106 protein-coding genes, 1 tRNA gene, 1 other RNA gene and 1 pseudogene (1 of these 109 running past the window's edge) are annotated in these 115,343 nt (G+C 53.7%); 57 read left to right on the forward strand and 52 right to left on the reverse strand.

Annotated features, from left to right (window positions below):
• Positions 1–301 precede the first annotated feature (301 nt).
• The 3 genes from otsB (at position 302) to treF (ending at position 4,462) form a co-directional block, all read left to right on the forward strand.
• Entirely contained in the window at positions 302–1,102 is an 801-nt protein-coding gene (otsB, locus tag BS640_RS02350; protein WP_017492803.1) for a trehalose-phosphatase, read from the forward strand.
• Positions 1,099–2,523: an alpha,alpha-trehalose-phosphate synthase gene (gene otsA, locus BS640_RS02355; protein ID WP_017492802.1), complete on the forward strand. Its 1,425-nt coding sequence runs from the start codon at positions 1,099–1,101 to the stop codon at positions 2,521–2,523. The genes otsB and otsA overlap by 4 nt, the downstream gene beginning before the upstream one ends.
• 280 nt (positions 2,524–2,803) lie before the next feature.
• The gene (treF, locus tag BS640_RS02360) at positions 2,804–4,462 is read left to right on the forward strand and encodes an alpha,alpha-trehalase TreF (RefSeq protein WP_084911784.1); all 1,659 of its coding nucleotides are present in this window, start codon (positions 2,804–2,806) and stop codon (positions 4,460–4,462) included.
• 118 nt (positions 4,463–4,580) lie between these two features.
• On the opposite strand, the gene BS640_RS02365 is transcribed toward treF, so the two are convergent.
• Complete coding sequence (locus BS640_RS02365) at positions 4,581–6,974, reverse strand: beta-N-acetylhexosaminidase (protein WP_084911787.1); 2,394 nt, start codon at positions 6,972–6,974, stop codon at positions 4,581–4,583.
• A gap of 174 nt (positions 6,975–7,148) precedes the next feature.
• On the opposite strand from BS640_RS02365, the pseudogene BS640_RS02370 reads away from it, so the two are divergent.
• A pseudogene (locus BS640_RS02370) lies at positions 7,149–7,607 on the forward strand (integrase core domain-containing protein); the annotation flags it as partial.
• A gap of 56 nt (positions 7,608–7,663) precedes the next feature.
• Here BS640_RS02370 and BS640_RS02375 read toward each other — a convergent pair.
• A tRNA-Leu gene (locus BS640_RS02375) sits at positions 7,664–7,748 on the reverse strand.
• A 231-nt stretch (positions 7,749–7,979) separates the two neighbouring features.
• Positions 7,980–9,134, reverse strand: a complete 1,155-nt coding sequence (locus BS640_RS02380; protein ID WP_084911789.1) for a porin — start codon at positions 9,132–9,134, stop codon at positions 7,980–7,982.
• A gap of 574 nt (positions 9,135–9,708) precedes the next feature.
• Between BS640_RS02380 and ampH the strand changes: the two genes are divergently transcribed.
• Positions 9,709–10,857, forward strand: coding sequence for a D-alanyl-D-alanine-carboxypeptidase/endopeptidase AmpH (ampH, locus tag BS640_RS02385; protein WP_026110503.1), 1,149 nt, complete (start codon positions 9,709–9,711; stop codon positions 10,855–10,857).
• A gap of 75 nt (positions 10,858–10,932) precedes the next feature.
• On the opposite strand, the gene lptG is transcribed toward ampH, so the two are convergent.
• On the reverse strand, positions 10,933–12,003 hold the full coding sequence (gene lptG / locus BS640_RS02390) for an LPS export ABC transporter permease LptG (RefSeq protein ID WP_017491708.1): 1,071 nt from the start codon (positions 12,001–12,003) through the stop codon (positions 10,933–10,935).
• Entirely contained in the window at positions 12,003–13,097 is a 1,095-nt protein-coding gene (gene lptF / locus BS640_RS02395; RefSeq protein ID WP_017491707.1) for an LPS export ABC transporter permease LptF, read from the reverse strand. The genes lptG and lptF overlap by 1 nt, the downstream gene beginning before the upstream one ends.
• Before the next feature lie 278 nt (positions 13,098–13,375).
• On the opposite strand from lptF, the gene pepA reads away from it, so the two are divergent.
• From pepA to BS640_RS02415, 4 genes are all read left to right on the forward strand, one after another.
• Positions 13,376–14,887, forward strand: a complete 1,512-nt coding sequence (gene pepA / locus BS640_RS02400; protein WP_017491706.1) for a leucyl aminopeptidase — start codon at positions 13,376–13,378, stop codon at positions 14,885–14,887.
• A 68-nt stretch (positions 14,888–14,955) separates the two neighbouring features.
• A complete protein-coding gene (locus BS640_RS02405) occupies positions 14,956–15,423 on the forward strand; it encodes a DNA polymerase III subunit chi (RefSeq protein ID WP_017491705.1) in 468 nt (155 codons plus the stop codon).
• Positions 15,424–15,432: 9 nt separating this feature from the next.
• The gene (locus BS640_RS02410) at positions 15,433–18,288 is read left to right on the forward strand and encodes a valine--tRNA ligase (RefSeq protein ID WP_017491704.1); all 2,856 of its coding nucleotides are present in this window, start codon (positions 15,433–15,435) and stop codon (positions 18,286–18,288) included.
• Between the two features lie 147 nt (positions 18,289–18,435).
• The gene (locus BS640_RS02415; protein WP_017491703.1) at positions 18,436–18,951 is read left to right on the forward strand and encodes a GNAT family N-acetyltransferase; all 516 of its coding nucleotides are present in this window, start codon (positions 18,436–18,438) and stop codon (positions 18,949–18,951) included.
• A 141-nt stretch (positions 18,952–19,092) separates the two neighbouring features.
• Here the strand turns inward: BS640_RS02415 and rraB are convergent, their stop codons facing one another.
• Positions 19,093–19,560: a ribonuclease E inhibitor RraB gene (gene rraB, locus BS640_RS02420; RefSeq protein WP_017491702.1), complete on the reverse strand. Its 468-nt coding sequence runs from the start codon at positions 19,558–19,560 to the stop codon at positions 19,093–19,095.
• A gap of 160 nt (positions 19,561–19,720) precedes the next feature.
• On the opposite strand from rraB, the gene argF reads away from it, so the two are divergent.
• The 9 genes from argF (at position 19,721) to BS640_RS02465 (ending at position 29,127) form a co-directional block, all read left to right on the forward strand.
• Positions 19,721–20,728 (forward strand): ornithine carbamoyltransferase, encoded by a 1,008-nt coding sequence (argF, locus tag BS640_RS02425; RefSeq protein ID WP_017491701.1) that lies wholly within the window; start codon positions 19,721–19,723, stop codon positions 20,726–20,728.
• Between the two features lie 174 nt (positions 20,729–20,902).
• Positions 20,903–22,723 carry an alpha-amylase family glycosyl hydrolase gene (locus BS640_RS02430; protein WP_084911792.1) on the forward strand — a complete coding sequence of 607 codons (1,821 nt, stop codon included), beginning with the start codon at positions 20,903–20,905 and terminating at the stop codon, positions 22,721–22,723.
• A 226-nt stretch (positions 22,724–22,949) separates the two neighbouring features.
• Positions 22,950–23,885, forward strand: coding sequence for an aspartate carbamoyltransferase (gene pyrB / locus BS640_RS02435; RefSeq protein ID WP_017491699.1), 936 nt, complete (start codon positions 22,950–22,952; stop codon positions 23,883–23,885).
• A 10-nt stretch (positions 23,886–23,895) separates the two neighbouring features.
• Positions 23,896–24,360, forward strand: coding sequence for an aspartate carbamoyltransferase regulatory subunit (gene pyrI, locus BS640_RS02440; protein WP_017491698.1), 465 nt, complete (start codon positions 23,896–23,898; stop codon positions 24,358–24,360).
• Positions 24,361–24,459: 99 nt separating this feature from the next.
• On the forward strand, positions 24,460–24,846 hold the full coding sequence (ridA, locus tag BS640_RS02445; RefSeq protein WP_017491697.1) for a 2-iminobutanoate/2-iminopropanoate deaminase: 387 nt from the start codon (positions 24,460–24,462) through the stop codon (positions 24,844–24,846).
• A gap of 333 nt (positions 24,847–25,179) precedes the next feature.
• Positions 25,180–26,616: a circularly permuted type 2 ATP-grasp protein gene (locus BS640_RS02450; protein WP_017491696.1), complete on the forward strand. Its 1,437-nt coding sequence runs from the start codon at positions 25,180–25,182 to the stop codon at positions 26,614–26,616.
• Positions 26,610–27,536: an alpha-E domain-containing protein gene (locus tag BS640_RS02455; protein ID WP_017491695.1), complete on the forward strand. Its 927-nt coding sequence runs from the start codon at positions 26,610–26,612 to the stop codon at positions 27,534–27,536. The genes BS640_RS02450 and BS640_RS02455 overlap by 7 nt, the downstream gene beginning before the upstream one ends.
• The gene (locus tag BS640_RS02460; protein ID WP_017491694.1) at positions 27,533–28,327 is read left to right on the forward strand and encodes a transglutaminase family protein; all 795 of its coding nucleotides are present in this window, start codon (positions 27,533–27,535) and stop codon (positions 28,325–28,327) included. Before BS640_RS02455 ends, BS640_RS02460 begins: the two co-directional genes overlap by 4 nt.
• A gap of 68 nt (positions 28,328–28,395) precedes the next feature.
• Entirely contained in the window at positions 28,396–29,127 is a 732-nt protein-coding gene (locus BS640_RS02465) for a proteasome-type protease (protein ID WP_017491693.1), read from the forward strand.
• 35 nt (positions 29,128–29,162) lie between these two features.
• On the opposite strand, the gene BS640_RS02470 is transcribed toward BS640_RS02465, so the two are convergent.
• The 3 genes from BS640_RS02470 to uxaC form a co-directional block, all read right to left on the reverse strand.
• The gene (locus BS640_RS02470) at positions 29,163–29,726 is read right to left on the reverse strand and encodes a YgjV family protein (RefSeq protein WP_017491692.1); all 564 of its coding nucleotides are present in this window, start codon (positions 29,724–29,726) and stop codon (positions 29,163–29,165) included.
• A gap of 127 nt (positions 29,727–29,853) precedes the next feature.
• Entirely contained in the window at positions 29,854–31,344 is a 1,491-nt protein-coding gene (locus tag BS640_RS02475; protein WP_084911794.1) for a UxaA family hydrolase, read from the reverse strand.
• Positions 31,345–31,424: 80 nt separating this feature from the next.
• Complete coding sequence (uxaC, locus tag BS640_RS02480; protein WP_084911796.1) at positions 31,425–32,837, reverse strand: glucuronate isomerase; 1,413 nt, start codon at positions 32,835–32,837, stop codon at positions 31,425–31,427.
• Positions 32,838–33,262: 425 nt separating this feature from the next.
• Here uxaC and BS640_RS02485 point away from each other — a divergent pair, with 425 nt between their 5' ends.
• The 10 genes from BS640_RS02485 (at position 33,263) to BS640_RS02530 (ending at position 40,456) form a co-directional block, all read left to right on the forward strand.
• Positions 33,263–34,555 (forward strand): MFS transporter, encoded by a 1,293-nt coding sequence (locus tag BS640_RS02485; RefSeq protein WP_017491689.1) that lies wholly within the window; start codon positions 33,263–33,265, stop codon positions 34,553–34,555.
• Positions 34,556–34,714: 159 nt separating this feature from the next.
• Positions 34,715–35,497, forward strand: coding sequence for a transcriptional regulator ExuR (exuR, locus tag BS640_RS02490; protein WP_017491688.1), 783 nt, complete (start codon positions 34,715–34,717; stop codon positions 35,495–35,497).
• Positions 35,498–35,800: 303 nt separating this feature from the next.
• Entirely contained in the window at positions 35,801–36,481 is a 681-nt protein-coding gene (locus BS640_RS02495; RefSeq protein WP_017491687.1) for a DedA family protein, read from the forward strand.
• Positions 36,482–36,509: 28 nt separating this feature from the next.
• Positions 36,510–36,899, forward strand: coding sequence for an EnvZ/OmpR regulon moderator MzrA (gene mzrA / locus BS640_RS02500; protein ID WP_017491686.1), 390 nt, complete (start codon positions 36,510–36,512; stop codon positions 36,897–36,899).
• Between the two features lie 179 nt (positions 36,900–37,078).
• Positions 37,079–37,456 carry a DUF1090 domain-containing protein gene (locus BS640_RS02505; protein ID WP_026110502.1) on the forward strand — a complete coding sequence of 126 codons (378 nt, stop codon included), beginning with the start codon at positions 37,079–37,081 and terminating at the stop codon, positions 37,454–37,456.
• Between the two features lie 101 nt (positions 37,457–37,557).
• The gene (locus BS640_RS02510) at positions 37,558–37,863 is read left to right on the forward strand and encodes an ElaB/YgaM/YqjD family protein (RefSeq protein ID WP_017491684.1); all 306 of its coding nucleotides are present in this window, start codon (positions 37,558–37,560) and stop codon (positions 37,861–37,863) included.
• Between the two features lie 2 nt (positions 37,864–37,865).
• Complete coding sequence (locus tag BS640_RS02515) at positions 37,866–38,273, forward strand: phage holin family protein (protein ID WP_026110501.1); 408 nt, start codon at positions 37,866–37,868, stop codon at positions 38,271–38,273.
• Positions 38,270–38,554 (forward strand): YqjK-like family protein, encoded by a 285-nt coding sequence (locus BS640_RS02520; protein WP_017491682.1) that lies wholly within the window; start codon positions 38,270–38,272, stop codon positions 38,552–38,554. Before BS640_RS02515 ends, BS640_RS02520 begins: the two co-directional genes overlap by 4 nt.
• A 348-nt stretch (positions 38,555–38,902) precedes the next feature.
• The gene (locus tag BS640_RS02525; protein ID WP_084911798.1) at positions 38,903–39,295 is read left to right on the forward strand and encodes a DoxX family protein; all 393 of its coding nucleotides are present in this window, start codon (positions 38,903–38,905) and stop codon (positions 39,293–39,295) included.
• Positions 39,296–39,469: 174 nt separating this feature from the next.
• Positions 39,470–40,456, forward strand: a complete 987-nt coding sequence (locus BS640_RS02530) for a glutathione S-transferase family protein (RefSeq protein ID WP_084911800.1) — start codon at positions 39,470–39,472, stop codon at positions 40,454–40,456.
• A 34-nt stretch (positions 40,457–40,490) separates the two neighbouring features.
• Here BS640_RS02530 and BS640_RS02535 read toward each other — a convergent pair whose 3' ends face one another.
• Complete coding sequence (locus BS640_RS02535) at positions 40,491–41,387, reverse strand: LysR family transcriptional regulator (RefSeq protein ID WP_026110500.1); 897 nt, start codon at positions 41,385–41,387, stop codon at positions 40,491–40,493.
• A 111-nt stretch (positions 41,388–41,498) separates the two neighbouring features.
• On the opposite strand from BS640_RS02535, the gene BS640_RS02540 reads away from it, so the two are divergent.
• On the forward strand, positions 41,499–42,203 hold the full coding sequence (locus BS640_RS02540) for a pirin family protein (RefSeq protein WP_017491679.1): 705 nt from the start codon (positions 41,499–41,501) through the stop codon (positions 42,201–42,203).
• Positions 42,204–42,276: 73 nt separating this feature from the next.
• Here the strand turns inward: BS640_RS02540 and rnpB are convergent.
• Together rnpB and rsmI are read right to left on the reverse strand one after the other, a co-directional pair.
• Positions 42,277–42,655, reverse strand: an RNA gene (gene rnpB, locus BS640_RS02545) — RNase P RNA component class A.
• A gap of 74 nt (positions 42,656–42,729) precedes the next feature.
• On the reverse strand, positions 42,730–43,611 hold the full coding sequence (rsmI, locus tag BS640_RS02550) for a 16S rRNA (cytidine(1402)-2'-O)-methyltransferase (RefSeq protein ID WP_017491678.1): 882 nt from the start codon (positions 43,609–43,611) through the stop codon (positions 42,730–42,732).
• A gap of 62 nt (positions 43,612–43,673) precedes the next feature.
• On the opposite strand from rsmI, the gene BS640_RS02555 reads away from it, so the two are divergent.
• The 4 genes from BS640_RS02555 to dolP all read left to right on the forward strand — a co-directional run bounded on the left by BS640_RS02555 (position 43,674) and on the right by dolP (position 47,401).
• Positions 43,674–45,740, forward strand: coding sequence for a penicillin-binding protein activator (locus tag BS640_RS02555; protein ID WP_084911802.1), 2,067 nt, complete (start codon positions 43,674–43,676; stop codon positions 45,738–45,740).
• A 42-nt stretch (positions 45,741–45,782) separates the two neighbouring features.
• Positions 45,783–46,154 carry a YraN family protein gene (locus BS640_RS02560; RefSeq protein WP_017491676.1) on the forward strand — a complete coding sequence of 124 codons (372 nt, stop codon included), beginning with the start codon at positions 45,783–45,785 and terminating at the stop codon, positions 46,152–46,154.
• Positions 46,155–46,225: 71 nt separating this feature from the next.
• Complete coding sequence (gene diaA, locus BS640_RS02565; protein WP_026110499.1) at positions 46,226–46,816, forward strand: DnaA initiator-associating protein DiaA; 591 nt, start codon at positions 46,226–46,228, stop codon at positions 46,814–46,816.
• Between the two features lie 9 nt (positions 46,817–46,825).
• On the forward strand, positions 46,826–47,401 hold the full coding sequence (gene dolP, locus BS640_RS02570; RefSeq protein ID WP_017491674.1) for a division/outer membrane stress-associated lipid-binding lipoprotein: 576 nt from the start codon (positions 46,826–46,828) through the stop codon (positions 47,399–47,401).
• Between the two features lie 65 nt (positions 47,402–47,466).
• Here the strand turns inward: dolP and mtgA are convergent, their stop codons facing one another.
• The gene (mtgA, locus tag BS640_RS02575; protein WP_017491673.1) at positions 47,467–48,198 is read right to left on the reverse strand and encodes a monofunctional biosynthetic peptidoglycan transglycosylase; all 732 of its coding nucleotides are present in this window, start codon (positions 48,196–48,198) and stop codon (positions 47,467–47,469) included.
• A 901-nt stretch (positions 48,199–49,099) separates the two neighbouring features.
• Complete coding sequence (gene arcB, locus BS640_RS02580; RefSeq protein ID WP_017491672.1) at positions 49,100–51,439, reverse strand: aerobic respiration two-component sensor histidine kinase ArcB; 2,340 nt, start codon at positions 51,437–51,439, stop codon at positions 49,100–49,102.
• 909 nt (positions 51,440–52,348) lie between these two features.
• Here arcB and gltB point away from each other — a divergent pair.
• A complete protein-coding gene (gltB, locus tag BS640_RS02585) occupies positions 52,349–56,821 on the forward strand; it encodes a glutamate synthase large subunit (protein ID WP_084911804.1) in 4,473 nt (1,490 codons plus the stop codon).
• A gap of 9 nt (positions 56,822–56,830) precedes the next feature.
• Positions 56,831–58,249, forward strand: coding sequence for a glutamate synthase small subunit (locus tag BS640_RS02590; RefSeq protein ID WP_017494264.1), 1,419 nt, complete (start codon positions 56,831–56,833; stop codon positions 58,247–58,249).
• Positions 58,250–58,338: 89 nt separating this feature from the next.
• On the opposite strand, the gene sspB is transcribed toward BS640_RS02590, so the two are convergent.
• The 5 genes from sspB to zapE form a co-directional block, all read right to left on the reverse strand.
• Entirely contained in the window at positions 58,339–58,824 is a 486-nt protein-coding gene (gene sspB / locus BS640_RS02595; RefSeq protein WP_084911806.1) for a ClpXP protease specificity-enhancing factor, read from the reverse strand.
• A gap of 3 nt (positions 58,825–58,827) precedes the next feature.
• Positions 58,828–59,472, reverse strand: coding sequence for a stringent starvation protein SspA (gene sspA / locus BS640_RS02600; RefSeq protein WP_017494266.1), 645 nt, complete (start codon positions 59,470–59,472; stop codon positions 58,828–58,830).
• Between the two features lie 429 nt (positions 59,473–59,901).
• Entirely contained in the window at positions 59,902–60,294 is a 393-nt protein-coding gene (gene rpsI, locus BS640_RS02605; protein ID WP_017494267.1) for a 30S ribosomal protein S9, read from the reverse strand.
• 15 nt (positions 60,295–60,309) lie between these two features.
• A complete protein-coding gene (gene rplM / locus BS640_RS02610) occupies positions 60,310–60,738 on the reverse strand; it encodes a 50S ribosomal protein L13 (RefSeq protein WP_009634857.1) in 429 nt (142 codons plus the stop codon).
• Positions 60,739–61,054: 316 nt separating this feature from the next.
• Entirely contained in the window at positions 61,055–62,188 is a 1,134-nt protein-coding gene (gene zapE, locus BS640_RS02620) for a cell division protein ZapE (RefSeq protein ID WP_084911809.1), read from the reverse strand.
• Positions 62,189–62,478: 290 nt separating this feature from the next.
• On the opposite strand from zapE, the gene zapG reads away from it, so the two are divergent.
• The 3 genes from zapG (at position 62,479) to degS (ending at position 65,491) form a co-directional block, all read left to right on the forward strand.
• Positions 62,479–62,883, forward strand: coding sequence for a Z-ring associated protein ZapG (gene zapG, locus BS640_RS02625; protein ID WP_017493870.1), 405 nt, complete (start codon positions 62,479–62,481; stop codon positions 62,881–62,883).
• A 91-nt stretch (positions 62,884–62,974) separates the two neighbouring features.
• Entirely contained in the window at positions 62,975–64,342 is a 1,368-nt protein-coding gene (locus tag BS640_RS02630) for a Do family serine endopeptidase (RefSeq protein WP_017493871.1), read from the forward strand.
• Positions 64,343–64,423: 81 nt separating this feature from the next.
• A complete protein-coding gene (degS, locus tag BS640_RS02635) occupies positions 64,424–65,491 on the forward strand; it encodes an outer membrane-stress sensor serine endopeptidase DegS (protein ID WP_084911811.1) in 1,068 nt (355 codons plus the stop codon).
• 75 nt (positions 65,492–65,566) lie between these two features.
• On the opposite strand, the gene murA is transcribed toward degS, so the two are convergent.
• The 7 genes from murA to mlaF all read right to left on the reverse strand — a co-directional run bounded on the left by murA (position 65,567) and on the right by mlaF (position 70,502).
• Positions 65,567–66,829 carry a UDP-N-acetylglucosamine 1-carboxyvinyltransferase gene (gene murA, locus BS640_RS02640; protein WP_017493873.1) on the reverse strand — a complete coding sequence of 421 codons (1,263 nt, stop codon included), beginning with the start codon at positions 66,827–66,829 and terminating at the stop codon, positions 65,567–65,569.
• Positions 66,830–66,911: 82 nt separating this feature from the next.
• Positions 66,912–67,166 carry a BolA family iron metabolism protein IbaG gene (gene ibaG, locus BS640_RS02645; protein WP_017493874.1) on the reverse strand — a complete coding sequence of 85 codons (255 nt, stop codon included), beginning with the start codon at positions 67,164–67,166 and terminating at the stop codon, positions 66,912–66,914.
• Positions 67,167–67,327: 161 nt separating this feature from the next.
• Positions 67,328–67,630 carry a lipid asymmetry maintenance protein MlaB gene (gene mlaB, locus BS640_RS02650; RefSeq protein ID WP_017493875.1) on the reverse strand — a complete coding sequence of 101 codons (303 nt, stop codon included), beginning with the start codon at positions 67,628–67,630 and terminating at the stop codon, positions 67,328–67,330.
• The gene (gene mlaC / locus BS640_RS02655; RefSeq protein WP_017493876.1) at positions 67,630–68,274 is read right to left on the reverse strand and encodes a phospholipid-binding protein MlaC; all 645 of its coding nucleotides are present in this window, start codon (positions 68,272–68,274) and stop codon (positions 67,630–67,632) included. Before mlaC ends, mlaB begins: the two co-directional genes overlap by 1 nt.
• An 11-nt stretch (positions 68,275–68,285) precedes the next feature.
• The gene (mlaD, locus tag BS640_RS02660; protein ID WP_017493877.1) at positions 68,286–68,897 is read right to left on the reverse strand and encodes an outer membrane lipid asymmetry maintenance protein MlaD; all 612 of its coding nucleotides are present in this window, start codon (positions 68,895–68,897) and stop codon (positions 68,286–68,288) included.
• A gap of 3 nt (positions 68,898–68,900) precedes the next feature.
• Positions 68,901–69,683 carry a lipid asymmetry maintenance ABC transporter permease subunit MlaE gene (gene mlaE / locus BS640_RS02665; RefSeq protein WP_017493878.1) on the reverse strand — a complete coding sequence of 261 codons (783 nt, stop codon included), beginning with the start codon at positions 69,681–69,683 and terminating at the stop codon, positions 68,901–68,903.
• Positions 69,684–69,698: 15 nt separating this feature from the next.
• Entirely contained in the window at positions 69,699–70,502 is an 804-nt protein-coding gene (gene mlaF / locus BS640_RS02670; protein WP_017493879.1) for a phospholipid ABC transporter ATP-binding protein MlaF, read from the reverse strand.
• 365 nt (positions 70,503–70,867) lie between these two features.
• On the opposite strand from mlaF, the gene BS640_RS02675 reads away from it, so the two are divergent.
• From BS640_RS02675 to npr, 11 genes are all read left to right on the forward strand, one after another.
• Positions 70,868–71,845, forward strand: coding sequence for a calcium/sodium antiporter (locus BS640_RS02675; protein WP_026110792.1), 978 nt, complete (start codon positions 70,868–70,870; stop codon positions 71,843–71,845).
• Positions 71,846–71,902: 57 nt separating this feature from the next.
• Positions 71,903–72,886, forward strand: coding sequence for an arabinose-5-phosphate isomerase KdsD (kdsD, locus tag BS640_RS02680; protein ID WP_017493881.1), 984 nt, complete (start codon positions 71,903–71,905; stop codon positions 72,884–72,886).
• 79 nt (positions 72,887–72,965) lie between these two features.
• Entirely contained in the window at positions 72,966–73,532 is a 567-nt protein-coding gene (gene kdsC, locus BS640_RS02685) for a 3-deoxy-manno-octulosonate-8-phosphatase KdsC (protein WP_017493882.1), read from the forward strand.
• On the forward strand, positions 73,529–74,110 hold the full coding sequence (lptC, locus tag BS640_RS02690) for an LPS export ABC transporter periplasmic protein LptC (protein ID WP_084911813.1): 582 nt from the start codon (positions 73,529–73,531) through the stop codon (positions 74,108–74,110). The genes kdsC and lptC overlap by 4 nt, the downstream gene beginning before the upstream one ends.
• Positions 74,079–74,630 (forward strand): lipopolysaccharide ABC transporter substrate-binding protein LptA, encoded by a 552-nt coding sequence (gene lptA / locus BS640_RS02695; protein ID WP_084911815.1) that lies wholly within the window; start codon positions 74,079–74,081, stop codon positions 74,628–74,630. Before lptC ends, lptA begins: the two co-directional genes overlap by 32 nt.
• Before the next feature lie 6 nt (positions 74,631–74,636).
• Positions 74,637–75,362, forward strand: coding sequence for an LPS export ABC transporter ATP-binding protein (lptB, locus tag BS640_RS02700; RefSeq protein WP_017493425.1), 726 nt, complete (start codon positions 74,637–74,639; stop codon positions 75,360–75,362).
• A 50-nt stretch (positions 75,363–75,412) separates the two neighbouring features.
• Positions 75,413–76,846 carry an RNA polymerase factor sigma-54 gene (rpoN, locus tag BS640_RS02705; RefSeq protein WP_084911820.1) on the forward strand — a complete coding sequence of 478 codons (1,434 nt, stop codon included), beginning with the start codon at positions 75,413–75,415 and terminating at the stop codon, positions 76,844–76,846.
• A gap of 23 nt (positions 76,847–76,869) precedes the next feature.
• A complete protein-coding gene (hpf, locus tag BS640_RS02710) occupies positions 76,870–77,157 on the forward strand; it encodes a ribosome hibernation promoting factor (protein WP_017493427.1) in 288 nt (95 codons plus the stop codon).
• A gap of 108 nt (positions 77,158–77,265) precedes the next feature.
• Positions 77,266–77,736, forward strand: a complete 471-nt coding sequence (gene ptsN, locus BS640_RS02715; RefSeq protein ID WP_017493428.1) for a PTS IIA-like nitrogen regulatory protein PtsN — start codon at positions 77,266–77,268, stop codon at positions 77,734–77,736.
• A gap of 42 nt (positions 77,737–77,778) precedes the next feature.
• A complete protein-coding gene (gene rapZ, locus BS640_RS02720; RefSeq protein ID WP_017493429.1) occupies positions 77,779–78,633 on the forward strand; it encodes an RNase adapter RapZ in 855 nt (284 codons plus the stop codon).
• A 12-nt stretch (positions 78,634–78,645) separates the two neighbouring features.
• Positions 78,646–78,918, forward strand: coding sequence for a PTS phosphocarrier protein NPr (gene npr, locus BS640_RS02725; protein ID WP_017493430.1), 273 nt, complete (start codon positions 78,646–78,648; stop codon positions 78,916–78,918).
• Positions 78,919–78,972: 54 nt separating this feature from the next.
• Here the strand turns inward: npr and BS640_RS02730 are convergent, their stop codons facing one another.
• The 12 genes from BS640_RS02730 to pmbA form a co-directional block, all read right to left on the reverse strand.
• Positions 78,973–80,889: a BglG family transcription antiterminator gene (locus BS640_RS02730; protein WP_084911822.1), complete on the reverse strand. Its 1,917-nt coding sequence runs from the start codon at positions 80,887–80,889 to the stop codon at positions 78,973–78,975.
• A gap of 13 nt (positions 80,890–80,902) precedes the next feature.
• Positions 80,903–82,102 carry a lactonase family protein gene (locus BS640_RS02735; protein WP_084911824.1) on the reverse strand — a complete coding sequence of 400 codons (1,200 nt, stop codon included), beginning with the start codon at positions 82,100–82,102 and terminating at the stop codon, positions 80,903–80,905.
• A gap of 57 nt (positions 82,103–82,159) precedes the next feature.
• Positions 82,160–82,900: a 2-dehydro-3-deoxy-phosphogluconate aldolase gene (gene dagF, locus BS640_RS02740; RefSeq protein WP_017493433.1), complete on the reverse strand. Its 741-nt coding sequence runs from the start codon at positions 82,898–82,900 to the stop codon at positions 82,160–82,162.
• The gene (locus BS640_RS02745) at positions 82,897–84,015 is read right to left on the reverse strand and encodes a DgaE family pyridoxal phosphate-dependent ammonia lyase (RefSeq protein WP_017493434.1); all 1,119 of its coding nucleotides are present in this window, start codon (positions 84,013–84,015) and stop codon (positions 82,897–82,899) included. The genes dagF and BS640_RS02745 overlap by 4 nt, the downstream gene beginning before the upstream one ends.
• A complete protein-coding gene (locus BS640_RS02750) occupies positions 83,999–85,138 on the reverse strand; it encodes an amidohydrolase/deacetylase family metallohydrolase (protein WP_084911826.1) in 1,140 nt (379 codons plus the stop codon). The genes BS640_RS02745 and BS640_RS02750 overlap by 17 nt, the downstream gene beginning before the upstream one ends.
• Positions 85,139–85,165: 27 nt before the next feature.
• Positions 85,166–85,813, reverse strand: coding sequence for a DUF4310 family protein (locus BS640_RS02755; protein WP_017493436.1), 648 nt, complete (start codon positions 85,811–85,813; stop codon positions 85,166–85,168).
• Positions 85,814–85,826: 13 nt separating this feature from the next.
• The gene (locus BS640_RS02760; RefSeq protein WP_084911828.1) at positions 85,827–86,603 is read right to left on the reverse strand and encodes a DUF4311 domain-containing protein; all 777 of its coding nucleotides are present in this window, start codon (positions 86,601–86,603) and stop codon (positions 85,827–85,829) included.
• Between the two features lie 80 nt (positions 86,604–86,683).
• Positions 86,684–86,980 carry a DUF4312 family protein gene (locus BS640_RS02765; RefSeq protein ID WP_017493437.1) on the reverse strand — a complete coding sequence of 99 codons (297 nt, stop codon included), beginning with the start codon at positions 86,978–86,980 and terminating at the stop codon, positions 86,684–86,686.
• On the reverse strand, positions 86,980–87,345 hold the full coding sequence (locus BS640_RS02770; protein WP_017493438.1) for an SFCGS family glycine-rich protein: 366 nt from the start codon (positions 87,343–87,345) through the stop codon (positions 86,980–86,982). The genes BS640_RS02765 and BS640_RS02770 overlap by 1 nt, the downstream gene beginning before the upstream one ends.
• Positions 87,346–87,399: 54 nt before the next feature.
• Entirely contained in the window at positions 87,400–87,723 is a 324-nt protein-coding gene (locus BS640_RS02775; RefSeq protein ID WP_017493439.1) for a PRD domain-containing protein, read from the reverse strand.
• A gap of 280 nt (positions 87,724–88,003) precedes the next feature.
• Complete coding sequence (gene cybC, locus BS640_RS02780) at positions 88,004–88,390, reverse strand: cytochrome b562 (protein WP_017493440.1); 387 nt, start codon at positions 88,388–88,390, stop codon at positions 88,004–88,006.
• Positions 88,391–88,646: 256 nt separating this feature from the next.
• Entirely contained in the window at positions 88,647–89,987 is a 1,341-nt protein-coding gene (pmbA, locus tag BS640_RS02785) for a metalloprotease PmbA (RefSeq protein WP_017493441.1), read from the reverse strand.
• Between the two features lie 161 nt (positions 89,988–90,148).
• On the opposite strand from pmbA, the gene yjgA reads away from it, so the two are divergent.
• On the forward strand, positions 90,149–90,697 hold the full coding sequence (gene yjgA, locus BS640_RS02790; protein WP_017493442.1) for a ribosome biogenesis factor YjgA: 549 nt from the start codon (positions 90,149–90,151) through the stop codon (positions 90,695–90,697).
• Between the two features lie 122 nt (positions 90,698–90,819).
• On the opposite strand, the gene BS640_RS02795 is transcribed toward yjgA, so the two are convergent.
• The 3 genes from BS640_RS02795 to BS640_RS02805 all read right to left on the reverse strand — a co-directional run bounded on the left by BS640_RS02795 (position 90,820) and on the right by BS640_RS02805 (position 93,053).
• Positions 90,820–91,107, reverse strand: coding sequence for a barstar family protein (locus tag BS640_RS02795; protein WP_017493443.1), 288 nt, complete (start codon positions 91,105–91,107; stop codon positions 90,820–90,822).
• A 5-nt stretch (positions 91,108–91,112) separates the two neighbouring features.
• Positions 91,113–91,484, reverse strand: coding sequence for a ribonuclease domain-containing protein (locus BS640_RS02800; RefSeq protein ID WP_240905250.1), 372 nt, complete (start codon positions 91,482–91,484; stop codon positions 91,113–91,115).
• Between the two features lie 108 nt (positions 91,485–91,592).
• The gene (locus tag BS640_RS02805) at positions 91,593–93,053 is read right to left on the reverse strand and encodes an NAD-dependent succinate-semialdehyde dehydrogenase (RefSeq protein WP_084911832.1); all 1,461 of its coding nucleotides are present in this window, start codon (positions 93,051–93,053) and stop codon (positions 91,593–91,595) included.
• 415 nt (positions 93,054–93,468) lie between these two features.
• On the opposite strand from BS640_RS02805, the gene BS640_RS02810 reads away from it, so the two are divergent.
• Complete coding sequence (locus tag BS640_RS02810; protein WP_084911834.1) at positions 93,469–95,070, forward strand: APC family permease; 1,602 nt, start codon at positions 93,469–93,471, stop codon at positions 95,068–95,070.
• A gap of 73 nt (positions 95,071–95,143) precedes the next feature.
• Here BS640_RS02810 and aaeB read toward each other — a convergent pair whose 3' ends face one another.
• Genes aaeB through aaeX form a run of 3 tightly spaced genes read right to left on the reverse strand, consistent with a single transcriptional unit; the run spans position 95,144 to position 98,257 of the window.
• Positions 95,144–97,102 (reverse strand): p-hydroxybenzoic acid efflux pump subunit AaeB, encoded by a 1,959-nt coding sequence (gene aaeB / locus BS640_RS02815; protein WP_017494275.1) that lies wholly within the window; start codon positions 97,100–97,102, stop codon positions 95,144–95,146.
• 11 nt (positions 97,103–97,113) lie between these two features.
• Entirely contained in the window at positions 97,114–98,046 is a 933-nt protein-coding gene (aaeA, locus tag BS640_RS02820) for a p-hydroxybenzoic acid efflux pump subunit AaeA (protein ID WP_084911836.1), read from the reverse strand.
• Between the two features lie 7 nt (positions 98,047–98,053).
• On the reverse strand, positions 98,054–98,257 hold the full coding sequence (gene aaeX / locus BS640_RS02825) for a p-hydroxybenzoic acid efflux pump operon protein AaeX (RefSeq protein WP_017490723.1): 204 nt from the start codon (positions 98,255–98,257) through the stop codon (positions 98,054–98,056).
• Positions 98,258–98,565: 308 nt separating this feature from the next.
• Between aaeX and aaeR the strand changes: the two genes are divergently transcribed.
• Positions 98,566–99,498, forward strand: coding sequence for an HTH-type transcriptional activator AaeR (aaeR, locus tag BS640_RS02830; protein ID WP_017490724.1), 933 nt, complete (start codon positions 98,566–98,568; stop codon positions 99,496–99,498).
• A gap of 41 nt (positions 99,499–99,539) precedes the next feature.
• Here aaeR and tldD read toward each other — a convergent pair whose 3' ends face one another.
• The 8 genes from tldD to csrD all read right to left on the reverse strand — a co-directional run bounded on the left by tldD (position 99,540) and on the right by csrD (position 112,109).
• Entirely contained in the window at positions 99,540–100,985 is a 1,446-nt protein-coding gene (gene tldD / locus BS640_RS02835) for a metalloprotease TldD (protein ID WP_084911884.1), read from the reverse strand.
• Between the two features lie 82 nt (positions 100,986–101,067).
• Positions 101,068–104,919 (reverse strand): AsmA2 domain-containing protein YhdP, encoded by a 3,852-nt coding sequence (yhdP, locus tag BS640_RS02840; protein WP_084911838.1) that lies wholly within the window; start codon positions 104,917–104,919, stop codon positions 101,068–101,070.
• A gap of 95 nt (positions 104,920–105,014) precedes the next feature.
• The gene (rng, locus tag BS640_RS02845; protein WP_017490727.1) at positions 105,015–106,484 is read right to left on the reverse strand and encodes a ribonuclease G; all 1,470 of its coding nucleotides are present in this window, start codon (positions 106,482–106,484) and stop codon (positions 105,015–105,017) included.
• A complete protein-coding gene (locus BS640_RS02850) occupies positions 106,474–107,067 on the reverse strand; it encodes a Maf family protein (RefSeq protein ID WP_084911840.1) in 594 nt (197 codons plus the stop codon). Before BS640_RS02850 ends, rng begins: the two co-directional genes overlap by 11 nt.
• A 7-nt stretch (positions 107,068–107,074) precedes the next feature.
• The gene (mreD, locus tag BS640_RS02855; protein ID WP_017490729.1) at positions 107,075–107,563 is read right to left on the reverse strand and encodes a rod shape-determining protein MreD; all 489 of its coding nucleotides are present in this window, start codon (positions 107,561–107,563) and stop codon (positions 107,075–107,077) included.
• Positions 107,560–108,558, reverse strand: coding sequence for a rod shape-determining protein MreC (gene mreC, locus BS640_RS02860; RefSeq protein WP_017490730.1), 999 nt, complete (start codon positions 108,556–108,558; stop codon positions 107,560–107,562). Before mreC ends, mreD begins: the two co-directional genes overlap by 4 nt.
• Before the next feature lie 222 nt (positions 108,559–108,780).
• On the reverse strand, positions 108,781–109,824 hold the full coding sequence (gene mreB / locus BS640_RS02865) for a rod shape-determining protein MreB (protein ID WP_007891976.1): 1,044 nt from the start codon (positions 109,822–109,824) through the stop codon (positions 108,781–108,783).
• A 347-nt stretch (positions 109,825–110,171) separates the two neighbouring features.
• Positions 110,172–112,109 carry an RNase E specificity factor CsrD gene (gene csrD, locus BS640_RS02875; RefSeq protein ID WP_017490731.1) on the reverse strand — a complete coding sequence of 646 codons (1,938 nt, stop codon included), beginning with the start codon at positions 112,107–112,109 and terminating at the stop codon, positions 110,172–110,174.
• 223 nt (positions 112,110–112,332) lie between these two features.
• On the opposite strand from csrD, the gene msrP reads away from it, so the two are divergent.
• The 5 genes from msrP to accC all read left to right on the forward strand — a co-directional run.
• The gene (gene msrP / locus BS640_RS02880) at positions 112,333–113,334 is read left to right on the forward strand and encodes a protein-methionine-sulfoxide reductase catalytic subunit MsrP (protein WP_017490732.1); all 1,002 of its coding nucleotides are present in this window, start codon (positions 112,333–112,335) and stop codon (positions 113,332–113,334) included.
• 1 nt (position 113,335) lies between these two features.
• A complete protein-coding gene (msrQ, locus tag BS640_RS02885; RefSeq protein WP_139802757.1) occupies positions 113,336–113,944 on the forward strand; it encodes a protein-methionine-sulfoxide reductase heme-binding subunit MsrQ in 609 nt (202 codons plus the stop codon).
• Between the two features lie 241 nt (positions 113,945–114,185).
• The gene (gene aroQ, locus BS640_RS02890) at positions 114,186–114,638 is read left to right on the forward strand and encodes a type II 3-dehydroquinate dehydratase (RefSeq protein WP_017490734.1); all 453 of its coding nucleotides are present in this window, start codon (positions 114,186–114,188) and stop codon (positions 114,636–114,638) included.
• A 30-nt stretch (positions 114,639–114,668) separates the two neighbouring features.
• Entirely contained in the window at positions 114,669–115,133 is a 465-nt protein-coding gene (accB, locus tag BS640_RS02895; RefSeq protein WP_017490735.1) for an acetyl-CoA carboxylase biotin carboxyl carrier protein, read from the forward strand.
• An 11-nt stretch (positions 115,134–115,144) separates the two neighbouring features.
• Positions 115,145–115,343, forward strand: partial view of an acetyl-CoA carboxylase biotin carboxylase subunit gene (accC, locus tag BS640_RS02900; RefSeq protein WP_017490736.1) — the beginning only. Its footprint extends 1,145 nt past the window's final position; only the first 199 of its 1,344 coding nucleotides appear in the window; the start codon lies at positions 115,145–115,147; the stop codon falls past the right edge of the window.

The following is a 115,343-nucleotide window of genomic DNA, read 5'->3' on the forward strand; positions in this document are numbered from 1 at the left end:
ATAAGAATACACCTTTAATTTAATAGAAATAAAAATTTAATTTATAGACTCACTATTTATGCAGCACGTTCTGATTAAGTAGATACCTGGAAAAATATCCAGCAGGGTCTACACTGAATACTACAAAATTAAATGCAGAGTTGAGGTTTCTGGATTTCATTCACCCTTCTGATGCCATTTTTTCTTATTTTATAGCGGCATCAAACACTTCTTGTGATCTGGTGAGTCCTGAAATTTAACTTAAGGCTTTAATGCTATCGCGAATAAATTCGCCTAACCCTTTGCAAACAGGAGAAAAAGATTGACTACTGTTGCACCGGAAAATATCACCGATACACCGCCTCCCCCCCTTCAGGAAGGACGCCTGTACGCTTTTTTCTTTGACGTTGACGGAACTCTGGCTGCACTTCAGGCAGAGCCCGACGCCGTGAGCATTCCCTTAATTGTACGCGATCGTCTGCTGGCGCTGTCGCAGGCCACAGACGGCGCGCTGGCGCTGGTATCCGGCCGTCCGATTGCTCAACTCGACGCGCTAAGCGCACCACATCGCTTCCCGCTCGCCGGCGTTCACGGTGCAGAACGACGTGATGCCGAGTCTCAACTGCATCGCGTCACGCTTTCCGAAAAGGTGGTAACGCCGTTGCAAAACATGCTGCAACAGGGCATGTCGGCAATGCAGGGCACCCTGCTGGAAGCCAAAGGTATGGCCTTTGCGTTGCACTATCGCCAGGCCCCCGCTTTTGAACATCAGGTATTGGCACTGGCAGAATCAGCGGTAGAAAAATTCCCTGGCCTCCAGCTGCAACCGGGCAAATGCGTCGTAGAGATTAAGCCGCAGGGCACCGATAAAGGCGCAGCAATACGAGCTTTTATGCAAGAACTTCCCTTTAAGGGCCGCATTCCCGTATTCGTCGGCGACGACCTTACGGATGAAAAAGGATTTCTGGCGGTGAACGCCATGCAGGGTATTTCAGTCAAAGTCGGTGAAGGGGCGGGCCACGCTCACTATCGTCTTAATGACGTCGCCGACGTGTATGACTGGCTTGAACAACTGCTTTCACAAATCAAACATAATAACGTAGGTAAGGGGTCAAGATTATGAGTCGCCTGGTTGTTGTATCTAACCGTATCGCTATTCCTAATAAATCCAAATCGAGCGCGGGTGGACTTGCCGTCGGCATCATGGATGCCCTCAAGAATACGTCAGGCCTGTGGTTTGGCTGGAGTGGTGAAATAAGCGAGATATCGGGAGAAGAAGAGGAAGAGCTTGATATCGTCGAGAAGGACGGCATTACTTACGCCACCGTGCCGCTTAATCAGAACGATTACGATCTTTATTACTGCCAATTTTCCAACGCTGTTATCTGGCCCGCTTTCCACTACCGCATTGACCTGGTCGATTTTCAGCGCGAGGCGTGGGAAGGCTATTGCCGCGTCAATGACCTGCTGGCCAGACAGCTTCAGCCGCTGATCAAACCCGATGATATTCTGTGGATCCATGATTACCATCTGCTGCCGTTTGCCGCCGCGTTACGCAAAATCGGCGTCACGAACCGCATAGGTTTCTTCCTGCATATTCCTTTCCCGACGCCAGAGGTGTTCAACGCCCTGCCGACCCATAAAGAACTGCTGGAAATGATGTGCGAGTATGATCTGCTGGGCTTCCAGACGGAAACCGACCGCAATGCGTTCGTTGAAAACCTTGACCAGCTGACCCCCCTCGAAGACGTTGCACCCAATACCCACCGCGCCTTTGGCCATACCTTCAAGACCGAGGTCTATCCGATAAGCATCGCGCCGGACAGCATCAAACAGATGGCAGAGGGTCCACTGCCGCCGAAAATCGACATGATGAAACGCGAGCTGAGTAACGCGAAAAACATTATTTCCTGCGAACGTCTGGATTACACCAAGGGTTTACCTGAGCGATTCCTGGCTTTTGAAGCCCTGCTGGAACATTATCCGCAGCATCGCGGCAAAGTGCGTTATTCGCAGATTGCTCCGACGTCGCGCGGTGACGTGCAGGCGTATCAGGACTTGCGTCATCAGCTGGAAATGGAAGTCGGGCGCATCAACGGTAAATACGGCAGCTTAAACAGCACGCCGTTGTATTACCTTAATCAGCATTTTGATCGTCGCCTGCTGATGAAGATATTCCGACTTACCGACGTCGGGCTGGTAACACCGCTGCGCGACGGGATGAATCTGGTGGCTAAGGAGTATATCGCCGCACAGGACCCTGAAGACCCTGGCGTGTTGGTTTTATCACGTTTCACCGGTGCCGCTAATGAGATGACGGGTGCGCTCATCGTCAACCCTTATGACCGCGATGAAGTTGCCGCTGCGCTCGATCAGGCGCTGACCATGGGGCGTGAAGAGCGTATCTCCCGTTATAACGAGATGATGAAGATACTGCGCGAGAACGATATTGCGCACTGGGGAGAAACCTACCTTAAGGATCTTCGTGCGCTGCCGGAACGTGGCTCTGAAAAATCCTCCACGGCAAAAGCCGCCACGCCATAACGTTGACGTCTCCCGTCCTTTAGCCCCGAAAATCGGGGCTATTCACAAAGTGTTGCAAACGAATTAAGTAAATATTTTCCGCATCCTGAGACTAATTGCTTTTATTTTCCAACGGTTAAATAACGGCTTATAAGGTTTTTTCACTTTATGTGCCGATTAAGTAATGTGAGCAATTACACAGATTTACTGAAATAGGCGAAGCAAAAGTCTACACTTATTAGAAATTCGCACGCGGGAAGCCCCCGTATTTTAACGACGCAATGAAGAGGCTTGACATTATATGTACAACTCTAAATTACACGACGTTACTGAATCAGTGGAGTTCGACATCGACAAAATCAGCAAATATGAACCGGAACCCTCTGAATTAACACTAGATAAAATGCTAGAGGCCGAGCCAGAACCGGAAATGATTGAGGGGATGCCCCATTCCGATGCGCTAACGCCTGCAGATCGTTATCTTGAATTATTCGCAGCAGTGCAGTCTGCGCATATTTTCGAGGACAGCAAAACATTTCCGGACTGCGCACCTAAAATGGATCCGCTGGATATCCTGATTGGCTATCGTCGCCAGAAAAATAATCCCGGATTCGATCTTAAGCAGTTTGTTGACGAACATTTTTGGATGCCAAAACATTACGGCAGCGATTACGTTTCTAATCCCGGTGATTCGCTTAAAGAACATATCGATAAGCTGTGGCCGGTATTAACGCGCCAGCCAGAACAACATATTCCGTGGTCTTCACTGCTGTCATTGCCGCAGGCGTATATTGTTCCGGGAGGTCGCTTTAGCGAGACCTATTATTGGGACTCCTATTTCACCATGCTGGGGCTGGCCGAAAGTGGCCGCCACGATTTGCTGCGCAGCATGGCGGACAACTTTGCCTGGATGATTGAGACCTACGGCCACATCCCTAACGGCAACCGGACCTATTATCTCAGCCGCTCCCAGCCGCCGGTATTTGCGCTGATGGTAGAGCTGTTTGAGGAAGATGGCGTGCGCGGTGCCCGTCGTTATCTCGATCATTTGATTAAAGAGCACGAGTTCTGGATGGACGGTGCGGAATCGCTGGGGGCCAATCAGGCCTATCGCCATGCGGTTAAAATGCCGAATGGTGCCTTGTTAAATCGTTATTGGGACGACAGGGACACGCCGCGCGATGAGTCATGGCGCGAGGATGTGGAAACCGCCAAACACTCTAATCGCCCTGCAAACGAAGTTTACCGTGACCTGCGTGCCGGTGCGGCATCAGGCTGGGATTATTCTTCGCGCTGGCTGCGTGATGCCAATCGCCTCGCCAGTATCCGCACCACCAAATATATTCCGGTGGATCTCAACGCGTTCCTTTATAAGCTCGAAAGCACGATTGCCAATATTTCGGCGCTAAAAGGTGACCGTGAGACCGAGGCGCTGTATCGCCAGAAAGCAGAAGAACGCCGCCTGGCCATTAACCATTATCTGTGGGACGAAGACCAGGGATGTTTCCGCGACTATGACTGGCACCGCAAGCAGTTCGCGCTCTTCTCCGCCGCCAGCGTGGTGACACTGTACGTGGGTCTCGCCACGCACGAACAGGCCGAAAGATTGGGTGAAGCCGTGCGCGCACGCCTGCTTTCCGACGGTGGCCTGCTGACTACCGAATATGAAACCGGCGAGCAGTGGGACAAGCCCAACGGTTGGGCACCGCTACAGTGGATGGCCATTCAGGGCTTTAAAATGTATGGCAATGACGCGCTGGGTGACGAAATCGCCCGCAACTGGCTGAAAACGGTTAACCAGTTTTATAAGCGTAACCATAAGCTAATCGAAAAATACCACATCGCGGGCGATGCCTCCGGTGAAGGTGGCGGCGGTGAGTATCCCCTACAGGACGGCTTCGGCTGGACTAACGGCGTGGTACGCCGGTTGATTGGGCTGTATGGCGAAGATCACGAGTAGCCGATATTTAACGGGTCAATGGCAGGACTTCGGCACCCTTGAGGTGCCGAAGTTATTGGCCGTCGCTTCGGGCACAGTCGCCGCCTGAAGCGACAGACCTTGAAGCGATAAAAGGTGTTTATTTCACACCTTGTAATAGCCTTTGAAGCGGATACACCGCCGCAATCACCAACTCATCCTGAATCTGTGCCGCACTGTCCAGCTGGGTCTGCGCCTTCTGGCGCTCCTCCGCTGTGATGTGTTCCCCTCTTTGGATGTTATCCAGCCATTTCAGCCCCAGCACCGACAGTTGGCTGAGTTGTTCCGCCACAGGCTGTACGGGTTTCAAGACGTAGTTTTGCGCCAGTATTGGCTCAACCTGCGCCCTATTGTCCCGCCACAGCGTCAGTTGGTTGCGAATTGCCCTCGCCGCCTGTACGTCTTTACCGTCAGCCAGCAAGGCTTTTACCTGATTATCGAGCTGACGCACGGCATTACTTTCCGCTGGCAGCGCATCAACCAGGCGATTCAGTGGCTCAAACTGTTGGTAGTTCCCGGCCTTAAACTTCAGGTGCTGGCGGGTGTAATACTGTGCCGGCTCAAGCGCCGAAGAGAGCGTCAGCAGCGGTGTGATGTCACTACTGTTTGCCAGTCGAGTCATCAGGCGAGTGGTTTCTGCATGCTGCTGCAACCCTACCGATACTGCCGACCAGGCGTCCACTTTCGCCAGACGCTGATACATATTGTCGATATCTTTCACATCCTCCGCAGACCACAGACGTTCGGCGACCACAAACCCACGCGGCCATAGCTTCAGGTCAAGAATTTCTGAGGTGATATTTTCCTGCCACAGCGCGGCTTCACCGCCGAGAATGTTTTGCATTCCCCTGGCGTCCGGCACCACTGGCGGCGTGCCTTGGGGGATTTCGCTGAGTGGGTTGCCCGTTGCTGGATAACGCGCGTTACCAATCACAAAGTAACCGTCAAATTTACCGTCTTTGAGGGTGAGGACAGGACGTGTGTCGCCCATCCAGGTATCCACCGCGAAGCTGACCTGACCGTTGTTCTGCCAGACAATATCACGCAGCGCACGACGGGTTTTCCCCTTGAAATCGATAAACCCGCGCCAGCCCTGCTTCCCTTCAATCAGGGAAAAACTTCCCTCAACGGGACTGCCTTTCAGACGCGGCATAGAAAATGCCCAGCTCTGGGCTTTTTCACCTTCGGCAAGGTTTTGATCGACGCCCAACGGCTGCGGCAGGATTTCATTGCGATAGTGATAAGCCGAGCTTTGCGGCTGATCGAGATAGAAACCCGTGGACAGAATTCCCAAATAGCCCTGCTGCGCGCTGGCACCCAGCGAATCCGGCCCCTGCCAGGATTGAATCACAATATTCTTTGGCAAGTCGGGATGGAAAATCTCATCCCAGCCAACCATATGGCGATGATGTTTTTGCAAAATCTGCTGCAAACGCTTGTTGAAGGCGGCCTGCAACGCGTGGCTATCGGCAATATGATTCTTCTTCATATAGGCCTTAATTGCCGTGGAATTCTGCCACTGGGTATCTTTCACTTCATCACCGCCGATGTGCAGGTAAGGATCGGGGAAAATGGCGGCCAGCTCACCGACCAGGGTATCGGCAAATTTGTAAACCTGTTCGTTAGAGGGATCCAACGTCGGTTCATGCACGCCCCACTCGCGCTGCATGCTGAAGGGGCCGGGTGCGCTAATCAGTTCGGGGTAAGCAACGGCAATCGCCGAGGCATGACCCGGCATGTCAATTTCTGGCACAACGCGGATCCCTAAAGATGTCGCGTAAGCCACAACATCTTTCATCTCGGCCACGGTATAGAACTCGCCGTCGCTGGCTAATTGTTGCAGCTTCGGATAATGCTCTGACGCGAATCGCCAGCCCTGATCGTCAGTTAAATGCCAGTGTAAAACGTTCAACTTGGCGGCAGCCATACCGTCGAGCTGACGCTTGATAGTGCTGACCGGCAGGAAATGCCGTGCAGAGTCCAGCAGCACGCCACGCCATGCGAAACGCGGGTTATCATGAATTCTCACCAACGGTAGGAACGTGTTCTCACCATCGTTTTGCAGCAGTTGCAATAAGGTTTCCATGCCGTGTATCGCACCAAAACGGGTATTCGCGTTAATGATCGCACCCTGCGGGGTGACTTCAAGATCATAGCTTTCGTCACTGTCTGGCTTGGGTAAGGCATCCACTTTATGTTTGATAACCACCTGAATTTTACTCTGCGTAGCGTCGGTCGGCTGCGGCTGTAGTGTCCATCCGGTTTGCAGCTCAATCCGTTCGCGCCAGCGCTGCGGCAGAGGGCCAAGATTGTCTCCGCTGACGGCCACCGACAGCCTGTTGTCCACCCTCCATTTCCCAGCCTGCGGAGCCACCTCTACCTGCTGCGGCCAAGGCATGAGCGGCAGATTACCGGCGGGAGTCGCAAAGGCGGACGAGGTGATAGCAAGGAGAAACGATGAGGCAAATAAAGAACGACGGAACGGCAATAGCATTGACAAGTCTCCTCAGAGGTAAAGCGGGCTGACATAGCCTGCTGAAACATAAAGGATTAACTATAGACAGAATGAACAGGAATAAAGGTGATGCAGACTTATAAAGGCTGAATTTCAGTGACTGGTGGGGTCGTTCATCGTTATAAATGGCGATAGATTCCGCCCCACTCTTTTTTCGGGATTTCATGCGTGCAGGTCACGCATATTCTGGACAGCATTGTGCTGTTTCGCGGCTATCCGGCGACGATAAGAACCGATCAGGGGCCTGAGTTTACCTGCAGAGCACTTGACCAGTGGGCTTATGAGCATAGTCTAGAGCTGCGGCTTATCTAGCCCGGCAAGCCGACGCAGAGCGGATTTATTGAGAGTTTTAACGGCCGCTTTCGCGATGAATGCCTGAATGAACACGGGTTCAGCGACGTCAGCCATGCCAGGAAAACCATCAGTGTATGGCATCAGGATTATAACGAGTGCCCCCCTCATTCACCGCTGAATTACCACACGCCGTCTGAATTTTCAGCTAGCTGGCGAAACGGGAAATATGAAGAAAAAACCAACCGACATGACTCACTGAGGGTTGTATCTATTACTGGGGACAGGTCAAAAAAGCGACAGAAGCCTTACAAAGGCTGAATTTCAGGCAAAAAAAAAGCCACCCGGAGGGTGACTTAATTTTTCATACTACTATTTGGTGCCGAAGGCCGGAATCGAACCGGCACGCCTTGCGGCGGTTGATTTTGAATCAACTGCGTCTACCGATTTCGCCACTTCGGCACTGAAAGTAGTATGCGGAAAACGGGTGCATTATACCTCTACCGTATGCCCGCGCAATACTTATCCCCTTAATCTTGCACCAAGTGCTGAAAAAAGCGGCTAAAACGCACATTGTGATTGATATTGCGGCAAAAATACTGGCGGCATCGTACTTTTCGGCCATAAAAAAGCCGGTGCATTGCGGCACCGGCCCTGTTCTTTATCACGACTTTTTGCAAGAAAAGTCGGTGATTAGAAGTTGTAGTAGAAGCTGACAGCAGTAGAGTCAGACTGGCCAGGAGCACGTGCCAGGGTACGTTCTACGTACAGTGACAGGTGGTGACCGAAGTCGAACGCCGTACCCAGATACACGTGGTGTGCATCGTAGTCTTCGTTGCCTTTCAGTTTCAGCTGGTCAGCTGCAACGTAAGGCTGTACCGATTTCAGCAGCTCTTTATTAAACGTGAAGGTATAACCCGCGAAGGCTTCCAGACCGTAGCCGTCGCCCGCGAAGTAGTTATTCTGGTTCACGTTGTCCTGATGACTTGGCACGTAGTCTTTATAGTAGTTGGCGGTTGCCACCAAGTACCATGCGCCCGGCTGCCAGGTCAAAGCAGTCGCAGTGGTCTGCTGGTGATACTGCTTGGAATCATTGTTGTCGTTTTTCATACGCGCGTTGGTGAGGGTGTAAACACCGCTCCACGTCAGCGTTTTGGTTACCGCATAATCGATACCCAGACCGCCGCCGCCGTCACGACGATAGTGCAAATCATCACCCGCAGAGTCTGAACCCGCATCGTATTCAGTTTCTGGCAACAGGTAGTTGGCATCAATAGTAAATGCACCGATGGTGTTTACGTATTTGATGCTGTTGTATGGACGGTTACCGCCGTCGAAGTCGCCGGACAGACCCACGCCTTCGCCCGCTGCCTGACCATCGTTATCCCATACGTCACTCTTGCTACCGACGATGTCATAGTAAGGACCATACTGCTTACCGTAAGTCAGGGTACCGTAACGGTCATCCTTGAATCCGTAATACAGTTGACGTTTTTTCAGCAGGTTGCTGCTTTCGTCATAACCTGACTTGATGTTCAACAGGTGATACATGTTCACGCCAAGCTCATACTTACCAATAATAGAAGTATGATCTGTCAGGGCATAGTCGCCGCTAAAACGGAAACGGGTGCCGCCGTCGTGACCACTTGAATCACCGTGCGTTTTATTCTTGGTGTTCTGGAAAATCCATTCAGGACGAATACTGCCGCCAACCTGCAAGCTCAACGGGGCCAGTAAGGAATCACTTTGCTTATTTTTATCTAAAACGGTGATTTCAGCCTGAGCGCTGGCTGAAAGTACCGATAAAATAACTCCGCCAACGATGATTGGCGCTTTTAAATTACGCATTTACCCTGTCTCCAACAATTTTATTTTTGTTATTTAAGAAATATGGCGTTGCACCACGCATAAATATTTAACATAGCTGTGGTAGGCGGAAAAGCATTAAATGCGACGACGGTCACACATTAACCGCTTTTTTGTGGTTAAAAATCGGACAATTTAGTTTAAGGATGTAACCAAAGGAAAATAAGAATTATTGAAAACTCTAAAAAAGCCCGTTAAGGATAATAAATAATCAAAACGGTCAAATTAATAAGTTCAAAAATGACATAATTAATTACAAAGTTAGCTTTAGAAGCTTCGTAAATTAAATAATCCACACTGTGTATTGTCCGTAAGGTTATTATTTAATTTTCGTGTCGTTATAAATCGAATAATAAAGCAGCGTAATTGCCCTGTGTGAGTAAATAATCAGCACAAATTTTATTAGGAATTTCTTTACACCATTTTCAGGCCATCGGCCCTGATGCCTCTGCCTCCCCCTGCTCTGTAAATTTTTTGCGGAAGCATCGATTTCCTCATGCGGTTCTTCGCGTATCCCATTAAGATAAATCCAATCTTCCCTCTCACCGCTTTTAGAATGGATACGCGTTTGTTGAAAAAATTCTCCCTGTCGCTGCTGGCCATTGCTTTTGCCAGTATGCCTGTACTGAGCCAGGCTCAGACCCAAAAACTGGCCTCTCAGGTCGTTGATGAACACGCAGAACATATTTTCTATAGCAGCGGCGCCATGGGCATGGCGCTCGTGGTTGTCGATAAGAATCAGCAGGTTTTCAGAAGCTTTGGGGAAACCCGGGCAGGATCGGGTCAGCGTCCTCGTGAAGACTCACTGATCCGCATCGCGTCGCTGACCAAGCTAATGACCAGCGAAGTGCTGGTGAAGCTTGCTGAACAGGGTACGGTCAAGGTGACCGATCCGCTGCGTAAGTACGCGCCGGGCAACGCCTTCGTTCCGTATTACAGCCCGACGTCGCCGATGACTTTGCTCAACCTCGCCACCCACACTGCCGGTCTGCCACGCGAACAGCCGGGCGGCGCGCCGCATCGTCCGGTGTTTACCTGGCCGAATCGCGCGGAACGCTGGAGCTGGTTGCAAACCGCCAAGCTTACCGTCCCGCCTGGCTCGCACGCCTCCTATTCCAATCTGGGCTTTGACCTGCTGTCGGACGCGCTGGCCGACGCCGCGCATCAGCCTTATCCGCAGCTGTTCCGTCAGTTAATAACCCAGCCAAACGGCATGGTCGATACCACCTTCACGCCGACTGCGGCACAGTGCTCTCGTCTGATGGAAGGCCTGCGCCCAAGCCCTTGTCTGAACACGATTGCTGCACAGGGCAGCGGCGGAGTCTATTCCACACCGGCGGACATGGGTCGCTGGATGAAGCAGTTCCTGCCTAACGCCGCTGGCCAGCAATCGCCGACCGCAGCGCTGGCGCAGAAGATGTATTTCCGTCGTACCGACCTGGTGTCGTTGAAAGGCATGGACGTTCCGGGGCAGGCCTATGAGTTAGGCATGGGCTGGATTACCATGGCGCCAACGCCATTGCTGCCGCGCATCATTCAAAAAACCGGCGGCGGTGGGGGCTTCATTACCTATATGGCGATGGTGCCTCAGCGCGGCGTAGGGGTATTTATCGTTGTCACCCGGTCAGAGCTGACCAAGTTCAAGAACATGAGCGACGGCGTGAACGATCTGGTGGCCGATCTGGTGCGTAACAACGAGATCTAAGCTCCTCACTCTCAGGCTTCAGAAAGCAAAAAAGCAGCTCGATTGAGCTGCTTTTTTTATCCCTCGGGGTCTTGGCTAACTCCGTTTCAACAACAGATAGACGCTGATGACAAGGAACAGTGCGCTTGGCAATACCGCGCCGAGTAGTGGCGGTATGTTGTAGACCAGGCTGAGCGGGCCAAAAATCTGGTCCAGCACGTAGAACAGGAACCCGAAGCAGATACCGGTCACGACTCTCACGCCCATCGGCACGCTGCGCAGCGGTCCGAAGATAAATGACAGTGCCATCAGCATCATTACCGCAACGGACAGCGGCGCGAAGATTTTACGCCACATGTTCAACTGGTAACGTTTCGCTTCCTGGCCGCTCTGCTTGAGGTACTTAACGTAGTTGTAGAGACCGCTTATCGACAGCGAGTCCGGATCCAAGGCGACCACGCCCAGCTTGTCAGGCGTCAGGTTAGTCTTCCATTCACCGCTCAGGGTCTGAGAACCGCTGATCTTGGTTGGGCTGTCGAGTACCGATTCGTCAACCTGAGACAGCTGCCAGCCACCGTTCTCGTACTCGGCAGAGGTAGCATAGCGTACGGACAGCAGCTTGTTATTACCGTCGAAGTGGTAGATGTTCACGCCGTTGATCTGGTTGTCGCCCACCACGTGTTCGATGAAGATGAAGTCGTGCCCGTCTTTCGCCCAAATGCCGTTTTGCGTAGAGACCAGCGAGCCGCCGAACATCTGCTGCGCACGGTAGTTGCGCGCCATCTGCTCACCGGCAGGCGATACCCACTCCCCGATTGCCATGGTCAGCAAGACCAGCGGGATAGCGGTTTTCATGACCGAGGTCGCGACCTGCATACGGGTAAAACCGGAGGCCTGCATCACCACCAGCTCGCTGCGTGTCGCCAGCGCGCCAAGGCCCAACAGCGCACCCAACAGAGCGGCCATCGGGAAGAAGACTTCGATATCCTTCGGCACGCTCAGCAAGGTATAGAGCCCGGCATCGAGCGCCGAATAACTGCCCTGTCCGACCTTACGCAGCTGGTCAACGAATTTGATAATCCCGGAAAGGGAAACCAGCATGAACAGCGTCATCATGATGGTGTTGAAAATGGTCCGTCCGATATAACGGTCTAAAACACCAAACATCAGGCCGCTCCTCTAAAACGTGCGCGTATCCTGCGGGCTGGCAGGGTATCCCACATATTAAGCACCACGGCGAGTGCCAGATACGCAAGGTTGGTCGCCCACATCCAGACCATCGGATCGAGTTTGCCTTTCTCTGCGTTGGAACGAAGCGAACTTTGCAGCAGGAAGAAGATGAGGTAGAGGAAGATTGCTGGCAGCATGCTCAGTACGCGGCCCTGACGCGGGTTAACCACCGAGAGCGGTACCACCATCAGCGCCATCACAAACACCGAAACCACCAGCGTCAGACGCCAGTGCAGCTCGGCGCGCGCCTCGATAGCCTTTGAATGCCACAGAGAAGACATGCTCATCTGTTCGACGTCGCTGCTGTCTAGCTCGACAATCTTGTGGCCGATAACCGCCAGATAGTCGGTGAAATTAGTGATACGGAAGTCACGCAGCAGTGCGGTACCTTCGTAGCGAGTGCCGGTGTCCAGCGTCACTTGCTGGGAGCCGTCAGGACGCTGGTCCATATGGCCTTTCTCGGCCACCACCACCGACGGACGCTGGTTGCCGTTCGGCCTAAGCTGCGCCAGGAAAACGTTGCGGAATTCTTTACCGCGCACGTTGCCCACAAACAGCACGGAACTGCCGTCCTGTGAAGGGGTGAACTGCCCAGCGACCATCGCCGCCATGCTCGGGTTCGCCTTGGCTTCGGCCATCACTTCATCCTGATGCTTCGACGACCAGGGGCCGACCCAAAATGAGTTAATACCGGCGAAAATAGAGGTGAACACCGCCAGAACCATGGCAGCAACGATTAGTGACCTTTTACCCAGTCCGCAGGCGTGCATAACAGTGATTTCACTGTCAGTATAGAGCTTGCCCAGAGTCATGAGCAGACCCAAGAAAAGACTCAGCGGCAGGATAAGCTGTGCCATCTCGGGTATACCTAACCCAAGAAGCTGAATGACTAAATTTGTTGGGATATCGCCATCGACTGCTGCACCCAGTATTCTGACCAGCTTCTGACAAAAGAAGATTAGAAGCAGAATAAACAGGATCGCAATTTGGCTCTTGAAGGTTTCCCTAACCAGATATCTAATGATGATCACGCTGAATACGCCTGTGAAAACTTGTCTTTTTGCAGGAAAATCGATAATTTCATCGCTAATCCGTCATTTTTTCTCATCATATGGCAACCTTCACAGCTAAAATAGTATTACAACACCGTAAATTTAGGTGACCTATAGGAAGATGCTTATAGCCGCCAAAATAAAATTTCTACGCCGTATAGGTTAACACAGGTCATTACATCAATGACGGGAGAGTGTAACGGAAGCCCCATTCTATCCGTACCCCCCGCCTTTGTCTTTAAGATTCAGGAGAGTGCATGGAGTTCAGTGTAAAAAGCGGTAGCCCGGAAAAACAGCGCAGTGCCTGTATTGTAGTCGGCGTTTTCGAACCACGCCGCCTATCTCCTATGGCTGAACAGCTCGACAAAATCAGCAATGGGTACATCAGCGCCCTGCTCCGCCGCGGTGAACTGGAAGGAAAAGTGGGGCAGACATTGTTCCTGCACCATGTTCCAAACATTCTGTCCGAGCGCATTCTGCTGGTAGGCTGCGGCAAAGAACGCGAACTCGACGAACGTCAATACAAGCAGGTTATCCAGAAAACTATTCACGCCTTGAATGAAACAGGTTCTATGGAAGCCGTTTGCTTCCTCACCGAACTTCACGTCAAGGGACGGAATACTTACTGGAAAGTGCGTCAGGCCGTCGAGACCTCCAAAGAGTCTCTCTATACCTTCGATCAGCTGAAGAGCAACAAGGTCGAGCCGCGCCGTCCGCTGCGTAAAATGGTCTTCAACGTGCCGACCCGCCGCGAACTTAACAGCGGTGACCGCGCCATTGCACACGGTCTGGCTATCTCTTACGGCGTTAAAGCCGCGAAAGATCTGGGCAACATGCCGCCGAACATCTGTAACGCCGCTTATCTGGCCTCACAGGCTCGCCAGCTGGCCGATGCGTTCAGCACTAATATCACCACCCGCGTCATCGGCGAACAGCAGATGAAAGAGCTGGGAATGAACGCCTATCTGGCCGTGGGTCAGGGCTCGCAGAACGAGTCGCTGATGTCGGTGATGGAATATAAAGGTAATCCGAACCCAGACGCTAAGCCAATTGTGCTGGTCGGTAAAGGCCTGACCTTCGATTCCGGCGGTATCTCCATCAAGCCTGCGGCCGACATGGACGAAATGAAGTACGATATGTGTGGCGCGGCCACGGTGTATGGCGTCATGCGCGTCGTTGCCGAGCTGAAGCTGCCGTTGAACGTAGTCGGCGTTCTGGCCGGATGTGAAAACATGCCGGGCAGCCGCGCGTTCCGTCCGGGCGACATTCTGACCACCATGTCAGGCAAAACCGTTGAAGTGCTGAATACCGATGCCGAAGGCCGTCTGGTGCTGTGCGACGCACTGACCTACGTTGAGCGTTTTGATCCTGAGCTGGTTATCGACGTGGCAACGCTGACCGGCGCCTGCGTCATCGCGCTGGGTCATCACATCACCGGCCTGCTGTCGAACCACAACCCGCTGGCCCACGAGCTTATCACCGCCTCCGAACAGGCCGGTGACCGTGCGTGGCGTTTGCCGATGGGCGACGAGTACGACGAACAGCTTCAGTCAAACTTTGCCGATATGGCAAACATTGGCGGCCGTCCTGGCGGCGCAATCACCGCAGGCATGTTCCTGTCTCACTTTGCCGACAAGTACAACTGGGCTCACCTGGACATCGCCGGTACCGCATGGCGCTCAGGTAAGAACAAAGGAGCGACGGGTCGCCCTGTTTCTCTGCTGTCCCAGTTCTTGTTGAACCGTGCAGGTCTCAACGGCGACGATTAATCGCCTATTGTGGTAAAACCCGTCCTTCGCTGTGATTCACGCCGGAGGACGGCGTTAGGAAGACACTCATGAAACAGGCTACATTTTTTCTTCTCGACTCACCGGACGTCGCAGGCGAGCTCAGCGGCCACGAGGCACTGGCGTGCCAGATTGCGGCACAGCGCTACCGTGCGGGTCAACGCGTGCTTATTGCCTGCGAAGACCAGAAACAAGCGGAACGTCTGGATGAAGCGCTGTGGAAACGTGATGCCGACCAGTTTGTGCCGCACAATCTGGCGGGAGAAGGCCCGAGATTTGGTGCCCCCGTCGAGCTTTGCTGGCCAGGAAAACGCGGAAATGCGCCGCGAGATTTGCTGATTAGCCTGCTCGGGAATTTTGCAGATTTTGCCACCGCTTTCCATGAAGTGGTAGACTTCGTTCCTTACGAAGATTCTTTAAAGCAGTTGGCGCGCGAACGCTACAAAGCCTATCGCAGCGTCGGCTTCAATTTGACCACGGCGACACCGCCCGACGTCAATACAACGACTACAGACTAACGAAGCGAAATGGATAAGACATATAACCCGCAAGATATCGAGCAACCGCTTTACGAGCACTGGGAAGAACAGGGCTACTTCAAGCCTAACGGTGATACCAGTAAGGAAAGCTTCTGCATCATGATCCCGCCGCCGAACGTTACCGGTAGCTTGCATATGGGTCACGCTTTCCAGCAAACCATCATGGACGCCATGATCCGCTATCAGCGCATGCAGGGTAAAAACACTCTGTGGCAGGCGGGGACCGACCATGCCGGTATTGCCACTCAGATGGTAGTAGAGCGCAAGATTGCCGCTGAAGAAGGCAAAACACGTAAAGACTATGGTCGCGAAGCCTTTATCGACAAAATCTGGGAATGGAAATCAGAATCAGGCGGCACCATCACGCGTCAGATGCGCCGTCTGGGCGACTCCGTGGACTGGGAGCGCGAGCGCTTCACCATGGACGAAGGCCTGTCCAACGCCGTTCGCGAAGTGTTTGTACGTCTGTACAAAGAGGACCTGATTTACCGCGGCAAACGCCTGGTAAACTGGGACCCGAAACTGCGTACCGCCATTTCTGACCTCGAAGTTGAAAACCGCGAATCCAAAGGCTCCATCTGGCACCTGCGCTATCCGCTGGCCGATGGCGTCAAGACCGCCGACGGTAAAGACTACCTGGTGGTGGCGACCACGCGTCCAGAAACCGAACTCGGTGACGCTGGCGTTGCCGTTAACCCGGAAGATCCACGCTATAAAGACCTGATCGGTAAAGAAGTTATCCTGCCACTGGTAGGCCGCCGTATTCCTATCGTAGGCGATGAACACGCCGACATGGAAAAAGGCACCGGCTGCGTGAAAATCACCCCTGCGCACGACTTTAACGACTACGAAGTCGGTAAACGTCACAACCTGCCGATGATCAACATCCTGACTTTCGACGGCGACATCCGCCAGACCGCCGAGGTGTTCGACACCAAGGGCGAAGAAAGCGATGCGTGCAGCAACGAAATTCCAGAACAGTTCCGTGGCCTGGAGCGCTTCGCGGCGCGTAAAGCCATCGTGGCTGCCTTCGACGAACTTGGCCTGCTCGAAGAGATCAAACCGCACGACCTGACCATCCCTTATGGTGACCGTGGCGGCGTCGTTATCGAGCCAATGCTGACCGACCAGTGGTATGTGCGCACTGCCCCGCTGGCAAAAGTGGCCGTTGAAGCGGTTGAGCAAGGCGAAATCCAGTTCGTCCCAAAACAGTACGAAAACATGTATTTCAGCTGGATGCGCGACATTCAGGACTGGTGTATTTCTCGTCAGCTGTGGTGGGGTCACCGTATCCCGGCCTGGTACGACGCAGAAGGCAAAGTCTACGTAGGTCGTGACGAAGAAGAAGTGCGTCGTGAAAACAGCCTGGGTGCAGACGTTGTGCTGAATCAGGACGAAGACGTGCTGGACACCTGGTTCTCCTCCGGCCTGTGGACCTTCTCGACCCTGGGCTGGCCAAACGAAACGCCAGACCTGAAAGCCTTCCACCCTTCAAGCGTGGTAGTCAGTGGCTTCGACATCATCTTCTTCTGGATAGCACGCATGATCATGATGACCATGCACTTCGTGAAAGACGAAAATGGCAAGCCGCAGGTTCCGTTCAACACGGTGTACATGACCGGCCTTATCCGCGACGACGAAGGGCAGAAAATGTCTAAGTCCAAGGGTAACGTCATCGATCCTCTGGATATGATCGACGGTATCTCGCTAGAAGACCTGTTGGAAAAACGTACCGGCAACATGATGCAGCCGCAGCTGGCGGAAAAAATCCGCAAGCGCACCGAGAAGCAGTTCCCGAACGGCATCGAACCGCACGGCACCGACGCCCTGCGCTTCACGCTGGCGGCACTGGCCTCGACCGGTCGCGACATCAACTGGGACATGAAGCGTCTCGAAGGCTACCGCAACTTCTGTAACAAGCTGTGGAACGCCAGCCGCTTCGTGCTGATGAACACCGAAAATCAAGACTGTGGCCTGAACGGCGGCGAACTGCAGCTGTCTCTGGCTGACCGCTGGATCCTGGCTGAATATAACCGTACGGTGAAAGCCTACCGCGAAGCGTTGGACGGCTATCGTTTCGACCTCGCAGCGAGCATTCTGTATGAATTCACCTGGAACCAGTTCTGTGACTGGTATCTGGAGCTGGCGAAGCCGGTGATGAACGGTGGCACCGAAGCACAGCTTCGCGGCACCCGTCACACGCTGGTCGAGGTCCTGGAAGGTCTGCTGCGCCTTGCACATCCGATCATTCCATTCATCACTGAAACCATCTGGCAGAGCGTGAAACCGCTGAAAGGCATTACCGCAGACACCATCATGCTGCAGCCTTTCCCAGAGTACTCGGCGGATAAAGCCGATGAAAGCGCGCTGGTCGACCTCGAGTGGATCAAGCAGGCGATCGTCGCTATTCGTAACGTGCGTGCAGAGATGAATATTGCTCCGGGTAAACCACTCGAACTGCTGCTGCGTGGCGCAAGCGCCGATGCACAGCGTCGCGTGGAGCAGAACCTGAGCTTCATCAAATCACTGGCGCGTCTGGAGTCCATCACCGTGCTGCCTGCCGGCGACAAAGGTCCGGTTTCTGTCACCAAGCTGGTTGAGGGCGCAGAGCTGCTGATCCCAATGGCCGGTCTGGTAGATAAAGAAGCCGAGCTGGAACGTCTGTGCAAAGAGATTGCCAAGCTGGACGCAGAGGTTGAGCGTATCGAAGCCAAGCTTTCAAACGAAGGCTTCGTGGCGCGTGCCCCGGAAGCGGTTGTCGCGAAAGAGCGCGAGAGACTGCAGGCCTGTGCCGAAGCCAAGGTGAAGATTCAGGAACAGCAGGCCACCATCGCCGCGCTGTAATTCTGGCCGCTAAGGTAATGACGAGAAAACGGTGGAGTGAAAGCTCCGCCGTTTTTTTTCGCATTGCAAAAAACGCCCGCTCGCGGTATTAAATGCAAAAGAAAAGCGAAGCGATACCTCATCTAACTTTCATTAGACAAAGAATCTATGACGACAGCAGTGATTAATTCAACAGAGCAAGATGTCGTGGTGCGCCGCATTACCTGTGATGACAATGCCGATATTGCACGCGTCATTCGCACCGTTTCGGCCGAATTTGGCCTGACCGCCGATAAAGGCTATACGGTTGCCGATCCCAATCTCGACGTGCTGTGTGAAATGTACAGCCGGCCACGCCACGCCTACTGGGTGGTTGAACTCAACGGTGAGATAGCCGGTGGCGGCGGTGTTGCCCCATTAGTGGGTGCCGACGACGACATTTGTGAGCTACAGAAGATGTATTTCATGTCCAGCCTGCGTGGAAAAGGCCTGGCAAAACGTCTGGCGATTCAGGCCATGGCCCACGCCAAAGGACAGGGCTTTACCCGCTGTTACCTCGAGACCACCGCCAGCCTGACGCAGGCGATTGCGTTGTATGAACACTTGGGTTTCGAACACATCGACGGCGCGCTCGGCAGCACCGGGCACGTAGACTGCGAAGTTACCATGCTGAAAACGCTGTAACACAATGTTTAAGCAATAAAAAAGCCGACATCGTCGGCTTTTTTTATATTTGAACTTAACGACTCATTCTTCATCTGCTGAACCAGGACGAGCCCGCTTCCAACGCCGTATCACCGACGCGCAGCAGAGTAATATAAAGACTTAGTGGCGTTTGCCGTCGTCATCTTTATCGACGATGCTTTTAGACTTAGGCGCAGCCTCGTCTTCTTCTTCATCTTCTTCGTCGTATTCTTCTTCGTCGCCGTCTTCGCCGTTAGGGTCTTCGAAATAAGTGCCCCAGCCGTCGTAGTTGACGCCGTTAGCTTCCGCCAGCGCCACCAGCTGCTCAACCTGTGCGTCGATTATCTCGGCGTTAAGCGCAACTTCGCTTATCACGTCGCAGCACATTACCGTTGAGCCATCTTCAACTTCTAGCTCTTCAGCATCGGTCACTTCGTAGCCCAGTTTGAAAGCCTCTACCGCTGCTCGCTCTAAAACTTCGAATTTCTCGGAGGAGAAATGATGCTCAATAGTGTAAAGCGCGTCAGGATCGCTGCCGTCTTCCAACAGCTCTTCGATGATTAAGCGGGTCTCTTCACGTTGTTCGTCTAGCAATTCACGGTTTGCCATGCCTCAGTCCTCAATCAATATGACGTTTAGACGCTATTTTCACACAGCAGACGGCTTGCCTCCAACATAAACGATAAAGTTTTTACTTGGGGGTTGTAATTGCATATTCATACATATAAATTGAATTTTAATTCATTGGATAAGTTTCGGAGATAGACACATGAGTCTGTTAAGTAAACGCCATTTTCTTAGGCTGCTGGATTTTACCCCCTCAGAACTTGAAACCCTGCTGAAGCTCTCTGCAGATTTGAAAACTGCCAAGAAAAACGGCAGCGAGAAGCCTTACCTGAAAGGCAAAAACATTGCGCTCATCTTCGAAAAAGACTCGACCCGCACCCGATGCTCTTTCGAAGTTGCCGCATACGATCAGGGAGCACAGGTTACTTACCTCGGCCCAAGCGGCAGCCAGATTGGCCATAAAGAGTCGATGAAAGACACCGCTCGCGTGCTGGGAAGAATGTACGACGGTATCCAGTATCGCGGTTTCGGTCAGGAAATCGTTGAAACATTGGCCGAACACGCCGGTGTGCCGGTATGGAACGGGCTGACTAATGAGTTCCATCCTACCCAGCTTCTGGCCGACCTGCTGACCATGAAAGAGCATCTGCCGGGTAAAACTCTGTCGCAAATGTCTCTCGCCTATCTCGGTGATGCGCGCAACAATATGGGCAACTCACTGCTCGAAGCCGCCGCGCTGTGCGGGCTGGACCTGCGTCTCGTCGCGCCTTCCGCCTGCTGGCCTGACGCCGAGCTGGTCGAAAGTTGCCGACATCTGGCTGAGCAAAACGGCGGTTCGATCACTCTGACCGAAGACATCGATACGGGCGTCAAGGGGGCAGATTTCCTCTACACCGACGTTTGGGTGTCGATGGGCGAACCGAAGGAGGCCTGGAAAGAGCGCATCAACCTGCTGCGTCCTTATCAGGTTAACATGGCGATGATTGCCAAGACCGGCAACCCTAACGTGAAGTTCCTGCACTGCCTGCCCGCTTTCCACGACGGTCAAACGACGCTCGGTCGTCAGATGGCCGAAGAGTACGACCTGAAAGGCGGTATGGAAGTCTCGGATGAAGTGTTTGAATCCGCGCATAGCGTGGTGTTCGATCAGGCCGAAAACCGTATGCACAGCATAAAAGCGGTGATGGTCGCCACGCTCGGCACCCTGTAAGCACGATTTGCTTAATGCCGCGTAAGCCCGTTGGTCGTGCCGACGGGCTGGCTTTCAGCTATGCGTTATTTATGCATTTTTTTATGCAATGTTGCACTTTTTAACCCGCTTTCCCCCTCGGCAACCCTGTTTATCAACTAACCTTTTAGCATGTGAATAAAAAAGGGAACTGTTATGGGTGCTGTGAATCCCGAGTTCGTGCTTCGCCTGGAAAGCTTGCTGAGCAGGGTCTATCCCAAAGAACACATTGGCGATCTGATTAAAAAAATTCTGCATCTCGGTGAGAAATGGAATTACGGTGCACACCGGTCGTCGCAGTGGGTAGACGGCACCAATATCTATCTCATCACCTATGGCGATACTATTTCTCAGCCGGATAAACCGCCGCTCGCTACGCTGAATCATTTCGCACAGAAACACCTGAAAGATATTATCTCCGACATTCATATTCTGCCGATGTACCCCTACAGTTCCGACGACGGCTTCAGCGTGATTGATTATCGCCGTATCGATGAACATCTGGGCGGGTGGAGTGATATTCATCATCTCTCTGCCAACTTCAACATGATGTTTGACTGCGTGATCAACCATATATCACGCTCAAGCGAATGGCTGAAAGGCTACATCAAAGATGACCCGTACTATCATGACTACTTTATCGAAGCCAACCCAGAGCTCGACTACAGCCGCGTTGTACGTCCGCGCGCTTCGCCACTGCTGACACCTTTTATCAAGGCCGACGGCACCGAGCTCTACCTGTGGACCACCTTCAGTGAAGACCAGATAGACATCAACTTTAAAAATCCGCAGGTACTGCTCGAGAGTATCGACGTGATATTGCAGTACGCGGCCAGCGGCGCGCAGTCCATCCGTCTCGATGCTATCGGCTATATCTGGAAGGAGATGGGCACCACCTGTATCCACCGCCCACAGACGCATAACATCATCAAACTGTGGCGTACCATTCTCGATGAGGTCATTCCGGGGACCCGCATCATTACCGAAACCAACGTGCCACATAATGAAAACATCAGCTACTTTGGTGAAGGCGACGAGGCGCACATGGTGTACCAGTTCGCACTGCCGCCGCTGACCCTGCACGCCTTCCTGCGCGAAGACACCCGCAAGCTGACTCAGTGGGCACAGGGGCTAAACGCGGAGGCGCACTACCCGAAAACCACCTATTTCAACTTCCTTTCCAGCCACGACGGCATCGGCCTGCGTCCTACCGAGACTTTCCTTGATGATGACGAGCGAAAATATCTCGCCCAGGAAACGCTGCGCAAGGAGGGCCGCGTGTCCTATAAAGACAACGGCGACGGCACGCATTCTCCGTATGAGCTGAATATCAACTATCTCAGCGCCATCACAGAGGCGGACGATAGCGTCGAGCTCAAGACGCGAAAATTTCTGGCGGCGCAGTCGCTGCTGCTGGCATTTATGGGTGTTCCGGCGATTTATATTCACAGCCTGCTCGGCAGTGAGAACGATCTCGAGGGGATGCATCAGTCTGGCCTGAGTCGCCGTATCAACCGTAAGAAGCTGCATCTCGACGAGGTTGAAGCCGAGCTGGAGAAAAAAGGATCGCTACGATCCGAAGTGTTCAACGGCTTGAAAAGATTGATCGAAATACGCCGCACCCATCCGGCATTCTCCCCGCAGGCGGGTCAGCGAATCTTTGAGTTGAGCGAGAAACTCTTCGCCTTCGAGCGTTACGATCCAAAATCGGAAAACCGCATCAGCTGCATTTTTAATATCAGCAGTCAGTCGCAGCCCTTTAAGCTCGCCGTTGAGGGCAAAGACTTGATTAGCGGAGAGCCATTCAGCGGGCAGATGCGCCTCCAGCCTTGGCAGGTGGTATGGATTGAACACAAACTCAAGGCCCCCGAACGTCTGGGCAGGCTGCGGCGCTGGCGTAAAAAGATTTTCATCTCGCTGAAAAGGTCTGATGCCAATCGATTGCTCACCGGCCGAACAAAGAAAGCAAAAAGGTGAAGTCACCCTCTTGCAGGCAGCATATGTGCGCGTATAATGCGCCACAATTTGCCGGGAGAATGACATGATCAACACCACATTGCGCTTCGATGCTTCACCGAACCCAGTGCCTGTCGGCGGCGTTCAGCCGTTGCCTCTCCCAATGGTATTACCTGTTTTTAATCGATCGCAAAAAGCCCCTCATTGAGGGGCTTTTTTTTGTCTATCATCGTAAAGGAGAGCGACAATGGCTAATCCGCTGTATCAAAAACACATTATTTCAATTAACGATCTCAGCCGCGAAGAGCTGGAGCTAGTGCTGGACACCGCCGCTAGCCTGAAAGCCAATCCGCAGCCTGAACTGTTGAAACATAAGGTGATTGCCAGTTGCTTTTTTGAAGCTTCAACCCGTACCCGCCTGTCGTTTGAGACCTCTATTCATCGCCTCGGCGCATCGGTAGTCGGCTTTGCCGACGGCAGCAATACCTCGCTTGGCAAGAAAGGGGAAACCCTGGCCGACACCATCTCGGTGATTGGGACCTACGTCGACGCGATTGTGATGCGTCACCCGCAGGAGGGCGCGGCGCGTCTGGCGACTGAGTTCTCGCACGGTATTCCAATTCTCAACGCTGGCGACGGTGCCAACCAGCATCCGACGCAAACCCTGCTCGATCTGTTTACCATTCAGGAAACCCAGGGCCGTCTCGACAATATCAAAATCGCGATGGTCGGCGACCTGAAATACGGCCGTACGGTGCACAGCCTGGCGCAGGCGCTGGCGAAGTTTAACGGCAACCGCTTCTACTTCATCGCGCCGGACGCACTGGCGATGCCAGAATACATCCTCAACCTGCTGGAAGAGAAAGGCATCGAGTACAGCCTGCACGAGAGTATCGACGAGGTGGTGCCAGAGCTGGACATTCTGTACATGACCCGCGTACAGAAAGAGCGTCTGGACCCGTCAGAGTACGCCAACGTGAAAGCCCAGTTCATCCTGCGCGCTGCCGATCTTGCCGATGCCCAGCCGCACCTCAAGGTACTGCACCCGCTGCCGCGTATCGATGAAATTACTACCGACGTCGACAGCACCCCTTACGCCTGGTACTTCCAGCAGGCCGGTAACGGGATTTACGCACGCCAGGCCTTGCTGGCACTGGTACTCAACGCAGAGACAGGCGAATAAGGAGCGCATCATGACCCACGACAACAAACTCCAGGTAGAAGCCATCAAGTGTGGCACCGTAATCGACCATATTCCGGCGCAGATAGGTTTCAAGCTGCTGTCTCTGTTCAAACTGACCGAGACAGACCAGCGTATTACCATCGGGCTGAATCTGCCGTCCAACGAGCTTGGCCGCAAAGACATCATCAAAATTGAGAACACCTTTTTGACCGAGTCACAGGTCAATCAGCTGGCGGTGTACGCGCCGCACGCGACGGTCAATCGCATCGATGACTACGTGGTAGTCAAGAAGCTGCAACCGAGCCTGCCGGACCGTATCGAAGGCGTGCTGCGCTGCCCTAACGGCAACTGCATCAGTCGCTTCGAGCCGGTCGCGTCGAGTTTTTCGGTGAAGAATCGTCACAATGAAGTGCATTTGCAGTGCAAGTACTGCGAGAAAGAGTTCGAGCATCAGGTGGTCCTGAATAACGAATAGGCCGCGAAGAATCGGGGATGATTTATTGTTCCCCGCTCCTTATACTGTCCTGATGATTTTTCATCACGACTCGGCTTTTTAATTCAACAAGGAACTCATATGTCTCGCGAAATCAGTACAGAAAATGCCCCTGCAGCTATCGGTCCTTATGTTCAGGGCGTCGATCTCGGCAGCATGATCATCACTTCCGGCCAGATTCCTGTCGATCCTAAAACCGGCAACGTGGCGGAAGACATCGCGTCTCAGGCACGCCAGTCACTGGAGAACGTGCAGGCTATCGTTGAAGCCGCAGGCCTGAAAGTGGCCGATATCGTGAAAACTACCGTTTTCGTGAAAGATCTTAACGATTTTGCGACCGTCAACGCCACCTACGAAGCGTTCTTCACCGAGCATAATGCGCCTTTCCCTGCTCGCTCTTGCGTTGAAGTTGCGCGTCTGCCAAAAGACGTGAACATCGAGATTGAAGCGATCGCGATTCGTCGCTAAGCCTCATTGCTTCTAAAAAGGTCAGCCTCCGCGCTGGCCTTTTTTGTTTTTGTCCTCGCCCTCCTCTTTCATTCACTTGTGAATGCTTCATCAACGACCATACTTAAAAATGGTGCACTTTTTTTGCTCATTTTTAGCTAAAGCGCGCCGTGATGCGCACTAAAAAAGCGCGATACTCCCTCCTTTTCAACGATTTTCGGCCGCTTTTGCACGCTGGCACACTTTATGCGTATTAATTCTTGCCGCGTTAATGTTTTGGCCCATCAGTGATTAGGGCCTGACCAAAATGGAAGTTGTGCACCAACCCTAGCCTGTAATGTCAGTGAGGTGATGATGATCAATATTGACCTTTCCGATTCACCCTTTTTTGATGAGATGTTAATGGCTGAAGGGCAACACCGCAGTCATTACAAAGCCTACTGGCAATGGTTACAGCAGGCCGACCAACAGGCCGTGCAGCGCAAGAAAGAGGAAGCCGCGCTGTTGTTTCACCGGGTGGGGATTACCTTTAACGTGTACGGGGACGATGACGGCGCAGAACGCCTGATCCCTTTTGACAGCGTGCCGCGCATTATTCCGGCCAAAGAGTGGCAAATGCTCGACCGAGGCATTCGCCAGCGGGTGCAGGCGTTGAACTGCTTCCTGCATGATATCTACCACGACCAGAAGATCCTCAAGGCGGGTCTGGTGCCTGCCGAACAGGTATTGGCCAACGAGCAGTATCAGCCTTGCATGCAGGGTGTTGATTTACATCGGAATACTTACGCGCACATTGCAGGAACTGACATGGTTCGCGGGGGTGACGGCGAGTATTACGTGCTCGAAGACAACCTGCGCACCCCGTCCGGCGTCTCTTACATGATGGAAAACCGCAAAATGATGATGCGGCTTTATCCTGAATTGTTTAGCGAACAGCGGATCGCGCCGGTTTCCCGTTATCCTTCCCACCTGCTGCAAACGCTGCGTGAAAGCACGCCGGTGAACGATCCGACCGTCGTGGTGCTGACGCCGGGCCGTTTCAACAGCGCCTATTTCGAACACAGCTTCCTGGCGCAGCAAATGGGCGTCGAGCTGGTTGAAAGCGTGGATCTGTTCGTCAAGGAAGGTGCCGTGTTTATGCGTACCACCGCTGGTCCTTGCAAGGTTGACGTTATCTATCGCCGCCTCGATGACGCATTCCTGGATCCTCTGGCCTTCCGCGCCGACTCGATGCTCGGCGTGCCGGGACTATTGTCGGTGTATCGCGCCGGTGGCGTGGTGCTGGCCAATGCCATCGGTACCGGCGTCGCCGACGACAAGTCTATCTATCCTTATGTCCCGGAGATGATCCGCTTCTATCTGTCTGAGGATCCTATCCTCAACAACGTGCCAACCTGGCAGTGTCGTAAAGAAAAAGATCTCTCCTACGTGCTGGCCAATCTGGAACACATGGTGGTTAAAGAGGTTCACGGCGCTGGCGGATACGGCATGCTGATCGGCCCGAAAGCCACGCAGGCGGAAATCGCCACCTTTCGTGAGCTGCTCAAGGCCAGACCGGACAACTATATTGCCCAGAATACGCTGGCACTCTCGACCTGCCCGACCTTCGTGGAGGAAGGACTGGCACCGCGGCACATCGACCTGCGTCCCTTTGCGCTTACCGGTGCAGAAATTCGATTGGTTCCCGGCGGCCTGACCCGCGTGGCGCTGGCCGAAGGCTCATTGGTGGTAAATTCGTCTCAGGGTGGGGGCACCAAGGATACCTGGGTTTTGGAGGATGACGCATGCTAAGCAGAACAGCCAGTGAACTCTATTGGATGGCCCGCTATCTGGAACGCGCAGAAAACATTGCTCGCCTGATGGACGTCACCAACAAACTGTCGATGATGTCGATTCGCGACAGCAACCATGACCTGATGGTGCCGCTGTTCCTGACCGGCACCCAGTCGCTGTTCAACGAAACCTATCAGCAGGTCACCATGAATAACCTGCTGCACTTCTTTGCGCTCGACAGTAATAACCACAGCAGCATTTTCAGCTGCATGCAGATGGCCTGGAACAATGCCCACGCGGTGCGCGGCAGCCTGTCGTCCGAAGTCTGGGAAAGCATTAACGCCTCGTGGATCGAGATGAAACAGATCCGCCGTCAGGGCGTGGGATCCGCCGGTGCGGACAGCTTCTTTGACTGGGTCAAAGAGCGATCCCACCTGTTTCGTGGCGCGATGTTTGGCACCTTGCTGCGCAGCGATGCGCTGTATTTTATTCGTCTCGGTACCATGCTGGAGCGTGCGGACAGTACCGCACGCCTGCTCGAAGCGAAAAACCAGCTGCTCGACGCCGACGAGGATCCGGTGCGTGAATATTATCGGATGGACACACTGCTGCGAGCGGTCAGCGCCCGCGAGGCTTTTCATAGCCTTTATAAACAGCAGCTTAGCAGAGAAACCATCTCTGACCTGCTGATCCTGCGCCGCGAACTGCCTCGCTCGCTGCTGGCCTGCGTCGAGGTTATCACCGAACAGCTCGAACTCATCGGCGGCACCGCGGGCAATCTGCCGCGCCGTCGTGCTCATACCCTCCATGCCCAACTGCGCTTCTCAACGCTCGCCGAAATTCAGGAAATTGGGCTCAGCCAATGGTTGAACGATTTCCTCAGCCAAACTAATGCGATTGCCGAGAGCATTCACCATACCTATCTGGAGGCACAATGAAACTTAACGTCAGTCATAAGACGCATTACACCTATGCTCAGCAGGTCAAACGCAGCACCCAGTATCTGCGCCTGACGCCGCAGAACTCGAGCCACCAGAAAATCCTGACTTGGGAGCTTAGCCTGCCTGAATACGCCACGCGCACCACCGACGCCTATGGCAATGTGCTGCACGTATTGACCCTCGACCAGCCGCATCAGGCGATCACTATCGAAGCCAACGGCGTGGTCGAGATTGAGGACAACGCCGAGGACGATAACTTCGGCCATCTTTCCCCGCTGGTCTTTCTGCGCACCAGCCCGCTGACCCACGCCGACGGCGCGATTCGTGACTTCGCCTCGCGCTACTACCGTCCGCAGGCTCAGCATGAAAGCTTGTGCAACCTGATGGGTGAACTGCTGCTCAAGATGCCTTACAGTCCGGGCACCACGACGGTGAAAGACAGCGCCGCGCAGGCGTTTAGCGCCCAGCAGGGTGTCTGTCAGGATCATACCCACGTGTTCCTCGCCTGCTGTCGCAGTCTGGCAATTCCGGCGCGCTACGTCAGCGGCTATCTCTATAGCCAGGACAGCGAACACGTGGCGACCCACGCCTGGGCAGAGGCCTGGCTCGACGGGCGTTGGCAAAGTTTTGACGTGACCAATAATACTTGCCAGCCCAATCAACATTTGAAACTCGCTATCGGTATAGATTATCTTGATGCCTGCCCGGTGCGCGGCATTCGGTTAGGGGGCGGCTGCGAAGATATGCACACTATTGCGGCGGTGCAGATACTCGATGTTCCCCAATAACTTAAGAACAAAGTCTCACTAAATAGCCGTTGATCCATCACAACCCTGACTGAATATAGGTAACTGGTATGACTTACTGTGTGGCCATGCGATTGTCCTCTGGCCTGGTTTTTGTTTCGGACTCGCGAACCAATGCTGGGGTGGACCATATTTCCACTTTCCGCAAACTGCACGTCTTTCATCAGAGCGATGAACGCGTGATGGTGATTCAGAGTGCCGGCAATCTGGCGACCACACAGAGCATTCTCAGCCTGTTGCATCGTCGCTGTCTGGATCCGCAGATGCCCAATATGCTTAACGTGGAGTCAATGTACGACGCCGCGAGCCTGCTGGGAGAAACGGTGCGGGAAGTGATAGCTCGCGACAGCGGTGCCAATCAGGGGGGAATGACCGACTTTAGCTGTAATTTGCTGCTCGGGGGGCAAATCAAGGACGAAGGTCTGCGCCTGTTCCACGTCTATCCACAGGGCAATTTTATTGAGGCCACGCACGATACGCCGTATTTTCAGGTGGGTGAAAGCAAATACGGCAAGCCGATTATCGATCGCGTGCTGAGCTACGATACGGCGCTGGATCAAGCGATGCAGTGCGCCCTGATTTCGATGGATTCGACGCTGCGCAGCAACCTCTCGGTCGGTCTGCCGCTCGACGTGATGATCTATCCTAAGGACAGTTTCAGCACCGCGCAGCAATACCGTATCACCGAAGATCATCCCTATTTCGCCATGATCCGCAAAGGCTGGGGCGAAGGATTGCTGAGCATTTTTGCCCAGCTGCCGCCGCTAAAGCTCGATAACTGACGTGTTGCACGGCCTTCATGCTGAGGGCCGTTTTTTCAGGCTGCTTCGGCCTGTGCCTCTTCTTTCTTCTCCAGCTGGGTCTCGACCGCGAAAGGATCGATGCCGCGCCGCTGCATCCGATAGAAACGTACGATATTAAAACCGTTCATTATCAGGAAACTGCCCTCGATCAGCGTACCGCCAATCGATCCCAGCCAGACGTTATGCGCCACCCAGCCGCAGGTTGAGCACCACATGATACAGCGCGTTTTCATGCCGCTGGTGCGAAACAGCGCCCAGGTACTCACCACCGTGCCGATAACCGGCAGCAGCTCCATCAGGTGTTTGGCCTTGCCGAGGCCGAAGATAAGCGTGAGCGAGATGAAGACCAGCATCACCCACTGACTGCGGGTGCGTAGCGCCAGCTGAGTGCGGACGGCGTTGAGCAGCGCGGTGCTGCCTGCGGCATTGGCCCCCATCAGGATAAAATGCACGCCGATAATGGCGCTGTAGGCGGAAAGCTGTTGTTTAAAACGGCGATCGCTACGGTTGAAAAACATGGTAATACCCACGCAAAAAGCGAGTAAACCAACACCTTGAGCGAACCAGTAAAGCGACATAGTGCGACGTCCCCGTGATACCCGGAAAAAACCTTCTGTTTGTGTACCGATTGCGGGGGACGACAGGCAGAAAGCTGCGGCGTTTTTTAACAAAACGCCGCATTATGCTAGCCTTATTTAACAATTGTTACAATGTGACCCCGCTTTTAAAAATGGCTAATTCGCGAAAATCATTGAGCTCATTTTTACTCTGTTTGCCGTTGGCTATCTCTACGATCAACGAGACGAATTCGTCGAGCAACTGATCCATCGGCGTATCGTGGATCAAACGGCCCGCATCGAAATCAATCCAGTGCGGTTTCTTGTTGGCCAGCTCGCTGTTGGTCGCCAGTTTGATGGTCGGCACAAAGCCGCCATAAGGCGTACCACGACCGGTGCTGAACAACACCATATGGCAACCTGCTCCGGCCAGTGCGCTGGTCGCGACCGCGTCGTTACCCGGTGCGCTAAGCAGATTCAGCCCAGGCTGGCGAAGACGTTCGCCGTATTTCAGCACGTCCACCACCTGGCTCTGACCGGCCTTTTGCGTACAGCCCAGCGATTTCTCTTCAAGCGTCGTTATTCCCCCCGCCTTGTTGCCCGGCGACGGGTTCTCGTAAATCGGCTGCTGATGAGCAATGAAGTACTTTTTAAAGTCGTTGACCATGCTGACGGTCTTCTCAAAAGTCGCCTCATCACGGCAGCGGCTCATCAAAATGCGCTCGGCACCAAACATCTCTGGCACTTCGGTTAATACTGAAGTCCCCCCGTTAGCTATCACGTAGTCGGAGAAACGACCGAGCAGCGGATTCGCAGTGATCCCAGACAGCCCGTCTGATCCGCCGCATTCCAGCCCGAACTTCAGCTCGCTGAGTTTCCCCGGCGTGCGTTTATCGACCAGCATCGCCTGATAGAGTTCGTGCAGACGTTCAACGCCCGCCTCGACTTCATCATCAAATTTCTGACACACCATAAAGCGTACGCGCTGTTCGTCGACCTCACCGAGGGTCTCACGGAACACGTCAACCTGATTGTTTTCACAGCCCAGACCAATCACCAGCACCGCACCGGCGTTAGGATGACGGACCATGTTTTGCAACATAACGCGCGTATTTTCATGATCTTGTCCCAACTGTGAGCAGCCGAACGGGTGAGTGAAAATATGTACGCCATCGATCCCTTCCGCCTGCGCGGTTTCCTTAAGGAAACGTTGCTGGATCATACGGGCGATGCCGTTTACACAACCCACCGTTGGCACTATCCATAGCTCGTTGCGAATACCGACCAAGCCATTATCTCGGCGATAGATTGAGACCTCTCTGTCAGCCTTTTGCCCGGGAATCTGATTGAAGGCAGGCTGGTACTGATATTCATCCAGGCTATTGAGATTCGTCTTGGCATTCTGAGAATGGATATGCTCCCCGGCGGCTATTACGCTAAGCGCATGGCCAATCGGCAAACCGTACTTGATGATGTTCTCTCCGCTGTCGATGACCCGAAGAGCGAATTTGTGGCCACGCACTACCGGCTGAACCAGCTGAATCGCCTGACCGGCGACCTCAATCTGTTCCCCCTCGGCCAAATCACGCAGCGCAACGGCAACATTATCTGTGGAATGAATTTGAATCGTACTTTTCATAGACAACCTCTTAACCCTCTGCCGTAGCTGCTGCGCGCATTCCACGATGTTCTCTCGATATTCAGTACCGACGTGCGGGACTAATTCAGTTCGATGCCGAAATACTCTTTGGCATTGTCGAAACAGATATTTTTGACCATTTCGCCCAGTAGGTTGATGTCGTTCGGCGCTTCCCCCTCTGCAACCCAGCGACCGATCATCTGGCACAGGATGCGACGGAAATATTCATGACGCGTATAGGACAGGAAGCTGCGGCTGTCGGTCAGCATACCGACGAAGCGGCTCAGTAGACCCATGTTCGCCAGTTGCAACATCTGACGCTGCATGCCGTCCTTTTGATCGTTAAACCACCAGGCGGAGCCATACTGCATCTTGCCGCGTACGCCCTCGCCCTGGAAGTTGCCGGCCATAGTGGCAAGAACCTCGTTGTCGCGCGGGTTAAGCCCATAAAGAATGGTCTTCGGTAGGCCACCGTTTTTGCCCTGTGCGCCCAGCAAGCGGGACAGTGGCTCGGCCAGTGGCCTATCGTTGATGGAATCAAAACCAACGTCAGGACCCAGAACTTCGAGCATTTTGGTGTTGTTATTGCGCAGCGCCCCGATGTGGTACTGCTGCGCCCATTCACGGCGGTGATATTCAGAACCCAGGAACAGCAGCACAGCGGTCTTGAATTGCGCACTTTCTTGTTGAGTCGGCAGCTTGCCGCTCAGGCGACGCGTCAGAATCCCGTCCAGCGTTGTCTCATCGGCTTCGGCATACACCACCACGTCAAGCGCGTGATCCGACACCTTACAACCGTGCGCCGCAAAGTGATCCAGGCGTTTTTTCAAGGCGTCACACAGGGTGCTAAAACGGGAAATTTCGGTATCAGAAACCTGCGACAGGCGCTGCAGATAGTCATTAAATCCAGGAGCATCGATGTTAAAGGCTTTATCAGGCCGCCAGCTCGGCAATACCTTGATTTTAAAAGAGGGGTCATCAGCAATGACCTTGTGGTGTTCCAGCGAATCAACAGGATCGTCGGTAGTGCCCGCCATTTTGACATTCATCTGCTGCATGATCCCACGCGCCGAGAAGCTGTCCTGCGCCAGTTGCTCTTGCGTTTTGTCCCAGATTTCATCCGCCGTCGCCGGTGAAAGCAGCTTGCCTGTGATACCAAAAGGACGACGTAACTCGAGATGAGTCCAGATATACAGAGGATTACCCAGGGTGTGAGGAACCGTAGCAGCCCAGGCGTCAAACTTTTGCCTGTCGGTTGCGTCGCCGGTACACAGAGATTCCGCCACGCCGTTAGCCCGCATCGCACGCCATTTATAGTGATCGCCCTTCAACCAGATGTCATACAGATTCTTGAAACGATAGTTCTGCGCGATTTGCTCAGGCGGCAGATGGCAATGGTAATCAAATATCGGTTGGTCTTTGGCGTATTCATGATACAGGCGACGGGCAACTTCAGTGTCCAGCAGGAAATCTTCCGGTAAAAACTGCGACATGTTGGCTTCCTCTTGTTCCATTGCGATCTGATAAAGACCTGATTGAGTCCTGAGTTCGATCTGAGTTATCACTGCGTTAAACAAAGTTATCACACCAATTTAAGATACAGTCCAGCGCTATTTATGGCCTTTGCTGGCGTGATAATTGCGAAACAGATCACAAAAATACCCATAAATCACTGATTTTGATATTTTTGTCACATAAATCATTCTGAGCGCTATTATCCACACTCTTTAAAAGTGATTTTGTGATGTCACTCAAATTTTAAATCTGTATGACAAGTTATCTTGATTTCGCCCTGTGAAGATCAAGTTGTGATCGTTTGCCACAACGTTCAGCGGTTCACGCGGCATGGTTGTCCCCTTGACGACGAGACCTGCAGACGTGCAATCCACAGCTTGCTTCTTTTATTGGAGAGATTTGAATGCGTAAGATCAAAGGGTTACGCTGGTACATGATCGCGCTCGTGACGGTTGGTACCATTCTGGGTTATCTGACACGCAACGCTATTGCCGTTGCGGCACCCACGTTACAAGATCAACTTCATGTCACCACTCAACAGTATTCGTATATTATCGCCGCCTACTCCGCCTGCTACACCCTCATGCAACCCGTTGCCGGCTACGTGCTGGACATCATGGGCACCAAGGTCGGCTACGCGATGTTCGCCATTCTGTGGGCATTGTTCTGCGCCGCCACGGCGCTGGCCAGCAGTTGGGGCGGACTGGCTATCGCACGCGGCGCAGTAGGTATGGCAGAAGCGGCAATGATCCCCGCCGGTCTCAAAGCCAGCAGCGAATGGTTTCCCGCCAAGGAGCGTTCAATAGCCGTCGGCTATTTCAACGTCGGCTCTTCCATAGGCGGCATGATTGCGCCACCGCTGGTGGTGTGGGCGATTGTGATGCACAGCTGGCAGCTGGCGTTTATTATCACCGGCGCACTGAGCCTGATTTGGGCACTGTGCTGGCTGGTGTTCTACAAGCATCCGAAAGACCAGAAAAAGCTGAGTGAAGAAGAGCGTGAATACATTCTCGGCGGTCAGGAAACTCAGCATCACACGACCAATCAGAAAAAGATGTCAGTCCGGGAAATACTGCGCAACCGTCAATTCTGGGGCATCGCGCTGCCACGCTTTCTGGCAGAACCTGCGTGGGGGACTTTCAATGCCTGGATCCCGCTGTTTATGTTCAAGGTTTACGGCTTCAACCTGAAAGAGATTGCGATGTTTGCCTGGCTGCCCATGCTGTTCGCCGATCTTGGCTGCATTATCGGCGGATATTTGCCAACTTTGTTCCAAAAATACTTCAAGGTTAACCTGATAGTGTCCCGCAAACTGGTGGTCACCATGGGTGCGGTATTGATGATTGGCCCAGGCCTGATCGGTTTGTTCACCAGTCCCTACGTCGCTATCGCCCTGCTTTGCGTCGGCGGCTTTGCCCACCAGTCGTTGTCAGGCTCGCTTATCACGCTCTCTTCAGACGTGTTTGGCCGCAATGAGGTGGCGACGGCAAACGGATTGACCGGCATGGCAGCGTGGACAGCCAGTACGCTGTTTGCGCTGGTGGTCGGTGCACTGGCCGACACCATTGGCTTCAGCCCGCTGTTCGCCGCCCTCTCGGTCTTCGACCTGCTGGGCGCTATCATCATCTGGACCGTACTGCAAAATCGCTCCGCCGTTAACCCGGTATCCGTACCGATGCACGCGGCAAAAGCCTGAGTTTTTTCTTAGCCCGTCTTAATCTCCTGAGTCTTCTATGAAGAGATGGCGTCAGGACGGGCATTCCCTTTCCCCGATGACGCAATTGCTCGTATACTGGTATAACAAGTGGTCACAACCTCTCCTTATTCTTATTTTGCTAACCAAAGAGCCTTAACCATGGAACCGACCGAATCCAGACGTCTTTACCAACAGCTTGCTGCCACGCTAAAAGACCGCGTGGAGAAAGGCGTCTATCCCGTGGGCGAGAAACTTCCCGCCGAGCGCCTGATCTCCGAAGAGATGAGCGTCAGCCGTACCGTAGTGCGCGAGGCGATCATCATGCTGGAAGTGGAAGGCTACGTTGAGGTTCGTAAGGGGTCAGGCATACACGTGATGTCGAACCAGCAACGAAATCTGGTGGTGACCGACTCGGAAGGCGAGTTTGCGTCGGCGGGCCCGTTCGAACTGCTTCAGGCGCGTCAGCTCATCGAAAGCAATATTGCCGAGTTCGCGGCAACGCAGGTGACCAAACAGGACATCATACGCCTGATGGAGATTCAGGAGCAGGCGCGTCAGGAAGACCGTTTCCGCGATTCACAATGGGACCTGCAGTTTCACATTCAGGTTGCGCAATCCACGCAGAACAGTGCGTTAGCAAGCATTGTTGAGAAGATGTGGAGCCAGCGTCTGCACAACCCCTATTGGCGCAAGCTGCACGAGCATATTGATGAAAAATCGATTGAAAGCTGGTGTGAGGATCACGACCTTATTCTGAAGGCGCTCATCCGCCGCGACCCCAATGCTGCCAAACTGGCAATGTGGCAACATCTCGAAAATACCAAGCAAATGCTGTTTCGCGCCACCAGCGACGATTTCGAATTCAACGTCGACCGCTATCTTTACACCGAGAACCCGGTTGTGCATCTCGACTCTACGGTACTCGGTCAGAAAAAAGCCTAAACGGCACTCTCCCGCAACAAGTATTTCACTTTCCATTTTGTTAGCGGCGGCTTTCTGAAAGCCGCCTGCTGTCTACTTCGCGGCCCTCAGGCTGTCAAACTTCGTGCAGTAATGTCAGCCTGTGTAAAAACCCCCTCAAAAGTTAAACCAAAGCCCACTATTCGCCAGAATTGCCTGTTTCGATGATTGATACTTTGTTACAGTTAGACCAGTTTTCTTACGGCCTTTTGGCGAAAGCAACATTCTTGAATCGCGGGCATTCTTGGATCCCGGGCTTAGTGCATTACGGAGTTTCTTAGCCACATGGAAATTATCAGCTCACTCATGCATGCCCTTTGGCAGCAAGATTACGAGACATTGGCCAACCCCTCGCTGGTTTGGACTTTGTATATCGTGCTGTTCACGATTATTTTCCTTGAGAATGGCCTGCTGCCAGCGGCTTTCCTGCCGGGCGACAGCCTGCTGATTCTGGTTGGCGTACTGATTGCCAAAGGCGCGATGAGTTTTCCACTGACGCTCGTCCTGCTGACCACGGCGGCCAGTCTGGGCTGCTGGTTGAGTTACATTCAGGGCCGATGGCTCGGCAACTCCCGCGTCGTGCAGGGGTGGCTAGCGCATCTGCCCGTACAGTATCACGAACGCGCGCATCAGCTGTTTCATCGCCACGGACTGTCGGCGCTGCTGGTCGGGCGTTTTTTAGCCTTCGTTCGCACACTGTTGCCGACCATTGCCGGATTATCCGGCCTCAGTAACGCACGTTTTCAGTTTTTTAACTGGATCAGCGCCTTCCTGTGGATAGCGATTCTGACCAGTCTTGGCTATGCCATCGGCAAAACGCCGCTGTTTAGGAAGTATGAAGACCAACTAATGCTCTGCCTGATGCTGCTCCCGCTGCTGTTACTGGTCGTCGGTCTCTTAGGCTCGGTGGTGGTGTTATGGAAAAAGAAAAAGGCCAATCGCGTGGCTAAAGGCAAAAATGCATGAACTCGCAGCGCCTGACAGGATTTTACGCATGTTGAAATTCGCGTTCTCAAAAGGCTATATCCTCTGGCCACTGACATTTTTGGTTCTGCTGATGCTGACAACGGTCGGTGTTATTGCGTTTCCTAAAACTCCAGAAAACAGCGACGCGCTGAAAATCAGCCCTGCTCATACCGGTGAAGACTTACCCGATGGCTTTACGCTGTATCAGGGACTGAGCCAACGCGGCGTGGAGATCGAAAGTATCACGCCTGCCAACGGCAGCCTGGTTGTGAAGCTTCACTCCTCCATACAGCAGCATTTGGCGCAGGAAACCCTGAAGTCGATTCTGCCCTCTGGCTATAAAATTCAACCTTACAGTCATGAACCTTCCCATGAGTGGGCCAATAAATTTAACCGTGACCAGTCCCATTTCGGTTAATCAATTTCCCTATAATTTCTCACTTCTTTCTGTTTAAGAGTTCGCTTAATAGCCAATTCGCCTCCCCCTCACTATAGTTACCTTACAAAATCGTTTTTACCGTTCGGCCCGGCGTATGGGCGTTACCAAAACGACTGCCTCTGGCCTGCAAGGATTTTTACTAACAAGGATAAGACATGATGAAAACCACTTTAGCGACGCTTTTGGCCTTACCGGCGATCGCGCTGGCCACTTCAGCCTATGCGTCAACGCCCCCACAAACCTGTGCGACTAAACAGCAAGAAATAAAACAGCAGCTGGAATACGCCCATCAGCACAACAACAAAGAGCAGATCGCGGGGTTGCAAAAAGCGTTGACTGAAAGCCAGGAGCACTGCACGGAATCCGGTTTGCAGGCAGATAAACAACAAAAAATCGCCGAAAAACAGGAAAAAGTTAACGAAAGAACGCGAGAGTTGAAAAAAGCGCAGGCCACTGGCGACAAAGACAAAATTGCTAAACAGCAGAAGAAGCTAGATGAATCTCTGCACGAACTCAATGAGGTTTCGACACGTTAATCGTTCTATATTAACCGATTACCCAGAGAAATCGCATTTGCACTGCCGTTAAAATCCGCTATGTTTAATATTCTTATCATAAAGTTATGGAGTGACGAATTATGGCTAGTAACTCAACGTCCGACAATCTGCGTGCTGAACTGAAATCATTGGCAGATACGCTTGAAGAAGTGCTCCAAAGCTCCACGGATAAGCCAAAAGCCGAGCTAGACAAACTGCGCAGCAAAGCAGAAGGCTTACTGAAAGATACACGTTCACGTCTGGGTGATACCGGCGAAAAACTTGCCAGTCAAACGAAAGAGATTGCAGGCAAAGCTGACGATTACGTTCACGACAAACCGTGGACCGGCATTGGCATTGGCGCAGCAGTCGGCCTTGTCATTGGCGTTCTTATAGCTCGCCGTTAATTATGGCTGAGACTCCAAAAACGCCACCACAGGGTCCGGGAAGGGGCATACTCGACAGCGCTCAGCGCATCGTGACGATTTTAGTCGGGATGGTTGAAACGCGACTGAGGCTGGTCGTTGTAGAACTTGAGGAAGAGAAAGCCAATCTTTTTCAGCTGCTGCTAATGGCCTGCATTACCCTGATTTTCACCGCATTTGGCTTGATGAGCCTGCTGGTTGTTTTATTCTGGGCGATTGATCCGGCCTATCGACTCATGGCAATGGGCACCACCACGGCAGTCCTGCTGCTGCTGGCGATTATTCTGGGCATTTGGACTATCAGTAAAGCTCGCCGTTCAACCTTGCTCAGCGCGTCTCGCAGACAGCTCAAGATTGACCGTGCCTTACTGGAGAAGGAAGACCTCGAATGAGCAAACCCTCGCCGGTAATCGAAAAAGCCAGATTGCTACGCAAGATCGAGCGCGAACGCGCCGATCTTGCGGTCGCCAAAGAAGAATGGCTGATAGCAACCACCAAGCTCGATCAAGTTTGGGTGAAAGTTGTCGATGCGCGTAAGTATCTGGTCGTCGCTTCTAGCGCGTTGGCTATTTACAGTATCCGACACCCTAGTCGCCTTATCCGCTGGTCAAAAAGAGCCTTTAGCCTATGGGGAACGGTGCGTCTGTTCCAAAAAACCTTCTCCAAAAACTGATTCCTACGCTCTTTTTCACCTCATCTCTTTCCGAATCATCAATTATTCTCACAAAACGCAATTTCTTCTCTGGGCAGATTGGCCAACGGGCTAACTGCCCGAAACTATTTCATTTAGTTATTAAATATTTACCTGTGCCGCTTTATGCCCGCCAAAAATCATTAGCAAACTAATTCAGTTTATTTGATGACTAAAGACAGTTTTACTTGCTAACAAAGTGAATTATTCCCCCTTATTATCAACTCCATCAACACAGACAAGGCTGAACAAGGGATACAAACCGGTTGAGCCTTAAAAAAAACCTAATATTAAAGCCAATTTTTTTGGTGTTAATCGGAGTCAATGATAATGAACAAAGTACAAAACGCTTCACTGGTGGTCACCCGTATCCTGATGCCAATCCTGTTTATCGTTGCAGGCTGGGGAAAAATGCACGCTTACTCTGCCACTGCGGCCTACATGGCTACAGCAGGCGTGCCGAGCTTCTTCCTGCCGCTGACCATCCTGCTCGAGTTTGGGGGGGGTCTGGCGATTCTGTTTGGCTTCTTTACCCGTACCACCGCGCTTATTACGGCTATCTTCACGATTCTGACGGCGCTGCTGTTCCACGTGGACTTCTCGGTTCCTGTTAACCAGATGATGTTCATGAAAAACCTGAGCATCGCAGGCGGCTTCCTGGTGCTGTTTGCTTCAGGTCCAGGCGCTTACAGCATCGACCGCCTGCTGAAAAAGAACTGGTAAGCTCCGCACGGCCTAAAGCCGGTGAAGAAAATGACAGGCTATACTTGAGTCAGTGAATCATCGGCAGGCATTATCTCGGGCGAGGTGAATTTTCACCTCGCCTTTATTAGATTTTATTTTCGCTTTTTATCAAAGTGATAGCCCGACGGCTTCGGGACCAAGAGGAGAGTCACCATGGGACAACTGGTCGAAGGTAAATGGCAGGACGTCTGGTACGATACCAAATCAACCGGTGGGCACTTTAAACGCTCGACGTCGCAGTTTCGTCACTGGATAACGCCTGACGGCGAACCTGGCCCACACGGCGTGGGAGGATTTACTGCCGAAAAAGACCGTTATCATCTCTATGTCTCGCTGGCTTGCCCCTGGGCACATCGCACGCTTATCATGCGTTCGCTGAAAGGCCTCGAACATCTCATTCCTGTTTCGGTGGTACATCCTTTAATGCTCGAAAACGGTTGGACCTTTGCCACCGATTTCCCGGCAGCGACAGGCGACTCGCTCTACCACCTCAACTATGCCTACGAGATTTACCTGCGCGCGCAAAACGATTACACCGGCCGGGTCACGGTGCCTATCCTGTGGGATAAGAAGCTGCAAACCATCGTTAGCAACGAATCAGCCGATATCATGCGTATGTTCAACAGCGCTTTTGATGCTGTGGGCGCGCGTGCAGGCGATTATTACCCACCCTCGCTGCGATCGGCGATTGATGAGGTCAATGAGTGGATCTATCCGCAGATCAACAATGGCGTTTACAAGGCAGGATTTGCGACCGGTCAGGAGGCCTATGACGACGCAGTGGACGGCGTATTTGCCGCGCTGGAACGTGCTGAGACCCTTCTCGAGAAGCAGCGTTATCTCACCGGCAATCAGCTGACCGAGGCCGACTTGCGCCTGTGGACCACGCTGGTGCGCTTTGACCCGGTGTATGTCACGCACTTCAAGTGCGACAGATACCGTATCAGCGACTACCCGAACCTGTACGGATTCCTGCGTGATATCTATCAGATGCCGGGCATTGCCGAGACGGTGGACTTCGCGCACATCCGCAATCACTACTACCGCAGCCACGCAACGATTAACCCCTACGGCATTATTTCTACGGGACCGGCGCAGGATTTAGACGCAGCCCACGGGCGCGATGTGCGGTTTGGTTAACCCGTTTCCCCCACGGCACTGTGGGGGGAAACGTTTATCGGGTGGCGAGTAGTTTAGGGATTTCTCTTAAGAACCAAGCCTTTGCCTCGCCCATGCTGTCGCGACGCCAGGCCATGATGATGTCCGCTTCGCGATTGTATTCTGCACTCACAACCCGCAAACGCCCCTCGGCAATATCCTGTTCCACCATCGGGTAAGGCATCGTCGCCACGCCGAGCCCGGCGAGCAGCGCCAGACGTTTTTCCTGCAGGCTGCTGACGGTCAAACGCTGTTGTTTATCAAGAAGTTGTACGGTAAGGACCGGGCGTTCTCGCGCCGTATCCGCAACCGCAATGCCGCGATATTTCACCCGGCTTACCTCGGAAAGCGGTTCCGCCTCGAGATGAATAGGATGGTCCGGGGCCGCGACGTAAACGCTCATCAGCTTATAAAGTTTGCGGCTGTTGATTTCAGACGAGGAGCGGAAGTGCATATCCGGTGCGATAACGATATCAGCACGGCCGTTTTCTAGCCTTTCCCATGCGCCCGCCAGCACTTCGGTGATAAGCGAGACCTGCGTATTGGCCTTGAGGGCCAGTTTCTCAATCAGCGGAAAAAGTTGAGCCGCGGGGGCCAGTGCCTCACACACGATGGTGATATGGGTCTCCCAACCGCGCGCCAACGCCTCGGCGTCAACGGTCAGTTTGTCTGCGGCTTCAAGCAATACGCGACCGCGCTCAAGCAGCATTCGGCCGACGTTGGTGAATTTTGTGCGATGCCCTGAACGGTCAAACAGCACGACATCCAACTCTTCCTCGAGCTTTTGCATGGTATAACTCAACGCAGAGGGTACGCGTCCGAGCTCATCTGCCGCCGCGGCAAAGCTTCCTCGACGGTCAATTGCATCCATAACTCTCAATGCTTCAAGAGTTAACGCTCGATCCTTAGCCATTATTTTTCTCTGTCAGGAAATTTGAATATAGCGACCAGATTAACTGGCTAACAATCATGCGTCCAGACGCTTACCATTTATCTATCGATTTATTTAACTGAGCCACCGGCCATGATTAAGAGCAGAACAGCACAAGAGTGCGGAAAAGCCGACTTTGGTTGGCTTCAGGCACGTTATACCTTTTCCTTTGGGCACTATTTTGATCCCAAACTGATGGGCTACGCGTCTCTTCGTGTCCTGAATCAGGAGATCCTCGCACCGGGTGCCAGCTTTCAGCCGCGCACTTATCCACGCGTGGACGTACTGAATCTGGTATTGCAGGGTGAGGCGGAGTATCGCGACAGCGAAGGCAACAGCGTGCGCGTCAGCGTCGGTGAGGCGGCGCTGTTATCGACTCAGCCGAACGTCAGCTACAGCGAGCATAACCTGAGTGCAAACAAGCCGCTCACGCGGATGCAACTCTGGCTGGACGCCTGCCCGGAGCATGAAAATCCGCTGATTCAGAAAATCGCAGTGGGCAATCAACGCCATCTGCTGCTGGCTTCACCGACCGGCGATGACAACAGCCTGCAATTGCGTCAGCAGGTATGGATACATCATCTCAATCTGAAAGCCGGTGAAAAGCAGGAATTTACGCTTCACGGACCGCGCGCGTACCTGCAATCGATTCACGGTCAGGCCGATGCGCTGGGTGGCAACAGCGATACCAGGCAGAGTCTGGTCTGTGGCGACGGTGCCTTTATTCATCAGGAACAGACACTCACTATCATCGCACGTACCCCGCTTCAGGCCTTGCTGATTGACCTGCCGGTGTAGGCGGCGATCCTAAAAAGCAAAACCCCGCGCCATGCCGGATGAATATCCTTTATGACGCGGGGTCTTATTCGATGAGTGGAGTTGACCGTTAAGCCGGGTTCTGTCGTGGACAGTCATTCATCTAGGCCAGCAATCGCTCACTGGCTCAAGCAGCCTACCCGGGTTCAGTACGGGCCGTACCATGTGAACCCCTATTTGGCCTTGCTCCGGGTGGAGTTTACCGTGCCACGGACTGTTGCCAGCCGCGCGGTGCGCTCTTACCGCACCCTTTCACCCTTACCTGATCCCACTTGCGCGGGCCATCGGCGGTTTGCTCTCTGTTGCACTTGTCGTAGGCTTGCGCCTCCCAGGCGTTACCTGGCACCCTGCCCTATGGAGCCCGGACTTTCCTCCCCTTCATCTGTCTCCCCCGAAAGGGACGGCAACGAAGCGGCGACTGTCTGGTCAACTCCGGCGCGGATTATAGGGGGTTCGCGCGCCGATGTATAGGGCCGATGTCGCGATAGGCTTACCTATCGTTCAAACCTTACTCTTCTTCGGCCTCATCCGCACCCTGTAGGTCAAGCGCGTAGCGATACAGCGCATTCTTTTTCACGCCGTGAATTTCTGCCGCCAGTGCAGCAGCCTTCTTCAACGGCAGCTCCTTTTGCAGCAGCGCCAGGGTACGTAAAGCTTCGGCGGGCAACGCTTCTGCGTCTGGAGTATGGCCTTCAACGATTAACACCATTTCGCCACGCTTGCGGACTTCGTCTTCCTGCACCCAGGCCAGCAGTTCGCCCACCGGCGCACCGTAAATCGACTCCCAGGTCTTGGTTATCTCGCGAGCCAGTACCACGTAGCGCTGAGGTCCCCAGACGGTGACCATATCCTGCAAGCTTTCGAGCAGGCGGTGGGTCGATTCGTAGAAAATCAGGGTACGTGGCTCTTCAATCAGTGCCTGAAGCGTGTCTTTACGCGACTTGGTTTTGGCCGGCAGAAAACCCTCGTAACAAAAACGGTCCGATGGCAAACCGGCCGCACTCAGCGCGGCAATTGCCGCACAGGCGCCAGGCAGAGGCACAACGCGAATACCGGCCTCGCGGCAGCGGCGCACCAGATGATAGCCTGGGTCATTAATGAGCGGCGTACCTGCGTCGGAGACCAACGCAATGCTTTGACCTTCCTGTAGTTTTGCAATCAGATGGTCGGCTTTTTGCTGCTCGTTGTGGTCGTGCAGAGGATACATTTTTGCGCTGATAGCGAAGTGCTGGAGCAGCAATCCGGTGTGTCTGGTGTCCTCGGCGGCAATCAAATCCACACTGCTCAGCACGGCTAAAGCACGCTGCGTGATGTCTCCCAAATTGCCGATTGGAGTCGGTACCACATACAGCGTTGATGCAGAAATATCTGCTTGATCGTGTTGATTCATTGTTTCATCCGGATTGCCGATTTAATATTGAGCATCTTGAAAAAAACATCACTGGAAACAGCATGCCTTCCTCAACTACTTTTCGTACCCGCTCGGGGCGTTTGATCCCTGCCATTATTGTGGCGATGTTACTTGCCAGCTGCGCGAGCCAGGCACCACAGACGCCGACTGAAAGCGTGCAGGATGCCGGTACCGGCAGCGCCGATTATTATCTGAAACAGGCACAGCAGAGCAGTGATGATAACAAGGCTAACTGGCAATTACTTGCGATTCGTGCCCTGTTGCGCGAAAGCCGCGTGCCGGAAGCCGCCAGCCAACTGGCAAATCTGCCGCAGCAGAGCCTGAATGCCAGCCAGCTGCGTGAACAGCAGTTGCTCGGCGCAGAGCTGCTGGTGGCGCAGAAAAACTATCAGGCTGCCAGTAGCGCACTGGGCAAAATCGACGTCGAGGGTTTATCCAATGACCAGAAGTCTCGCTACTATCAGGCGCTGATTACCGCCAGTCAGGGCCACGCCAGCCTGCCGCTCATCCGTGCCTATATTGCACAGGAGCCATTGTTGCAGGGCAAGGCGCATCAAAACAATATCGACGCCACCTGGCTGTCGCTCACCCAGCTTTCAACCCAGGACGTCAACGGTGTCGTGATCAACGCCAACGAAAATGTGCTGCAGGGCTGGCTCGACCTGCTCAACCAATGGCAGACCAACAAACAAGATCCCGCCTTGCTGAAAGCCGGCATCCAGGACTGGCAGAAACGCTACCCGTACAACCCGGCCGCCAAAACGCTGCCGACGGCGCTGAACAACGTCGTCAACTTCAAGCCAGGCTCAACTGAAAAAATCGCCCTGCTGCTGCCGCTGAGTGGCCCGGCACAGGTTTACGGCAACGCGATTGAGCAGGGCTTTAATGCTGCGGTTAACGGCCAGGCGAACCCACCAGCTCCTTCTCAACCCGCTCAGCCTGCCGCCACACCGGCACCCGCGGCTGCGCCAGCGACCGACCCCAATGCCGCCGTCAGCACCTCGTCTCCTGACGTCACCGCCGCACAGGGCACGCCAACCGCCGCCCCTGCTGTACCCGCTCCGGCAGCGATACCTGCACCGGCAGCTGCGGTCGTCTCACCGCCAAACACCAACGTTCAGGTGAAGGTGTACGACACCAGCAGCCAACCGCTTCCTGCCCTGCTTGCGCAGGCCAAGCAGGACGGCGCAACGCTGGTGGTGGGTCCACTGCTGAAAGATCAGGTGACTTCGCTGAATTCTTCACAAACTACGCTGAACGTGCTGGCACTAAATCAGCCAGAGAATGCGCCGAACAGCCCGAACATCTGCTATTTTGCGCTTTCACCGGAAGATGAAGCCCGCGACGCGGCGCGACATATCTTTGCCCAGCACAAGCAAACGCCGCTGCTGATGGTACCTGGCGGTGATTTTGGCGATCGTATCGCGCAGGCCTTTGCCGATGAATGGCAAAAGCAAGGCGGTCAAACCGTGCTGAAGCAGACCATTGGTTCCTATGCCGACCTCAAGCAGCAGGTGAGCCGCGGCGGCGGTCTGCGTCTGAGCGGTACCCCGGTCACGTTGGCGAGCAGCACCCCGGCTCCGTCTGAAGGCGTCACCATCGGCGGCATTACCATTCCGTCACCGCCAACCGATGCACAGGTCACTGCGGGCTCTTCGGATACCTCAGGCAGCGTCGATGCGATTTACATCGTCGCGTCGCAGGATCAGCTGACGCTTATCAAGCCGATGATTGATTTGTCTATCAATACGCGCGTGAAACCGTCACTCTATGCCAGCTCACGCAGCTATCAGGCGGGTGCGGGTCCGGATTACCGTCTCGAGATGGAAGGTATGCAGTTCAGCGATATCCCGCTGCTGGCAGGTTCCAACCCAGGGTTGATGCAGCAGGCGACCAGCAAGTTTAATAACGACTACTCTCTGGTACGCCTCTACGCGATGGGCGTTGACGCCTTCAATCTGGCGAATCACTTTACCCAAATCCGTCAATCGCCTGGCTTCCAGCTCTCCGGCACCACCGGGAATCTGTCTGCCAACAGCAATTGTGTGATACATCGCCAGCTACCTTGGTTACAATACCGTCAGGGCACCTTAGTTCCTGTATCATGATATTTCTCTAGCGGAGAAGTATTTGAAGTACAAGGACGTACAATGAATGCAATTAGACTCACTCGCCGTCAGGTTGGCGCGAATTACGAGAATCAGGCCAGACGTTATCTTGAGCACGCGGGCCTGGTGTTTGTTGCCGCGAACGTAGCCTGTCGTGCCGGTGAGCTCGACCTTGTCATGCGGGACCAGCAAACCTGGGTGTTTGTTGAAGTACGTTACCGACGTAACGCGAATTTCGGCGGTGCGGCGGCCAGCGTGACATACTCTAAACAGCAGCGCCTGTTGCGCGCTGCGGCCTTCTGGCTTGCGCAACACAATGCGAGCTTTGACACATCATCTTGCCGTTTTGATGTTTTAGCCATCACAGGGCGCCAGCTAGAATGGTTGCCAGATGCATTCAATGCGCAAGGATAGTACCAAGACTGATGGACACCTGTAGGGGACTTACCCTGCGTGCCAACACCTTTGACTGACGAGAAAACAACGTGCTGGAAAGAATCAAAGCCTGCTTTACCGAAAGTATCCAAACTCAGATTGCAGCAGCAGAAGCCTTACCTGATGCCATATCGAGAGCTGCGATGACGCTTGTGCAGTCGCTGCTTAACGGCAACAAGATCCTTTGCTGTGGGAACGGAACCTCGGCAGCCAACGCTCAGCATTTTGCCGCTTGTCTGATAAATCGCTTTGAGACTGAACGTCCGAGCCTTCCTGCAATCTCACTCTCTGCAGATAACGTTGTTTTGACCGCTATCGCCAACGATCGCCTGCATGAAGAAATTTATGCCAAGCAAGTCCGTGCTTTAGGACAGGCTGGCGACGTATTGCTGGCGATTTCAACTCGTGGCAACAGTCGTGATATCGTCAAGGCAGTAGAAGCAGCGGTGACACGGGATATGACCATCGTTGCTCTTACCGGCTATGACGGCGGCGAGCTGGCAGGATTACTGGGCACGCATGACGTTGAGATCCGTATACCTTCTCATCGGAGCGCGCGCATTCAGGAAATGCATATGCTTACCGTTAATTGCCTCTGTGACTTAATAGATAACACGCTATTTCCACACCAGGACGATTAAGGAGATCCAATGAAGGCAAGTTACCTCTTTGCTGTAGTGCTTAGCGCCCTTTTGTTACAAGGCTGTGTGGCCGCCGCCGTTGTCGGCGTGGCTGGCGTAGCAACAAAAACGGGTACCGACCCACGCACCGTGGGAACTCAGGTTGATGACACCACACTAGAGGCACGCGTCTCCAACGCCATCAATGCCAATCAAGATTTGAAAAAGAAAGCCCGTATCGTGGCGACCGCCTATTCGGGCAAGGTGTTGCTGACCGGTCAGGCACCGACCGCAGATATGGCTAGCACTGCCAAACAAATAACGATGAAGGTAGACGGCGCAACAGACGTCTATAACGAAATCCGCCTCGGCAACCCGGTCAGTCTGGGAACGGCCTCGATGGATACCTGGATAACCACCAAAGTGCGTTCTCAGCTGTTGACCAGCGATCAGGTTAAATCGTCGAACGTGAAAGTGACGACTGAAAACGGCGAAGTCTTCCTGTTGGGTCTGGTGACTCAGGAAGAGGGTCAGGCAGCGGCTAAGATTGCCGCTGGCGTCAGCGGCGTCAAGCATGTCACGACGGCCTTTACCTACGTGAAATAACCTCGCGTCGAGCAATAAAAAGGACAGCCCAGCAGGCTGTCCTTTTTTATAACTTGGGAAAAGGCCTAACGCAGCGAGTGCTCGGTCAGGAAGCTATCGCCGCCGAGCTGGCTCATCTGCCTGAGGATCCACTGCTGGCGTCGAAGCACATAGGCGGACGGCGCATTCACCTTGAACAGGTGCGGATTCGGCAATACTGCGGCAAGCAGCGCAGCCTGTGAAGGTGTCAGGCGGCTGGCAGGCTTGTGGAAGAAGTGTTGGGCCGCTTCCTCAACACCGAAAATACCGTCACCAAACTCGACGATGTTGAGATAGACAGTCAGGATGCGCTTTTTGCCCCATACCGTTTCAATCCCTACCGTCAGCCCTGCCTCGAGACCTTTACGCAACCAACTGCGCCCGTCCCATAAAAATAAATTCTTGGCGGTCTGCTGGGAAAGCGTCGAAGCGCCACGAATATTAGCGTCTTCATCCTCATTGTGCGTGAGCGCCGCCTGAATGGCACCCACGTCAAATCCCCAGTGCTCAGGGAATTTTTGATCCTCACCCGCCATGACGGCCAGCGCCATAGGTGAAGATATTTCATTCATCGGGACCCAATCGGAGTGAGCAACGTAACCAAAGTCTCCGCTTAGCCAGGCTGAAACCTGTCTTTCCACCATGACGGCGGAGAACGGCACGGGCAAAAACTTGAAAAATACAATCCCGACTAACCAGAGGCTAACTAAAGCAATTATGCCTCTTTTTAACCAGATAAAGGGCCGATAAAACCGGGTCTTTTTAAAAGATTTAAGCATTCGATACAATCCATGACTCATCTGACCAACTTATCAATATCCACACTGAATCCGCGTATAAGGCTAGCTCTCTTTACTCATGACATGCTAACAATGCGGGTATTGTGTGAGAAAAATCAGCACTTGTTGCGCAACAAACGTTTTCGCTGCCCAATGGCATCAAAGAGTTCCAGATTTTCCAAAGGGTTTCCCATTGCTTCTAATGACACTTTTTTGGCTGTTAAATGACTAGTACAGCTGGACCACGTCCAAAATCAATATATTTACGTTTCTAATGTATCGACCTTTGGAAAATGAACAAACGCTAATCATTCATGCTCCTTTTGGTTCGTTTCAAAAGGTGACTATATCGCCAAATTCGGCCTTAAATGTCACTTCCTCCCTGCCAAATCCTCCTGCTTCGAAGCAGAATCAAAAATGAAATTAATTCACCCTGACCGCGCTATTTCCACCTTGTAACCTGTTGACGCGATTCAGCCGGTGATATCAAATTTATGCCATTTATTACAGTAAGTTGCGCGGCATTTTTCACGATACATTCTGCTTCAAAAACAGTAATTACCAGACAATGAAGGATGAAAAGTGGTCGCTCAAACTATGAACCCTCTCCAAAATCCACCCTATTGAGTAGTCACCCTGTAGATGAGATTGACCTTATTGAAAAATTCCTGCGATTAACGCTTGAACTTTTGTATAGACAAAGATTAATCTACATCACAGTTTTTAATGATTCTCGTAACAGATTCGCTGATATTTGTTATGTTGAGTAGATAAAGTTGTATTACACTTACTTCTACTGAATTACCAAGACCTGCGATTAATACCCTAAGTAAAACAATACGTGGGTTAACAATTTCCCTGGTGTTGGCGCAGTATTCGCGCACCCCGGCCTAGGCTGGGGTTATTTTTTTTCAGCTTCCGCTGCCCAGTCACGTAATGTTTGCACGTCGTTGCGCCATTCAAGCGTTAACTCATCAACCCAATCCTGCACGTTATCCCACCACGCTGGAAGTGAAGGCGTCTGAATCTGTTGTGCTAGCTGTTGCAGATGTTTCAACCCAACCGAACCCGCCGCCCCTTTGATTTTGTGTGCCTCTTCGGCAATACCGTCCTGATCGCGCGCGGTCATGTTGGAGTCCAGCACCTCAAGGTAGCCCGGCATCATACGTTCAAACATGTCCACGCTCTGGTAGATGAGCTTTGAGCCCACCAGCTCGATGTACTGCTCCAGCATCGGGATATCCAGCAGTTCTTCATGGGTCTTCATGGCTTCTGACTCCTCTGGGGTGGATTCGTCTTCCGGCAGGTGATCCCAATACTGCTGGATCATTGCGGTCAACGCAGGAACCGACAGCGGCTTGCTCAGTACGTCATCGATACCGGCATCGAGGTACTCTTTTTTGTCTTTCAACACGTTGGCAGTCAGCGCCACCAGCGGCGGCAGCAGCGCTGCGGCGTATTTCTCGCGCAGGATACGCGCCACGTCCAATCCGGTCATGTCGGGCAGCTGAATGTCGAGTAACACCAGGTCAAACTCGTGCGGGTCAAACATCTCCAGCGCCTCGTGGCCGGTCATCGCCACCTCAACGCTGCTGCCCAGCTTCTCCAGCACCGAGCGCGCGACGATGACGTTCAGCTCGATATCTTCAACCAGCAGAATATTCAGCGCGGGAAGCGGCAGGATATCGTCTTCATCAATCTCTTTTTCCGGCTCGTCGAGCGACGGTGCACTCACGGTCAGCGTGAAGCACGACCCTTTGCCCAGCTCACTGCTGACGGTGATATCCCCCCCCATGCTCTGCGCCAGGCGTTTGGAGACCGCCAGACCAATTCCGGTCCCCGTCGCAGGCTTGCCGCCGTTCTGGTCCTTGACCTGATAATACATGGCAAAGATTTTGTCCTGCTCGTCCTGAGGAATGCCCATACCGGAGTCCTGCACTTCAAAGCACAGGCGATCGGCGAGGTCATGATGCACCCGCACCACTATCTCCCCTTTGTGGGTAAACTTCACGGCATTGCCAATCAGGTTCCACAGAATCTGACGCAGGCGCGTACCGTCGGTTATCAGCGTGTGCGGCAGCGGGACGTCAGGCTGCATCACGAACTTCAGTCCTTTAGGCTGCACCAGCAGGCCGGTCAGGTTCTCAAGTTCGGAGAGGAAGTCGGTGAAATTGACCGGGTTGTTGTCGAGCTGAACCTTGCGGCGCTCGAGTTTGTCCATCTCAATGATGTCATTGAAGATATTACCCAACGTAATGGCGCTAACGTGGATAGTCTTCAGATAGTTATGCTGTTCGTCGTTCAGCTCGGTATCGAGCAGGATACGGCTCAGGCCAACGATGCCATTCAGCGGCGTACGCAGCTCATGGCTGATCGTTGAGATAAAGGTGGTCTTCTCCCGGCTTGCGTTCTCCAGCGCGTCCTGGTAGCGCTTACGCTCGGTAATATCGCGTCCAAAGCCCATAAGCCCGTGACGTTTACCGATGCGGTCATAGAAAGGCACTTTTCGCAGTTCGAAACAGGCCTTGCGACCATCGGGATAGACCAGCCACTGTTCGTAGGTCAACGCCACATTGTGACGGAACACCTTCTCGTCGGTCTCGATGACCTTCTCGGCGATATCCGGGGTATAGACGTCGTTCGGCGTCAGGCCTATCAGCTGCTTTTCGCTGAGGCCGGTCAACAGCTCCATCGCGCGGTTACAGCCGGAGAACTCTTTGTCTTCATTACGGTAGTAAACCAGGTCCGGCGAAGCATCAAGGAACGAACGCAGCAAGGCAGACTGTTGGCTGAGCTCTATCTGCGCCTGTTCGCGGTGCTGCATTTCCAGCTTGAGTTTATCAACCACCGCCAGACGCGCCTCTTCGGCCTTGATACGGTCGGCAATTTCCTGATTCAGCTGGGCGATGTTTTCGGTCAGCTGCTCATTTAATTTCAGGTCGCGATAGCGCATCTCTTCGAGCTTGTCGACCAGACGCGTCAGGCGCTGGCGCGACTCCTCGAGCTGCTCTACCACCACGGAGAGGAAATAGACCGCCCACGGCGTAATAATCAGGCCGAAGAAGATAGAACGGACCACGTCGATACTTTCAACCTGGCCGCGCAGCAGCATGGTGACGGCCATTTGCACAATCATCGCCAGTACCACCAGCGCCGAGGCAAGCAACAGCGAAAAACGGACCAGCCCGAGCTTAACCATCAGGTCAACGTAGTACTGAGCAAGTAATCTGATTTGCTTCATAGCCTTTCCTTGAGAAAAATCGTCTGTATCCCAGCATATTCGGAATAAAGTAGGGGGAAATCATACCGCAAGTAGCGCGAACAGTGTCCGGGAGATTGTCCAAAAAATCGCATTGGAGACCGAATTTTTAGGGCTTGCACCCTACAGGAACGTGGGTTGGTGCAATGAATCAAAAGGGGGTGTTATTGACTAATCCCGACCGCGCGATTATAAATATCGCCCCGCCTTAAATCGCCAAGGCTCAGCCTTTAAAGGCTTTTATCTTTTCTTTATTTCCCCTTTGCTGTCCCAGCGCCAAATACAAAGAATAACTATTCAGTATTACTGCAAATAAAGTCATTCTTTACACTATGAATAATTCTTATTATGCGTCCCCTGTTAGCACATTATTACGCTATGATTAAAAACAGCAATAAAGCACATCGCGGGCATAATTCGCAGAATAAAACGCTGGCAAACCACCCCGCCCTAGCATGGTGCACAGATTTCGAGCTTGCACTACAGTGAGACAGCTCACAGTTACCCCCGTCTCCCACACTGTTATTATGGCTTCTAAAAAACCATTTATTTGATATTTATCAAATAGTTAAATCGCAAAAAGTGCCTTTTTACGGTCGGTCAACCCACATTTGACCTACCCGCGCTTTCTCGCTAAGTTGGAAGTCCGCTGGAAGCACTCTTTATCAGTTAAGATCGATGAGCATACCACTCGTCATATTTATGCAGTAATTGAAGACTCCCTCATTAAAACAAGTCATATACCACTTGTGAGAACCGTCACGAGGGGCCACTGACGGAGGATGTCAGCCAGAAACGCACCAATAGAGTGCGCTAAAACGCTGAATCAGCCGTTATTACGCTCCCTCGAAGTAGGTGTGAGAGTCTCGCAGAGCCTGGGGAGGTTCCGTTATGTTATATGATGCATCCCACGAGAAGGATAACTGTGGTTTTGGCTTGATAGCCCATATTGAAGGCGAACCTAGCCATAAGGTCGTACGTACCGCCATTCATGGACTGGCACGCATGCAACACCGTGGCGCAATTCTTTCTGACGGAAAGACTGGCGACGGTTGCGGCCTGTCATTGCAAAAACCGGATCGTTTCTTCCGGATGATCGCCGAAGAGCGCGGATGGCGCCTGGCGAAAAACTATGCCGTAGGCATGATCTTCCTTAATAACGACGAGGAGCGCGCTGCTGAAAGCCGCCGCATCATCGAGGAAGAGATCCTGAACGAAACGCTGTCCGTTGTGGGCTGGCGTGATGTCCCGACAAACCCAGACGTTCTCGGCTCGATTGCGCTCTCCTCCATGCCGCGCATCGAACAAATTTTTATCAACGCGCCTGCCGGTTGGCGTCCGCGTGATATGGAGCGCCGCCTGTACATGGCGCGCCGCCGCATTGAAAAACGCATCAGCGAGAGCGAAAACCCAGACAAAGAGTTTTACGTCTGTAGCTTCTCCAACGCGGTAAACATCTATAAAGGCCTGTGCATGCCGATTGACTTGCCGCGCTTTTATCTTGACCTGGCAGACCTGCGTCTGGAATCGGCCATTTGCCTGTTCCACCAGCGCTTCTCTACCAATACCGTGCCACGCTGGCCGCTGGCTCAGCCGTTCCGCTATCTGGCGCACAACGGTGAGATAAACACCATCACCGGTAACCGCCAGTGGGCTCGCGCTCGTGCCTATAAATTCAAAACCCCGCTGATCCCCGATCTGCAGGACGCCTCACCGTTTGTGAATGAAACCGGTTCTGACTCGAGTTCATTGGACAACATGCTGGAGCTGTTCCTTGCGGGCGGTATGGACCTGCTGCGCGCTATGCGTCTGCTGGTTCCACCGGCCTGGCAGCAGAATCCGGACATGGATCAAGACCTGCGTGCGTTCTTCGACTTCAACTCCATGCACATGGAGCCGTGGGACGGCCCAGCGGGCATCGTCATGTCAGACGGTCGCTACGCCGCCTGTAACCTTGACCGTAACGGCCTGCGCCCTGCGCGCTACGTCATTACCAAAGACAAACTGATCACCTGCGCCTCTGAAGTCGGTATCTGGGATTATCAGCCAGACGAAGTGGTTGAGAAAGGCCGCGTGGGTCCGGGTGAGCTGATGGTTATCGATACCCGCAGTGGTAAAATTCACCACTCCGGCGAGACCGATAACGATCTGAAGAGCCGCCATCCTTACAGAGAGTGGATGGAGAAAAACGTTCAGCGTCTGGTGCCGTTTGAAGACTTGCCTGCCGACCAGGTGGGTCAGCGCGAGCTGGACGACACGCAGCTCGAGACCTATCAGAAACAGTTCGCCTACAGCAGCGAAGAGCTGGATCAAATCCTGCGCGTGCTGGGTGAAAACGGTCAGGAAGCCGTCGGCTCAATGGGCGATGACACGCCGTTTGCCGTACTTTCCAGCCGCCCACGTATTATTTATGACTACTTCCGTCAGCAGTTTGCGCAGGTCACCAACCCGCCAATCGACCCGCTGCGTGAAGCACACGTGATGTCACTGGCGACCAGCATTGGCCGTGAGATGAACGTGTTCTGCGAAGCCGAAGGTCAGGCACACCGCCTGAGCTTTAAATCGCCGATCCTGCTTTATTCAGACTTTACTCAGTTGACCACGCTCGACAGCAAGTACTACCGCGCCGAGACGCTGGACCTGACCTTCGATCCAGCCGAAATGGATATGGAGCAGTTCGTTCAGAAACTGTGTGACGAAGGCGAGCGTAAAGTGCGTGAAGGTGCCGTTCTGCTGGTGCTGTCCGACCGCAATATCGCGCCAAATCGCCTGCCGCTGCCTGCGCCTATGGCCGTGGGTGCATTGCAGTACCGTCTGGTTGAGAAGAACCTGCGCTGCGACGCCAACATCATTGTTGAAACCGCCAGTGCCCGCGATCCTCACCACTTCGCCGTGCTGCTGGGCTTCGGTGCCACCGCCGTTTACCCATACCTGGCCTATGAAACACTGGCCAAGCTGGTCGACGCGCGCGTCATCGACAAAGATTACCGTGAAGTGATGCTGAACTACCGTAACGGCATCAACAAAGGTCTGTACAAGATCATGTCCAAAATGGGCATCTCGACGATTGCTTCTTACCGCTGCGCACGTTTGTTCGAAGCCGTAGGCCTGCATAAAGACCTGAGCACTGCCTGTTTCCCAGGCGTTGTCAGCCGTATCGGCGGGGCAAGCTACAGCGATTTCCAGCAGGATCTACAGAACCTGTCCAAACGCGCCTGGCTGAAACGCAAGACGCTGGACAACGGCGGTCTGCTCAAATACATGCACGGCGGCGAGTATCACGCTTACAACCCAGATGTCGTGCAGTCTCTGCAAACGGCAGTGAACAGCGGTGATTACGACGACTACAAAAAGTACGCCAAGCTGGTTAACGAGCGTCCGGCCTCCATGCTGCGCGACATGCTTAAGATCACCCCTAAAGGCGAGCCTATCCCTGTCGATCAGGTTGAGCCAGCCGAAGGCCTGTTCACCCGTTTCGACTCGGCGGCGATGTCTATCGGCGCACTGAGCCCTGAGGCACACGAATCTCTGGCCGAAGCGATGAACGCTATCGGGGGTCGTTCCAACTCCGGTGAAGGCGGTGAAGACCCTGCGCGTTACGGCACGAACAAAGTGTCACGTATCAAGCAGGTGGCCTCCGGTCGCTTCGGTGTCACCCCGGCGTATCTGGTTAACGCCGACGTCATTCAGATTAAAGTGGCTCAGGGTGCAAAACCGGGCGAAGGCGGTCAGCTGCCGGGTGATAAAGTCACCCCATACATCGCCAAGCTGCGTTATTCGGTGCCGGGCGTGACGCTGATTTCACCTCCGCCGCACCACGACATCTATTCAATCGAAGACCTGGCACAGCTGATTTTCGATCTGAAACAGGTGAACCCGAAGGCGATGATTTCCGTCAAACTGGTTTCCGAACCGGGCGTTGGCACCATCGCGACCGGCGTGGCGAAAGCCTATGCCGACCTGATAACCATCTCCGGCTACGACGGTGGTACGGGTGCAAGCCCGCTGACCTCGGTGAAATATGCCGGTAGCCCGTGGGAACTGGGTCTGGTTGAAACGCAGCAGGCACTGGTTGCCAACGGTCTGCGCCACAAGATCCGCCTGCAGGTTGATGGGGGTCTGAAAACTGGCGTAGACATCATTAAAGCCGCGATTCTGGGTGCCGAGAGCTTCGGCTTTGGTACTGGCCCAATGGTGGCGCTGGGTTGTAAATACCTGCGTATTTGCCACCTGAACAACTGTGCTACCGGTGTTGCCACTCAGGACGAAAAACTGCGTCGCAACCACTACCACGGTCTGCCTGAACGTGTGACGAACTACTTCAAGTTCATCACTCAGGAAACGCGTGAGATTATGGCCGAGCTGGGAATTAGCCAGTTGGTAGACCTGATTGGTCGTACCGATCTGCTGGTTGAGCTCGACGGCTTCACCGCCAAGCAGAACAAGCTGGACTTGTCTCCGCTGCTGGTGACTGCGACCCCGCATCCGGGCAAAGCGGTTTACTGCACCGAGAGCAACCCGTCGTTCGACAAAGGCCAGTTGAACAAAGATATTCTGGAACAGGCTGCACCGCACATTATTGCGAAGCAGAGCAAGGCGTTCTACTTCGATATTCGCAACACCGACCGTTCCGTCGGCGCGACCCTGTCGGGTGCCATTGCCGAGAAACACGGCGACCAGGGGATGTCGGCAGACCCAGTGCGTATTAACTTCAACGGCACCGCGGGCCAAAGCTTCGGTGTATGGAATGCGGGCGGCGTTGAGCTGATGCTGACCGGTGACGCGAACGACTACGTGGGTAAAGGCATGGCCGGTGGCCGTATCGCAATTCGCCCTCCGATTGGTTCGGCGTATCGCAGCCACGAAGCCGTGATTGCCGGTAACACCTGTCTGTACGGCGCAACAGGCGGCAAAATGTTTGCGGCAGGCCGTGCGGGCGAGCGTTTTGCGGTGCGTAACTCCGGAGCTATTACCGTGGTTGAAGGTATCGGCGATAACGGCTGTGAATACATGACCGGCGGTATCGTCTGCGTTCTGGGCCGTACCGGCGTTAACTTCGGCGCAGGCATGACCGGTGGTTTCGCTTACGTTCTCGACGAAGACGGCGAGTTCCGTAAACGCGTAAACCCTGAGTTGGTCGAAGTCCTTGATGTGGCAGAGTTGGCGATTCACGAAGAGCATTTGCGTGGTTTGATCACCGAACACGTACAGCTGACCGCGTCGACCCGTGGTGAAGAGATTTTGGCGAACTGGCCTCAATGGGCGCCTAAATTTGCCCTGGTAAAACCAAAGTCCAGTGATGTTAAAGCATTGTTGGGTCACCGTAGTCGTTCCGCAGCAGAGCTGCGGGTACAAGCGCAGTAAGAGGTTAAGATGAGTCAAAACGTTTATCAATTTGTCGACTTACAGCGTGTTGATCCGCCAAAGAAGCCGCTGAAGATCCGTAAAATTGAGTTTGTAGAAATTTACGAGCCGTTCTCGGCTACTCAGGCGGCATCACAGGCTGACCGCTGTCTGTCCTGCGGTAACCCTTATTGCGAATGGAAATGTCCGGTTCATAACTACATCCCTAACTGGCTGAAGCTGGCCAACGAAGGGCGCATTATGGAAGCCGCAGACCTTGCGCACCAGACTAACAGTCTGCCAGAAGTCTGTGGGCGCGTTTGCCCACAGGATCGCCTATGCGAGGGTTCCTGTACGCTGAACGACGAGTTCGGTGCAGTCACTATCGGTAACATCGAGCGCTATATTAACGATAAGGCGATCGAGATGGGCTGGCGTCCGGATATGTCTCACGTTCACCCAACCGGTAAACGTGTGGCTATCATCGGTGCAGGTCCGGCAGGTCTGGCCTGTGCCGACGTGCTGACCCGCAACGGCGTGAAAGCGGTGGTCTTCGATCGTCATCCAGAGATTGGCGGCCTGCTGACCTTCGGTATTCCGTCGTTCAAGCTGGAAAAATCCGTGATGACCAAGCGTCGCGAGATCTTCACCGAGATGGGTATCGAGTTCAAACTCAATATCGAAGTCGGTAAAGACGTGACCATGGACGCCCTGTTGGAAGAGTACGACGCGGTGTTCCTGGGCGTGGGAACTTACCAGTCAATGCGCGGTGGTTTGGAGAATGAAGACGCGCCGGGCGTATACGATGCCCTGCCGTTCCTGATTGCCAACACCAAGCAGCTGATGGGTTATGAAGCCCAGCAGCATGAACCTTACGTCAGCATGGAACACAAGCGCGTTGTGGTTCTGGGCGGCGGTGATACCGCGATGGACTGCGTGCGTACCTCAATTCGTCAGGGTGCGACCGATGTGACCTGTGCATATCGTCGTGACGAAGAGAACATGCCCGGTTCACGCCGTGAAGTTAAGAATGCCCGCGAAGAAGGCGTTGAATTCAAGTTCAACCTGCAACCGCTGAGCATTGAGCTGAACGACTCTGGCCGTGTTTCTGGTGTCAGAATGGCACGTACCGAACTGGGTGCGCCGGACGCCAACGGACGTCGTCGCGCAGAAATCGTGGCAGGTTCTGAGCACGTGATGGACGCCGACGCGGTAGTGATGGCGTTTGGTTTCCGTCCGCACAAGATGGAATGGCTGGCCGCTCACGACGTTGAGCTGGACAGTCAGGGCCGCATTGTGGCACCGGAAAGCAGCGACAATCCTTACCAGACGAGCAATCCGAAAATCTTCGCCGGTGGCGATGCGGTTCGCGGTTCAGACCTGGTAGTGACGGCGATTGCAGAAGGCCGCAAAGCCGCAGACGGCATCATGTGCTTCCTGGAGGTCTGATTTTTCAGGCAGCGTAGATGTGAAAAGAGACCGCATTGCGGTCTCTTTTTTTATGCCGCTTTTAAGCAGCAACGGCGTCGAGGAGGTGTTTACTTCACGACGCGCAGAGCAGGACGTCCACCGCGAGGCGGTGTCGGTGGCTCATCATCACCGTCGTCCGCGTTGTCAGGCAGGTCGCCATCAATTACGGACATGGTCGGCTCAGGATTTTGCTCTTCCAACTCTTCAAAAACGCCTTCACCGTCGAGGCCTGGTTCAGGCTCGAACATGGTACCCGCGCCGTTTTCACGGGCGTAGATGGCCAATACTGCCGCGATAGGCACAAACACCTCACGCGGAACGCCACCAAAACGCGCGTTAAAACGCACATCGGCATTGCCCAATTCGAGATTGCCCACTGCACGCGGTGCAATATTCAGAACAATTTGCCCATCGCGGGCAAACTCCATTGGCACGCTCACACCCGGCTGGGTCACGTCGACCACCAGATGAGGGGTCAGCTGGTTATCAAGCAACCAGTCGTAGAACGCACGCAGCAGGAAAGGACGGCGAGGAGACATGTCTGTCATCTCCATAACTTATCCCCGGGCTCCGTTCAAACGCATTTCGCGCTCAGGCTCAGTCAGAGACGCCAGGAACGCATCACGTTCGAAGACGCGAGTCATATAGCCTTTCAATTCTTTAGAGCCGCTACCGGACAGCTCAATGCCCAATTCAGGCAAACGCCACAGCAGCGGAGCCAGGTAGCAGTCGACCAGGCTGAATTCTTCGCTTTTGAAGAAAGGCATGTAAGAGAAGATTGGCGCGATAGCCAGCAGTTCTTCACGCAGTTGCTTGCGTGCTGCATCAGCTTCGGCAGCAGAACCCTGCTCGATTTGGCGCAGCAGAGAGTACCAGTCGTTTTCAATGCGGTGCATCATCAGACGGCTCTCACCACGAGCAACCGGATAAACCGGCATCAGAGGTGGATGCGGGAAACGCTCATCAAGGTATTCCATGATGATACGAGATTCGAAAAGGGTCAGCTCACGATCGACCAGCGTAGGCACAGAGTGGTACGGGTTGAGGTCAATAAGATCCTGTGGCAGGTTACCCATTTCTACCTGCTCTATCTCGACACTTACACCTTTCTCTGCCAGTACGATACGTACTTGATGGCTAAAAATGTCGGTCGGGCCAGAAAACAGCGTCATCACCGAACGTTTGTTGGCAGCGACAGCCATGAAAACCTCCAAGTTTATCTAGAATTATACTGCGAATAGCCACTATCAGGCTGCTATCCTGAATAATCGTGCCCATCGTAGTTCGGGCACATCTCACCTGTAACCCACAGTTTCGTAGATAAGCCAAAGCGGGGAAACACAGCCAGCAAATTCAGCAAGGTTCACTGCTCGGCGAACAGGCGCAAAAGTGTGTGATAGTTTACCAGATTTTGGTCGTTCTGTGGGGAAGTACGAGACGATTTCCTATGGAAATGTGTTTCAGGGAGCAATTAGCGGGAAAAAACAACGGCTTTCAGACTTATTTTTGACATAAAAGCATAATAAAAACTAAACAAATGACGAAAAAAAACCCGGTACAAGACCGGGTTTTTGTTGCGTTGTGCCAGGACGAAACCAAGGTTCCAGTCCACTGCCGAAGCAGCAGGCAAATTAACGCTTGGAGAACTGAGGACGACGACGTGCTTTACGCAGACCGACTTTCTTACGTTCAACCTGACGAGCATCGCGAGTTACGAAGCCAGCTTTACGCAGCTCAGAACGCAGATTTTCGTCATATTCCATCAGTGCACGAGTGATACCGTGACGGATAGCACCAGCTTGACCAGAGATACCACCACCTTTAACAGTGATGTACAGGTCAAATTTCTCAACCATGTCGACCAGTTCCAGAGGTTGACGAACTACCATGCGGGCAGTTTCACGACCAAAGTACTGTTCCAGGCTACGCTGGTTAATTACGATGTTACCACTACCCGGTTTGATGAAAACGCGTGCAGCAGAGCTTTTGCGGCGACCAGTGCCGTAGTATTGATTTTCAGCCATTGCCTATAATCCCGATTAAATGTCAAGAACTTGCGGTTGCTGTGCCGCATGAGTGTGCTCATTGCCCGCGTAAACTTTCAGTTTACGGTACATTGCACGACCCAACGGACCCTTCGGCAGCATGCCTTTAACCGCGAGCTCAATCACACGCTCAGGACGGCGAGCAATCATCTCTTCAAAGGTCGCTTGTTTGATACCACCGATGTGGCCAGTGTGATGGTAATAAATCTTGTCGTTACGCTTGTTGCCGGTTACAGCAACTTTTTCTGCGTTCAGAACGATGATGTAATCACCAGTATCAACGTGCGGAGTGTATTCCGCTTTATGCTTGCCACGCAGACGGCGAGCCAGTTCAGTGGCCAGGCGACCCAAGGTCTTGCCGCTTGCGTCAACTACGAACCAGTCACGCTGTACTGTTTCCGGTTTAGCTGTAAAAGTTTTCATTAAAAGCATACCCAATTTAAGTTACACGTTGGCGAACACCCAAACGCCTATATGTTTTTATAAACTACATTTTTTCAAACACAGTTTACAAAATAGTATTGGAGGTTCACACGACCATCAGTCCAGCAAACCTACCCCTTCGAATAGCCATTGCCGGCACTATAAAGTTTCGGGAAAAAAACTTTGTTGTAACGTGGGGTCGCAGGATTATAGAGAAGTCCACAGCAAAGATCGAACCCTTTTTTGAAAAATGTGTAGATTTCCCTCTCTCTATTGTAGATAAGATGCGCAATGCCTGCGCATCTTATCGCCAACCTTATGGCAGGTGTTCGCGGGCAAGATACTCTTCGCTCTGCATCTCCTGCAAACGCGACAGGCAGCGCTGATACTCGAACTTCAGACGCTCACCGCGATAAATCTCGAACATCGGCACTTCGGCCGAGACCACCAGTTTGACGTGACGCTCATAGAATTCATCGACCAATGCCAGAAAACGTCGTGCGGCATTTTCTTGGTCGGCCTTCATGACCGGCACATTATGCAGAATCACGCTGTGGTACAGCCTTGAGAGCGCAATATAGTCGAGCTGGCTGCGCGCCTCTTCACACAGCGTGTGGAATTCGACGGCCAACACCCCTTCTGCCGAGGCAATCGCCTTGAGTGGACGATGATTCACCTCCAGCACCGGAGCCTGTTCACCTGGCTTACCGGCCAGCTTGCCAAACATCTGTTTCATCGGTGCGTTGAGGTCGGCCAGCGTTTGCCCGGACTCCGGCGTCAGCCACAGATTGGCCTGCGTCAAGGTGCGCAGACGATAGTCGATGCCCGCATCGACGTTCATCACGTCACAGTATTCATTGATAAGAGCAATCGCCGGCAGGAAGCGCGCACGCTGCAAACCGTTGCGATAGAGGTTGTCCGGCGGAATGTTAGAGGTCGCCACCAGCGTGATGCCGCGGGCGAACAGCGCCTGTAGCAGCGTCGCAAGCAGCATCGCGTCGGTAATGTCCGACACGAAAAACTCGTCGAAGCACAGCACGTCCGTCTCCTGCTTGAAACGGTCGGCAATCACCTCGAGCGGGTCCGACTGCCCCTGAAGCTGGGTCAGCTCTTCGTGTACGCGCAGCATAAAGCGGTGGAAGTGCAGGCGCATTTTACGCTCGCCCGGCAAACTATGGTAGAACATGTCCATCAACCAAGTCTTGCCCCGCCCCACGCCGCCCCACATATACAGCCCCTGAACCGGACGAATGGTGCTCTTGGCAGGACTCTTCTTAAACAGACGGCCCAACCAGCCGCTACTTTCAGGCAAATCCTCTGGTTTTTTGGCGACCAATTCCTGATAAATAGCATCAAGACGGGTCACCGCCTGCTTTTGAACGTCGTCCGGCTGGAACTCTCCGGCATCAAGTGCAGTCTGATAGGAAGAAAGCGGTGTCTTTAATTGCATCGTAATCAACGTCCCTGAGAAAATATTTTCAGTGATTCATGGCGCAGATTTCATGACGTTTAACGCAGATTTTTCCACTATTTCGCGGTATTTAACGCACTTAGGGGATAAAGCGGCCCCGTTGAACGGTGCGAAAGTTGCCGCAGGATTCCACTAACGCGAGGTTAACGGTTATAGTGGTGTTCTGTTTGTCGTAAAACTTGCCATGTAAAAGTTTTGTTTAAAAGTATTGGTGAGAAAGTTACGCCAAAAAGCCCAACAGGACAACGGTGTCAATAATAGGAGTTATTATGACTTGGGAGTATGCGCTCATTGGATTAGTGGTCGGTATCGCCATCGGCGCGGTAGCGATGCGCTTTGGCAATCGTAAATTACGCGATCAGCAAGTGATGCAAAACGAGATAGACAAGAGCAAAGCAGAGCTGGAAGAGTACCGCCAGGAACTGGTTGGACACTTCGCACGCAGCGCCGAGCTTCTTGATAACATGGCGACGGACTACCGTCAGCTTTACCAGCACATGGCGAAAAGCTCTAACAACCTGTTGCCAGACATGCCATTGCAGGACAACCCGTTCAACTACCGTCTGACCGGTTCGGAAGCCGATAACGATCAAGCTCCGGTTGAAATGCCTCGTGACTATTCCGACGGCGCATCTGGCCTGCTGCGCGGAACAGAAAGACAACGCCGTAAGTAATACGGTAAAGCCAGTGGCCTCCGTCACTGGCTCTTCTTTTGGCTGATCAACTGGCAGTTTCCCTCGGCATTCAATCAAGAGAGCAATCCAAATGAAAAAAAAATCATTTTTACTCAGCGCAGTGGCGATTAGCCTTGGATTAAGCTTCTCCTCTTTTCAGGTCGTCAGTGCTGCCCTGCCCGTGGCGGTAGAGGGGCAACCTCTTCCGAGCCTCGCACCGATGCTGGAAAAAGTGCTGCCGGGCGTGGTCAGCGTGCAGGTATCAGGTACTCAGCCACCCAGCGACCAGGTACCGCCCCAGTTCAAATTCTTTTTCGGCCCTGACACACCAAGCCAGAAGCAGGACGGCCAACCGTTTGAAGGCCTCGGCTCAGGCGTGATTATCGATGCCGCCAAGGGCTACGTGCTCACCAATAACCATGTGGTCAGCAACGCCGACAAAATTACGGTACAGATTAACGATGGCCGCGAGTTCGAAGCCAAGCTCATTGGCAAGGACGAACAGTCGGACATCGCCATCATCCAGTTAAAAGACCCTAAGAATCTGACTCAGATCCCAATGGCCGACTCCGACAAGCTGCGCGTCGGCGATTTCGCGGTCGCGGTGGGCAATCCCTTTGGTCTGGGACAGACGGTGACCTCCGGCATTATCTCTGCGCTGGGCCGCAGCGGACTTAATTTGGAAGGGCTGGAAAACTTTATTCAGACCGACGCCTCCATCAACCGCGGCAACTCCGGCGGTGCGCTGCTTAACCTGCAGGGCGAACTGGTAGGCATCAATACCGCCATCCTGTCTTCACAGGGCGGCAGCATGGGGATTGGCTTTGCTATCCCTATCAACATGGCCAAAAACCTTAGCAAGCAGCTGATTGAGACCGGACAGGTCAAGCGAGGTCTTCTGGGTATTCGCGGCAGCGAAATGACCGCCGACCTCGCCAAGGCGTTCAACCTCGACAGTCAGCGCGGTGCCTTCGTCAATGAAGTCCTGCCCGAGTCTGGAGCCGCCAAGGCTGGCATCAAGTCCGGTGACGTTATTATCACCCTCGACGGCCAGCCGCTCAGCAGCTTCGCCGAATTACGCGCTAAGGTGGGTAGCGAAGGGCCGGGCATAGTGGTCAAGCTTGGCATTCTGCGCGGCGGCAAGGCGATGGACGTTAACGTAACGCTCGGCGCAAGCCCTGACGTACCGGTCTCACTGGACAAAATCAATCCAGCGTTCACCGGCGCAACGCTCAGCGACGTCGATACCAAGGCCGGTAAAGGCGTTCAGGTTGACGAGGTCGTGAAAGGCACCCCGGCCGATCAGGTCGGCTTCCAGCAGGGTGATATCATCGTCGGCGTTAACCGCGCGCCAATCGACAATCTTGACGCTCTGCGCAAGGTGCTACAGTCCAAGCCAGACCTGGTGGCGCTCAGCGTGATGCGTAAAGGGCAGAATATTTATTTGTTAATGCCTTAACATAATTTGGGCGTAGCTTAGCTACGCCCAAACAAGTCATGCTATCCTTCCAGTACATTTTCTTACGACCCCCATAAACCCATGTTTGTTAAGTTATTGAGATCCGCACTCATCGGTCTTATTGTTGCCGCTATTCTGCTGGCGGTCGTTCCACGACTGCGTAAAACCGTTGCCGAGCCTTTTTTCCAGCATGACTTCACGACTCACAGCGAACAACCTGCCAGCTTCAACGACGGAGTTCGTCGTGCGGCACCTGCCGTCGTCAACGTCTATAACCGTAATATGGGAGACTCTTCCCAGAATCAGTTGCAAATCCGCACGCTGGGTTCCGGCGTTATCATGAATGACAAAGGCTATATTCTTACCAATAAGCACGTCATTAATAATGCAGACCAAATTATTGTCGCCCTGCAAGACGGTCGCGTGTTTGACGCGCTGCTGGTTGGTTCGGACAGCCTGACCGACCTTGCGGTGCTTAAGATTGACGCCACCAATCTGCCGGTCATTCCGATTAACGACAAACGTGTGCCTCACGTCGGCGACGTGGTGATGGCGATTGGTAACCCGTTTAACATCGGGCAGACGGTGACGCAGGGTATTATCAGCGCCACCGGTCGAATAGGCCTGAGCCCTTCCGGACGTCAGAACTTCCTGCAAACGGACGCCTCAATCAATCAGGGTAACTCCGGCGGTGCGCTGGTTAACTCACTGGGCGAACTGATGGGCATCAACACCCTGTCGTTTGACCAGAGCAACGACGGTGCGACGCCAGAGGGGATTGGTTTTGCCATCCCGACTGCGCTGGCGACCAAAGTCATGGGTAAGCTTATCCGCGACGGTCGGGTTATTCGCGGTTATATCGGCATTACCGGCAGTGAAGTCTCGCCGTTGCACGGCCCGACCGCACCGGTCGACCATCTGCAAGGCATTGTGGTTACCGAGGTGACGCCAAACGGCCCGGCGGCCAATGCCGGAATTCAGGTGCATGACGTTATTGTCAGCGTGAACAACAAGCCTGCTATTTCGGCGATTGAAACCATGGATCAGGTTGCGGAAATTCGCCCTGGCTCAGTCATCCCGGTCGTTATCAGCCGCAACGGCAATAAAATCAGCCTCAACGTGACCATCCAGGAATACCCGGAGCACTAAGGCTCGTATCGCAAGCATTAAAAAAGCCGGAAAGGTTACCCCTTCCGGCTTTTTTTTGTCCCGCAAACGCTCGAATTACTCGGCAGCGCTCACGCGTTCAATTTTGGCACCTAGCTGACGCAGTTTATCTTCGATGCGCTCATAGCCACGGTCGATGTGATAAATACGGTCAACGATGGTCACGCCATCAGCGATACAGCCCGCCAGCACCAGGCTTGCAGAAGCACGCAGATCGGTTGCCATCACCTGTGCACCGGACAGTTTTTCAACGCCGTGACAGATAAGGGTGTGGCTTTCGATTTCAGCATGTGCGCCCATGCGGATAAGCTCAGGCACGTGCATGAAGCGGTTTTCGAAGATGGTTTCGGTAATCACACCGGTACCTTCTGCAACCAGGTTCAACAGGCTGAACTGCGCCTGCATATCGGTCGGGAAGCCAGGGTGCGGCGCGGTGCGCAGGGTCACGGCTTTCGCGCGCTTGCCGTGCATGTCCAGGCTAATCCAGTCTTCGCCGGTTTCAATGTCGGCGCCCGCTTCACGCAGTTTTGCCAGTACGGCATCCAGCGTGTCAGGACGGGTTTCACGGCACACCACTTTGCCGCCAGAAATAGCTGCCGCCACCAGGAAGGTGCCGGTTTCGATACGGTCAGGCACCACGCGGTGTACGCCGCCGCCGAGACGCTCAACGCCTTCGATGATGATTTTGTCCGTACCTGCGCCGGTTATCTTCGCGCCAATGGCGTTCAGGAAGGCCGCGGTATCGGCAATCTCTGGTTCACGCGCGGCGTTTTCAATAACGGTCGTGCCCTCGGCCAGCGTCGCTGCGGTCATGATAGTCACGGTAGCACCCACGCTAACCTTATCCATCACGATGTGGGCAGCCTTCAGGCGTCCATCAACGGTCGCTTTTACGTAGCCTTCTTCTAGCACGATTTTCGCACCAAGCTGCTCAAGACCGGTAATGTGCAGGTCAACCGGACGTGCGCCGATAGCGCATCCACCCGGCAGAGAAACTTCACCACGGCCAAAGCGGGCAACCAAAGGACCCAGCGCCCAGATAGAAGCACGCATGGTTTTCACCAGGTCATAGGGTGCACGGAACTCGTTAACACCGCTGGCATCGACCCACACCGAACCATTACGCTCAATTTTGGTTCCCAGCTGATTAAGCAGCTTGATGGTCGTGTCGATGTCTTTCAAATGCGGGACGTTTTGCAGTTCTACCGGTTCTTCAGCGAGCAGTGCGGCGAACAAAATAGGCAGTGCGGCATTCTTCGCACCCGAGATCGTGACTTCTCCACTCAGGCGCGTTCCGCCCTGTACACGAAATTTATCCATTATTGCTCTCTTATCTGTTATCAAATTACTTCAGGTATAACAAAATGGCCGGCAGCTACGCGTGCCCGTCATCCCTGTATCCTTAAAAACCGTTGAGCTTACGATCGCGCTGCCACTCTTCTGGCGTATAAGCCTTGATAGAAAGTGCGTGGATGCGGTTGTCAGCGATATATTCCATCAGCGGGGCGTAAACGGTCTGCTGCTTTTTAACGCGGCTCATGCCGTCGAACATTGCGCCTACCACGATTGCCTGGAAGTGGCTGCCGTCGCCGGTTACGTGTGCTTCTTCGATTGCCAATGCTGCCATCAGCACGTCTTTAATTTCGTTAGTTTCCATAAAACCCGTCTAATCTTTAATCGTATGGGAAGTAATAGCCGAACATATTATAGAGATCCGACCAACTCTTAAACCATCAAAAAGCCCCTGTATGAGAGTTTCAGACAGGGGCTCTGATTTGAATAGTGATTTATCGCAGAAAATTTCTTGTCGCGGTAGGACTAACTGTCCGATTCGAGAGGAATTATTCCCTGCAGATTGTATAACTCAATCAACGTGCGCAAACGGTCGGTGATGCCGGCAATCTGCAGCTCCACGCCGTGCTTGCCCGCAAAATCACGCAGGTGTACCAGCAGCGCCAACCCAGAAGAGTCAACGCGCTCAAGATGCGCCACGTCGACACAGGTGACGCCCCTTAGCAGACTCTCGCGCTGCTCCCACAGAGGAAGCAGCGTTTCACGGTCTAGGCAACCGCTAAGAATCAGCGTCTGCTGTAGGGATTCAAAGCGCAGTTCACCGCTCATTATTTATTCTGCTGGATAGTGATTGGCTGAGCCGCAGCAGATTTCAGGCGCGCGGTCAGGCCATCAATGCCTTTCTGACGCAGGATGTCCGCCCACTCGTTCTGCTTGGTGGTAATCATGCTCACGCCTTCGGCAATCATGTCATACGCCTGCCATTCACCGGTGCGGCTATTTTTACGCCATTGGAAGTCGAGACGAACCGGCGGACGACCGCCTGGATCGGTGATGGTCACGCGAATGGCCACGATGTCGGTACCGGCCGGGATGCTCTGCGCAGGCTGAACCTGGTAGGACTGGTTGGTGTACATCGCCAGTGCCTGACCGTAAGCCTGTTGCAGGTAGTCACTGAACGCGCTGAAGTAGGCTTCACGCTGCGCAGGAGTGGCGGAATTGTAGTAACGACCCAGCACCAGCGCACCCGCATATTTAACCTGCACGAAAGGCAGCAGTTCTTCACGCACGACGGTGCGCAGGTAGTTAGGATCCTGCTGAATCTTCGGTTGGTCGGCCTTCAGACGAGTAAAGGTGGCGTTAGCGGCCGCGTTCATCACGCTGTAAGGATTGGTTTTATCAACCGCCGCCGCGGCGTTGGCCGCCAGCGGTGCAATCATCAGTAATGCAACAACCATCAAACGTTTAAACATAACAATTCCTCTTAATTACCTTGAGCCGCAGGGGCTGGAGCAGTTTTTGCCGCTGGAGCAGGCGCGCTTTCCGAGGCTGCCGGCGCATTGGCGGCATCCGGGTTGGCGGTGCTGTCCGGCGAAGCTGCGGCATCACCCGATTTCGCGGCGTCGTCTTTACCGCCGCTTTTGTAAAGGAACTGGCCGATCAAGTCTTCCAGAACCATCGCGGATTTCGTGTCCTGAATGGTGCCGCCATTTTTCAGAATGGTGGTTCCCATGTCAGGATCCTGAAAACCGATATTCAGCGCCAGGAACTGCTCACCCAGCAAACCCGACGTGCGGATAGCCAGAGAACTGGTATCCGGGATCTGGTTGTACTTGTCATCGATGTCCATCGCCACGCGCGGCGACAGATTTTTGTCCAGCGTAATGCTGCTAACGCGACCGATAACGACACCACCAATTTTAACCGGTGAATCGTTTTTCAGCCCACCGATGTTGTCGAAATCAGCATAAATACGGTAAGTCGGATCGGAGCCGAAGGAGCGAATATCGGCCACTTTCAGGCAGATAAACACCACGGCACACAATGCGATCAGCATAAATGCTCCAACCCAGACTTCACTTTTCTTGTTTTGCATGGCTCAATTCCCAAACATCAGTGCTGTCAGCACAAAATCTAATCCCAGCACCGCCAGTGACGAGTGCACTACGGTACGGGTCGTGGCCCGGCTAATCCCTTCCGAAGTCGGGATCGCGTCGTAACCGTTGAATAGCGCTATCCAGGTTACGGTAATGGCAAAAACAACGCTCTTAATCAAGCAGTTGAGCAAGTCTTGACGCCATTCTACGGCGTTTTGCATCGCCGACCAGAAGAAGCCGCTGTCGATGCCTTTCCAGTCAACGCCGACCAGCGATCCGCCCCAGATACCGACCGCGACGAAAATCGCCGTCAGCAGAGGCATGCTGATAAGACCCGCCCAAAAACGTGGCGCGACCACCCGACGCAGCGGGTCGATCGCCATCATTTCAAGGCTTGAAATTTGCTCGGTTGCCTTCATCAGGCCAATCTCGGCGGTTAACGCCGAACCGGCACGGCCGGCAAACAGCAGCGCGGTCACTACCGGCCCCAGCTCACGCAGCAGAGAAAGTGCGACCATCATGCCCAGGCTTGCTTCGGCGCTGTAAGTTGTCAGCACCAGATAACCCTGCAGGCCGAGCACCATGCCGATAAACAGGCCGGATACCACAATGATAAGCAGCGACAGCACACCGACGCTGTAAAGTTGTTTGATTAATAATGGCCATTGTTTGGCAAACTGCGGCCGTCCGACCAGCGCACGAAACAGCAACTGCCCGGCGCGTCCAAACGATGCACAGGTGGCTATTCCGCTGCGGCCCAATGACGCTAACGCCCTAATTAACATTGATTTACTACTCCATCATCCAAGCAGCTCGGTTTTATAATCACCGGCCGGGAAACGGAAAGGCACCGGTCCATCGGCGATGCCGTCGAGGAACTGGCGAACACGCGGGTCTGGATTATTTTGCAGCTCCTCGGTGGTGCCTTCTGCGATAACGTGCTGAGCGGCCACGATATAAGCATAGTCAGCGATACTGAGAACTTCAGGCACGTCGTGAGAAACCACGATACAGGTGACACCCAGCGCATGGTTTAGCTCGTCAATCAGCTTGACCAACACGCCCATGGTGATAGGGTCCTGACCGACAAAGGGTTCATCAAACATGATGAGCTCGGGGTCGAGCGCGATTGCACGTGCCAACGCTGCACGGCGCGCCATCCCGCCCGAGAGTTCTGCCGGCATCAGTTCTGCCGCACCGCGCAGCCCCACCGCTTCGAGCTTCATCATTACCGTCGTGTGCAGCAGTTCTTCAGGAAGGTTACTGTGCTCACGCAGCGGAAATGCCACGTTCTCGAAAACGTTGAGATCGGTAAACAGCGCTCCGGACTGGAAAAGCATGCTCATTTTCTTGCGGGATTCGTACAACTTACGGCGAGACAGCGCAGGAACGTTTTCACCATCAAACCAGATCTCCCCACTGTCCGGCGTAAGTTGTCCGCCGATCAATCGAAGCAAGGTTGTTTTACCGATCCCCGAAGGCCCCATGATGGCGGTTACCTTGCCTTTCGGTACGGTCATGTTTATCTCTTCGAAAATGGGACGATCGCCGCGCATGAAACTCATGCCCTTGATCTCAACCAGATTCGCTTCGCTCTGACTCATTTGTCTCTTCCTCTGGGCGAACACAACACAAGAATCCTCTTATGTTAGAACCCGTTCCATAACTTTGGCTTAAACTACAATGCCAACACCCGACATTTTACAAAAACTTACCGCGAATGCGTTACCAAAGTTGCCATTGATTTACTTTTAACGTCCGGACGGTCAAAATCAACCAACTGCGGGCCGGTTGTCATCTGACCGCATAAAAAACGATAAAACAGAAAGTCAGAAGCCAAGGTAATCGCTATTATGGAACCCTATTCAATCACTATCAGGCCGGTGGGTCTGATGTCAGATTGATCAAACTCATTTTGGTTCCTTGCCAGACTTACGAACATTGCATTATACCAAATAAAGGATTTTTCATGCTTCTCGCTAGCGTACTAATGGTTGTCGGCTTGTTTCTGTTAGTTTATGCCGCCGATCGTTTGGTGTACGGAGCTGCAGTCCTGGCAGGCTCAATCGGCATTCCCCCTCTTATTATTGGTATGACGGTCGTCGGCGTAGGAATTTCCCTGCCTGAACTGGTTGTATCAACCACCGCCGCCATCAACGGTCAGATGGATTTAGCAGTAGGCAACGTCATTGGTTCGAATATCACTAATATTCTTCTGATTTTGGGCGGCGCCGCGCTAATTCATCCACTTTCCGTGCGTTCTGATATCCTGCGACGCGAACTCCCGCTAATGTTGATAGTGACCGTGCTCTGCGGATTCCTGCTTAGCGACAGTGAGTTAAGTCGATGGGACGGCGTCGCGCTGATTACCGCCGCAGCGATATTTCTGCTGCTGATGATAAAAATCGCCAGGATGTCGGAGCAGGTGGGACAGGACACGCTGACCCGCGAGCAAATGGCTGAACTCCCTCAGGATGGAAGCAATACAGTAGCATTTTTGTGGTTAGCGCTGGGGTTTATTATCATGCCGCTGGCTTCAAACATGATTGTCGACAATGCTTCGGTCATCGCGCGCTATTTTGGCGTCAGTGAACTGGTTATCGGGCTGACCGTTATTGCCATCGGCACCAGCCTGCCTGAGCTGGCAACCTTTATCGCCGGGGCCATCAAAGGCGAAGACGACATCGCGCTGGGCAACATTATCGGCGCCAACATTTTTAACATGTGCCTGGTTCTCGGCCTGCCTGCGCTGGTCGCTCCGGGGCATTTTAATCCCGATGCGTTTCATCGTGATTATTGGGTCATGCTGGTCGTCAGCGTCGTGCTGACCGGACTGTGCCTGATGCGTAAACACCGTATTGGCCACCTTGCGGGCGCGCTGCTGTTGTGCGGGTTCGTCGCGTATCTGGCGCTGCTGTTCTACGTACCCGGCAGCGTGACCTTCTAGATCTGATAGAATCTGTATAAATATTGCGCAACTCAGACCCAGTCACAGGATTTGACGATGACATCATTTAATAACGAAGATTTTAACTTCATCGAGGTCGGTAAACAGGTCCTGTTAACCGAAAGAGAAGGCCTGGAACAGCTGGATCAATACATCAACGACGACTTTAGCCGCGCCTGCCGGATGATGTTCCAGTGCGGAGGCAAGATAATCGTGATGGGCATGGGCAAGTCAGGTCACGTCGGCCGCAAGATGGCTGCGACCTTTGCCAGCACCGGCACCCCGGCTTTCTTTGTGCATCCCGGTGAGGCCAGCCATGGCGATTTGGGGATGGTGTCGAAGCAGGACATCGTCATCCTTATCTCCAACTCGGGTGAGTCACACGAGATTCTGGCGCTGATCCCGGTGCTCAAGCGTCTGGATATTCGCCTGATTTGTCTGACGGCCAACCCTGAAAGCTCCATGGGCAAGGCGGCGGACGTGCACATCTGCGTCAAAGTGCCGAAAGAAGCCTGCCCGCTCGGCCTTGCGCCGACCAGCAGCACGACTGCGGCAATGGTAATGGGTGACGCGCTGGCCGTAGCATTGCTGGAAGCACGTGGTTTCACCGCCGAAGATTTTGCACTTTCTCACCCCGGCGGCGCACTCGGTCGCAAGCTTCTGCTGCGCGTCAGCGATATCATGCACACCGGCAGTGAGATCCCGCAGGTCAGCCGTGACGCAACCCTGCGCGACGCACTGCTGGAGATTACCCGCAAGAATCTGGGAATGACGGTCATTACCGATGACCTGATGAAGATAGAAGGTATCTTTACCGACGGTGACTTGCGCCGAATCTTTGATATGGGTGTCAACGTAAACGACGCTAAAATTACTGATGTCATGACCACAGGCGGCATTCGCGTGCGTCCTTCCCTGCTGGCGGTCGATGCGCTAAACCTGATGCAGGACAAACACATTACCTGCGTCATGGTTGCCGATGGCGACCAGTTGTTGGGTGTGGTACATATGCATGACATGCTGCGAGCCGGTGTCGTGTAATACCGACAGTTGAGTAAATCGACGATAACCGTTTTAAACAGCCCGGGGTGTTGGGTCTGTCACTTAAGGAATTGCCTGAATGAGTAAAAGCGCAGCCAATGTGGATACCTGCTATGGTCCCGTTAGCGCAGAGGTGCTTGAGCGAGCTAAAGCTGTCCGCTTGCTGATTTGCGACGTTGACGGCGTAATGTCCGACGGTCTGATTTTCATGGGAAATCATGGCGAGGAGCTGAAAAGCTTCAACGTGCGCGACGGCTACGGGATCCGCTGCCTGCTTACTTCAGATGTTGAAGTGGCTATTATTACCGGGCGCAATGCCAAATTACTGGAAGATCGTGCCAAAACGCTGGGCATTCGCCATCTTTATCAGGGCCAGTCAGATAAGCTTTTGGCCTTCCGCGAACTGTTAGATACACTGTCTCTGCAGCCTGAGCAGGTTGCCTACATTGGCGATGACCTGATTGACTGGCCTGTCATGGAAAAAGTGGGACTTTCCGTCGCCGTAAACGACGCTCACCCGATCCTTCTACCCAAGGCGCACTACGTGACGCGAATCGCCGGTGGACGCGGTGCCGTGCGCGAATTATGCGATTTGATTCTGCTGGCGCAGGGCAAGCTGGAGGACGCCAAGGGGCTGTCGATATGAGTAAAGCAAAGCTTTGGATAACCCTGGTACTGGGCCTGCTGGTTCTGGTACTGATTGGCTGGACGCTGTCGGACACCACCGCGCCGACGCAGAAAGTGGCAGTCAATAATCAGGAACCCACTTATCAGAGTCAGCACACTGTGACCGTGGTCTATGACCCGACTGGCAAGCTGAATTACCGACTGGTCTCTGACGAAGTGAAATATTACACCGCCGACCAGCTGACCTGGTTCACCAATCCGGTGGTGACCATGTATGACCAGAATGCCCTGGCGACCTGGACCTTGCGTTCCGATCGCGCCAAGCTGACCAACGACAAAATGTTGTATCTTTATGGTCACGTACAGGTCGACAGCCTGACGCCTGCAACGTCACAGCTGCAAAGAATAAAGACAGACAATGCCCAGGTTAATCTGGTCACACAGGACGTAGCGTCAGACGACGAAGTCTACATTTATGGCACCGGTTTTACGTCTAACGGCATGAAAATGCGTGGTAACTTAAGAAATAAAACCGCTCAGCTGATCGAAAAGGTAAATACTAATTATGAAATTCAAAACCAAAAACAAAATCCGTAACCTATTGATCACGACCTCGCTGCTGGCGGTAAGTCTCCCTGCACTGGCGTTGAAAAGCGACACCACGCAACCTATGACTATCACCTCCGATAATCAGGCGGTGGATATTAATACCAACACCGTGACGCTGACCGGTAACGTTGTCGTCAAGCAGGGCAGTATTCTGGTGCACGCCGACCGCGCGACCATCGTTCGTCCTAACGGTCAGTCGGGCCACGAAGTGGTTAACGGTTACGGTAATCCGGTCACGTTTTATCAGATGCAGGACAACGGCAAGCCTATCAAGGGCCACGCCCAACAGGTGCGTTATGAAGTTGATAAAGACCTGATTACCCTGACGGGTCAGGCCTATATCGAGCAGCTCGACAGCAATGTTCAGGGCGACCGCATCACCTATCTGGTGCAGAAGCAGCAGATGGAAGCCTTTAGCGACAAGGGTAAACGCGTAACCACCGTGCTGGTTCCTTCTCAGCTACAGCAAAAAACCCCTGCTGCTGCAGGTCAGAAAAAGAGTAACTGATAACTTATGGCAACATTAATCGCAGAAAACCTGGCTAAAGCTTACAAAGGCCGCAAAGTTGTTGAGGACGTCAGTCTTTCAGTCAAGTCAGGTGAAATCGTCGGCCTGCTCGGGCCTAACGGCGCGGGTAAAACCACCACCTTTTACATGGTGGTCGGTATCGTTCAGCGCGATGCGGGACGGATTGTGGTTGATGATGAAGATATCAGCCTACTCCCCCTGCACACCCGTGCGCGTCGCGGCATCGGTTATTTGCCGCAGGAAGCCTCTATTTTCCGCCGCCTGAGCGTGTTCAACAACCTGATGGCGGTGCTCGAGATCCGCGAAGATCTCAACAAAGAGCAGCGCATCGCCCGCGCCAATGAGCTGATGGAAGAGTTCCATATCTCTCACTTGCGCGATAACCTTGGGCAGTCACTCTCCGGCGGTGAACGTCGTCGTGTCGAGATTGCCCGCGCGTTGGCGGCCAATCCAAAATTCATCCTGCTCGATGAACCTTTCGCCGGGGTTGACCCCATTTCGGTTATCGATATCAAGAAAATCATTGAGCATCTGCGCGACAGCGGGCTAGGCGTACTGATAACCGACCACAACGTCCGTGAAACGCTAGACGTCTGCGAACGCGCTTATATAGTTAGCCAGGGTCGTCTGATAGCCCACGGCACCCCCGCGGCAATTCTGGAAGACGAGCAGGTTAAACGCGTTTACCTGGGCGAGGCTTTCCGCCTGTAAAATTAAAAATGCGATTCGCAAATTTTTCGGAATGGAAATAAACCCAAGATATGAAGCAAGGTTTGCAACTCAGGCTCAGCCAACAACTGGCAATGACACCACAACTACAACAGGCAATACGCCTGTTGCAGCTGTCCACGCTTGAACTCCAGCAAGAAATTCAATTGGCGCTGGAAAGCAATCCGCTGTTGGAACAATCTGACCTCCATGATGAAGTAGACGCGAAAGAAACCAGCGAAAGCGAAGCCCTTGATACCCGCGAAGCCCTTGAGCAGAAAGACATGCCCGAGGAGCTGCCGCTCGACGCCACCTGGGACGAGATTTACACCGCCGGTACGCCGTCGGGTACAGGTAATGACTACAGCGACGACGAACTGCCGGTTTATCAGGGCGAAACGACCCAGTCGCTACAGGATTACCTGATGTGGCAGGTCGAGCTGACGCCGTTTACCGACACCGACCGCGCGATTGCCACCTCGATTGTCGACGCCGTCGATGACACCGGTTACCTGACCATTTCCCTCGATGACATCCTCGAGAGCATTGGTGATGAAGAGGTCAGCATGGACGAGGTCGAGGCGGTGCTCAAACGAGTCCAGCGTTTTGACCCGGTCGGCGTAGCGGCCAAAGACCTGCGCGATTGCCTGCTGATTCAACTCTCCCAATACGTTCCCGAAACCTTGTTCCTGACCGAAGCCAGACTGATTGTCAGTGAACATTTAGACCTGCTCGCCAACCACGATTTTCGTGCCCTGATGCGTTCAACGCGCCTAAAAGAAGATACACTTAAGGGAGCGATGCTGCTGATCCAGTCACTGGATCCAAGGCCTGGGCAGTCTATCAATACCGGCGAATCCGAGTACGTCATTCCCGACGTGCTGGTGCGCAAAGTGGGCAAAGTCTGGACCGTTGAACTGAACTCCGACAGCATTCCACGCCTGAAGATCAACCAGCAGTACGCTGCGATGGGCAATTCGGTGCGCAATGACAGCGACGGGCAATTTATTCGCAGTAACCTGCAAGAAGCCAAGTGGTTGATTAAAAGTCTGGAGAGTCGCAACGATACGTTATTGAAGGTGACACGTTGTATTGTCGAGCAGCAGCAGGCATTCTTTGATCTTGGTGAAGAATTTATGAAGCCAATGGTTCTGGCCGATATTGCCAGTGCCGTTGATATGCATGAATCGACGATTTCCCGCGTGACGACGCAAAAGTTCCTGCACAGTCCACGGGGTATTTTCGAACTTAAATATTTCTTCTCCAGTCACGTTAGTACGGACAGCGGCGGTGAAGCATCGTCCACCGCTATTCGCGCACTGGTAAGGAAATTAATCGCGGCGGAAAACCCCGTCAAACCTCTGAGCGACAGCAAGTTAGCCACTATGCTATCGGATCAAGGCATCATGGTGGCACGACGCACTGTAGCGAAATACCGAGAGTCTTTGTCAATCCCGCCCTCAAATCAGCGTAAACAGTTGGTTTGACCTCAACAGAGAAGGAAGACATTATGCAACTCAACATTACCGGACATCACGTAGATATCACTGAACCTCTGCGAGAGTTTGTGAACGCAAAGTTTTCGAAACTTGAGCAATATTTTGACCGAATCAACCAGGTTTACGTAATATTGAGCGTTGAGCGAGTGCAGAAAGTCGCGGAAGCCACGCTGCACGTGAACGGGGGCGAGTTGCATGCAACCTCGGAACATCAGGATATGTATGCCGCTATCGATGGCCTGGTTGATAAACTGGCCCGACAGCTTAATAAGCATAAAGACAAACTGAAACAGCATTGATCCCTTCCCTGTCCTCCTGGCAGGGAATAAAGTGATAATCATCGGCTCGTTACCCTCCTGGTACGAGCCGATAACTCTTTAGGGTGAAGGCGCCTAAGTGAAAATGAGATGATTAACGATACAGCACTGCAGCTGACCTCGGTATTAAAAGCCGAATGCACCAAGAGCAACGTCCATTGCGCCAGTAAAAAACGCGCACTGGAGATCATTAGTGAGCTGGCGGCCAACGAGCTAAACCTCGCGCCACAGGTGATTTTCGATGCCATTCTGACCCGTGAGCGCATGGGCAGTACCGGGATTGGTGCTGGGATTGCAATCCCTCATGGAAAACTTGAAGAAGACACGCTGCGCGCAGTGGGCGTCTTTATCCAGCTCGATCAGCCGATCGCTTTTGACGCGGTCGACAATCAGCCGGTCGATCTGCTTTTTGCCTTGCTGGTTCCGGCAGATCAATGTAAAACCCATTTACATACCCTGTCTTTAGTGGCCAAGAAACTGGCTGACAAAGCGGTATGCCGTCGCCTGCGCAGCGCGCAAAGCGACGAAGAGCTGTACCATATCATTACCGAAGACGAGTAAATCGCGAAGTATTCAAGATTGGGTTAACGAGGGAGTATTCACATGGTGCTGATGATTGTCAGCGGCCGTTCTGGTTCTGGAAAGTCCGTTGCCCTCCGTGCGCTGGAAGACATGGGCTTTTATTGCGTTGATAACTTGCCGGTGGTGTTATTGCCCCAGCTTGCGCAGGAGTTGGCTGAACGCAATACGTCAGCCGCCGTGAGCATCGATGTCCGCAACATGCCAGAGACGCCTGAAGTTTACGAACATGCCATGACCCAGCTTCCAGACAGCTTCTCCCCGCAGTTGCTGTTTCTGGATGCCGATCGCAATACGCTTATCCGTCGCTACAGCGATACGCGGCGTCTGCACCCTCTTTCCAGCAAGAATCTCTCTCTCGAAAGCGCCATCGATCACGAAGCCGAACTGCTTGAGCCACTGCGCTCGAGCGCCGACCTGATTATCGACACCTCTGAAATGTCTGTGCACGAGCTGGCAGAGATGCTGCGCACCCGTTTGCTGGGTAAACGTGAGCGCGAGCTGACGATGGTGTTTGAGTCTTTCGGTTTCAAACACGGCATTCCTATCGATGCAGACTACGTTTTCGACGTACGCTTTTTGCCAAACCCGCACTGGGACCCGAAACTGCGCCCGATGACCGGCCTCGATAAACCCGTTGCCGCCTTCCTCGACCGCCATACCGAAGTGCACAACTTTATCTACCAGACGCGCAGCTATCTCGAGCAGTGGTTACCGATGCTGGAAACCAATAATCGCAGTTATCTGACCGTCGCAATCGGTTGTACTGGCGGCAAGCACCGCTCGGTTTACGTAGCCGAACAGCTCGCCGACTATTTCCGCTCCCGTGGGAAGAACGTGCAGTCCCGCCATCGTACGTTAGAAAAACGCAAATCATGACGGTTAATCATTATGTCGATAAAACAGAAAGTCGAGATTAAAAACAGGCTGGGCATGCATGCGCGACCGGCCATGAAGCTGTTTGAACTGGTACAGAGTTTTGAATCGGAAGTGATGCTGCGCAACGATACCGGTATTGAAGCCGAGGCAAGCAGCGTGATTGCCCTGCTGATGCTCGATTCACCCAAAGGTCAGGAGATTGAAATCGAGGCCACCGGCCCGGACGAGGCCGAGGCGCTGGCGGCGGTCATTAATCTGATTAACTCGGGCTTCGACGAAGACTGAGCAGCGTAATACGCTAAACAGGGCCTGTCTTTGCAAGCCCTGTCCCCTTTCTGCCTAGATACGGCTTAAGCAGTCGATGGCAATCGCCTTGAAACTCTCAAAATTCTCACTGCTTAACAGCCGGCTCATCGACCGTTCACGCACAAAGGTCACGAACAGGTCATAGATAGCCATCGCTTCCTCGTAGTCGGCCTTGCTGATCGCCAGCAGGAAAATCACGTGCGCCGTCTCCCCTTCGCCCCAAGTGATGCCCTGCGGGGACAAGACCGTAATCACCACCGTCTTTTTCGCCAGCAGTCCCAACGAATGAGGCAGCGCGATACCCTCGCCCAGCATGGTGGAAACAATCTCCTCACGCTCGACCACCGAAGGGTGAAACTCTTCGTCGACATAGCCTTCCTGCTCGAGCTGAGTACAAATCTTTTGAAACAGCTGGGCCTGGGTCATAGGTTGGTCGAGACGCATAAAGTGGTGCCGGTCGAAGAATTTCTCCAGCATGTAGGGCCGCGTGCGGTCCACCAACACCAGTTTACCGAGCTGCTCCATCTGGAACTCGGTCGGGAAAGGAGACAGCACCACCACCGGCTTGTTGCGCTCCGCTACGCGCGCGTTGGCGATAATAAAATCTTCATCGATATGCCGGAGATTTTCATAGTCTCGCAGCGAAATAACCTGAGTTATGACGATTTGTGGGAACTTGCGGCTAATTTGCGCCTGAATCATCCTGATGGTCGAATTGCCGGTGTCGCACACCAGCATCGCCTGCGGATGGCGCTGATAGCCGATATTGTAATGACGCTCTAATCCCACGCCGATGTGCAGCACTAAAAAGCCGATTTCGTTCTCGCTGAGGCTGTACGGCGTATATTTCCCCCAGCTCGACACCGCGGCCAGCGTGACGTCATAGGCCATCGGATAGTGCTGCTTGATGTTGTTGAGCAGCGGATTCGGAATATTAATCTGGTATTTAACCCGGGTAATCATCGCCTTGATGTGGGTCAGCAAGTCGGACCTAAGCTGTTTATCTCCTTGTAAATCATAATTATAATGCGCATTAATGTAGGAGAGAATGTAGTCCACCAGCGACTCTTCGTCGTCAGCATTGATATCGGTCGGCAGAATACTTTGCAGACGGCGGGCGGCAATATTGACCCGCAGATAGGCCTCTTCAGCCGCCGGAATTTCCTTCCCTACCATTCGCTTAAGCTCAGCGGCAAGCTGCGTAGAAACCTGCTTGATCGCCGGTTCTTCCTCTTCGGCATCGAAATCAGTCAGCGGATACCCCCCGGCGATGCGTTTTACCGCCACCGCACAGTAGAGAATCAGGTATTTTTCCCCTTCGTCGGTTAAGCGGATAGACGATCGCGCCAACAGTCGATGCATAAAGTCGGTGAGTGGTTGCAGCGCCTCGGACTCGAGGCTTTCGGCTTTAAGGAACGGGCTGATTTGGTCATCGTTATTGAGCTGGAACAGCAGGTCGGTCAGGCAGGCGCGATGCGCGAGTTCGGATCCAAACAGCTTCATGCCGTAGCGCGGTTTAGTCTCGATGGTCAGATGGTAACGCGCAAGATGCTCACGGACTTCAGGCATATCGTTTTGCAGCGTGCCTCGACTGACGAACCACTCGTCGGCCAGATCCTCCAATTTGAGCGAAAAGGCCGAGGTCAGAAAACGGATCAGCAAGCGATTGACCCGCTCCGCCGCACTGCGTGGCGTAGGGTTAGCCGGTTTTACCGGCTGCTGAAGGGTAGAGAACAGCGCGGCATCGTCTATCCTGAGCTGATAACCGCTGCCGCGATTGTGCACAAAGCTCGCCCCATACTGTTGAATAATTTCATTAAGTGCCGTGACATCGGCGCGCACGGTGCGCGTCGACACCGCCAGGCGTTTCGCCAGCTCATCCTGCGGCAGCGTTTCCGTTTGCAGAGCATCGAACAATACGGCTAATCGTTGATTGGGAAATCTCACCATAAACCTTCTGTTTTCAGGGCACCATCACCATCTGCGACGGGCTGCCAACCGCAGTATAGTCGTCGACAAAAATTAATTTTCCACTGCCGGTCTCAACCTTGAATCTTGTGATGTTATCGCTGCGCTGATTCATGGCGTAAACGAATTTGCCGTCTACCGACAGCGTCAGGGTGCGAGGATAGTCGCCACGCGTCCAGACTTCCCCGACCCAGTGCATCTCGCCGCTGCCGGTGACGTCAATCTGCGCGATGCTGTTATGCAGTCGATTGGCGACGTACAGGTGCTTACCGTCGTGGCTCAGCACAATTCCGGCGGCAAAGTTAGTGCCTTTGAAATTGGGTGGCAGCGTCGAGAGGCTGTGCAGTTCGCTCAGGGTACCGGTGGCCTTGTCGACGCGATAGCTGGTCAGCACCGAGGCTTCTTCGTTAATCAAGAACGCCAGGCTGCCATTAGGATGGAACACAAAATGGCGCGGCCCGGCGCCTGGAGACGAGGCGTTGATAAACGGCGGCGTGTTCGCCTCAAGCTGGCCGTTGGACGGATTCAGCTTCCACTGATAGATGCGGTCCAGACCCAGGTCGGTCGAGAACACAAACTTGCCGCTCGGATCGGTCGCAATCATGTGGGCGTGCGGGCCATTGTGGTCGCTGATGGCAAAGCTGCCCTCGGCTGCCGCAGCAGGTTTTCCTGCCCCCGCTGGGCCTGAATCCTGATGTACCGAACTGGCCTCACCCAGCTTGCCGCTGCCGTCAATCGGAAATACGGCAACGATACCGCTGATATAGTTAGCCACCAGCAGACGATCGCCCGCTGGCGTCAGGGACAGATAAACCGGGCCTGCGCCCTGTGAATCGACCTGATTAATCAGGCTCAGGCTGCCGTCTTCGGGGTTGATGTGATACGCGGCGATAGCGCCGTGCTTACCGCCGTTGTAGTTATCGACCTCGCTGCCGACGTAGAGCGTTTTGCCTGATTTACCGACCACCATCTGTGCCTGATTCGGAAATTGACTCACCAGCACGCGGTCACTCAGCGCACCGGATTTCTCGTCAACCTTGAAGCGATAAACGCCTTCGCCGTTCGGATTGTAAGTGCCTACATAGGCATAGTGAGATGTCTCGTGCGTCATGGCCTTCTCTGCTGCATACAGCGGCACGGCAGATACTGCCAGCAGCGCTGAGGTTAAACCCGAAATACGTAACCAGTTTCTCATCGTTCCTCTCTATGCTTTTAATCAAAACAACAGCTACTTACAACCCGAAAACCGCATTTAAGCTAACAATTTTTTAACACTCGCCAACAGCGTGCGGACATCCTCCGGGCGCGTATTGCCGGTGGCGCTGTCGATGATGGAACTGTAGATATGCGGAATGATTTTGCTGACGCCGGCATCCAGTGCAATCTGCATAATCTGGTCGAAGTTTTGCAGATCGATACCGCCGGTCGGTTCGAGCCAAAAGTCCTGCTCGGCGCAGGCGCGCGCCACGCAGGCAAATTCTTCACGGGTTTTCAGGCCGCCCATTGGGAAATATTTCACCGAACTGCCGCCCATGTCTTTCAACAAGGCGATAGCCGTATCAACAGGAACGATGCCATCACTGGCCTCGGAGCTCAGCGGTCCGGTAGAGATTTTGACCCAGCCAACCTTGCCGGTCGGAGAAATTAGACCGTTAACCACGCTGTCATTCTGGCCGAGCAGTGCACGGCTGGTCCCGACGCCGGTAAACACCTGATTCACGTGCTGCGGCTGTACCTGCTGGGAAATCTGGCTCACCATTTGTGACTGACGTGGATCGCCCGCGCCCAGTCCGACCGACAGCGCATTATCAATCAACGCCGCATAGTCCTTCATATCCGCGACGGCACGCTCTACGGTGGCGTAGTGCTTCGACAACACGCCCACCAGCACATGTCCCTCTGCGGCTTCGTAGATTTCACGGGCGTTGCCTTTCGATCCGGCGAGCACGTTAAGACAGACGCGATCGCGATAGAAATTGGGGGTCAGCTTCATGCTTTCTCTCCGGTAAACAGGGCTTTAAAACAGTCGGCTACGGTGACAAGCTGCGACGGCGTCACGCTGCGTACATCGACGTCAATCTTGCCTTCATTGGCGCGATAGCCACGAAAGTAAATCGCAATCTTGCCGTTCTTCATCGCCTCGACGATGGCTTTGGTTTTCCAACCCAGCGCCGCCTCGTCAAAGGTGATTTCGGTACGGGCGATATCGCGTCCCGCGCTGTCCCACACCACCCGCGCCGAGACACCGCTAATCTCGTTCAGGCTATTGATAAATGGCGTCATCTTGTCGACCATCTCCTGCCCGCTGGTTTTCGGCAGAGTGATATAGCTTTCAATCGCCTGCGTCAGCCCGAGGATGCCCTCTTTGCCGACCTTCATCGCACGACCAATGCCGCCAGACTGGAGCTTCACCCAGTCTACGTACTGTTTCTTTCCGAGTACCAGTCCGCTGGTTGGGCCTTCAATCGCCTTGGCACCGCTGTAAATCACCAGGTCCGCCCCCATTTCGTAGTAGCAGGTCAGGTCTTCCTCAGCGGCAGCATCAACAATCAGCGGCAGATTGTGGGCACGTGCCACCTCAGCGGCTTCTTCGACCGACAGGATGCTTTTTTGCACCGAGTGGTGTGACTTGATATAAAGAACCGCGGCCGTACGCGTTGTGATTGCCGCCGCCAGCTGTGCCGCAGAGCACTCATTGGCATAGCCCGCTTCAATCACCTTGCCGCCGCCCATGGTGACCATCGTGGCAACAGGCGCACCGTAGTTGACGTTATGCCCCTTCGGCAGCACGATTTCGTCAGGCACAGTCAAGGATGCGGCGTGCAAATTTTCCAGTAACCAGGCGTCATCTTTGACGATCACCGCCGCGACAGACTGCGCGATACCGGCGGAAGCACAGGACACCACGACGGCGCTCTCGACGTTAAGCAGCTTTGCAATATAGGCACCGGTTTTGTTCACCAGATCTTTCATCTCGAAGAAGTGGTTGAGGCCGGTATTAACCCCCTCGGCGACGTCGGCGCGTGGGGTTGATACTCCCAGAATCGTCATGCGGCCTGAGGCGTTAATCACCTGTTTTAAATCGTACTTTTCATAGACTGAAGACATTTTTAGACTTCCCTTCATCCGTTAATAGCGGCTCACCGGCGACGACGGTCGCCAGCGGCACCAGAATGCGGTCACCCTTGACCGACTGCCCCTGCGAATCGACAAATACCTGCGGCGCATGAGCAATATCAAACAGCGTGAGGTCCGCATCGCAGCCGGCCTCGAGACGGCCTTTCTGCGGCAGTCGCAAGGCATCGGCGGCATGGCAAGTGACGCAGTCGATCACCTGCGGCAGCGTGAGGCCGACGCTGAAAAACTTCGACATCACCGTGGCGAGGCTGTGCACCGGGCCGTTAATTCGGTTACGGCAGTAAATATCAGAACTGATGGTGTGGGGGATAATCCCCTGGCCGATGGCGACTTCCGCGACCGCAAAGCTGAAACTGGCCGAACCGTGGCCAACGTCCAGCAATACACCGCGCGCCAGCGCGCGTTTTATCGCATCGCGCAGCTGGCCTTCCGGAGTCAAAATACGGTTTGGCTTGCCGTTAAAGCAGTGGGTGATGATGTCCCCAGACTCCAGAAGATCGGCAATCTCATCCAGATTCGGCGGATTATTACCGATGTGTACCATCAGCGGTAAACGATCGTTTTCCTGCTGAATCTCCTTGGCGCGCACCAGCGGTTGAATGCCGTTTTTACCGACCACGCTGCTGCTCATGCGCGCCTTGAGGCCGACGATAAATCCGGGATGACTGGCGATAGCCTGACGAACGCCGACCTTGTCAATCTGCGCCATGTCCGCCAGCTCGTTTTGTGTGACGATGCCGGTGCGGGCGATGTTCAGAAAAGCAAAGACGTGGGTCTTGGCCTGACGGGTGAGTTGGTAGAAATCATCGACGTCATTGGCACCGGTACTTCCCGCATCGATCACCGTCGTCACACCACTGGCCACGCCAATGAGGTCAGGCTCATCGTGATAAATCGGCGACTTCGAATAACAGTGAACGTGCGAGTCAATCCAGCCCGCGCTGAGCCAGTATTTACCCTGCAAATCGATAACCTGCCGTGCGGTTGCGCTGTCGTCGAGCTGGCCCACGACGGCCAGCTTGCCGTCGAGGACCGCGATATCGACTCGGCCGCCGTTAACGTCTTTAGCCTGTCTGAGAATCAAATCGTACATTGGCGATATTTCCGTTTGTTGAGGCGACTACAGCGACACCGGGAAAATAGCCCCAAGGATCATCGCCCCCAGGATTGCGCCGCCGGTCAGCGGTTTCTTCCAGATATAGAACACCAGTGCGCCCAGCAGTGAACCCAGGCCGATAGGGATAGAGGCCGCCATTGCGGACAGGATAATCAACGGCCCAAGGAAGCGACCGGTTGCGTTGCCTGCGCCCATCATCACGTCTGCGCCGTAGGTCGAGTTCCCCTGATTGATGGTGAATTTACGCGCCAGAATAATGATGTAACCCACCGCAAGGCCCAAAATCAGGCCGGTTGCCAGCGAGGCGGCGAAATTTGCCACCGGGAAAATAATGCCCGAGCCCAGCAGCAGCGCAGGAACGCCGAGACCGATACCGGTTTGAATAGCGCCGCCGATGTCGAGGATCCCGACCAGCGAGCCTTCGATGATACGTGCAAATAGGAAGCTGGCACCGAAGGCGGCAACCGCGCCGTACACGCCGGTGTCCATGCCGGAACGCAGCATCGACACGAAGGCGACTTCATTGAAGGCACCAATGCCGTACAGATAATACATATGGGTACCGGCAAACACCCCGGCGGACAGCAGGCCGACAAAAATCGGGAATGACCATTCGGCGTACCAGAAACCCGTTTTGGCTTGTTCTTCCATCGTCATGCTCCCGTTATTTGCCACTGAGTGAGTTATGGATGCCGTTCAGCCAGCTCGGCACGTCCAGCAGGAAAGACTGTAACAGCTTCACGTCAAAGCCACGGAAGAAGCCGCTCAGCACGAACAGAGCGATAATCGCCGCCATCATCACTTTTGTGACGTGGTTCCAGCCGCCCTCTTCTACGCCTTTGCCGATAAGGATCCCCAGCACTAATCCCGGCACCGCGTTGCCCATAATCATCTGCGCCAGCCCCCCGAAAATGGTGCCCCAAAAACCGGAGCGACGACCGGCGTCAATAGCGGCCAGCCAGAAGATGACCGGCATCACGGTGTTCACCAGCATGTTCGCCGCAGGAACCAGCACCTTAATGGCGGTCACCTGTAACGCAGGTGGCACCGCCGAGGCCGTGGTATTGAGGAAGGCAACGACAATCATGCCGATGATGCCGCCCGCAATCGCCATCTTGCGCGGGTCGTGCAGGGTCTCGGCCACGTTGCGATTTTTCATCATCAGCACGGCCGCAGCCCAGTTCGGAATGATGCGGTGGTCAACGTCCTGCGTGAAGGAGCCGGCCGCCACGGAGGACGCCCAGGCGTTGAAGAAGAAGCCTAATCCGAACGAGAAATGCGAAGCCGGGTCGCCCTCGCAGGAGTTAAGTTCCCCAAGTGTGCGAAAAGCCCCCATTCCCTGCACGGTGGGCGCATGGAACATACGGGCAGCCCCTGCACCTACGCCGACCCCCACCAGCCCGCCGATAATAAGCGACTTAATTAAGATAATTAAAAACATCAGGTTATCCTTGTGATTTTATATATCTACGCTGCGGGATTAACCTCCCCCGAGGAAACTGCCTGACATGCAGCGGATATTTATTTTTTGGTGAATATGACCTGCTCGGTATTTATTACTGTCATATTGACGGTAATATCTAACGCCACGTAGTAACTCTTCCTTTCTCTTGGCAGAAAAAAGAACAGAAACTTCTCATGGGTTATCTTCTCTTCTGCTGTAATTACCTTGACGTCCTGCGGTTCAATGCGCAGCAAAATATTATCAGTAGATTTGAGAACGGTTTTTTGAACCTGGCTTAGTGCGGAAGAAAAGGCCGCGGCCTTTGTTTCGCCCTTTCCCTCAACCCTGACCGTGGAAGTTAAATGCTGCTTCATTACGGCTGGCCATTTTTCTTGATATAAGATTCAACTAATTTCTGACCCAGCTCTTCTTTATCCATAAAACCAAACCCCAGCACCGAGCAGCCTTCGTTGATGGCGGTCACGCCTTCTTCAACCGAACGCATGCCGTGCTTGGCCTTGTAGCCATATTTGTTCTGCGCCGTGATAGCGCCTGCGCCACCGCTGCCACAGAACGAGATGCCGAAGGTTGCGCCTTCTGCCTTCATGACGTCGCCAAGCTTCATGTCAGCCGCAACGCCGGGGATGACCACGGCCTTACCGCCTGCCGCTTCCACACCGGCTGCAACTTTCTGGCCTTTACCTAAACGGTCGCCGATAACTACGATGACTTGTCCCATATTTAAACTCTCCAGATAAGTTGTTGGTGATAACTAAGTTAATTGTTGTTGTCTTTATTCATTGTTGTTGTCTTTTGCCACTTCAAAATGAACCGAGAGCAAATAGGCCTCTTCAATCGGTAAATTTCCCAGCATCTCGACAACCTCTTCTGCCATTTTCATTGAGCCAGGCGATATTTCATCAAACAGGTCTTTATCAACCTCCGGCAAAGGTTCGCCGGTAATTGAACGCAGCACCATGGCTTTTACGTGAGAGGTCAACATTTGCTGCTGAACGTCATTGGTAAATATATTTTCGGCGTTCAGCATCTTCTGAATATCTGCCAATAATTGCTCGGTTCTTGCTGGCGCATCTTTTAATTCAAGTGCATTCTTCATAACAATCTGCTCTGCCCCTTTTACAGATGCTTCCTATTATTTATTGGCGCTCACCTTTCATCTGTTCTTACCCTACTCGTATGGCGAGAAGGTGTGTAGACGGTCTTTTTCCAGTTCAAACTGGAAATGGCGGACACCAAGCAGATCCATTTCTCAAAAATGCAATTACCGGCGGGGAAAAGGGAAGTCAGGCGTTTGGGCAGTGGGAATGACTGGAGAGGGCGCAGAGTGCAACGTCCCTTCCCCCGCACTTTTTAGCGGAGGAAGGTTAGCGACGAGATTATTTGAATTTCTTGTGGTTTTCGTTGCGAATCGCCTTCAGACCTTCGGCTTCTTTCTTTGCATCGGCCATCTTGTCGGCATTAGCCAGTTCGGAGGCTTTATCGATGTGGCTTATCAGATTATCCAGACCTTTGTGGAAGTCCTGAATTTCCGGGCTGTTATCCGGCTTGGAATCGAGCTTCGGTGGCTTAGATTTCTTTGCGTCCTCAGCGGCCGCCTTCATTTTTGCCAGACCAGCAATAAAGTCAGCTTTATTGTCGGTTTTTAGAACCTTACTGTAGTTATCAGAAATCGTGTCCATGTCCGCTTCCAAATCTGCTGCCAGAGACTGAACGCTCCAACCCAGCAGGGCAACCGCGGCTATTGCAATCACCTGTTTACGCATGCTTACCTTCCATTTGTTTAGATTTATTAGAATTTTACCCAAAGTCATTGGAGGCTTAGCAAGACGGCTAACGCCGCGAAGGCTTCAAGAACGACGGGTATAACGACATTGTTTGTAAGACTATTATTAACATAGGTGCAACACATCCGAAATGGCATCAGATTTTTGTAAAGAATGTTCAGAAGGTGAGGTAGAACAAGGAGCAAGAAAAGCAGCGACGGAGGATCCGCCGCTGTCTGGAAGGTTAATTTAAAGCTTATTCGCCGGCGATCTTCATCTCTGGAAGGATAATGGAGCCGCACTGAATATTGCTGCGGGTCTCGATATCGCTGCCGATGCTGACCATGTTGCGCAGCATGTCTTTCAGGTTGCCGGCGATGGTAATTTCGCTCACCGGATATTGAATTTCACCGTTTTCGACCCAGAATCCGCCCGCACCGCGCGAGTAGTCACCGGTCACGCCGCTAACGCCCTGTCCCATCAGCTCAGTGACCAGCAGGCCTTTGCCGAGCTTGCGCAGCATGGCACTGAAATCATCGCCCTGGCCAGCAATGCGCCAGTTGTGAATACCGCCCGCGTGGCCGGTGCTCTGCAGGCCGAGTTTACGTGCGGAATAGCAGGTCATCAGCCAGGTTTGCAGCACGCCGTCTTCGACGATGTTGCGGCGCTCAGTGCGCACGCCTTCGCTGTCAAACGGCGTAGACGCCAGCCCTTTCAGCAGGTGTGGATGCTCTTCGATAGTGATCCACTCAGGCAGGATTTGCTTGCCCAGGCTGTCGAGCAGGTAAGACGATTTACGGTAAATACTTCCGCCGCTGATGGCCCCCACCAGATGACCGAACAGGCCGGTGGCAACTTCGGCCGAGAACATCACCGGGGCTTTCATGGTCGGCAGCTTGCGCGGCGAGAGGCGGGACAGCGTGCGACGCGCGCATTCCTGCCCCACCCACTCCGGGCTTTTCAGCTCATCGATGGAGCGAGCGATGGTGTAGGCGTAGTCACGTTCCATGTCGCCGTCGGCTTCGGCAATGACCGACGCCGACATCGAGTGGCGGGTCGAGCAGTAGCTTTTCAGCATGCCGTGGCTGTTGCCAAAAACGCGAATGCCGTAATGGCTGTTGAAGCTGCCGCCTTCGGTGTTGGTAATGCGTTTATCCGTGGCAAGCGCTGCCTGCTCTGCGCGTGCAGCTAGCTCGATACCGCGATCGGCGTCGAGTTCGGTCGGATGGAAGAGGTCGAGATCCGGTGCATCGAACGCCAGCAGTTCTCTGTCGGCCACGCCGGCAAAAGGGTCTGGAGAAGTGTAACGCGCGATATCCAGCGCCGCCTGTACGGTACGCGCGATGGCGTCAGGGCTGAGATCGGTGGAGGACGCACTGCCTTTACGCTGTTGATAATAAACGGTAATACCGAGCGCACCGTCGCTGTTGAACTCGACATTTTCGACTTCACCGAAGCGAGTGCTAATCCCGATACCGGTGGTTTTACTGACTGCCACTTCCGCACCGTCAGAACCGGCTTTCGCTAACTCCAGAGCCTGCGCTACGGCCTGTTCCAGCGTTTTACGTTGCTCTGCCACTTGAGTGGTTACGTTCATCAGCCCGCCCTTCTTTTGAATAAGGTGTTAAATAAAAAGATGGTGATCATTAACTGCATATTCTTCTGAGTCTAACAGAGACTTAGCACAATTTCGCATTCCGACTGGGTCTTTTGTTGCCAACCGTGCGATAATGCGGCCAAGAATTTTAAGGATCCATAATGACTAAGAAAATTGAAGACTGGCTCGACGATGTTCCTGAAGAGAACAACGAAGAAGATGATGAGATCATCTGGGTCAGCAAGAGTGAAATCAAACGCGATGCCGAAGCACTGAAAGATCTGGGTGCCGAGATGGTCGATCTGGGGAAAAACTCCCTCGACAAGATCCCGCTCGACGAAGACCTGCGTGCCGCTATCGAGCTGGCGCAGAAGATCAAGAAAGAAGGCCGTCGTCGTCAGATGCAGCTGATCGGCAAAATGCTGCGTTCACGCGACGTTGAGCCAATTCAGACCGCACTCGACAAGCTGAAGAACCGCCATAACCAGCAGGTTTCGCTGTTCCACAAGCTTGAAGTATTGCGCGACCGTCTGGTCGAAGAAGGGGATGATGCGGTGCCTGCGGTACTGGATCTTTATCCTGATGCCGACCGTCAGCAGCTCCGCGCGCTTGTCCGCAACGCGCAGAAAGAGAAGGCTGCCAATAAGCCACCGAAGGCCTATCGTCAAATCTTCCAGTACCTCAGAGAGCTCGCGGAAACGAAAGACTAACCGTCTTGCCTGAAGCCGTAGCTGCGCTTGCTCGCCCCAGTCACTGACCTGTGTCAGCGCCTGGGGACTTGCTCACCTGCCGCCTTGCTACCGCGCCAATGACTCAGTTCTTTAATTAAAAACTAGGCTTTAGGCTTAGCTTTCTCAAATAAATTAAACCGCAGCGCGCCATCCAGCTCTTCTTCCGCCTCTTCAAACAGCAAAACCAGCGATCCAAAGCGTCGTTTACGTCCGGCGTTCAGGTTGGTGAAATCAATTTCAACCGGTAAAGCAATACCGCCGGTGACCTCATCCCACAACGCGTCAAGGTTAGCGCCAAACTGCTCACTCAGCGTGAACTGGCGAGAAAAATCTGCGTAGAAGGCTGCCAGATCGGGGATATGATTAAAATCGAAGACCACTTTTTTCATGCGCTTTACTCCACCCGAACAACATTCTTATAGTGATCGCGACTCACATAAATCAGGCCATCGTTGGCAAACAGCACGCGATCGGCACCGCGTCTTCCGCAGTGATAGTCAATATCGGCCTCACGCCACACGCGGCCGGGCGCAGACGGTAGCGTCTGCTCACGATTAGAGAAATGATCCCCGCCAATCGCCTTACCCGGCAATACGTCACAAAGATTGCCCGAACGTGGGTCCCAGCCCGCCGCGCGTGCCTTCCTCTTAGTGATAAAATAATCCGGCAGTCGATGATGCTGCTGCAGGTAACTCACCACGGTTTTCTCCGCGGTAAGCGACGCGATATCTCCTTGCGCGGGAGGGAAAAAACTCAGTTTTGCCATCGCACTGCCACAGAACATAATTAACAGTCCCGCCAACAGCCAATGAACCCGACCCCACGTGTTTACTGCTCTCATTGTCACCTACTTTTAGAATAGACAGATTTCGGGCTACAGATTGCCCAGATGCAGCGTTTTCACCTGCAAATACTCTTCAAGCCCCAGCACCGAACCTTCCCGGCCAAGACCTGACTCTTTCACGCCGCCAAAAGGTGCGACCTCGGTCGACAGCGCACATTCGTTGATACCAATCATGCCGCTTTCAATCGCATCGGCCACGCGGAACACCCGCTGCAGATTCTGCGTATAGAAGTAAGCGGCCAAACCGAACTCGGTATCGTTGGCACGTTTAATCGCTTCCTCTTCAGTTTTGAAGCGGAAACAGGCCGCCAGCGGGCCGAAGGTCTCCTCAGAGGCTACCTTCATCTGGTCATTGGCCTGCGCGATAACCGTCGGCTGGTAGAAGTTACCGCCCAACTGATGGCGTTGTCCCCCGGTTAACAGCTTGCCGCCGTGCTCCAGAGCATCTTTAACGTGTTCCTCGACCTTTTCAAGTCCTTTAATATTAATTAATGGACCGATAATGACGCCCTCTTCCATGCCGTTTCCGACCTTCAGTTTCTTGACCTCATCGGCGAGACGATTCACGAAGGTGTCGTAGATGCCGTCCTGTACATAGATGCGGTTGATAGATACACAGACCTGGCCGGAGTTGCGGAACTTGCAGGCCAGTACCCCGTCAATGGCGGCGTCGAGGTCGGCATCGTCAAAGACGATGTAGGGCGCATTACCGCCCAGCTCCATCGACACTTTCTTCATGGTATCGGCACTGTTGCACACCAATGTCTTACCGACCTCGGTGGAGCCGGTAAACGAAATTTTACGTACAGCGCTGCTAGCCATAATTGCGTCGCTGATGGCCGAGGTATCACCGGCTACGCCATTGATGACGCCGTCAGGCACACCCGCCTGCTTCGCCAGCGCCAACAGTGCAAAGGCCGAGAGCGGCGTGTTATTCGCAGGTTTAATGAGGCCGGTACAGCCCGCAGCGAGCGCCGGACCGAGTTTACGCGTCAGCATCGCCAGCGGAAAATTCCACGGCGTAATAGCCGCCACCACGCCCACCGGCTCACGGGTGGCCAGGATACGTGAGCCCGCTTTGACCGGTGGAATTATCTCGCCGTTGGCGCGCTTGGCCTCTTCGCTAAACCATTGCAGGAAGCTGGCCGCATATTCCACCTCACCCAGCGCTTCCTTCAACGGCTTGCCCTGTTCCGCAACCATCAGCTCGCCGAGGAACTGTTTGTTCTCAATCATTAATTCGTACCAGCGGTGGATAATCTCCGACCGAGCCTTGCCGGTAAGTTTGCGCCACGCCGGGAAGGCTTCGCTGGCGGCCTTGATCGCCTCTTCGGTCTCGGCCTTTCCGGCACGCGCAACTTTGGCAACTATCTCGCCGGTTGCCGGATTTTCGACATCGAAGGTTTTCGCTGCGGTTTTCCATTGCCCCGCCACAAAATAGCCTGTTTTAAACAAATCATGTTCTGAAAGTTTCTTGAGCTGGGATGACATGGTGATGTTTCTCCTGAGCGGGATCGTCCCTTTGAAGGACGATAAAACCAAAGATAATTAATGATTAAGTATAGCCACTAATATCCTGTCCGCAGCGGAAGTCCCTCAGCCCACTGTGCTTTTCGGACAGCTTAACCCCAGTTTAATCTGCTAATTTTTGTACGATCCCTGCTATATCCCCCAGCCACATCACGCACACTATTGGTGCAAATCGATTAATAAATAGCACGCAAATAATGCGAACTCACTCTATAAGTCGGCAATTAGTACAGTTTCATGGGTTGTTTGACAGTCTGGCACGGTTCCTGCTGATACGACTCATACATCAAAAAAGGAAGATTGATGTTTTTCTTAAAACGTTAACAGAGAAGGTTTCTGTCATTAGTTATTTTCCTAAACCCTAAAGAGGACTGCTATGACTCAGGGGACATTGAAAAAAAAATTAGGCCTGGTGGATCTTACCCTGTTGGGTGTCGGCTCCATGATTGGCTCAGGGTGGTTATACGCAGCATTAACAAGCTCGGGTTACGCAGGAGGGTTAACAGGCTGGGCGTGGCTTCTTGGCGCGATTATGGTCATGCTGATTGGTTTGGTGTTTGCTGAACTCTCGGCGGCTATTCCTCGCGCCGGGGGATTCGTTCGTTACCCGCAATACACTCACGGTAATGTGGTTGGTTTTGTAATCGGCGTCAGTTCGCTGCTGGCCTACACCAGTACCGCCGGTGTCGAAGTCGAGGCCGTACGCCAATACGCGATGTACTGGTGGCCCGCACTGGGTCAAACCGACGGCAGCCCGACAAGCCTCGGCTTCGTGATGCAAATCCTGCTGTTGGTGGGCTTCTTCCTGTTGAACTACTGGAGCGTTAAATTCTTCGGTCGCATCAACACTATCATCACTACCTTTAAGTTTATCGTGCCGGTGATGGTCATCATCACGCTGTTTGGTTATTACCACGGTGCTAACCTCGCGGTACCGGGCACCAATCCTGGTGGCGCGCACGGCGTATTCTCCTCACTGACCGGCGCGGGTATCGTCTTTGCCTACCTGGGTTTCCGTCAGGCGGTGGACTTCGCCAGTGAGGCGAAAAATCCTCAACGTAACATTCCAATTGCCATCATTCTGGCGATTGTTATTAGCTTTGCCGTTTACATCCTGCTGCAATTCGCCTTCATGGGCGCAGTGCCGCCGGACCTGCTGAACGCGCATGGCTGGGTCGGTCTGAAAACCATCTTCCAGTCTCCGTATGCCGATCTGGCGCGCAGTCTGGGCATTACCTGGCTGATTAACCTGATCCTTATCGATGCGGTTATCTCTCCAGCGGGAACCGGCAACATCTATCTGGCGGGTGCGTCACGCGTGCTGTTTGCCTGGGCGAAAAACGGCCATCTGTTCAACATTTTCGCCAAGGTTGACCCTAAATCCGGCGTTCCGCGCGGTGCGCTGTGGTTGTCGCTGATTCTGGCGATTGCCTGGACGCTGCCCTCCGAGTTCCAGGTCTGGGGCGGCCTGATTGGTGCGGTTACCTCGGCAACGGTGTTTACCTATCTGCCTGGCCCGGTCAATGCGGGCGTGTTGCGTGCACGTTTGCCTGACCTGAAACGCCCGTTCAAGTTACCGGTGTTTGGTCTGCTCAGTCCGCTGGCCTTTATCGCCAGTAGCCTGCTGATTTACTGGAGCGGCTGGTCGGTCAACGTCCTGTTGATCCCAATTCTGGTGATTGCCTGGGCCGCCTACGTAATCTTTGGCAAAAAGGACGAGAACTTCAAACGCGACGTTAGCAGCTCGCTGTGGCTGCTGGTCTACTATCTGGTGGTGCTGGCGCTTTCCTATCTGGGCACTTACGGCGGCATCAACGCGATCTCCAGCCCAACCGACATGGTGCTGCTGATTATCGTCACGCTGGTGTGCTACTACTGGGGCGTTGCGTCAGGCCATCAAAAACTGGTGATCCCGCAGGACGAGGACGAGCCGGAGGATCAACTAACTCAGGTGAAAACCACTTCAGCCTATCCGTAATCGCCGGATATGAAGCACAAAAAAAGGCTGGCGCCTTGAGGGCGTCAGCCTTTTTGTTTTACGGGTCAGCAGGCTATTGCAGAAATGCACGCTGATAGTTATGCAGCAGGTCACACAGTCGACGGACCGGTTCGGTCACTTTCGGTGGCGCGTCGTACTCCACCAGTTTCTGCTGATATTCACTCATCTCTTTCAACAGACGCTGATAATAGTACTCGCGTTTGCTTTCACGCTGGGATGACACCACGTGGTCGGCGGTATTACGAATCTTCTTGTGGAAAGCAGAAAGCTCTTCGTTTACCGGCACTTCTGCCAGCTTCAGTCGTTGATGCGCAATGATAAGCTGTAGCGCCAGGCGATATTTGCCAATGTCATTCGGGAATAGCACCAGCAGCTGGTTAAGCTGATGATACAGCGCGGGCAAATGGTTCTCGCGACGGCGATAGGCCTTGGTGGTCAACGCAGAGACTGCACTGCTCACGAAGCGGTTAAGCAACGTGCGCCCAGTCTTGTCGCGTGATTTATCGCGAATCACCGCCAGCACGACCAGCGCAATTATACAGCCAATCGCCTGACCTGACGCGTTGTCGAGGAAGGTCGAGATGTTGAAGGTCATCGGGTTGCTCAACACCAGAATATTGATGCTGCCAACCAACAGACCAAGAACCCCCAAGCGGCGCTTCTGCACCTCGATACCACAAATAAAGATGAAGATGCCCAGCGACAGCAGCAGCAGGAACAGACTTTGCTGAGTGGCCGGCATGATAACGGTATACAGCAAGGAGCCTAAGGGTATCGCGGCCAGCATGCCGACCATGAAGTCCATCGCCATCATACGCGGGTTCGGTGTACGCATCGCCAGTGAGGTGATAACCGCAATAATGACAATCACACCTGAGCCGGCAGTCCAGCCGGTCCACAGCCACAGCAGGCACCCGGCGGCGCTCGCCACGAAGGTACGCAAACCGTTGATCAACGCATGATGCATCTCGGCCGACGCCGGTTTGACCACCACCTCAGTATTGAGGACATTGTTCTCGGTGCTGCTGATGCTGCCGTTGGTGTGAATGCCTTTAATCATCAGCAACGCACGGCTGGCAGAGCCAATCCAGGAGTAAAGCGGCAGCGCGATGTTTTCGGCAGGCAGCGCATTACCTATCTGGCGCAGGCGCTTCAACCTCTGGCGCACGTCATGCTGATTCTCGACCGGTTCATTCACCAGCAGTCTGATTTCTTCAGGCACCAGCTCCGGCGTGGTCTGCATAATGATGAAGGTTTCACAGGCCTGAGTAATCATGCTCAGCGACAGGCTGTGCAACGCCTTCATACGGCGATTCACCCGCTGCCAGCGAGAGGATTCCATCATCAGGCTGCCACGCATGCCGTTCACCGCCGTCGTGCTCTTGACCAGCATGTTCCAGGCTTTGTCGATTTCTTCCTTGTCGGCCTGATTGACGCTGAGCTTGAGCAGCTTGAACTGGTCGATCATCAGCTGGTCTACCGCACGGTCGATGTCTTTCTTGATCGAACGCGGTGAAAACAACAGATCAGCGACGATGGCAGCACAAATACCGACCACGATTTCGCTACAGCGCTCAACGGCAAACTGCGGCGTTTCGGAGAGGTTTGACGAGGCCAGCACCACGATAATCAGCGCGGTGTAACCGGCAAGACCTAAAGCATAGGAATTTTCGACGCGAACAATCGACGACCACCAGGTACAGAATCCGGCCCACAGGCAGCAAACCAGCAGCATCAGGGCGGGTGCACGCGCGAAGGTCATGACAATCGCAATGGCGGCGATACAGCCGATAAACGTCCCGATGACACGTAAAATTCCGCGATGGCGAATGGCACCGGCGAAGGGTTCGCCGCCGGCAACCATGGCGGGTCCGGCGGCCACGATGGCGGCGGTCATCGCCGACCAACGTGGAGTTTCTAACTGCAGGTAAAACCCAAAAACCAGCGCTCCCAAGATAGCAAAGGTCAGCTTGCAGGCAAATCGCATGCGCAGGAAAGTCTGGCTATTCATTTTATCTTCTCTTAACCAAACTCACGCATACGATGCAGGAATTTGGTGAACCAGGAGCCGTTCTCGGCGCGGTCGTGCTCGCCTGCAACCACAACGGTAGCGGTGGTGCCTGCCGGGTACGGGTGTTTTTCATCCATATCATCAAGAAGGATCTTAACCGGTACACGCTGCGCCAGACGTACCCACTCGAGGTTGCTGTCGATGGTCGCCAGACCATCGCTGGATGCGGTGCTGCTGCTGTCGGTTACCGCCGCCGCGACGCTGTCTACGTGGCCGTGCAGAACGCGGTTGCTGCCCAGTGGGGTAATCTCGACGCGGTCACCCTTTTTAACGCGCGCCAGCTTGGTTTCTTCCATATAGGCCAGCACGTAGAAGGTGTGCTCTTTAACCAGTGCGATGGTGGTTTCACCACGGGTAATGAAGTCGCCAGGGTGAACGGTCAGGTTAGTCACCCAGCCGTCGGCAGGAGCAATAACCACGGTACGCTGTAGGTCAAGCGCTGCGGCAGCCGCCGTTGCCTTGGCCTTCGCAAGCTGTTGCATCGTAGTTTGCAGGTCATTGGTCGCCTGCTCAATCGCTTCGATTGATATCGCCTGAGAACCGAGTTTCACGCGGCGAGCCGCTTCGCGTTTTTTCTCGTCGGCCAATGCCTGGTAATAAGCCACGTCGGCATTCGCCTGCTCCAGTGCCACCTGATAACGCGGCTGGTCAATTTTGAACAGCACGTCACCTTTAGAAACCAGCTGGTTATCCTCTACCGGAACGTCAGTTACCAGACCGGCAACGTCAGGTGCGATAGCCACGACGTCGGCGGTGAATTTGGCATCACGCGTCCATGGGGACTCGGTATAAAAGACCCAGGCGCGGAAAATTGCGATGGCGGCCAGGATCACAATGATAAACGTTATTGCATAACGTATTATTTTTATTGATAAGTTTTTCACGACAGCCTCAGACGAAAATGCAGGAGATTAGGTAGAAGAGACAGCAATATAATGCCGTATTAAATAAAGCCGGATGCCAGACAAAATCATAGATCCCGGTAGGTGTTAGAATTCGGCGCAGTATAAAAAATACTGCCAACGCCAAAAGGATTTCAAAAAACACCGGGGGAAACGACAATCCGAAAATCACCATTACCGGAAGCAAACTCATGGATATTTCCTTAGACTCATACCACAAAGGTAGTGATGCACAGTAACCCTCATATTATTCATTAATTTTAACATTACCGCGCGGATCCGATTCAGAATTTTCAACAATACCAGCGCACTTCGAGAGAATAATCTCTAAAGGGTGCGCAGAGGGGTAAAGTTGGATTGCCAGAAAAGTCGGCGGAGGTAAGAAAAAACGATTTAACTGCATCCGAACTTGAGGCTTTTATCTGGACAAGTATATTAGCCTGCTTATTATCAAGTTATCAACATTACGTGATCACAATCACTTTTAAGCTGAGCTTAACAATGGACCGATTAAAACGCATGTCAATCTTTGCTCAGGTGGTTGAAAGCGGTTCTTATACTGCGGCCGCTCCTCGCCTTCAGATGAGCGTTTCAGCCATCAGCCAGAGCATCAGCAAGCTTGAAAATGAATTACAAATCAAACTATTAAACAGAAGTACTCGCAGTCTTGGGCTTACCGAGGCCGGGAAGATTTACTATCAGGGTTGCCACAAGATGCTGCATAACGTTCGTGAAGTCCACGAGCAATTATATGCATTTAATAACACACCAACCGGTACATTACGCATCGGCAGCTCCTCGACAATGGCACAAAATGTCCTTGCTGCAATGACCGCGCAGATGCTCGTCGAGTATCCGGGGCTGACCGTCAATCTGGTTACTGGTATTCCAGCCCCGGATCTTATCTCTGACGGGCTTGATATCGTGATCCGCGTCGGCAAACTTCAGGATTCGAGCCTGTTTTCTAAACATCTCGGCTCGATGCCAATGGTAGTCTGTGCCGCTAAAAGTTATTTGATTCAACACGGTAAGCCCGAAGCGCCTGCGGATATGGTGAACTTCTCCTGGCTGGAATACAGCGTACGCCCAGACAGCCAGTTCGACTTGATATCACCCGAGGGGCAGGCTATCCGTATTCGTCCCGAGGGGCGGTTTGTGACTAACGATTCGCAGACCATTATTCGCTGGCTAAAAGCCGGTGTCGGCATTGCCTATATTCCGCTGATGTGGATTATTGACGAGATTAATTCGGGGGAAGTCGAGATTCTGTTTGGGAATTATCAGTCCGAGCCGCGTCCTGTTTATGCGCTGCATACCGAAAAAGACAAACTGCCGCTAAAGGTGCAGGTGTGCATTAATTACCTGATCGAATACTTCAAGGAAGTCAGCAAGGTCTATCGCAAGCATCGTAAAAGAGAACCGGGCGCTAAATAGCGCCCGGTTGATTGATTGCGGTAACACAAATAACCCGGTTATCAGGCCGTGCCGCCGACGGTCAAACTGTCCAGTTTCAGCGTTGGCTGGCCGACACCGACCGGTACGCTCTGACCTTCTTTACCGCAGACCCCCACGCCTTTGTCGAGCGCAAGGTCGTTCCCGACCATCGAAATCTGCTGCATCGCCTCAATACCCGAACCAATCAGGGTTGCGCCCTTAACCGGTTTAGTAATGCGGCCTTTCTCGATCAGATAGGCTTCCGAAGTCGAGAAAACAAATTTACCCGAGGTGATATCGACCTGACCGCCGCCAAAGTTTGGCGCATACAGGCCGTATTCGACGCTACTAATAATATCTTCAGGTGTTGACTGCCCACCCAGCAGGTAGGTGTTAGTCATGCGCGGCATCGGCAGGTGAGCATAAGACTCGCGTCGACCGTTACCGGTTGGCGCAACGCCCATCAGGCGTGCATTCAGCTTGTCCTGCATATAACCTTTCAGAATACCATTTTCGATCAGCACGTTGTATTGACCCGGCACACCTTCGTCATCAATCGAAATTGAACCACGACGGCCCTGCAGGGTGCCATCGTCCACCACGGTGCAGAGTTCAGAGGCAACCAGTTTGCCCATCTGACCGCTGAACATTGAGGTACCACGGCGGTTAAAGTCGCCTTCCAGCCCGTGTCCAACCGCTTCGTGCAGCAGCACCCCCGGCCAGCCTGCGCCGAGAACGACCGGCATCGTTCCGGCCGGAGCCGCAACGGCGGTCAGATTGACCAACGCCATACGCACCGCTTCGCGGGCATAGACATCAGCGCGAACTTCACCGTCAACGCTTTCAAGGAAATATTCATAACCGAAACGACCGCCGCCGCCGCTTGAACCGCGCTCGCGGCGACCGTCTTGCTCGACCAGCACGCTCACGGACAAACGAACCAGCGGGCGAATATCTGCCGCCAGCGTGCCGTCGGTGGCAGCAACCAGTACGCTTTCATACACGCCGGTAATGCTGGCAGAGACTTCCTGCACGCGGCTGTCTGCCGCACGCGCCGCTTTATCTACACGGTGCAGCAGGGCAATCTTCTCTTCACGCGGCAGGCTTTGCAGCGGATCTGCCAGTGAATAAAGGGGAGAGTGGTTGATGGCACCCAGCTGGTGGGCTTTGCCATTACCCTGTTCGCGCACGATGCTGCGTGCGGCCTGCGCGCTCTGGTTCAGCGCGTTCAGGGTAATCTGATCGGCGTAAGCAAAACCGGTTTTCTCGCCGCTTACGGCGCGAACGCCAACGCCCTGATCGATATTGTAAGACCCGTCTTTGATGATGCTGTCTTCAATGACCCAGGCTTCGTGAAAACTGGACTGGAAATAGAGATCGGCATAATCGAGACGGCGCTCAGACAGCTGGCCTAATACCGAAAACAGGTCTTGTTGACTCAGGTTATTAGCGGTTAGTAACCGCTCACTGACTAGGGCCAGACTCATAATTTCTTCACTCTCTTTGGTCATGTAAAGTCAAGTTACAGCCTAACACAGTATGAGGTTTCTCAACACTGCGCGGCCCGTCTCAGCGTGCTGGCGTGGTCAGGGCCTGTTTGTCGGCCTTGGACTGGCGCAGGATCTCGTGAATTTCAGGCTGCTCGATGGTGCCATCAATCTGATAGCGGATCAGCGAAATTTTGTTCCACAGCGGTGCCAACGCCTGGCTTGCGGCAAAGACCGCGGCGCCGACGATTGGGTTTATCACAAACGCCGTCGCAACGCCGACCGTCGCGGAGATCTCTGGCGCAATAACCGCTTCAAGATCCAGCCTCTGGGTCACGAGGTCAACATTGCCGTTAATCGCGATATCCGCCGCCAGACCGTCAACCAACAGGTCGTTGGTGTGGATAACACCGTCCTTGATCCAGGCCGTCGACTTGATGGAGTCAAAGTAGAAACCTTTACCAAAGGTATCGCGGAAGTCGAGCTGAAGTTTGCGCAACAGTGCGTCGAAGCTGACCAGACGCAACAACTGCCCCGCACGACCGCCGCCCATATTGATGATTTCACCCTTACCGAAGTCGGTTTTCATCGTGCCGTTCAGCGTCTTGGCATCCGGTTTCCACGGCGCGTCTTTCCAGTGCAGGTCAAAGTCTATCTTGAACGGTGCCCCCTTCAGCGGCGTGGTCACGCCTATGAAGGAAGTGGCACGGTCAAAATTCTTGCCGCTCAGCGTGCCTTTGAGCGCCGTGCTGTCATGGTTTTGCGCATCTTGTTTCCAGTCGCCCTGCACGTCAAGACGGCCTTCACCGGTGTCGATGACGCCATTGCGCAACGTCAGCAGGTTGCCCTGCGGAGCCAGATCGGCATCGACCTTACGCAGACTTTGTCCCATAAACCAGCAGGCTTCACAGCGCACATTCAGCGCTGGCCAGTTGGCGAAAGACAGGTGGCGGCTAAACGGATTCTGCGTACCCTGGGTATCGCCGCTGTTGCCGCTCGCCGTGCTCCACTGCGGATTAAAGTAAAGATAGCGCAGATTTGCCAGCCACGGACCGCTGCTGTTCATATCCAGCGTGCCGTCGATCTCTTTGCCTTTGGCCTTGATATGCATACCGTCATCGCTCTGCGTCGAGGTAAGCATCAGGTCATTCCACCCTTGACCGGCCAAGGTCAGGCGCGGCGTGGTCACCGTAATCTGATGCGGGAAGCCAAAGCCAACCAGCTTGCTGTTCTCGCTCTGAGTCGCTTTGTCCGGGGACAGCAGCGCCAGCCAGTTTTCGCCGTCGAGCGCAGGAAGATGCAACGTCAGGCTGCTGGTTGCCGGCAGCGCTGGGGTCTTGCTGGCATTGGCTTCCCAGGATGCACGGTCGAGCGTCAGCTGTTTACCCAGCAGCCAGCGGCTGTTGAAGCGATCTTTACCCGCCAGCACGCCGTTGAGAGTGAAGCTGTGCAAATCACCCTGCACGCTGACGCTAAGCGGCAAGGCGTGGCCAGGCGTCTTATTCAGCGGGTTAGGTAAGTGACTGCTCACATTCTTCAGATCGGCGTCGGCAGTCACCTTATAACTTGGCGAGCCTTTATACGGCAGCAGGATATCAACCGCGCTTTTCCAGTTCGCGCTGCCTGAAATCTTCGCCGCAATCGCCTTCGGCAGGCCAGGCAGCTTCGCAGGCTGCCAGTCACCGTTCAATCCGACAGTAATCTCATAGTTTTCAGGCTGTTCGAAGGTTTTAAAGTTAATGTTTACCGGCTGTCCAAGCAGGGTGCCGGTCATAGCGTTACTCTCAAGGTTGCCATTATCAAAGCTGAACTGGCCAGTCAGGTTCTGAACTTTGTTATCGATAGGCTTGATGTAAAGACTATTGTTCTGCAAATTCACGCCACCGGTCGCACGAACCAGCTTGCCGTTCAATGGGATATCTAAATGTAAGCGCCCACTGACATTGCCGCCAATTTGCAGCTCCTTAAGCGCAGCGCCGAGACTATTACGCAGCGGCGTTTCCTCAAAATAGTGGCCAACGTCGCTGCCCTGCCCGCTGATATCGGCATCGACGAACAGCTTTTCCTTCAGATAGTCAGGAATGTTGGCCACGATATTGTTGCCCGACACGTTGCCAAGCTGAGTATGCGCCGCCTTCATGAACAGACCGTCGTTGAGGAAGTCGAGATCGATGTCCAGATTGGTCAGTGCAGGCCATTCAGGCTGGAACTGGAAGGTGGAATGACGCAGCGGTACCCACACCTCAAACTGGCCTTCGTTATTTTTGAACGGGAACTGGTGAGGGTTACCGTTGAAGCTCAGCGTGGCGTTATCAACCTGCCCGGCCTGAATCGCCGCGCTGAGATAGTCCACCAGTCCTTTACCCATCAGGGTTTCAGGGAAGTAGCGCCACGCCTGACCGCCGTCATAGACGCGAATACCAGAGAGGATTTTCAGCCATGGCTGGCCCTTGACGGGTTGGGTGTAGGTGAAGCCGCCGGTAGCCCACAGGCCGGTTGCCTTGACGCTGACGTCCTGCGACCACAGCGACCAGCCGTCATTATTGTTGGTCCAGTCGAAGGTACCGCTCGCCTGTCCGATTTCCAGCGGCGCGCGGAAGACTTTACCGAAAGGCAGCTGGCTGTTGTTCAGGTCAACGGTTAGGCGTCCACGAGGCACACTGCCGCTCAGCGTTCCGCCAAAATTGTTGACGCCCGGCAGCAGCTCCCAACGCTGCCAGCTCACGTCGTGCCATGAAAGGTTGAAGCGTGTTTGTTCAGGCTGTTTGAGCGGGATATCCAGCGCCAACTTGTCGACCCTGCCGGTGGGCTTCAGGTCTTTCCAGCGTTCAAGCAGCGCCGGGGTCAGGAATGAAATCGTCGGAATAAGTGGCCCAATGCGCTCAAGCTGGATATTGCTGCCGCGCAGGCGCAGCTGCTCCTGCTGGTCGGGGCCGAGGAACTGGGCATTGCCGCTGGTGCCATTTTCCGGCAGATAAAGTGCGTTGAGGGCGCCCTTCGGCCAGTCCTGACCGTCGGTTTGCAGGTTCAACTGCGGCGTTCCCACCTGCCAGCCATTACCCTGACGGCTGCCGTGCAGGGTCAGGTTATCAGCATCAAGTCGGTGCGACTGGCCGTCGGTGTGCCACACGGCCTCACCTTTTTTCACCTGCACATCTCCGGAGAACACCTGTCCGTCGCGCAGAGTGAGCCACGCAGCCAGACTAAAGTTGGCGCTTTCAAGCCCGGTGTTGCTGCGCAGCCAGCGGCTGAACCACGGCTTCATGTCGATATCATCGGCCTGAAGATAGATTTTGCCGTCGTTGAGCAGTCCGTCGTTGTCGTTGAGATCCATCCGCAGCTGCACGATGCCGTGCTGACCGTTGAAGCTCGACAGGCCCAGCTGGCCCTCGGCGCGGTGGCGGTTTGGCGAGTTGAGCCAGGTCATCTGCTGGATATCAAACTCGGCACGCGGCCCAGACGGCGTCAGGAAAGTAATGCGGCTATTGCGCAGGTCGAAGTGGTCAACCTGCTTGAGGAAGATGTCACTGATGCGGTTTGCCCCAATCGGGCTCCGTTTATTGTCATCGCCGCCCAGCGTAGAGTTTAAATCGAGCTGAAGATTGTAGAAGGTCAGATCGCGGAACTGCCAGCGCAGGTGAAGCAGCGACTGCCAGACGTCAAGCGCCAGCGTGATGCGTTCAACTTTGGAGGAGGACTCTGGCAACTTGACCGATAAATCTCTGAGCTCGAGCATCGGACCGAAGGTCTGCCAGCTGCCGTGAACCTGCGAGAGGGCGATCGGCACGCCGGTCATAGACTGAATTTTATCGACGATAGGCTGTTTAAAGCGGTCGAGCTGGGGTAATGCAAGACGCAAGCCACTGATCGCCAACGCGACGATCACTACAATCGTCGCGAAGCTGGTAAGCAGTATCCCGGGCAGTCGCCTCACACTTATCTCCTTGTATTCTATTCAGCGCTGAAATCGACTACGCAAGATAATCCTACGTTAAAACCAGGCCACAAATAACCAGTTAATTCTGGGAATTACATCATGACGACGTCAAATTGCTCTTGACTGTACAACGGCTCAATCTGGACCTTGACCTGTTTGCCGACGAAAATTTCGACCTCGGCCAGCGCATGGGACTCTTCGCCCTTCAAGGCGTCACCGACGGCAACGGAGGCGTAAACCAGGAACCGGTCCGCATCATAGGCGTGATGCACGCGCACAATCTCACGCAGGATTTCGTAGCATACCGTTTCAACGGTTTTAACCGTTCCACGGCCGTGACAAGTTGGACAATCGCTGCAGAGAACATGTTCCACGCTTTCACGGGTTCTTTTACGCGTCATCTCGACCAGACCTAGCGCGGAGAAGCCGTGAATGCCGGTTTTCACGCGGTCCTTCGACAGCGCCTGCTCCAGCGAGTGCAGCACGCGACGGCGGTGGTCCTCATTAGACATATCGATGAAGTCAATGATGATGATGCCACCGAGATTGCGCAGCCGCAGCTGGCGGGCAATCGCCTGCGTCGCTTCGGTGTTGGTATTGAAGATAGTCTCTTCGAGATTGCGATGCCCCACGAACGCACCGGTGTTGATATCAATGGTGGTCATGGCTTCGGTCTGATCGATTATCAGATAGCCACCCGACTTCAGCTCCACCTTACGCTCCAGCGCACGCTGGATTTCGTTTTCGACGTCATAGAGGTCGAAGATAGGCTGCTTGCCGCTGTAGTGCTCAAGCTTGTCGGTCAGCTCCGGCATGTATTCGCTGGTGAACTCGAGCAGCAGCTCGTAGGTCAGACGGGAGTCAACGCGGATGCGGTGCAGCTCCTGGCCGGCGAAGTCTCGCAGCACGCGGTGCGCCAGCGCAAGCTCACCGTAGAGCTTGCACTTGGTCACGTTGCGGCGTTTGCGCTCCATCACCTTGGTCCACAGGCGTTTCAGATAGGCGGCGTCCTGCGCCAGCTCTTCTGCCCGCACGCCTTCGGCAGCGGTACGAATGATATAGCCGCCCTGCTCGTCGCAGTGGGCAGAAACAATTTTCTTGAGGCGGTCGCGCTCGGCTTCACTCTCGATGCGCTGTGAGACACCCACGTGCGATGCACCTGGCATAAAGACCAGATAACGGGAAGGCAGGGTAATGTCGGTGGTCAGACGTGCGCCCTTGGTCCCGAGCGGATCTTTCACGACCTGCACCATCAGATCCTGGCCCTGATGAACCAGTTCGACGATGTCGCGTACGTTGAAGTTTTTCTGTTCTTCGCGCGCCACACACTCGGTGTGCGGCATGATGTCCGAGGCGTGCAGGAAAGCGGCTTTTTCGAGACCAATATCAACAAAAGCCGCCTGCATTCCGGGCAGGACACGGCTCACGCGACCTTTGTAAATATTCCCTGCAATACCGCGTTTTGCCTCTCGTTCTACGTGGATCTCTTGCAAGATGCCACCGTCGATGTATGCCACCCGAGTTTCCGATGGGGTAACATTGACCAGTAATTCAGCCGTCATGCTTTCTCCTAAGAACGCGTAGTGCAACAAAATTACTGTACAGCTCTTGGGTCTCGACCAGAGGGAGTCCCACTACTGCATAGTAACTGCCGCGGATCTCACGGACGAAACATCCGCCCTTTCCTTGAATACCGTATGCCCCCGCTTTATCCATGGGCTCACCGCTGGAAATATAGTGCTCTATATCCTCAGATGATAGCGTTCTGAAAGTGACATCGGTCACAACCAACGCACTCAGGTGTTGTTGGGTATCGGCGAGAGCTATAGCGGTCATTACCTGATGTTGACGTCCTGACAACGCCGCCAGCATTTCAGCAGCCTGCTGAATATCGGCAGGTTTTTCCAAAACATATCCATCAAGTACCACAATAGTGTCTGCGCCCAATACCGGCAAGTCCTGAGGGGCAACGGCCACGCCTGCACGCGCCTTATCCAGCGCCAGACGTTGTACGTAGTCGGCGGGAGCTTCGTCAGGGTGGCGCTGTTCGGCCACGTCGGTCATTAAACGTTCGAAGGGCAGCTCCAGCATCGTTAACAATTCACGACGACGCGGCGAACCCGATGCGAGATAAAGTAAAGTCATAATGCCCTTATTGTACGGCAAATTGACGGCGGATTTTACGCATCAGCAAGAACAGCCAAGGCCAGAGCACGCCATCAACCACGCTGCTCCAGAAAATCTGCGGTCGGAAAGTCACGTTGACCACCAGGAACTCGGCCCAGAAGACAATCACGTTCACCGCCATCGATAACAGCATGACAATCAGCGCCTGTTGCCAGAGCGCCATGTTACGGAACAGCTGAAATTTGAACGCCACCAGATACGCGGTGATAGCTAACGCCAGAGCGCGCACCCCCAACGTTGAACCGAGAACCAGGTCCATCACGAAGCCCACCAGGAAACCGGTGCCGACGTTAACCCGATGCGGGAGCGCCATCACCCAATAAATCAGGATAAGCATCAACCAGGAAGGTCGGAACATGTAGATTTGGTCGGGCCATGGCATGACCTGCAATAACATGGCTATCACAAAGGATAGCCAAATTATCCAGCGTCCGTGGCTGCGGTAGCCGTTCATCGTCTGCTACCTGAGGTTGTGGCTGGCGTGGTTGCGGTTCCGGTCGCAGGAGCAGGCACCGGTGCCGGTGGCCCCATTTCGTTCGGCGGCGGCAGAACCTGCGGCATCATCTGCATCAGTCGTTCGGTTGCGATACGGTGAACTTCATCCGGTGACATTGGCTTGTCGCCGTTAGGATCAGCCCCCCACAGCAGCAGCAGATAGCGCAGGCGCTGAAGACCGGCAGTTGGACGTGCCTGAATTACGGTGTAGGCGCGCTGGTTGTCGACCTTGACGGAAGAGACCACGGCCACCGGATAACCTTCAGGGAAGCGACCGCCCAGACCAGACGTCACCAGCACATCGCCCACCCGGATGTCGGTATTGGCGGGCAGGTGTTCAAGCTGGAGGTCATCGGTACAGCCACTGCCAGCAGCAATGACGCGGATATCGTTACGCAGCACCTGAATAGGGATAGCGTGCGAGGCATCGCAAATCAGCAATACGCGGCTGGTCACGGCCGCAACGGCGATAACCTGTCCCACCACGCCTTTGTCGCTGATAACCGGCTGCCCAACGTAAACGCCGCTGTTGCTGCCTTTATCAATGACAATCTGGTCGCTGTAAGGGTCATTGCTGGTAGAGAGAACCTGCGTCACCATTTTATGCTCGTCCTGACGCAGCGGGGATCCCAGCAGTTCGCGAAGACGGGCGTTCTCCTGCTTGAATTGTCCCAGCAGCAGCAAATCACTGTTTTTCAGCAGCAGTTCCTGACGCAGGGCGCGGTTTTCCAGCTCGAGCTGTTGGCGTGACGCGAAAGTCTGAGAGACGTTATCCAGGAATTCTCTTGGCGCATTGGACAAGAAATAGAAAGGGCTGACGGCAGTATCCATATAGGTGCGGATCTGTACGAACGTACCTATCTTACTGTCGGCAAAAATTAGGACGATGGCCGTAAGAATAGCCAAAAAAAGTCGCAACTGCAGAGACGGACCTCTGCTAAAAATAGGCTTCATAAAATATGCGAGTTCCTCGGCAACGGGAAAATTCAGCCGATCTGTGCGAAACATTACCCTAACAGGAATGGTAGCAGGTATAAAAAGGGGACAGCCCTGTTCCGCGGCAGGCTAGTTTTCACTATACCCGACGTACCTGAAGCCGCAAGGCGTCAACGCGCTCGGCGGCTTCAAATACTTGTGGGCATACACTACTCTTCAGTCGCGTATTCTTTAGCAGTCTTACTCTTCGCTAAAGAGATCGCCACCGTGCATGTCGATCATTTCCAGCGCTTTACCTCCGCCGCGAGCCACACAGGTCAGCGGGTCTTCTGCCACTACCACCGGAATACCGGTTTCTTCCATCAGCAGGCGATCGAGGTTACGCAACAATGCGCCACCGCCGGTCAGTACCATACCTCGCTCGGAGATGTCGGACGCCAGCTCTGGTGGACACTGTTCCAGTGCAACCATCACAGCGCTCACGATACCGGTCAATGGTTCCTGCAGGGCTTCCAGAATTTCGTTGGAATTCAGGGTGAAACCGCGTGGAACGCCTTCAGCCAGGTTACGACCGCGCACTTCGATTTCGTGCACTTCATCGCCCGGATAAGCAGAACCAATACCGTGTTTGATACGTTCTGCGGTGGCTTCACCAATCAGTGAACCGTAGTTACGACGCACATAATTAATGATGGCTTCGTCGAAACGGTCACCACCGATACGGACGGACGAGGAGTAAACCACGCCGTTCAGGGAAATAACGGCCACTTCGGTCGTCCCCCCCCCGATATCAACCACCATCGAGCCGGTTGCTTCGGAAACTGGCAGGCCTGCACCGATTGCAGCAGCCATTGGCTCTTCAATCAGGAAGACTTCACGTGCGCCTGCACCTTGGGCAGATTCACGGATTGCGCGACGCTCAACCTGGGTCGCACCGACCGGTACACAAACTAACACGCGCGGGCTTGGGCGCATGAAGCTGTTGCTGTGAACCTGTTTGATAAAGTGTTGCAGCATTTTTTCGGTCACGAAGAAGTCGGCGATAACGCCGTCTTTCATAGGACGAATAGCTGCAATGTTGCCTGGCGTACGTCCAAGCATCTGTTTTGCATCATGGCCCACGGCCGCAACGCTTTTAGGTGAACCAGCACGATCCTGACGAATAGCCACAACTGATGGCTCATTCAACACGATGCCTTGTCCTTTTACATAAATGAGGGTATTGGCAGTACCCAGGTCGATGGACAGGTCGTTGGAAAACATGCCGCGAAATTTCTTAAACATAACGAAAGGATAATCCTGCAAGCTGGGGGCGGAAAATAAAATCCGCCTACTTTACCAACCACGCGAAGCAGCGACAAGGCGCAAAAACGTTCTGCTTCCGTGAAAATTGTCAGCGACGTTCGCCACTTAACCTGGTGATTAAATACACTGCGGAGGAAACCTGAATCATTGACTCAGCTTAACTCACTCAGGCACCCGTCGAGTCGCGGACATCGCACATAAATTCTTACACTTTACCTGGCTTTAGTCAGCGCATACGGTAGAAATTACGCGCTGAAACAGGCTGCCCTAATGTGCAAATGGCAGGGCTGCGCCATTCTACGTTAAATTTTCCCGTTGGGATCAGATTAAACCCCGTGGTTGTGTGAATATTTTTTACCAACAGGGTCAACAATCTGCGGCGTGGCAAAAAAATCTCCCTGACCACCGTGAATTCCGTTTTCCAACAGGACGAGCCACTCGTCAATTGTGCGAACACCCGAGGCGTAGACCTTGGCCTGCGTGCCTTTACAGGCGCTCAGCAAACTTTGCACAAACAGCTGATTTTCAACCCGCTTATCGATATCGCGTACCAATCCGGGGTGAAGTTTTACCCTTTCAATCGGGAAAGACTTCAGATAAGACGTACTGACGACGGTCAGTCCAGCCTGAGAAACGGCCAGTCTGCACCCCAACCCCATTAACAATCGGAGTGCGGGACGAAGACGGTCGATATGTTGACAGAGATCGGCCTCTGCAAGTTCAATAAGAATTCGATTTCTCTGCTTTTTTTCGCGCTGGAGCAAAACATCACGCAGCCAGCGGACAAACGAGCGTTGCAATAATGAATCAACGGTCAGGTGAAATGCCAGCGTCTCGTCCGGCCATTGGGCCAGTAACGGAATAATCTGACTGACCATTCTTCTGTCGAAACTTTGCGCCATGCCAAACTGGGTAACCAACGGGATAAACTCGGCCGCCAGCAGCTCGCGGGTGCCGTCAAAGATGCGCCGCTGAACCTCACGGTGATCGAGCACGCCCGCCTTGTTCATGGCCGGTTTCTGATAAAGACGTGGGCCGCCGCGCGCCAGCGTCTCTTCGAGCAGCGTACGCCATCTCACGCTGCCCCGCCCCTGTTCCGGCACGCTGCTGTCGTAGACCGACCAACTGTTGCTGCCCTTGAACGCCGCGTGGCGAGTGGCCTGCTCGGCGTAGTCCATCACCTGGTCCAGATTCTGGCCGAAGCGATAGGCACTGATACCTATATAGAAGAGCGCATCGCGGTCAATAATAGATGAGGAAGGAATCACCCCGGCCGCGTTGACCAACTGAGCCGCCATCACCTCGGCGTCTTTCAGCGTACTGTGCGGCAGCAGAACCGCGAAATCGCTGTGGTAGTAGCGCGCCAGAAGCGCAGACGGATAGCGCATCACAAAGGTTGACAACAGATTCACCACCGACGACATCAGGTCTTTCACCGGCCCCTGCCCGTGGTTATCGCGCAGCGTATCGAAGTCCGGCAGGCGGATGAGCATAATAATGCCGTAGGCGCCGTCCTCTTCCAGCTCGGTGGTCAACTGGTTATCAAAGAACAGGCGGTTGCTGAGCCCGGTTTTTGCATCTTGCTGCGCATAGGCGCGAATCAGGGTATCAACCCGGCTGCGCTGTTCACGCGCTTCGCCGAGGTCGACCAACAGCTTGTCAATCGCCGCGCTTGTCTTCGCCGGCCATTCGTTCACGTCGCCCATCGGCAGATTGTCGCGCTGACCGCGCAGAATACGCGTCGCCCTATCCTCTAACCGCTCGAGGCCTCGGGTCTGCAAACGCAGCCAACGGAAGCTGGCGAGCGTGGCAACGATGATGAGCAAAATCGAGAAGCTAATATAGAGCGTGGTACGCAGTGAACGCGCATAGCTGCTCACCGGATCGAGGTAGACCACCTTGAGGCTGAGATCCGGATGCTGTACCAGTGGGATGCGCTGGGTGATAAAGTCGGGAAAATGGCTGGCCCAGGCGTTGCCGTAGTCAGGAGAGTTATCGTGGCGGTAAACGATTCCGTGCCCAGCAACAACCTCAAGGCTGCTAATATCTAACTGGTTCATCGCCAACGGCAGCCAGGTCTTCAACGAAGACGGCGGGTTTTCCAGCAGGCTTTGATCGACTGAGGTAGACAGCGCCCGCAGATGCTGCTCGGCGCTCTGTTTATTCAGATAGACAAAGCTGAAGGTCACGCCCACCAGCATCAAAAAGATGGTGAGCGCGACCAGCATAGAAATCATCGCATATAATCTGGTAGTAAATCGCATCCATGTGCCTTACTCAGTTTATGTGGTGTATCGTGGTTAAACAGATGTGGAATAAATCGGTTTAGCGAAAAGTCCTGATTCACGACAGGCGTATATAAATAGCATAGTAAGGTGTTATGCCGTCAATTCAGAATTCTTATGTATGAATATCACTACCTTTATAAAAGAACTATAACCTCCCAATGCCGTTCAAGACGAAGGGTCATTTCCCCCGGAGCATGTCATGAGCCATAAAAAAGTATTAACCGAAGCAGACGTCACGCCGGAAAGCATCTTCTACGATCGCCGCAAGGTGTTGCAGGCGCTGGGGCTTGGTGCCGCATCGCTGGCTTTCCCGGGTACCTCGCAGGCCGATCTGCTTTCTTGGTTCAAGGGCAACGATCGCCCGCAAGCGCCTGCCGGGAAACCGCTGGATTTCACCAAACCCGCGATGTATCAGGCCAATCTGCCGTTAACGCCGGAGGACAAGGTTTCTGGCTACAACAATTTTTACGAATTTGGCCTCGATAAGGCCGATCCTGCCGCCAACGCCGGGCAACTGCCGACGTCACCGTGGAAGGTCACCATTGACGGCGAGGTCGGTAAACCGATGACGCTGGATATGGACGACATCCTCAAGCGTTTCCCGCTGGAGCAGCGAATTTACCGCATGCGCTGCGTCGAGGCATGGTCGATGGTCGTGCCGTGGGTCGGTTTTCCGCTCAGCGCACTGCTGAAACTGGTCGAACCGACCAGCGATGCGCGCTACGTGGCGTTTACAACCTTATATGACCCTGAACATATGCCGGGGCAAAAAGACCGCTTTATCGGCGGCGGCCTGAACTATCCGTACGTTGAAGGACTGCGTCTCGACGAAGCGATGAATCCGCTGGCGCTGCTGTCGGTCGGGGTTTACGGCAAAACCATGCCGCCGCAGAACGGTGCGCCGATTCGCCTAACCATTCCGTGGAAATACGGCTTTAAAGGCATCAAGTCGATCGTGCACATTCGCCTGGTGAAGGAGCAGCCGCCGACCACCTGGAACCAGATTGCCGCCGACGAATACGGCTTCTATGCCAACGTGAACCCGCACGTGGACCATCCTCGCTGGTCGCAGGCGACAGAACGCTTTATCGGTTCCGGCGGCTTGCTTGACGTACAGCGCCAACCGACCCTGCTGTATAACGGCTATGAAAAAGAGGTCGGCCACCTGTATCACGGTTTAGACCTGCGGAAAAACTATTGATATGAAGATCCCTCGCCTTTCATTAAAGCAAATTACGTGGTTGAAGGTTTTAATCCATTTAGCGGCATTTTTGCCGCTTTTGTGGATTATCTTGTCTATCAATCAGGGATGGTTCAGCGCCGATCCGGCAAAAGATATCCAGCATTTTACCGGCAGAATGGCGCTAAAATTGCTGTTGGCGTCTTTGCTGGTGACTCCGCTTGCACGTTACGCCAAACAGCCGCTGCTGATTCGCGTTCGTCGCCTGCTCGGCCTGTGGTGCTTCGCCTGGGCAACGATTCATCTGCTCAGTTACTCGTTTTTGGAGTTGGGGATCCACAATTTGGGGCTGCTCGGCAGCGAGCTGATTTCGCGTCCCTATCTCACGCTGGGGATTATTAGCTGGATAATTTTGCTGTTTCTGGCGGCAACGTCTACGCTTTGGTCACAGCGTAAGCTCGGGAAAAAATGGCAGATTTTGCATAACGGTATCTATCTGGTGCTGATTTTGGCCCCGATTCACTATTTATGGTCGGTAAAGACATTTTCGCCACAACCGTTCATTTACGCGCTATTTGCAGCGATCTTGCTGCTTCTACGCTACAAGAAGTTTCGGCAGTGGTTGCGCTGAGCCCCCACAAATCGCCCCTTTCGCCCGGTTTCGCCCTCCTTTCTGTAACCCTCAGTTTCAAACTGAGGGTTGATCATCTTCGCTGATAAGACCAGTATTTAGCTGCGAATTGCCACGATATGATTATAATGCGCACTTTCCTAAGAAAAGTCTGGGTTGATTTGTGATGAAATAGGTGACAAATTGAGTTCGGCAAGGTATTTTCTTCGACCTCGTACTAATCGCAGGAGATAGGCTCACAATGGCGCATAAGTTTGACATTTTGCTACTCAACGGTCCCAACCTCAATTTGCTGGGAACGCGTGAGCCTGAAACCTATGGAAGTACCACGCTTGACGATATCGTTAAAGGTTTGGAACAGCAGGCTGTCGCATCAGACGTTGCGTTAAGCCATCTGCAGTCTAACGCAGAGCACCTCCTGATTGAGAGAATCCATCAGGCACGGGGAAACACCGATTTTATTTTGATCAATCCCGCAGCCTTTACCCATACCAGCGTGGCGCTTCGTGACGCACTGTTGGCGGTGCAAATCCCGTTTATCGAGATTCACCTGTCTAACGTTCATGCCCGCGAAGCATTCAGACACCATTCATATCTTTCAGATATCGCGGTGGGCGTTATCTGCGGACTTGGCGCAGATGGCTACCATTTTGCTTTACAGGCAGCGGTTAACCGCTTGTCAAAATCCAATTAATTACTTGCATAAGAGTACGGAATCACACCCATGGATATTCGTAAAATCAAAAAACTGATCGAACTGGTTGAAGAATCAGGCATTTCTGAACTGGAAATATCTGAAGGCGAAGAATCAGTACGCATCAGCCGCGCAGCACCTGCACAAGCTTACCCAATGATGCAACAGGCTTACGCTATGCCTGCTCCACAGCAGCCAGCACTGGCTACCGCTGTTGCCGCTGCGGCACCGGCTGAAGCCGCTGCACCTGCTGCAATCAGTGGCCACATCGTTCGTTCTCCAATGGTAGGTACCTTCTACCGTACCCCAAGCCCAGACGCTAAAGCGTTTGTGGAAGTTGGCCAGAAGGTTAACGCAGGCGACACCCTGTGCATCGTTGAAGCAATGAAAATGATGAACCAAATCGAAGCTGACAAATCTGGCGTGGTTAAAGCCATCCTGGTAGAAAGCGGCCAACCGGTTGAGTTCGACGAGCCGCTGGTCGTCATCGAATAACGAGGCGCACCATGGATAAAATTGTAATCGCTAACCGCGGCGAGATTGCTCTGCGTATTTTGCGTGCCTGTAAAGAACTGGGTATCAAAACCGTTGCCGTGCACTCGACCGCCGACCGCGACCTGAAACACGTGCTGCTGGCAGACGAAACCGTCTGTATCGGTCCTGCACCTTCGGTCAAAAGCTACCTGAATATTCCGGCGATCATCT

This window comes from Rouxiella badensis, assembly GCF_002093665.1.
Lineage (GTDB): Bacteria > Pseudomonadota > Gammaproteobacteria > Enterobacterales > Enterobacteriaceae > Rouxiella > Rouxiella badensis.

Excerpts from the sequence above, each read along its gene's own strand:
- argF (WP_017491701.1), top strand. The coding sequence starts at position 19,721 with ATGAGTCTGTTAAGTAAACGCCATTTTCTTAGGCTGCTGGATTTTACC.
- BS640_RS02765 (WP_017493437.1), bottom strand. The coding sequence starts at position 86,980 with ATGAAGCAGCATTTAACTTCCACGGTCAGGGTTGAGGGAAAGGGCGAA.
- accB (WP_017490735.1), top strand. The coding sequence starts at position 114,669 with ATGGATATTCGTAAAATCAAAAAACTGATCGAACTGGTTGAAGAATCA.
- csrD (WP_017490731.1), bottom strand. The coding sequence starts at position 112,109 with ATGCGATTTACTACCAGATTATATGCGATGATTTCTATGCTGGTCGCG.
- mtgA (WP_017491673.1), bottom strand. The coding sequence starts at position 48,198 with ATGCTTAAATCTTTTAAAAAGACCCGGTTTTATCGGCCCTTTATCTGG.
- BS640_RS02770 (WP_017493438.1), bottom strand. The coding sequence starts at position 87,345 with ATGGGACAAGTCATCGTAGTTATCGGCGACCGTTTAGGTAAAGGCCAG.
- BS640_RS02850 (WP_084911840.1), bottom strand. The coding sequence starts at position 107,067 with ATGACTTTACTTTATCTCGCATCGGGTTCGCCGCGTCGTCGTGAATTG.
- BS640_RS02380 (WP_084911789.1), bottom strand. The coding sequence starts at position 9,134 with ATGCGTAATTTAAAAGCGCCAATCATCGTTGGCGGAGTTATTTTATCG.
- BS640_RS02805 (WP_084911832.1), bottom strand. The coding sequence starts at position 93,053 with ATGTCATCCCAGCTCAAGAAACTTTCAGAACATGATTTGTTTAAAACA.
- msrP (WP_017490732.1), top strand. The coding sequence starts at position 112,333 with ATGAGCCATAAAAAAGTATTAACCGAAGCAGACGTCACGCCGGAAAGC.
- lptC (WP_084911813.1), top strand. The coding sequence starts at position 73,529 with ATGAGTAAAGCAAAGCTTTGGATAACCCTGGTACTGGGCCTGCTGGTT.
- kdsC (WP_017493882.1), top strand. The coding sequence starts at position 72,966 with ATGAGTAAAAGCGCAGCCAATGTGGATACCTGCTATGGTCCCGTTAGC.
- aaeR (WP_017490724.1), top strand. The coding sequence starts at position 98,566 with ATGGACCGATTAAAACGCATGTCAATCTTTGCTCAGGTGGTTGAAAGC.
- pyrB (WP_017491699.1), top strand. The coding sequence starts at position 22,950 with ATGGCTAATCCGCTGTATCAAAAACACATTATTTCAATTAACGATCTC.
- dagF (WP_017493433.1), bottom strand. The coding sequence starts at position 82,900 with ATGAAGCTGACCCCCAATTTCTATCGCGATCGCGTCTGTCTTAACGTG.
- murA (WP_017493873.1), bottom strand. The coding sequence starts at position 66,829 with ATGGATAAATTTCGTGTACAGGGCGGAACGCGCCTGAGTGGAGAAGTC.
- otsA (WP_017492802.1), top strand. The coding sequence starts at position 1,099 with ATGAGTCGCCTGGTTGTTGTATCTAACCGTATCGCTATTCCTAATAAA.
- BS640_RS02520 (WP_017491682.1), top strand. The coding sequence starts at position 38,270 with ATGAGCAAACCCTCGCCGGTAATCGAAAAAGCCAGATTGCTACGCAAG.
- rsmI (WP_017491678.1), bottom strand. The coding sequence starts at position 43,611 with ATGAATCAACACGATCAAGCAGATATTTCTGCATCAACGCTGTATGTG.
- sspA (WP_017494266.1), bottom strand. The coding sequence starts at position 59,472 with ATGGCTGTCGCTGCCAACAAACGTTCGGTGATGACGCTGTTTTCTGGC.
- BS640_RS02465 (WP_017491693.1), top strand. The coding sequence starts at position 28,396 with ATGACTTACTGTGTGGCCATGCGATTGTCCTCTGGCCTGGTTTTTGTT.
- dolP (WP_017491674.1), top strand. The coding sequence starts at position 46,826 with ATGAAGGCAAGTTACCTCTTTGCTGTAGTGCTTAGCGCCCTTTTGTTA.
- degS (WP_084911811.1), top strand. The coding sequence starts at position 64,424 with ATGTTTGTTAAGTTATTGAGATCCGCACTCATCGGTCTTATTGTTGCC.
- BS640_RS02560 (WP_017491676.1), top strand. The coding sequence starts at position 45,783 with ATGAATGCAATTAGACTCACTCGCCGTCAGGTTGGCGCGAATTACGAG.
- lptG (WP_017491708.1), bottom strand. The coding sequence starts at position 12,003 with ATGTTTGGTGTTTTAGACCGTTATATCGGACGGACCATTTTCAACACC.
- treF (WP_084911784.1), top strand. The coding sequence starts at position 2,804 with ATGTACAACTCTAAATTACACGACGTTACTGAATCAGTGGAGTTCGAC.
- rpoN (WP_084911820.1), top strand. The coding sequence starts at position 75,413 with ATGAAGCAAGGTTTGCAACTCAGGCTCAGCCAACAACTGGCAATGACA.
- ridA (WP_017491697.1), top strand. The coding sequence starts at position 24,460 with ATGTCTCGCGAAATCAGTACAGAAAATGCCCCTGCAGCTATCGGTCCT.
- BS640_RS02800 (WP_240905250.1), bottom strand. The coding sequence starts at position 91,484 with ATGGCAAAACTGAGTTTTTTCCCTCCCGCGCAAGGAGATATCGCGTCG.
- lptB (WP_017493425.1), top strand. The coding sequence starts at position 74,637 with ATGGCAACATTAATCGCAGAAAACCTGGCTAAAGCTTACAAAGGCCGC.
- cybC (WP_017493440.1), bottom strand. The coding sequence starts at position 88,390 with ATGCGTAAACAGGTGATTGCAATAGCCGCGGTTGCCCTGCTGGGTTGG.
- ampH (WP_026110503.1), top strand. The coding sequence starts at position 9,709 with ATGGATACGCGTTTGTTGAAAAAATTCTCCCTGTCGCTGCTGGCCATT.
- mlaD (WP_017493877.1), bottom strand. The coding sequence starts at position 68,897 with ATGCAAAACAAGAAAAGTGAAGTCTGGGTTGGAGCATTTATGCTGATC.
- BS640_RS02535 (WP_026110500.1), bottom strand. The coding sequence starts at position 41,387 with ATGGCTAAGGATCGAGCGTTAACTCTTGAAGCATTGAGAGTTATGGAT.
- rpsI (WP_017494267.1), bottom strand. The coding sequence starts at position 60,294 with ATGGCTGAAAATCAATACTACGGCACTGGTCGCCGCAAAAGCTCTGCT.
- BS640_RS02495 (WP_017491687.1), top strand. The coding sequence starts at position 35,801 with ATGGAAATTATCAGCTCACTCATGCATGCCCTTTGGCAGCAAGATTAC.
- hpf (WP_017493427.1), top strand. The coding sequence starts at position 76,870 with ATGCAACTCAACATTACCGGACATCACGTAGATATCACTGAACCTCTG.
- rapZ (WP_017493429.1), top strand. The coding sequence starts at position 77,779 with ATGGTGCTGATGATTGTCAGCGGCCGTTCTGGTTCTGGAAAGTCCGTT.
- yjgA (WP_017493442.1), top strand. The coding sequence starts at position 90,149 with ATGACTAAGAAAATTGAAGACTGGCTCGACGATGTTCCTGAAGAGAAC.
- pyrI (WP_017491698.1), top strand. The coding sequence starts at position 23,896 with ATGACCCACGACAACAAACTCCAGGTAGAAGCCATCAAGTGTGGCACC.
- kdsD (WP_017493881.1), top strand. The coding sequence starts at position 71,903 with ATGACATCATTTAATAACGAAGATTTTAACTTCATCGAGGTCGGTAAA.
- BS640_RS02755 (WP_017493436.1), bottom strand. The coding sequence starts at position 85,813 with ATGGAAGAACAAGCCAAAACGGGTTTCTGGTACGCCGAATGGTCATTC.
- BS640_RS02515 (WP_026110501.1), top strand. The coding sequence starts at position 37,866 with ATGGCTGAGACTCCAAAAACGCCACCACAGGGTCCGGGAAGGGGCATA.
- BS640_RS02630 (WP_017493871.1), top strand. The coding sequence starts at position 62,975 with ATGAAAAAAAAATCATTTTTACTCAGCGCAGTGGCGATTAGCCTTGGA.
- BS640_RS02455 (WP_017491695.1), top strand. The coding sequence starts at position 26,610 with ATGCTAAGCAGAACAGCCAGTGAACTCTATTGGATGGCCCGCTATCTG.
- BS640_RS02745 (WP_017493434.1), bottom strand. The coding sequence starts at position 84,015 with ATGTCTTCAGTCTATGAAAAGTACGATTTAAAACAGGTGATTAACGCC.
- msrQ (WP_139802757.1), top strand. The coding sequence starts at position 113,336 with ATGAAGATCCCTCGCCTTTCATTAAAGCAAATTACGTGGTTGAAGGTT.
- npr (WP_017493430.1), top strand. The coding sequence starts at position 78,646 with ATGTCGATAAAACAGAAAGTCGAGATTAAAAACAGGCTGGGCATGCAT.
- rplM (WP_009634857.1), bottom strand. The coding sequence starts at position 60,738 with ATGAAAACTTTTACAGCTAAACCGGAAACAGTACAGCGTGACTGGTTC.
- lptA (WP_084911815.1), top strand. The coding sequence starts at position 74,079 with ATGAAATTCAAAACCAAAAACAAAATCCGTAACCTATTGATCACGACC.
- BS640_RS02415 (WP_017491703.1), top strand. The coding sequence starts at position 18,436 with ATGACGACAGCAGTGATTAATTCAACAGAGCAAGATGTCGTGGTGCGC.
- BS640_RS02460 (WP_017491694.1), top strand. The coding sequence starts at position 27,533 with ATGAAACTTAACGTCAGTCATAAGACGCATTACACCTATGCTCAGCAG.
- tldD (WP_084911884.1), bottom strand. The coding sequence starts at position 100,985 with ATGAGTCTGGCCCTAGTCAGTGAGCGGTTACTAACCGCTAATAACCTG.
- BS640_RS02775 (WP_017493439.1), bottom strand. The coding sequence starts at position 87,723 with ATGAAGAATGCACTTGAATTAAAAGATGCGCCAGCAAGAACCGAGCAA.
- mreC (WP_017490730.1), bottom strand. The coding sequence starts at position 108,558 with ATGAAGCCTATTTTTAGCAGAGGTCCGTCTCTGCAGTTGCGACTTTTT.
- BS640_RS02485 (WP_017491689.1), top strand. The coding sequence starts at position 33,263 with ATGCGTAAGATCAAAGGGTTACGCTGGTACATGATCGCGCTCGTGACG.
- aaeB (WP_017494275.1), bottom strand. The coding sequence starts at position 97,102 with ATGAATAGCCAGACTTTCCTGCGCATGCGATTTGCCTGCAAGCTGACC.
- mlaC (WP_017493876.1), bottom strand. The coding sequence starts at position 68,274 with ATGTTTAAACGTTTGATGGTTGTTGCATTACTGATGATTGCACCGCTG.
- mreD (WP_017490729.1), bottom strand. The coding sequence starts at position 107,563 with ATGAACGGCTACCGCAGCCACGGACGCTGGATAATTTGGCTATCCTTT.
- BS640_RS02540 (WP_017491679.1), top strand. The coding sequence starts at position 41,499 with ATGATTAAGAGCAGAACAGCACAAGAGTGCGGAAAAGCCGACTTTGGT.
- mlaE (WP_017493878.1), bottom strand. The coding sequence starts at position 69,683 with ATGTTAATTAGGGCGTTAGCGTCATTGGGCCGCAGCGGAATAGCCACC.
- exuR (WP_017491688.1), top strand. The coding sequence starts at position 34,715 with ATGGAACCGACCGAATCCAGACGTCTTTACCAACAGCTTGCTGCCACG.
- BS640_RS02795 (WP_017493443.1), bottom strand. The coding sequence starts at position 91,107 with ATGAAAAAAGTGGTCTTCGATTTTAATCATATCCCCGATCTGGCAGCC.
- rng (WP_017490727.1), bottom strand. The coding sequence starts at position 106,484 with ATGACGGCTGAATTACTGGTCAATGTTACCCCATCGGAAACTCGGGTG.
- BS640_RS02475 (WP_084911794.1), bottom strand. The coding sequence starts at position 31,344 with ATGAAAAGTACGATTCAAATTCATTCCACAGATAATGTTGCCGTTGCG.
- BS640_RS02405 (WP_017491705.1), top strand. The coding sequence starts at position 14,956 with ATGAAACAGGCTACATTTTTTCTTCTCGACTCACCGGACGTCGCAGGC.
- mreB (WP_007891976.1), bottom strand. The coding sequence starts at position 109,824 with ATGTTTAAGAAATTTCGCGGCATGTTTTCCAACGACCTGTCCATCGAC.
- mlaB (WP_017493875.1), bottom strand. The coding sequence starts at position 67,630 with ATGAGCGGTGAACTGCGCTTTGAATCCCTACAGCAGACGCTGATTCTT.
- uxaC (WP_084911796.1), bottom strand. The coding sequence starts at position 32,837 with ATGTCGCAGTTTTTACCGGAAGATTTCCTGCTGGACACTGAAGTTGCC.
- BS640_RS02430 (WP_084911792.1), top strand. The coding sequence starts at position 20,903 with ATGGGTGCTGTGAATCCCGAGTTCGTGCTTCGCCTGGAAAGCTTGCTG.
- BS640_RS02450 (WP_017491696.1), top strand. The coding sequence starts at position 25,180 with ATGATCAATATTGACCTTTCCGATTCACCCTTTTTTGATGAGATGTTA.
- zapE (WP_084911809.1), bottom strand. The coding sequence starts at position 62,188 with ATGCAATTAAAGACACCGCTTTCTTCCTATCAGACTGCACTTGATGCC.
- arcB (WP_017491672.1), bottom strand. The coding sequence starts at position 51,439 with ATGAAGCAAATCAGATTACTTGCTCAGTACTACGTTGACCTGATGGTT.
- BS640_RS02410 (WP_017491704.1), top strand. The coding sequence starts at position 15,433 with ATGGATAAGACATATAACCCGCAAGATATCGAGCAACCGCTTTACGAG.
- BS640_RS02810 (WP_084911834.1), top strand. The coding sequence starts at position 93,469 with ATGACTCAGGGGACATTGAAAAAAAAATTAGGCCTGGTGGATCTTACC.
- BS640_RS02750 (WP_084911826.1), bottom strand. The coding sequence starts at position 85,138 with ATGTACGATTTGATTCTCAGACAGGCTAAAGACGTTAACGGCGGCCGA.
- BS640_RS02365 (WP_084911787.1), bottom strand. The coding sequence starts at position 6,974 with ATGCTATTGCCGTTCCGTCGTTCTTTATTTGCCTCATCGTTTCTCCTT.
- aroQ (WP_017490734.1), top strand. The coding sequence starts at position 114,186 with ATGGCGCATAAGTTTGACATTTTGCTACTCAACGGTCCCAACCTCAAT.
- BS640_RS02505 (WP_026110502.1), top strand. The coding sequence starts at position 37,079 with ATGAAAACCACTTTAGCGACGCTTTTGGCCTTACCGGCGATCGCGCTG.
- BS640_RS02675 (WP_026110792.1), top strand. The coding sequence starts at position 70,868 with ATGCTTCTCGCTAGCGTACTAATGGTTGTCGGCTTGTTTCTGTTAGTT.
- BS640_RS02530 (WP_084911800.1), top strand. The coding sequence starts at position 39,470 with ATGGGACAACTGGTCGAAGGTAAATGGCAGGACGTCTGGTACGATACC.
- BS640_RS02760 (WP_084911828.1), bottom strand. The coding sequence starts at position 86,603 with ATGTTTTTAATTATCTTAATTAAGTCGCTTATTATCGGCGGGCTGGTG.
- BS640_RS02555 (WP_084911802.1), top strand. The coding sequence starts at position 43,674 with ATGCCTTCCTCAACTACTTTTCGTACCCGCTCGGGGCGTTTGATCCCT.
- mzrA (WP_017491686.1), top strand. The coding sequence starts at position 36,510 with ATGTTGAAATTCGCGTTCTCAAAAGGCTATATCCTCTGGCCACTGACA.
- BS640_RS02510 (WP_017491684.1), top strand. The coding sequence starts at position 37,558 with ATGGCTAGTAACTCAACGTCCGACAATCTGCGTGCTGAACTGAAATCA.
- sspB (WP_084911806.1), bottom strand. The coding sequence starts at position 58,824 with ATGGAGATGACAGACATGTCTCCTCGCCGTCCTTTCCTGCTGCGTGCG.
- BS640_RS02590 (WP_017494264.1), top strand. The coding sequence starts at position 56,831 with ATGAGTCAAAACGTTTATCAATTTGTCGACTTACAGCGTGTTGATCCG.
- gltB (WP_084911804.1), top strand. The coding sequence starts at position 52,349 with ATGTTATATGATGCATCCCACGAGAAGGATAACTGTGGTTTTGGCTTG.
- pmbA (WP_017493441.1), bottom strand. The coding sequence starts at position 89,987 with ATGAACGTAACCACTCAAGTGGCAGAGCAACGTAAAACGCTGGAACAG.
- pepA (WP_017491706.1), top strand. The coding sequence starts at position 13,376 with ATGGAGTTCAGTGTAAAAAGCGGTAGCCCGGAAAAACAGCGCAGTGCC.
- ptsN (WP_017493428.1), top strand. The coding sequence starts at position 77,266 with ATGATTAACGATACAGCACTGCAGCTGACCTCGGTATTAAAAGCCGAA.
- BS640_RS02470 (WP_017491692.1), bottom strand. The coding sequence starts at position 29,726 with ATGTCGCTTTACTGGTTCGCTCAAGGTGTTGGTTTACTCGCTTTTTGC.
- zapG (WP_017493870.1), top strand. The coding sequence starts at position 62,479 with ATGACTTGGGAGTATGCGCTCATTGGATTAGTGGTCGGTATCGCCATC.
- aaeX (WP_017490723.1), bottom strand. The coding sequence starts at position 98,257 with ATGAGTTTGCTTCCGGTAATGGTGATTTTCGGATTGTCGTTTCCCCCG.
- ibaG (WP_017493874.1), bottom strand. The coding sequence starts at position 67,166 with ATGGAAACTAACGAAATTAAAGACGTGCTGATGGCAGCATTGGCAATC.
- BS640_RS02730 (WP_084911822.1), bottom strand. The coding sequence starts at position 80,889 with ATGGTGAGATTTCCCAATCAACGATTAGCCGTATTGTTCGATGCTCTG.
- BS640_RS02735 (WP_084911824.1), bottom strand. The coding sequence starts at position 82,102 with ATGAGAAACTGGTTACGTATTTCGGGTTTAACCTCAGCGCTGCTGGCA.
- mlaF (WP_017493879.1), bottom strand. The coding sequence starts at position 70,502 with ATGAGTCAGAGCGAAGCGAATCTGGTTGAGATCAAGGGCATGAGTTTC.
- rraB (WP_017491702.1), bottom strand. The coding sequence starts at position 19,560 with ATGGCAAACCGTGAATTGCTAGACGAACAACGTGAAGAGACCCGCTTA.
- BS640_RS02525 (WP_084911798.1), top strand. The coding sequence starts at position 38,903 with ATGAACAAAGTACAAAACGCTTCACTGGTGGTCACCCGTATCCTGATG.